Here is an 89,154-nt window from a genome sequence, read left to right as displayed (position 1 = left end):
GTTCGGACGGTGGTTCCGACGGTGGTGGCTCCGACGGTGGTGGGTCGAGTGGTGGTGTCATCTGCAATCCGGTGATGGCCCCTTGGGGCATCATGCAGAACTGCACGGAAACGGGCACCGGCGGGTCTGATAACGGTGGCGGCGACAACGGCGGGTCCGACAACGGCGGTGGCGACAGCGGCGGTGGGGACAACGGCGGGTCCGACAACGGCGGTGGGGACAACGGCGGTTCGGACAACGGTGGTGGCGACAGCGGTGGCGGGAACGACGGTGGCGGGGATAACGGTGGTGGCGACAGCGGCGGTGGGGACGACGGCGGTTCGGACGGTGGTTCCGACGGTGGTGGCTCCGACGGTGGTGGGTCGAGTGGTGGTGTCATCTGCAATCCGGTGATGGCCCCTTGGGGCATCATGCAGAGCTGCACCGAAACGGGCACCGGCGGGTCTGACAACGGCGGAAGCAGCGGCGGCGAGAACGAAAACAACGACGACAACAACGACGACGAAGACAAGGACGACGAGGACAAGGACGACGAGGACAAGGACGACGAAGACAAGGACGACGAAGACAAGGACGACGAAGACAAGGACGACGAGGACAAGAAGGACGACTGCCGGGACACCAACGTCGCCTACTTCGGACCGGTGACCACCGGTGCCGCCGGCGACGGGCGCTACACGCTCGCCTCGGCCGGTACTCGTACGCCTGTTGTCTACAGCGGCAGTGGCTCCATGCTCCTGGCAGCACCCGGAGACCCTTCTCCGGCGGACCTCGCGATGTCGATTTCCGGAAGCTCCATCGCCGGCGTCGACACGTACCAGGAGGCCGAGGACAGGCTCAGCGACGCTCTTGGGCTGACCGACGAACCGAAGCCGAAGCCGGCGGTCAAGCCGAAGCCCCCGCACCTCAAGGGCTGCCCCGTCAAGACGCCGATGAACGTCCTGGACGACATCCCGGACTACAAGGCCGGCAAGGACGGACGGAAGGAGTGGTCGGAGGCGGTCGAGAAGATCGCCAAGCAGAACCCGATGACCGAGGACTTCACCGCCGAGGACGCGCTCACCATCGCCGACTACAGCGGCTACAAGGCCGAGACCGTCAACAAGTGGCTGCGTGACCCGGCGAATTCGGACAGTGATCCCAACGAGCTCAGGGACAAAATGGACCGTGCTCTGGAGCACCTGCCGCCGGTCGAAGGGACGTTCTATCGCGGCACGTTCATGCCGGACGAGATGATCAAGAAGTTCGCGTCCGGTGAAACGGTCGAGTTCCCCGAGTACCTCAGCACGTCCAGCGACCCGGCAAAGGCCGACCGCGCCCTGAAGAAGACGGAAGCGAAGAACATCCCCGGCGGCGAGAATGTCCTGCTCGAAATCGAAACGGACAACGGCCGCAACATCGACCCCCTGTCCCGCTACCGGGGCCTGGAGTCGGAGGTCCTCGTCCCGCGCGGCGGCCAGTTCGAGAAGGTCGGCGAGACGACGAAGATGATCGGCGGCAAGGAGTACAAGGTCATCAAGGTGAAGCAGGTGGGCTGAGCGAGCCGACGTGTACGGCCCTGTGCGGTGACCGGACGGTCACCGCACAGGGCCGGCGTCATGCCGGGGCTCGGTGGATCGGCTCGGCGATCAGTACGCGTAGCTGGTGTTGCCGCCGAGGGAGGCGGCCACGTGCTGGACGGCCGGGTCGGTGCTGAGGGTGTGGACGGACTGCATGCTCGACACGCTCGACGTGGTGCTGCTGTTGCCGAGCTGGCCTTCGGTGTTGTGGCCCCAGGCGAAGATGTCCTCGCCGAAGACGGCGATGCCGTGCTGGGCGCCGGCCGCGACCTGCTGGGCGCCTTCGAGGCGCGGGATGTCGATGGGGGCGGTGCGGTTGGTGAACCGGCGGCTGTCCTTGGCGGCCGGGTCGGCCTCCAGGAGCTGGTTGTTCTGGTTGTTGCCCCAGCCCCAGACCCTGCCGTCGCTGTCCACGGCGTAGTTGTGGTTGGCGCCGGCCTCGATGTCCTCGACGTTCTCGATCCAGTCGACGTCGACCGGGACGACGCTGCTCTTGGTGGAGGAGTCGCCGAGCTGGCCGGAGACGTTCTTGCCCCACGACTTGACGGTCTTGTCGGCGGTCAGCGCGAGCGCGTGGTGACAGCCGGCGTCGATCTCGGAGACGTTCTCCAGGCCCTTGATCTGACGGGGGACGGAGCTGGTGGCGCGGTTGCCGCTGCCGAGCTGGCCGTAGACGCCGCGGCCCCAGGCGTACACGTCGCCGTTCTCCGTCAGCGCCATGCTGAAGTCGCAGCCCGCGGAGACCTGCTTGACCTTGGGCATGCCCTTGATCGCGTCCGGGACGGCGCGCATGTCGCCCGTGCGGTTGTTGCCGAGCTGGCCGTAGTTGTTGTCACCCCACGAGAACACGCGGCCGTTGCCGTCCAGCGCCAGGGCGTGCTCGCCGCCCGCGGCGACGTCCTTGATGTTCGTCAGGCGCGACACGGCGGTGGGGACGCTGCGGTTGGTGCGGCCACCGTTGCCGAGCTGGCCGGAACCGTTGTGGCCCCAGGCCTTGACGGTCTCGTCGGTGAGGGCGAGCGCGAAGGAGTCGGACGACGAGGTGCCGCCGGCCGAGATCCGGTCGACGTGGCCGCGGGCGAGGGAGGAGACGGGCACCGGGGTGGAGCTGTCCTTCGTGGCGCCGTTGCCGAGCTGGCCGGTACGGCCGGCGCCCCAGCTCAGAACGGACGGGTTCTCCTGGACGGGCGCGGCGGAGACCGCCGCCAGGGGGGTGAGTGCGAGACCGCCGGTGAGGGCGGCGGTCAGGAGCGCGCGACTAGGGCGCATGGGAAGTCCTCTCGTGATGGTGCGGACCCGTCCTCGCGGGACCGCACCTGATCATCGATAGGCTCGACGTCCACCCCTTGAGGCGCGACCGGCCGCACACTCGGATGGTCCCGAACAGCGACCCGAACGGCGTGCGGAGCCTGCGCCATGTGCGCCGTCTTGCGCCCCCTGCGCCGTGTGAGCCGCCGATGGCTGCCGGGCGTCGGGTATTGGGGGGCGCCGGGTCAGGAGGTGCGGTCAGGACGTCCGGTCAGGACGCGGGGTCCGGGGCCGGACCGGTGTGCTGAGGTGCCGTCCAGCTGTCGAGGAGGCGCAGCGCCTCGGCGGAGGGGGAGCCGGGCTCGACGTTGTAGACGCACAGGGTCTGGTCGGTGTCGCCGGGCGGCTGGAGGGCCTCGTAACTGAAGTGCAGATCGCCGACCAGGGGGTGGCGGTAGTGCTTGGCCCCGTGCGTACGGCGCAGGACACGGTGGTCGTTCCACCAGCCGGTGAACTCCGGGCAGCGCAGCGTCAGTTCGCCCACGAGGTCGGCGAGCTGACGGTCGTTCGGGAAGCGGCCCGCTTCGAGGCGGAGCATGGCCACCGTCTCGGCGGCCATCTGCTCCCAGTCGCCGACGCGGTCGCGCGCCTCCGGGTCCAGGAGGTAGTAGCGGGCGATGTTGCGGCGTGTCGCGGGCATCGCGTCGAAGTCGGTGACGACCGCGCGGGCCAGCCGGTTGGAGGCCAGGACGTCGGTACGGCGGCCGAGGACGAAGGCCGGTACGTGGTCGAGCGTCTGGAGCATCAGATGCAGGCCGGGGCGGACACGCTGCGGGGCCACCGGTGTGTGGCGGGCCGGGGTGGGGCGCGAGACGAGGTCGGTCAGGTGTTCGCGCTCGTCGGTGTCCAGGCGCAGCGCGCGGGCCAAGGCGTCGACGACCTCGGGGGAGGGGTTGGTGGCCCGGCCCTGTTCGAGGCGGGTGTAGTACTCGGTGCTGACCCCGGCCAGGCGGGCGGTCTCGTCGCGGCGCAGGCCGGGCACGCGGCGCGTACGGCCGTCGGTGGGGAGGCCGGCCTCGTCGGGGGTGATGCGGGCGCGGCGCGAGCGGAGGAAGCCGGCCAGCTCGGTGGCGCGGGCGGTGCGCGTACTGCGGTCCATGGCTCCAGTGTCGGTGCTCGGGCGGGTGCTGGGTGGGGCGTGGGGGGTCCTGGCAGTACCTGCCTGGTCAGGGCCTGTTATGGCGGCGGGGGCGGGGGATCGCGGTGGTGTTCTGGACAGGGGCCGGAACGGACGAGCCGGTCGGCCCTCCTCAGCTTTCGGGAAGTCTTTCGGAAAGGCACAGCCATGTCTTCGAGCACCTCCGCATCCGCTCTTTCTGCCTCCGCAGCCGCAGCCGCAGCCGCCTCTGACTCCGGGTCCGGGTCCGGGGCGGGCAAGCCCCTGGCCGGGCGCGTCGCCGTCATCACCGGCGGCTCCAGCGGCATCGGCGCCGCGACCGCCGAGCACCTGGCCGGGCTGGGCGCCTCGGTCGCCGCCCTCGCCCGGCGCACGGACCGGCTGGAGGACCTGGTCGCCCGGATCGGGAAGAATGGCGGCACCGCGATCGCCGTCGCCGCCGACGTGAGCGACCCCGACGCCGTACAGGCCGCCGCCGACCGTGTCGAGGCCGAACTGGGCGGCGCGGACCTGCTGTTCAACAACGCCGGGGTGATGCTGCCCGCGCCGGTCGAGGAACGGACCACGGAGCTGTGGCAGCGGCAGATCGACGTCAACGTCAGCGGACTGATGTACGTCATCGGCGCGTTTGTCCCGCAGTTGCTGCGGGCCGCCGAGGAGCGGGGCGTCGCCGACCTGATCAACACGTCGTCGATCGGCGCGCAGAACATCTACCCGAACTTCGCCGTCTACACCGGCACCAAGGCGTACGTCTCCCACATGTCCCGCAATCTGCGGGTGGAGCTGGGGCCGAAGAAGGTACGCGTCTCGACGCTGGAGCCGGGGCTGGTCAAGACGGAGCTCCAGACCCACGTCACCGACGACGGCGCGCTGGAGTGGCTGGACGAGGTCCGGGAGTCGCTTGAGTGGCTGACGCCCGAGGATGTGGCGGGGGCGGTCGGGTATCTGGCGGGGCTTCCGCCGCGCGTGAACTTCCAGCAGCTGACGCTGATGCCGACGGGGCAGCTGAGCTGACCCCCGTCCTCCCCGTCCCCCTTCGGTGGGAGGGGGACGACGGCTCAACGGCGCGGGTTCAGCCGGGTCGCCGTGAACGCCAGGTCCGCGAAGCGTTCGCCGATGCGGCGGTGGGAGGCGGCGTCCGGGTGGAGCTCGTCCGGGAGGGGCAGTTCGGCGTAGTCCGCCTCTCCGTACAGCTCCCGGCCGTCCAGGTAGTGCAGGTTCGGGTCGTCGGCAGTCCGCTGCCGTACGATCCGGGCCAGCTCGTCCCGGATGACGTTCAGCGTCAGCTTTCCGCCCGCGCGCTCCGCCGGGTCGCCCGCCGCCAGGAACCGCAGCCGCCCGTCGCTGATTCCGGAGAAGTCCGGGGCGGTCGGTCCTGGGGTGTCCTCGTGGATACGGCAGTAGGTCGGCGAGACGACCAGGAGGGGCGCCGTGGGGTGGCCCTCGCGGATCGTGTCGAGGAAGCCGTGGACGGCGGGGGCGAAGGCGCGCAGCCGCATCAGATCGGTGTTGACCAGGTTGATGCCGATCTTGACGCTGATCAGGTCGGCCGGGGTGTCCCGCATCGTGCGTGCGGTGAACGGGTCGAGCAGGGCGTTGCCGCCGAAGCCCAGGTTGACCAGGTCCACCCCGGCGAGGGAGGCGGCGAGTGCGGGCCAGGTCGTGGTGGGGCTCGCGGCGTCGGAGCCGTGACTGATCGAGCTGCCGTGGTGCAGCCACACCGGGTGGCCACGGTCCGGTACGGGCTCGACGGGGGCGTCCGTGCGCAGGGCGACGAGCTCGGTGGTCTCGTTGTGCGGCAGCCAGATCTCGACGTCCTTCTCGCCGTCGGGCAGGTCGCCGAAGCGCACGGTGCCGGGTGGGCCGGGCCTGTGCTCGGCGGTCCCGGCGGTCATGTCGATGGTCAGGGTGTTGCCGCCCGCCACGGACGCCCGGTCCGTGAGCCGGCCGTCTACCAGCAGGTCGTACACGCCGTCGGGGCGGGGCGGCGCGCCCACGTACTCCCGCTTGGTGGGCAGCACGTCGAGTTCGACGGCGGTGGCCCGGGTGCGGAGGACGAGCCGTACACCGGAGGGCTGGTCCTCCACCATGGCCAGGTTCGGGTCGGTGTTCTGCGCGCGGGCCCAGGCGGGCAGGCGGTGCGGCAGGACGCCGTGCGCGGTGTGCTCCAGATCGACGGCGCCGCGCAGGATGCCGGTGGTGATGGGGGTGGTGGTCCAGTCGTGCGGGGTGTTCCGCGCGGTGTTCGGCGTGGTGCTCATGATCGGTCTCACTCTGCCGGTCGAAGGGTCGGTTCAGGGGCGGGCGCGGGGCCGGGCGCGGGGGGCGCGGAGGTGGGCCAGGTGCGGAGCAGCGCGTCGAGGCGGTCCACGATCCATACCCAGGTCTCCCGTGTGTCGGGTGCGCTGTGGCTGAATCCGCCGGCCGTCTCCAGGCTGATGTAGCCGTGGAAGACGCTGCCCAGCAGCCGTACGGCGTGTGTCTGGTCCGGCTCCGTCAGGTCGTACCCGCGCAGGATCGCCCGTGTCATCCGGGCATGCCGGGGGCCGGCGCTCGCGGCGGCCGTCCCGGGGTCGAGCGTCAGCCGGGCCGCCGTGTAGCGGCCGGGGTGTTCGCGGGCGTAGTCGCGGTAGACGTTCGCGAAGGCCGCGAGGGCGTCCTTGCCCGCGCGCCCGGCGAGCGCCGTGGCGAGACGGTCGGCCATCTCCTCCAGCGAGAGCAGGGCGATCCTCGTCTTGAGGTCCTGGGAGCTCTTCACGTGCGAGTACAGACTCGCGACCTTCACGTCGAACTGCCGGGCGAGCGCCGAGACGGTCACCTGCTCGAAGCCGACCTCGTCGGCCAGCTCGGCTCCCGCCCGGACCAGGCGTTCCGTGGTCAGTCCTGCTCGTGGTGACATGGGCGCCCTTCCTGCTTGCCTGAATCGATTATGCATATACCTAAACCCTTTAGGCAAATGCCATGATCGATCCAGGCGTTGTCAGACCCGTCTGCCACCGTGGGGACATGGACGAGACGCAGCCGCAGGCCCAGGCGCAGACGGAGACGCTGGCGCAGACGGAGACGCCGGAATCGACGGCAGCGGTCAGCCGTTCTTCGTGTACGTCACCGACTCGCCGTTCGTGGTGGTCACGCGGCGCAGACGGCCGTCCGGGAGGATCGTCAGCTCTGTCGCCGCGCCGGGGGTGCAGGAGGACATCGGGCGGCCCGTCGTGATCGTGGACGGTCCGATCTTCAGCGGGCCGGAGCCCGGTGCCGCGCTGAGCGCCGCCTCGAACACGCACTGGTAGGTGCCGCCGGTGTCGCTCGGGCCTTCCGCCGTCAGTACGAGCACGGTGTCGCCCACCTTGCCCTGCCGGATGGAGAGTTCGCGGGTGTTGCGCCCGCCCGCGCCGTCGATGGTGCCTGACCAGGCGCCGAGGTATTTCTTGGGTACGTCGCCGGGCCCGGCGTCGTCGGAGGCCGACGGGGAGGGCGACTGCGTGGCGGGGGGCGCGTTGTCGCCCGAGGACGCCTTGTCCTCGGGCGAGCTGTCCGCCTGATTGTTCGACGGCTCGTTGTTCTCGCTGCCGCTGTCCATGAACGCGTACACCGAACCGCCCGCGCCCAGCGCGACGATCACCGCGACGGCGATCAGCGCGACCGTGCCGCGTCCGCCGCGGCGCGGGGGTTCGGGCTGCGGGACGCGCGTCGGGCCGTACGGGGGAGTGGGACCGTAGGGCGAGGGATGGCCGTAGTTGGCGGGCGGCGGGCCGTACGGGGGTGTCGCGCCCCACGGGGGGAGCGGGGGCTGGCCGGGCTGGGGGTAGCCGTACTGCTGGGGGAGTGGGGGGAGTGGTGCCTGCTGTGGGGATTGTTGGGGCTGCTGATTCTGCGGGTAGCCGTAAGGCCCCGGCTGCTGTGGGTGCTGGGGCGGCGGCGGTTGGTGCGGCTGGGGTGTCGGCTGCGGGGGTGCCGTCTCCGGGGACGGCGTGCCGATCATCGTCGCCATGCCGTGCACGGCGTTCCCGCCGCCCTCGCCGGGGCCACCGGGCGGAGGCGGTTCGGAAGACGGCTCCGCGGGGCCCGCAGGTGGACTCGCGGGCGGGCCCGCGGGCTTCGAGAACACCAGCTCCGTACGCGCCCCCGGCTCCTCGTGGTCCAGCAACTGCACCGCGTCGGTGCCCAGTTGGGCGAGCAGCGGGCCGGGCAGCCATGGCTCGTCGTCGTCCGGTTCGCCCACCCGGGCCAGGATCTGCGCCGGGGTCGGGCGCTCCGCCGGGTCCTTCTTGAGGCAGTCGCTCACCAACTCCCGCAGCCCCTCGGGGAGTTCGGACAGGTCCGGATCCTCCTGGGCGATGCGGAACATCAGCACGTGCACGGCGGTGTCCGCCGTGCCGAACGGGAGCCGCCCCGTCGCCGCGTACGTGAGCACCGAGCCCAGGCAGAACACGTCGCACGCGGGCGTGACCGCCGTGCCGCGCACCTGCTCCGGCGCCATGAAGCCGGGCGACCCGACCAGGCTCCCGGTCCGGGTGAGCCCGGCGTCGGTGACCGACTCCAGCGCGCGGGCGATGCCGAAGTCGATGACCTTCGGGCCCTCGATGGTGACGAGGACGTTGGACGGCTTGAGGTCGCGGTGGATCAGACCGGCGGAGTGGATGTCCTGGAGGGCGTGGGCCAGACCCGAGCCGAGTATCCGAACCGACCGCGCGGGCAGCGGCCCGTGCGGGCCCGAGACGATGTCCTGGAGCGCGGGCCCGGCCACATAACCCGTGGCCACCCACGGCACCGGGGCCTCGGTGTTCGCGTCGAGGACCGGCGCGGTCCACCGGCCGCCGACCCGCCGGGCGGCGGCGACCTCCAGCCGGAACCGGTTGCGGAACTCGTCCTGTGCGGCGAGTTCCCTGCGTACGAGCTTCACCGCGACCGTACGGCCCCGGTCCGAGCGCGCCAGATAGACCTGCCCCATGCCCCCGGCACCGAGGCGGGCCAGCAACCGGTACGCCCCGATGCGCTGTGGATCTCCTGCAGCCAGCTTCTCCATGGCCGTACGGCCCTCCCCCAAGATGCACAAGCCCAACGCGCAGAGGATAGTGCGGCGTTCGCCGGGCCGCGCGGTCGCGGGCATACAGGCGGTCAACCGCCGATCAGGGCGAGAACTCGCCCCACGGCGCACGAACCAGAACGAACCCGTACGGAAGGAGACTGACGCGACCGCCGATCCGGTTCCCGGCGCCCGGTTTCCTGCCCCTGCCCCTGCCCATGCCCCAGCCCCGGCCTCGTCGGAGGCGGATCGCTCAGTCCGAGCGGGAGCCGAGCGCGTCCATCGACCGTGACAGCCGCTCCAGCACCCGTACGGTCTCCGCGAAGTCCTCCGCTCCCAGCTCCTCGGCGAGGCGCTGCGCGAGAGCCGCGTGGCCGGGGGTGATCTCGCGGATCGCCGCGCGTCCCTCCTCGGTCGGCGTGAGCAGTTTCGCGCGCCGGTGGGCCGGGTTCGGCTCGTACGCCGCGAGTCCGCGCCCGACCAGCAGATCCGCGATCCGCTGCACGCTCTGCCGGGTGATGCCCATCTCGCGGGCGATCCCGGAGACGGGCAGCGGCTGCGGCAGTACGGCTCCGAGGACCTGCCACCAGGCCGCCGTCAGGCCCGCCGGGGCGGCCAACTCCTCCGCGACGGAGAGGAATTGGCCGTTCAGCCGGAAGACGCCGAGCGCGGTCCTGCTGAGCAGCTCCGGGGAGTCGGTCCGGGCGCCGGTCTCCGCCGCCGGCTCCGGCGCCGTCATGAGTTGAGGATCTCGAACGCGCTCGCGTCCGAGTTCTTGAACAGCCGGTACCAGGCGTCCCGCTTCTCGCCCTCGTACACGCCGAGCAGCGCGAAGATCTCGCGGGCGAACGCGACGGGCTCGGTCGGGCCGGCCGTGATCAGGTTTCCGTCCGTGACCGCGTCCGCCTCGCGGTAGTGCTTGCCGCCCTGATACCCGGTGGCGTCCAGGTAGTGGCTGACGGCGCTGGTGTGCGCGCGGTCGTCCAGCAGCCCCTCGCGGGCGAGCCCGGCCGTGGCGCCGCAGATCGCGGCGACGGGGTAGCCCAGGCCCAGGAACCGTCCGGCGGCGCGGGCGAACGGCGCCAGGTCGTCCCCGGTGTCCCAGAGGGAGGCGCCCGGGAGGATGAACACCGCCGTGTGGCCGGGCTCGCCGAGCTGGTCCAGGGCGACATCGGGCTCGACGCGCAGGCCGCCCATGGTGGTGACGGCGTCGGTGGTGGGGCCGACGGTGCGCACGGTGAAGCCGTTCTGGGTGAGGTGCGCGGCGGCGTACCCGGTCTCCCAGTCGGCGAGGGTGTCGTACACGGCGAGGTAAACGGTCGTGCCGGTCATGGTGGCCTCCTCGGCTGTATGGCAGTAGGCTGTCATATCGACAGTGTGCTGTCAATGTCCTGTGGGGCGGGGCCGGGGACCAGGGGGCGGCCTGCGCGGGGCGACAGTCTGCCGAGTCACACCTCCAACACCAGACACGGTGTTCGCTCCCGCCCCCGCCCGCCGCTCTCTACGCTGTTCGCATGACCCCTCACCTCGACGTCAACCCTGTTGGCAATGTCGACCCGAAGGCCGGGGCCGCCGTCAAGGCCGCCGACCGCGCGCACGTGTTCCACTCCTGGTCCGCGCAGGAAGTGATCGACCCTCTCGCCGTCGCCGGTGCCGACGGCTCGTACTTCTGGGACTACGACGGCAACCGCTACCTCGACTTCACCAGCGGTCTCGTCTTTACCAACATTGGCTACCAGCACCCCGTCGTCGTCGCCGCCATCCAGGAGCAGGCGGCCAAACTCACCACCTTCGCGCCCGCTTTCGCCATCGACGTACGCTCCGAGGCCGCACGCCTCATCGCCGAGCGCACCCCCGGTGACCTTGACAAGATCTTCTTCACGAACGGCGGCGCCGAAGCCGTCGAGAACGCCGTACGGATGGCCCGGCTGCACACCGGCCGCCCCAAGGTGCTCTCGGCGTACCGCTCGTACCACGGCGGCACCACCACCGCGATCAACCTGACCGGCGACCCGCGCCGCTGGGCGTCCGACAGCGGCAACGCCGGGGTCGTCCACTTCTGGGCGCCGTTCCTCTACCGCTCCCCCTTCTACGCCACCACCGAGGCCGAGGAGTGCGCCCGCGCGCTCGAACACCTGGAGGCGACCATCGCCTTCGAGGGGCCGGGAACCGTCGCCGCGATCATCCTGGAGACCATCCCCGGCACGGCCGGCATCATGACGCCGCCGCCCGGATATCTCGCGGGCGTACGGGAGTTGTGCGACCGGCACGGCATCGTCTTCATCCTGGACGAGGTGATGGCGGGCTTCGGCCGTACCGGCGAATGGTTCGCCGCCGACCATTTCGATGTCGTGCCCGATCTGCTGACGTTCGCCAAGGGCGTCAACTCCGGCTACGTACCGCTGGGCGGCGTCGCGATCTCCGCCGCCATCGCGGACACCTTCGCGACCCGCCCCTACCCGGGCGGCCTCACCTACTCCGGCCACCCGCTCGCCTGCGCCGCCGCCGTCGCGACGCTGCGGGTGATGGCCGACGAGAAGATCGTCGAGCACGCGGCGCACATCGGGGAGAACGTCCTCGGCCCTGGCCTGCGCGAACTGGCCGACCGGCACCCGTCGGTGGGCGAGGTGCGCGGACACGGTGTGTTCTGGGCGCTCGACCTCGTACGGGACAAGGAGACGCGCGAGCCGCTGGTGCCGTACAACGCGACGGGCGAGGCGAACGCGCCGATGGCCGCCTTCGCCGCCGCGTGCAAGAAGGGCGGGCTCTGGCCCTTCGTGAACATGAACCGCACGCACGCGGCGCCGCCGTGCACCATCACCGAGGGGGAGGCGAAGGAAGGGCTGGCGGTCCTGGACGCGGCGCTGGCCGTGGCCGACGAGCACACGCGGTAGGTCGAGGGCGGCGGGACGGCGACGTCTTCCGCATGCCCGATCTCCGGCCGGTCGATCCCGGCCGGCCGGAGTGGCGGCGCGACCTCGCCCGAGATCGGTCGCGAGGGCCCCTCACGATCCCTGGCTTAAGGTGTGCGAAGCCGGATGAGGGGACGACCACCAATGCCCGCCAGCGGAGCTGTGACCCGCAACACCCTGCGGCAACAGATCGCGGACGCACTGCGTGACGAGGTGTTGGCAGGGCGTTTGCTCCCGGGCGAGGAGTTCACCGTCAAGCACATCGCCGAGCAGTACGGCGTGTCGGCGACCCCCGTCAGGGAGGCGCTGGTCGACCTGAGCGCGCAGGGGCTGCTCGACTCCGACCAGCACCGGGGCTTCCACGTCCACCAGTTCACCGTCGCCGACTTCCGCGCCATGGTCGAGGCGCGGTCGCTGGTCTCCGACGGCATCTTCAGGCGTATCGCGGCGAGCGGTCTCGGGCGGGTGCGCTCCGAGGCGCTGGTGTCGGTACGGCGCCGGGCCGAGGAGGCCGCGCGGGCGGCCAAGGGCGGCGATCTGGACATCCTGATCGGGTACGACCTGCGCTTCTGGCGAGAGCTGACGACACTCGTCGCGAATCAGTACATCTGCGACTTCCTGCACCGCATGCGGGTCCAGGCGTGGGTGTTCTCCGTGCCGTTCCTGCGTGAGGACGACGCCTGCCGCGACTGGCTGTGGAGCGGGCACGAGCAGCTGGTCGACGCGATCACCCTCGGCGACGCGGACGCCGCGCGCGCCGTCGTCGACAACTGCCACGCGCACTCGCTGGCGTGGGCGGACCGGCTCGATCCGGAGCTGGGACGTCCGCGGAGGTGAGCGGGTACGCGATGAGCGGGAGCGGGGGGCCGGGGCCGGGGTCGGGAGCCGCGCCCGGTGCGCCGGGCATACCGGGCGGGGTCGGCGCGGCGGCGGACCTGACCGTCGTCGTCCCCGCTTACAACGAGGAGAACCGGCTGCGCCCCACCCTCGACGCGATCTGCGCGTATCTGCGCGCGGACCCGGAGCGCTGGGGCGACTGGGAGCTGATCGTCGTCGACGACGGGTCGACGGACCGTACCGCCGCGGTGGCGGCCGAGGCGGCGTCGGACGAGCCCCGGGTCCATCTGCTGACGAGCGACGAGAACCGCGGCAAGGGGCACGCGCTGCGGCTGGGCGTCCTGGCGTCGTACGGGCGGCGTGTGCTGGTCACGGACGCGGATCTGGCGACGCCGATAGAGGAACTGGACAGGCTGGACGCACTGCTCGCGGAGGGCGAGGGTGGGGGCGGGTCCGGCGCGGATGACCTGGTGTACGAGGACGGCGAAGACGACGACGGCGAGGACGGCGACGACAACCGGGCGTACACCCCCGCCGCCGCCGTGATCGGCTCCCGCGCCCTCCCCGACTCCCGCATCGACGTGCACCAGCGCCCGCTTCGCGAATGGCTCGGCAGGCTCGGCAACCGCCTGATCCGGCTCGTCGCCGTACGCGGCATACGGGACACCCAGTGCGGCTTCAAGCTCTTCGACGGCGACAAGGCGCGCGCCGCCTTCGCCGCGTCCCGCCTCGACGGCTGGGGCATAGACGTCGAGATCCTGCGCCACTTCCGCCGCGCCGGCTGGCCCGTCGCCGAGGTGCCGGTGCGCTGGTCGCACCAGTCGGGGTCGAAGGTCCGGCCCGCGGACTACGGCCGCGTACTGCTGGAACTCGTACGGCTGCGCACCCGCGTACGCCCGGTGGATCTCGCCGTCGCCGGCTTCTTCCTCCTCGCGTCCGTCCTCCTCTACAAGGGGCTGTGGGCGGACCTGGACCGCGCGTATCTCGCGGACTCGATGCAGGACCAGAACCAGTGGGAGTGGTTCTTCGCCGTCACCGCCGACAACGTCGCGCATCTGCGCAATCCGCTCTTCACCACGTACCAGGGCTTTCCCGACGGCGTGAATCTGATGGCGAACACGGTCATGCTCGGCCTTTCCGTCCCCCTGACCCCCGTCACGCTCCTCTGCGGCCCGACGGTGACATGGGCGCTGGTCCTCACGCTCGGTCTGACGGCGACAGCCGTCGCCTGGTACTGGCTGTTCGTACGCCGTATCACCCGCGTACGCCCGGCGGCGGCCCTCGGCGCGGGGCTCGCCGCGTTCGCGCCGCCGATGATGTCGCACGGCACCGCGCACCCCAACTTCCTAGTGCTCTTCATGATCCCGGTGATCATCGACCGGGCGCTGCGGCTGTGCGAGGCCCGCGACGGGGGCCGGCGCGTCGTACGGGACGGGGTGCTGCTCGGGCTCTTCGTGACGTACCAGATCTTCCTCGGCGAAGAACCGTTGCTGCTGGCGGCGATGGGGATGCTGATCTTCGCCCTGTCGTACGCGCTCGCGCGCCCCGACGTCGCGCGCGCCGCGCTGCCGTCGCTGCTGCGCGGGCTCGGCGTGGCGCTGGCGGTCTGCCTGCCGCTGGTGGCGCTCCCGCTGTACTGGCAGTTCTTCGGCCCGGGGAGCTACCACTCCGTCCTGCACGGCGACAACGCCGGCAACAGCCCGCTCGCCTTCCTGGAGTTCTCGGGCCGCGCGCTGCTCGGCGACGAGACGCGCGCCGACGCGCTCGCCATGAACCGCACCGAGCAGAACGCCTTCTACGGCTGGCCGTTGACCGCGCTCGCCTTCGGGATCGTGGTGTGGCTGTGGCGTTCGGCGCTGGTGAAGGCACTGACGGGCACGGTGCTCGTGGCCGCCCTGCTGTCGATGGGGCAGAGGATACGGATCCCGTTCACGGACGTGGTGCTGCCGGGGCCGTGGCGCGCGCTGGCGCACCAGCCGCTCTTCGAGTCCGTGATCGAGTCGCGGGTGGCGATGATCTGCGCCCCGGCGCTCGGGATGCTGATCGTGCTCGCCGCGGAACGGATCGCGGTCCTCGAACCGCGTACGCACCGGGCGGTGGGGCTGGTCGCGATCGCCGTCGCGCTGCTGCCGATCCTGCCGACGCCGCAGCCGGTACGGGAGCGGGCGGAGGTGCCGCGGTTCATCACGGACGGCATGTACCGGGACTACGTCGCCGAGGGCGAGAGCGTCGTCCCCGTACCCCTGCCGAGCCCCGCCGAGGCGGAGGCACTGCACTGGCAGTCGGCGACGGGCTTCGGCTTCTCCGTACCCGACGGGTACTTCAACGGGCCCTGGGGACCGGAGCGGATGGGCATCTACGGCGCGGCGCCGCGCTACACCTCCAACCTGTTCCGCGACATCCGCTACGGCGCGCGGATCCCGGACATCGGCCCGAGCTGGCGCGCGCAGGCCAAGCTCGACCTGGCGTTCTGGAAGGCGGGCGTGGTGGTGCTCGCTCCGCAGGACAACGACGCGGCGCTGTACGAGGTCGTGACGGAACTGCTGGGGCGGCCGGGGGAGCGATTGGGGGGCGCGTGGGTATGGGATATGCCAAAGGCGCGTTGAGGGCGACGGGTGCCGGTGGTGCCGGTCGTCTTCGCTGATCGCGTTCGCCGCATTACGCTGGCCCGACGGCTGGTTCGTACGTACTCGTACGAACGTGATGGAACAGACGAAACCTGAAGAATCCGAAGGAATCCGTTCGAACTCGTTGGAGAGCGAGCCTCCCTTGGCCTGTGACCTGTGGTTGGTCCCCCTCGTCGATGTGCTGTGCTACAGCCCCGACAATCCCTTCGCCGAAGAGATCGCGGCCTATGACAAGGCACTCGGCGACGCCGGGCTGCCATCCGTTCCCGTCTTCGCCTACATGCCGGGTCTCTCCGGAGATGTCGCACCGGTCGCCGGATTCGACTACGACGCGCTGCATTTCCTGCGCCGCGTGTATCTGCTCCAGATGTGCGGCCTGGCGGTGACGCCCGTGGGTGAACTGGGCGGTGACTACGAGCAGTTGCTGGAGATGTTCGAGGCGACGGCCCAGCAGTCGCATCTGGTCTGGCACTACGACCACGCGGGCGCGTACGTCCCCGTGGACTACGCGTCTCCGCTCTCCAACGAGGAACTGCTCGCGGGCGGCGGCCCGCTGGGCTCGACGCAGGGGCTGCTCCGCGAGCTGGAGCTGGTGGCCCCGTCGATCGGCATCGACCCGGCCAACCCCCCGACCGCACCGGCCCCGCCGCAGGGCCCCACATCCCTGGAGGAACCGGCGGGCCCGATCCCGTACGACGACAGCCCGTTCGCCCGCGAACGCCACGTCTGGCTGGGCCTGCACGCGGCGGCGACGCGGAGCCTGGGACAAGGCTCGATGATCATTTTCAGCTGACGAGCACGTCAGCTGCATGGCGTGTTCTCAATCGCCGGACGGGCTCAAATAAGCCCGTCCGGCGATTGAGGACACACCGCCCACCGGGCGGACCCCGTACACGACCCCCCGTAACGCGCTACCGCACATCCGGCGGTCGCTGCCGCGGCATGTTCGGCCGCGTGCCCGGCGGCAGCGGGAAGCGGCTCGGGGGCGTCCCGCCGCCCTCCGCCCGCGCCGTACCCCCCATCGTCGGCGACTGCGTCACCAGCGGCGCGGGCCCGGACCGGTACTCCACCATCCAGTCCGCCGTCTCCGCCCGTACCAGCTCCGTGACGTCCTCCGAGAACCTCCGCAGCACCCCCAGGCACCGCTCCGCCGCCTCGCTCGCGGTGCCCTCCGTCGGGCCGAGCACCTCCCGTACGCACTCCGACGCCCAGTCGTACTGGAGCGCCTGCAACCGCCGCTGCACCGCCTGAGCCGTCGCGACGTTCCGCATCCAGCCGGACGTCACGCCGAAATACCGGTCGCAGCCCAGACAGGCGGCGGCAAGCAGCAGCGACAGATACCCCCACCCGGTCGCCGTTCCGCCCAGCACCTCCGTCAGGTCCAGCAGCGGCAGCGCCGCGCCCACGACCACGCCGAGCGCCGTCACGGCCCGCAGGGCGCGGGCGCAGCGGCGCTTGGCGACGCGCTCCGCGCGGTAGCGGGCGACCGTGCGGAGCGCGCTCGCCTCGGCCCACCGGTACAGCTCGTCGAGCCGCCGCGCGGGCTCGCTCCAGTCCCCGGTGGGGAAGGCATCGGCGGGCGGGCCCCCGACAGCGCCGCCCGGCAGCGGCCCCGGCACGGGCCCCGGCGCACCCTGCGGCACGCCCTCGTCCCGGGCCGGCCCCCCGGGCTGCATGTCGGGCTGGCTCACCGGGGCACTCCTCTGCGTAGCTGCTGGGCTGAGTGGAAGATGGAGATGTGGGGCGTGGGACGTGGGACGTGGGACATGAGAGGAAAGGGAGACGACGTGGATGCTGATGCGTACCGCACTTCCTACCGCCGAATGGTGGGCCATGCGCCCGGAATCCCGGAGCTTCCACCGCACGGGCGCCGTGATCAGGTAGAGGAGGCGGGCACTCTCACCCGAAAGAGTTCGTTCCTGTGGGGTAGGGCGGCCACCGTGGTGACCACGTAGGCTCGACCTGCCGAACAACCGACGTCGATTTGCCAGGAGTGACCGTGATTCCCGGTGGTGGCCAGCCCAACATGCAGGAGATTCTCCAGCAGGCCCAGAAGATGCAGCAGGACCTCGCGGCGGCCCAGGAAGAACTGGCCGCGACCGAGGTCGACGGCCAGTCGGGCGGCGGTCTCGTGAAGGCCACCGTCAACGGCTCCGGGGAGCTGCGCGGCCTTGTCATCGACCCCAAGGCAGTCGATCCCGAAGACACGGAGACGCTCGCCGATCTCGTCATCGCCGCCGTCCAGGCGGCGAACGAGAACGCGCAGCAGCTCCAGCAGGAGAAGCTCGGCCCGCTCGCCCAGGGTCTCGGAGGGATGCCGGGCCTGCCCTTCTAGCGGGGCGCCTCAGCAACTACCGTACGAGCGGTAAGAATTAACGACTTCCATACGCACCTCGATACGCACCTCGATACGTACCTCAGAGCAGCATCAGGAAAGGCAATCCGTTGTACGAAGGCGTGGTCCAGGACCTCATCGACGAACTGGGCAGACTGCCCGGCGTCGGTCCCAAGAGCGCGCAGCGGATCGCCTTCCACATCCTCCAGGCCGAGCCGACCGACGTCCGCCGCCTCGCGCACACCCTGCTCGAAGTGAAGGACAAGGTCCGCTTCTGCGCGGTCTGCGGCAACGTGGCGCAGGAGGAGCTGTGCGGCATCTGCCGCGACGCACGCCGCGATCTGACGGTCATCTGCGTCGTCGAGGAGCCCAAGGACGTCGTGGCCATCGAGCGGACCCGTGAGTTCCGCGGCAAGTACCACGTGCTCGGCGGCGCGATCAGCCCCATCGAGGGTGTGGGCCCCGACGACCTGCGGGTCCGCGAGCTGCTGGCCCGTCTCGCCGACGGTACGGTCACCGAACTGATCCTGGCCACCGATCCCAACCTGGAGGGCGAGGCCACGGCCACGTACCTCGCCCGCATGATCAAACCGATGGGCCTGCGGGTCACGCGCCTTGCCAGCGGTCTGCCCGTGGGGGGCGACCTGGAATATGCCGACGAGGTCACGCTGGGGCGTGCCTTCGAGGGGAGACGACTGCTCGATGTCTGACGCAACGCTGCACTCCACCACGCAGGACCCGGACGACTTCGCGGTCCAGATCGCCGACCAGGTCGAGAGCTTCATCGTCGCGGTCACAGAGGTGGCGAAGGGCGACGAGCCGGACAGCGCCGTGCCCTTCCTGCTCCTGGAGGTCTCCCAGCTGCTCCTGGCCGGGGGCCGGCTGGGCGCGCACGAGGACATCCTCCCCGACGAGCGGTACGAGCCCGATCTGGGCCCGGAGCCGGACGTCGACGACCTGCGCGAGCGCTTCGCGGCGATGCTGGAGCCGATCGACGTGTACTCGGAAGTCTTCGATCCGTACGAGCCCCGCAAGGCACCGGTCCCGTGCCGGATCTCCGACGACCTGGCCGACATCGTCGCGGACCTGCGGCACGGCATGGCGCACTACCGCGCGGGCCGGACGACCGAGGCGCTCTGGTGGTGGCAGTTCTCGTACTTCTCCAACTGGGGCTCCACGGCCTCGGCAGCACTCCGCGCCCTCCAGTCCCTGGTGGCCCACGTCCGCCTGGACCAGCCCCTCCCGGCCCTGGACGGCCTGGACACGGACCAGGACCTGGGCGAGGACGCGCTCGCGGAGGAGGCGGGCCGGGTGATGGCGGAGGAACTGGGCACGCTGGGCATGCGCAAGGTCGCGGACCCGGCGTAGCGCGGTCCGTCCGCTACCGCTTGACGAGCTGAGCGGGGTCGATGTCGAAGGGGAAGGGCTCGGCGAGCGAGGTGCGTTCGCCGGCCTGCACGAGGCGGTTACGGGCATCGTCGGGCAGGGCCAGGACATCGTCCAGCGTCCAAGGCCCGGAATGATCAGTGGCGGCAACGCCCACTCTCTCTCACCTCTATCGCTCGGGCTCCCTCCAGTGTGCCCTGGTACGGCGGCTCAGCGCCAAGACACTCTGGGCGCCTTGGTCAAGCTGTTCAGCTTTGTTGCGTGACATCCCGGCAGGTGGTCCCGGAGCTTGAGCCTCGGGCTTCGAGCCCTTTTTTAGTTGAGTGGGTGGGAGGGGAGGGAACCGACCCCCCTCCCAACTCCCCCGCTGACCAGTCGAGATGACTTTCTGTGGTCAGTTTGCGCCAGAGCGTATTGACGGTTTAGCGTTCATGGCATTAAGCGGCCCCGGCAGGTGCGGACAACACCAACTCCGGGGCCTGACCAACGGATCGAACGGACTCGATCGTGGATTCCACAGAGTTTAGTGCCGCCCTGCGCGCGCCCGCACACCCCTCGGCCAAGCCCGGCTACGGCAAACGCTCCGCGCGGGGCCAACTCCCGCGTACCAGGACCGATTTCGCACATCTGCGCCCGAGGGAAGCGGCGCTCGCCGCGTACATCGACCGGCTGCCCGAAGGCGCCGCGATCGGCTACAAGCCGCTGGCGGCGAACGTCGCCGACTACGGGCAGCAGGCGTGCGCCAAAGCGCTCAAGTTCCTGTCGCACGAGGGGCATCTGCGGCTGGTGAAGGAACACCTGTGCACGGCGGACAACAGCTTCCGCTGGGTGACGCGGACCTACTTCTCGCGGACGTCGAGGGACGACGACTGGTGGAAGGCGTACGTGGACAGCCTGCGCGGCATCGACCTCACGGAGCTGGAGCGACGCCAGCGCGACACGACCTCGGCGGAAACGGCCGAGACGGCGGAGGAGCCCGTACGGCAGCCCGAGCCGGTCGCTCCCGCCGCACCGTCCGCCGCCTACCGCACCCTCGCCCGGCTCGGGCGTACCGACCCCCGTATGACCCTGTCCGCCACCGAGTGCGCCGCGCTCGAATCGCTCGCCGCGCAGTGGCTGGCGCGCGGCGCGACGGCGGACCACCTGACCCGTTCACTGACCACCGGGCTGCCACACCCCCTGCACAGCCCCGGCGCGATCGCCCGCAAACGACTGGAGAGCAAGATGCCGCCCGAGCCGTACCAGGCCCCCGAGTACATCACCCGAGCCGTGATGGTCTGTATGGGCTGCGAGGAGCCCGACAACGTCGTGACGCTGATCAAGGGCATGTGCCTCGACTGCAACGAGGAGATGGCGGCGTACGACGTGGCCGAGGAGAGGGGCCTGGTCATTGATGCGATCCCGGACACCTTCCGTGCCGTCCCCGCCAAGCAGGAGGTGGCTCGCCGCGCCGATGCCCTGCGCGCGGCGGCCGGCTTCAAGACCCGTCCCATCCCGCGCCCGGCCCACGGCGAACTCGTCCAGGCCTACTCGTCCAACCGCGCGGACCTGCTGCGGGCGGCCGAATGAGCGTCCACGAGATGCCGGTCAGGGCACCATGGAGGGGAGGAGGCGACGCCATGACCCCCAGGACCCCTGCCCGGCCACAGATGTCCGTCGACGAGTTCGAGGAGCTTGCCCGACGCGCGCCAGAGATGGTGCGGCTGGAATTCATCAACGGAAAGGTCCAGGTCAAGCCCGTGCCGGACGGTAACCACGGCGAGATCGTGAAGTGGCTTCAGAAACGCTGCATGCAGTTTCGCCCCGAGCTGTGGTTGTACGCAGAGCAAGGGCTGTGCGTCGATACGTACCGAAAGGGCCGGGCTCGGCCCGATGGAGTGCTCGCACCGGACGACTACTTCGTCGGACAGGGAGAGTGGGCCGAAACCGAAGGAGTCTTGATGGCGGTGGAGGTCACCTCGCGTGACGCGGACACCGAGAAGCGCGACCGCATCGAAAAGCGCGACGGGTTTGCGGCAGCCGGTATCCCCGCCTATCTCCTCGTCGACCGCGACGCCTGCTCCCTGACTGTGCATGCCGAGCCCGAGAAGGGCGAGTATCGCTCGGTCACGATCAGACCGTTCGGTGCCGTCGTCGAGCTTCCCGACCCGGTCGGCATCACGCTGGAGACCGAGAAGCTCAAGGACTACGCGGACTGACGCTCGCCGGACGCGGGCCGAACCCGGGTGGCACGTGGCTCTATTGCGGCAACCAACTCCTGTGGTGGCGCACGCAGTCGGGCATGAGCCGCGAGGAGCTGGCGGCGGCGACGAACTACGCGGCGGCGACGACCCCCGGTCGCTTGCCGGTCGGGTGGGCGCGGGGCGGCAGAGGAGAACGGTACGTGTCATCAGCAGGGTTTCAGGCGGCCGTGCCCGAGATCGATGTCGCCCTCGTGCGGGGGCTGTTGGAGGCGCAGTTTCCGCGGTGGGCCGGGCTGCACGTCACCCCGCTGGCGGACGGGGGGTCCGATCATGTGATCTTTCTGCTCGGCGACGACATGTCCGTACGGCTGCCGAGAGGCGACTGGGCCGCCGGGCAGGCGGAGAAGGAGCACGCGTGGCTGCCGCGGCTCGCGCCCCAACTGCCCCTGGCCATACCCGTACCGCTCGGGCTCGGGGTGCCGGGGCTCGGGTATCCGTATCACTGGTCCGTCACGCGGTGGCTCGACGGGCGCGTCGCGACGGCGGACGGGTTCGCCGATCCCGAGCGGGCCGCCGGTCAACTCGGGGGGTTCCTCAAGGCACTTCAGCGGGTGCCGACGGTGGACGACGGCCACGGCCTGAGCCGGTGGTCGCTCATCGATCGCGACGACGCGACCCGCACCGCCATCAAGGCCCGCACCGGCGGCGTCGCCGCCGACGCCATGACACGCGTGTGGGACGCCGCGCTGGCGGCTCCCGCGTGGGACGCGGCACCCGTCTGGTTCCACGGCGACTTCCACACCGGCAATCTGCTGACCGTCGGCGGGCACGTCAGCGCTGTCATCGACTTCGGCGGGCTCGGCGTGGGCGATCCCGCCTGCGACCTGATGGTGGCCTGGACCACCCTCTCGGCCGAGACCCGGCCCGTGTTCCGCGCGGCGCTCGGTGTGGACGACGCCACGTGGGCGCGCGGGCGGGGGTGGGCGCTGGCCACGGGGCTGAACGCGTACACGCATTACGCGCCGACCAACCCGCGCGTGGCGGCGCAGACCCGCCGGCAGATCGACGAGGCCATCTCCGACGGGCGGGCGGACACCGACACGGAGACCGGCGCGTGGAGGTGACCCTCCGCGTACGCGTCCTGACTCGCGTTGAACCTGGGGCCCAGTTCCTCCGTATAACCCTGATGACGCCTCTGTCGGCGTTCGTTGGCGTTCATCGGCGTTTTACGGAGGCCCCCGTGTTCGGAAAGATCATCCAGTGCGTCGTTGCCGGAGCCATCGCCGCCGGTGGGCTCGCCGCGGCCGGGAGCCTCCCCGCGAACGCCGCCGCCGTACAGGCCCCCGCCGCCACCATCGCCTGCCCCTCCACCGCCTGTGTGCGGCTCGCGAGCGGGCTCGGTGAGGCTGTCCGGGTCGCGCCCGACGGGCCGGGCAGTGCTTACGTCACGTACCAGAACGGCGATCTGCGCGAGGTGGACCTCGTCTCCGGGGGCTCCGTCGTCGTCGCGCGTGGGCTCGGGAATCTCCGGGGCGTCGACGTCCATGGCGGCAGCGCGTACGTCGTCGACTTCGGGGGCAGCGTGCAGCGGGTGGATCTCGGCAGCGGCGCGCGGGAAGTTCTGGCCTCCGGGCTCGGCGCGCTCCAGGCCGTCGTGCACGACGGCGGGAGCGGCAGCACGTATGTCACCGGCGGGGACGGGCAGTTGGTGGAGGTGCGGGAGAGCGGCGGGGCGCCTCGTGTCGTCGCCGGGGGGCTCGGGCTGTCGCAGGGCATCGCGCTCGACGGGAAGGGCAACGCGTACACCGCCGACATGATGGCCGGGCGGGTGCTGCGTACGGAACTGGCCACCGGTGACACCGAGACCCTGGCCTCGGAGACGTACGAGCCGACGTCCATCTCCGTCGGCCCCGGCGGGCAGGTCTACTTCGCCGTGGCGGACCAGGTGACCCGGCTCGACCCGGCCACCGGCCGGAAGACGCACTTCGCGAACATCCGGGGCCTGAACTCCGTCGGATTCACGATGGACGAGCGGGGTGACGCCCACGCCACCGACCTCGGAGGCGGCGGCTCCCTCTGGCGGATTCCCGGCCTGGGCCGAGAGATCCAGGGTTGAGCAGGCGCGTAAGCGGAACCGGAGCAGGTCCAACCGGGCGTGATCAGCGTGTGACCCGGCCCACGTTTCGCGTGGGCCGCCTCATACCGGGCATGCATGTCCAGCGGACAGCCGCAACGCTTCCTGAGTGATCAAGGTGTGAGCCGGGTATCTCACGATGCGATATATCCCAAGCGGAATGCGGCTGCTCGTTAGACTGAGCCGACCGCAGTGATCAACGACTGCGGCATGACTGATCGAGGAGCGCACGTGGGCCTTGTCGTGCAGAAGTACGGAGGCTCCTCCGTTGCCGATGCCGAAGGCATCAAGCGCGTTGCCAAGAGAATCGTCGATGCCAAGAAGAACGGCCACCAAGTGGTCGTCGTGGTATCCGCGATGGGCGACACGACGGACGAGCTGACCGACCTCGCCGAACAGGTGTCCCCGATCCCCGCGGGTCGGGAACTGGACATGCTGTTGACCTCCGGAGAGCGGATCTCCATGGCTCTGCTGGCCATGGCGATCAAAAGCCTGGGCCACGAGGCCCAGTCGTTCACCGGCAGCCAGGCCGGCGTCATCACCGACTCGGTCCACAACAAGGCGCGCATCATCGATGTCACGCCCGGCCGCATCCGTACGGCGCTGGACGAGGGCAACATCGCCATCGTCGCCGGATTCCAGGGTGTGTCCCAGGACAAGAAGGACATCACCACCCTCGGCAGGGGCGGCTCGGACACCACGGCCGTCGCCCTCGCCGCCGCGCTGGACGCCGAGGTCTGTGAGATCTACACGGACGTGGACGGTGTCTTCACGGCCGACCCCCGCGTCGTCCCGAAGGCCCAGAAGATCGACTGGATCTCCATCGAGGACATGCTGGAGCTGGCGGCGTCCGGCTCCAAGGTGCTGCTGCACCGCTGCGTCGAGTACGCACGCCGATACAACATCCCGATCCATGTCCGCTCGTCCTTCTCCGGACTCCGCGGCACCTGGGTCAGCAACGAGCCGCAAGGGGACCAGCAGGTGGAGCACGCCATCATCTCCGGAGTCGCCCACGACGTCTCCGAGGCCAAGATCACCGTCGTCGGCGTTCCCGACAAGCCCGGGGAGGCCGCCGCGATCTTCCGTTCCATCGCGAACGCGGAGATCAACATCGACATGGTCGTGCAGAACGTGTCGGCCGCGTCCACCGGGCTCACCGACATCTCCTTCACCCTCCCCAAGACCGAGGGCCGCAAGGCCATCGACGCCCTGGAGCGGGCGAAGGGCACGATCGGCTTCGAGTCGCTGCGCTACGACGACCAGATCGGCAAGATCTCGCTGGTCGGCGCGGGTATGAAGACGAACCCGGGTGTCACGGCCGGTTTCTTCGAGGCTCTGTCGGACGCGGGTGTGAACATCGAGCTCATCTCGACCTCCGAGATCCGTATCTCGGTCGTCACCCGCGCGGACGACGTGAACGAGGCTGTACGCGCGGTGCACACCGCCTTCGGCCTCGACACCGAAACGGACGAGGCCGTGGTCTACGGAGGCACCGGACGATGAGCGGGAGTCGCGGAAGCGCGGGCCGATGAACGGCCGCCCGACGCTCGCGGTCGTAGGCGCGACCGGGGGCGTCGGCGCCGTCATGCTCCAGATCCTGTCGCAGCACGCGGACGTCTGGGGCGAGATCCGCCTTCTGGCCTCGCCCCGCGCGGTCGGCCGCAAGCTGACCGTACGGGGCGAGGAGACCGAGGTCGTGGCGCTCACCGAGGCCGCGCTCTCGGGCGTGGACGTCGCGCTGTTCCTCGTACCGGACGCCGTGTCCGCCCAGTGGGCACCCGTCGCGGTCTCCCAGGGCGCCGTCGTGGTGGACGCGTCCGCCGCGTTCCGCATGGATCACCAGGTGCCTCTCGTGGTGCCCGAGCTGAACCCGCATGCCGCACGGCTCCGTCCGCGCGGCATCATCGCGAGTCCGGGGTGCGCCACGCTCTCGATGATCGTCGCGGTCGGCTCGCTGCACGCCGAGTTCGGGGTGCGTGAGCTGGTCGTCTCCTCGTACCAGGCGGTCAGCGCCGCCGGGCAGGACGGCGTCGAGGCGCTGCGCCGGCAGCTGTCGGTGGTGGCAGGTACGGAGCTGGGGACGAACCCCGGCGACGTACGGCGCGCGGTCGGCGACATCACCGGGCCCTTCGGCGGGCCGCTCGCGCTCAACGTCGTCCCGTGGGCGGGGTCGCTCATGGCGGACGGCTGGTCGTCCGAGGAGATGGCGATCCGCGAGGAGACCCGGAAGATCCTCGACCTGCCGGATCTGAAGGTCGCGGCGACCTGCGTGCACGTGCCCGTGATCACCACGCACTCGCTCGCCGTGCACGCGCGCTTCGAGGGCGCGGTCACGGTCGACCGGGCGCACGAGATCCTGGCGACGTCGCCGGGTGTGGTGCTGTTCGACAATCCGGCGGCGGGGGACTTCCCGACGCCGGCGGACGTGGTGGGGACCGACCCGACCTGGGTGGGGCGGGTACGGCGTTCGCTGGACGACGAGCGGGCGCTGGAGCTGTTCGTGTGCGGCGACAACCTCCGTAAGGGCGCGGCCCTCAACACCGCGCAGATCGCGGAGGCCGTGGCCGGGGAATTCACCGGCAGGTAGCCGGAGCGCGTAGACGGGGCCCGGGGTGTCGTGATGGGCTGAACCGAGGGCGGGTAGCGCGCGGGGGTTGAGTGGGTGCCCGCCCGCTGGGGCCGCCCGGCGCTTTGTAGGATCTGTGAACGCCCTGTGAGCAAATCGCCGGTCTGTGCCACTTGAACTGGGGTGTTCCGGTGGCGGACGATGCTCATTCGACTTGTTGCAACCACCGGTTGACCGGAAGCGTCTAAGCGGTCGCCCCTCCGTGGTGCCGTAGGCAAAAGGGGCACGTGGGGGAGAACGGTTACGCATGAGGGCAATTGGTGCATCGTCAAATGTGGTGGCGAACGCGTACAACCCTGGGCGGGGGCAGCGTGTCCAACAGGCGTGGCAGAGGTTCTCGATTTCACAGCGGTCGTCCCGGTTCGCGGCACTTCGGTGCGGCCGAGCCGTCGACCCCGCAGGCCCGGTGGTATGCCGGTGATCGCTCCCATGCCAGCGGCGCGCCCGGCCGGTATTCCGGACCGGCGCGAGGGCGCTGACGACGCGATGGCCGCAGGTACCACCGTCGATCATCTGACCGAGACCTACCGACAGCACTACCGCTCACTGCTCGGCCTCGCGGCACTGCTCCTGGACGACACGGCCTCCTGCGAGGACGTCGTCCAAGAGGCTTTCATCCGTGTGCACTCGGCGCGCAACCGCGTACGCGAACCGGAGAAGACCCTGGCGTATCTGCGCCAGACGGTCGTCAACCTGTCGCGCTCCGCGCTGCGCCGCCGCATCCTCGGGCTCAAGCTGCTCTCGAAGCCGATGCCCGACATGGCGAGCGCCGAGGAAGGCGCGTACGACCTGCTGGAGCGCGACGCGCTGATCAAGGCGATGCGCGGCCTCCAGCGCCGCCAGCGCGAGGTACTGGTGCTGCGCTATTTCGCCGACATGACGGAGGCACAGGTCTCCGAGACGCTCGGCATATCCCTGGGCTCGGTGAAGGCGTACGGCTCGCGAGGCATCGCGGCGCTGCGTATCGCCATGGAGGCCACGGCATGAACGGGCACGAGCATGACCAGGACCACGGAAGGCCGGAGGGGCCGGACGGTCCGACGAGCGAGTCGACTGGGAATGGAACTGTGAACCACGGGCCGGAAGAAGAACCGGGCGGAGACCTGCACAGTGTGGACGAGGGCACGCGGGGCGCGGAAGGCGCCGCCGGCGGCGGCCCCCGGGCCGAGGTGACCCGGCAGACGGATGTGACTCAGCCCCAGCTCCTCGCGGCGGTCTTCGGCCGCGGGGAGGGGGGAGCGGGCCCCGGTGACGGCGGCGGCAACGGTGACGGCGGCGGTCACGGTGACGACGGCGGTATCCCCGACGAGTTGGCGCTGCGCCGGCTCCTGCACGGCGCCGTCCAGGAGATCGAGCCGTCGCCCGGAGCCCTCGACCATCTGAGGCGGGCCGTGCCCGCGAGGCGCGCGCGCAAGCGCCAGGCCATCGTCGGCGTCGCCGCGGCGGCGCTGCTGATCGGTACGGCCGTGCCCGCCTTCGTGCATGTCGCCGGCGCCGGCAGCTCCTCGGACGACAAGTCTTTCAACGTGGGCCACGGGGAGCAGGTGCAGGGCGGCACCGGCTCCGACGGCGGCCCGAAGAACACCGAGAAGGAGGGCTCCGACCCCTCCGGCAAGACGGACGACGAACAGGGCGGTCCGGGCGGCAAGGACTCGCCCGAGACGGGCGTCGGCGGGACCACGGGCGGTACGACCGGTGGCTTCGACAACGACCCCGAGAGCAGCTTCACCAGCTCCACCGCCACCTGCGACGCGAGCCAGCTCCAAGTGAGCTCCGAGTCGGGCGAACCGCAGTCCGACGGCACGGTCTACGGCCGCTTCCGTATCTCCAACGTCTCCGGCACCGACTGCTCGGTCAGCGGCCACGGATCCGTCGAGTTCCAGGCGACGGGCGCCGCCGACCCCAGCAAGATCGAAGTGGTGGACCACACCGCGGGTGACCCCGCGACGGACCTGCCCGACCCCTCGCAGGAGGCGACCAGCCTGGTGCTGCCGCCGTCGGGGGCGTACGAGGTGATGTTCGCCTGGGTGCCGACCGACACCTGTCCGACCGACGAGCCGTCACCGGACCCCTCGCCCACGGAGGGCGAGACGGGCGGTGCGACGAACGGCACCGGATCGACGCCGATCGAGCCGGAGCCGGAGCCGCAGCTCGGCAGCGACGACGGGGCGCCCGAGGACGGCAGCATCGACGTCGTACACACGCCGGAGTCCGGCTCGGAGTCGGCCGCGACGACGATCGACAACGCGTGCGCGGGGAAGATCTACCGGACGGGTGTGCTGGAAGCGTCGTAGGGCCCGCTTGCCTTCTTCGGGTACGAGGACGGACGTGCCGGAGTTACGCCGCCGTCTCCAGGCCCAGCGCGCGGTCCTTGATCGCCTCGGTCTCGCGCCGGAACAGCCGGAACCACATGAAGATCACGAACGCGACGAAGACGAACCACTCGCCCGTGTATCCCAGGTTCTGGAACGCCTTCAGGTCGAGCCCGCTGCCCTGGGGCGCCTGCGCCGGTACGGGCGTAAGACCGGCCTCGGGCTCGGTGACCGTGACCCAGGCGTCGTACACCGCGTACGGCACGAGATTGACCAGCGACGCTCCGCTGATGATGCCGACCTGCCCGGCCGGCAGCCCGCCGCGGGAGTCGGCGCCTTCGGTGCCCGCGTTCTCCGGCGCCTGGAGCGCGCCGGTCACGCTGACCTCGCCCTTCGGCGCGGGGGGCACGGCCTCGCCGGCCGGCACCCAGCCGCGTACGACGGGCAGCGCCCTGCCGCCGTCGGTCCGCAGGAGCGCCAGCACGTACGAGCCGGACTTCTCGTCCAACTCCCGGTTCGGGACGATGAGTTGATCCGCGTACGTACCGGTCGCCGTGGCATGCCGGCCCGAGGTCTCCTGATCGACGGGCAGCAACTCCGTGAGCGGCGCGGCGGCCCGCTTCCCCGGGTCGGGCGCGGCCTCGGCGCTCCGGTGCGAATCGACGCGGTCCTCGAAACGGCCGAGCTGCCAGGTCCCCATGAAGACGCAGAAGGGGATGGCGAGCAGCACGAAGACATTGATGCCCCACCAGCGGGGCGTCAGCAGAAACCGGTACACCCCTCTACGGTACGCAGCGCCCGCGCGGGCCCTGGGGGCGGGTTCGCGCACGAGGTGCCGTGCCGCGTTCCGGGCCCGCGAAGATCCGCGGGACAGGGCCTCCCCACGGACGGACCGCGCGGGCGGCCCCGTCCGGCGCGGGACGGGGCGGGACGTCCTACCGGAGGTGCCGCTCCGCGAAGTCCAGCTCCAGCCGGACCTGCTTGATCCGCTCCTCGACCACCAGGGACCCGTGCCCGGCGTCGTACCGGTACACCTCGTGTGCCGCCCCGCGTGCCGCCAGCCGGTTCACATAGTTCTCCACCTGCTGGATCGGGCAGCGCGGGTCGTTCAGGCCGGCCGAGATGTAGACCGGCGCGCGCACGGCGTCGACGTACGTCAGCGGCGACGACGCCTCGTACCGCTCGGGGACCTCCTCCGGCGTGCCCCCGAGCAGTGTGCGGTCCATGGACTTCAGGGCCTCCATCTCGTCGTGGTAGGCCGTGACGTAGTCGGCCACCGGTACGGCCGCCAGCCCCACCGCCCACGCGTCCGGCTGCGTGCCGAGGCCCAGCAGCGTCAGATAGCCGCCCCACGAGCCGCCGGAGAGCACGAGCTTCGCCGGGTCGGCGAGCCCCGAGGAGACCGCCCACTCGCGCACGGCCGCGATGTCCTCCAGCTCGATCAGGCCGACGCGGTGCTTGAGCGCGTCCGTCCACTCGCGCCCGTAGCCGGTGGAGCCGCGGTAGTTGACCCGTACGACCGCGAAGCCGTGGTCCACCCAGGCCGCCGGGCCCGCCGTGAAGGAGTCCCGGTCGTGCGCGGTCGGCCCGCCGTGGATCTCGAAGACCGTCGGGAACGGCCCCTCGCCCGCCGGCCGCTGCACCAGCGCGTGGATCCGGCCGCCCGGCCCCTCCACCCAGACGTCCGTCACCGGCACGGAATCCGGCGCTTTCGCCCCCGGCGGGTCGAGCACGACCTCACCCGACGTGGACCGCACCACCGGCGGGTGGGCCGCCGACGACCACAGATACTCCACCGATCCGTCGGGCCTGGCCGTCGCACCCGACACCGTCCCGGCGGGCGTCGTGACCTCGATCAGCGCGCGCGTCGCGAAGTCGTAGCGCCACAGCTCGCTGCGCGCCTCGAAACTGTGCACGATCAGCAGGGCGGACCCGTCCGGATACCACTCGGCCGATACGTCTCCGGGCAGCTCGATCGCCAGATCGGTCTCCTCGCCGGTGGTCACGTCCCACACGACCGGCTCCCAGCGGCCGCGCCGCTGGTGTCCGACGAGAAGGCGGGTGTCGCCGTCGACCGGCGCGAAACCGAGGACGGACAGGCCCAGTTCGAGCTTGCCGCCCTTGGTGTCGTCCAGCTCGGCGACCGTCGTGCCGTCGAGGCGGACCACGCGCAGCGCGGAGTGCATCGCGTCGCCGTGCTCGGTGTGCTCGACGGCGATGAGCGTCCCGTCGTGCGACAGGTCGCCGACGCCGGCGGACTCGCGGTGGCGGTAGATCTCGACCGGGGCGCCGCCGGCGGTCAGGACATGGATCGTCGAACCGTCCTCGTCCGTGGAGCAGCCGACGACCGCCGTCCCGTCACGGCCGAGGGCGAGTCCGCTGGGGTAGGCCGGGTCGATGCCGGGGGCGGCGGGCTCGTCGCGGCCGGCGGGCTTGTCGGGGCCGGTGGGCTCGTCGGCGCCGTCGCCGAAGGGCTGCCGCTTCCAGACGCCGAACTCGTCGCCGTCGGTGTCGCTGAACCACCAGATCCACCGGCCGTCGGGGGTCAGCACGCCGTCCGTGGTGCCGTTCGGGCGGTCGGTGACCTGCCGCTGGGCGCCGGTGGCGCGGTTCCACGCGTACAGCTCGTACGTGCCCGTCGCGTTCGACACGAACAGCGCGCGGTCGGGCGCGTCCTCGGCCCACTCGGGCAGCGAGACGCGGGGAGCCCGGAATCGCTTCTCCCAGTCGGGCGCCGCGTCGGGCCCCGCCGGGTCGTGTGGCTGGTGGTGGTCGTTCTTCTCAGTCATACGCCCCATTCTGCGTCTCCGGAGGGGCCCTACGGGGTCCACGCGGGAGATCTGCCGAGCGTGACCAGTACGAGGTCGAAGGGCCGACCGGGCCGGGCGCCCCGAGTCCGCGCGGGGCTGAAGGCCGCGCCCGGGGCGAGCCGCCGTTCGTCGTCCGGCACGAGGCGCGCGAGCGCGAGGGCTGCCTCGGCGATGTCGTCGTCCGGCTGCAAGTCGAGGCCGATGGCCCTGGCGATGTCCCAGGCGTGGACGGCGTGGTCCAGGAAGTGGAATCCGACGGCGACGGTGGCGGGGAAACGCCTGGGATGTCTCGCGAGTCGCCCGTCCATCGATGGCCCCGACCCGAGGAGAACGTGGCATGGACTTCGCTATGACAGCTGTCCGTACGGCCCTGAACAGCGCGTCCTACGTGTCACCGCGGCTCGCCGGCAAGGCCGCCTTCCGTCTCTTCCGGGTCCCGCGGGGTCGGGGCCGTCTGAGGCCCGGCGAGCGCCCGGTGATGGAACGGGCCGAGGTGGGTGAGATCGCCGTCGGCGGGGAGAAGGCTGTCAGTTACCGATGGGGGACCGGCGAACGTCCGGTACTGCTGGTGCACGGGTGGGAGTCGCGGGGCTCGCGCTTCGCCGCGCAGGTCACCGAGTTGCTGGAGCTCGGCCTCAGCCCCGTCGCCTTCGACGCGCCCGGCCACGGCGAAGCGACCGGCGAGAGCATGACGATTGTCGATCTGCGCGACATCGTCGCCTCGCTGGACGCGGCGCACGGACCGTTCGAGATGGTCGTGGCGCACTCGCTCGGTGTCACCGCGACATTCGTCGCCGTCCAGGAGCGCGGGGTGCGGACGGAGCGGATCGTGGCGATCAGCGGGGTGCCGGACTTCGCGTATCTGGTGGACCGGTTCTGCGCGCGGCTGGGGCTGCGGGCTCGGCTGAACTCCGAGCTTCGGGGCCGTATCGAACGGGAGTTGTTCCCCGGCGAGGAGGACATCTGGTCGCGCTTCTCGGTCCGGGGTGCGGCGGCGGAGGCGGGGCGGCGGCTGTCGGTCCTGGTCGTCCACGACGAGGACGACGACCTGGTCGATCCGTCCACTCGCACGCTCTCGCCGATGCGCTGGGCGAGCGTGCGGAGCTGGTCGTCACGCGCGGGCTGGGCCACCGGCGGATCCTGGGCGACCCTCAAGTCACCGCGACGGTAAGGGACTTCGTGGTCAGGGAGGGGACGGGGCGAGCGGCAGCGGAGCCGGATCGGTCGCCACAGCCCGCAGCCGGTTGAGGATGGCCTTGGCGGCCTTGGCGTAGCAGCTGAAGTCGTCGTGCAGGACGGACTCGGCGTTGGCGCCTTCGAGGAGCGACACGAGCTCGAAGGTGAGCTGGGGGATGTCGGTGTCGTCCCGTACCTCGCCCGCCTGCCTGGCGTCCTCGATGTTCTGGCTCACGAACGCGACCCAGTCGAGGCGGGCCCGCGCCACCGCGTCGTGGACCTTGCCCTCGCGTGCGTCGTACTCGGCCGAGACCGAGTAGAAGAAGCAGCCGCCGGGGAAGACGCGGCTTTCCGAGTACCTGAGCCATCCGTCGCACAGCTGCCGCACCCGGTTCAGCCCGGGGGGCATGTCCAGGACGGGCCGCACGACATGGTCGACGTAGACCTTGGCGGCGGCGCGGACGGTGGCGAGCTGGAGCTCCTCCTTGGAGCCGAACAGCGCGAACACCCCGCTCTTGCTCAGTTCCAGCTCACCGGCCAGCCGGCCGAGCGACAGACCCCCGAGACCTTCGACCGAGGCGATCCGGACGGTGTGATTCAGGATCAGTTGGCGGGTCTGGTTCCCGCGTGCGATGCGTCCGTCGGTGCTCGTGGCTGTCACACGTCCAGTGTACTAACCGTACGACCGTGCGGTCATTGCCCGCGTCGACGGTTCGGGGGTCCTGACCGAGGCCGATTGTCAGTGGTCCGGTGCAGACTTCGGATATGACCGAGCTTCGAGGGACGAGTGGCGGCACGGGACCGGTCGCGGTGGTGACGGGGGCGGCGCAGGGCATCGGCCGGCGGGTGGCCGAGGTCCTGGCGGGGGAGGGGTACGCGCTGGCCCTGGCCGACATCGTGCACCCGGTGGACACCCTCGCCGCCGTCCGCGCGGCCGGGGCGGAGGCGGTGGCCGTGGTCGGGGACGTCGCGTCGGAGGAGTACGTGACGCGCCTCGCCGACCAGGTCCACGGGGCCTTCGGCCGGGTGGACGTGCTCGTCAACAACGCGGGTGTCTCCCTGCTCGTACCGGCCGAGGAGACCACGGCCGACCAGTGGCGGCGGGTCCTGGAGGTCAATCTCACCGGCCCGTTCCTGCTGTCCCGCGCGGTGGGCCGGCTGATGCTGGCCGCGGGCGGCGGCTCGATCGTCAACATCGCGTCGATCGCGGGACTGCACGGAGTCTCCGACCGCGCGGCGTACAACGCGAGCAAACACGGCCTGATCGGCCTCACGCGCACGCTCGCGGGCGAGTGGGGAGGCCGGGGCGTACGGGTCAACGCGGTCTGTCCGGGCTGGGTGAAGACCGAGATGGACGCCGCCGACCAGGCGTCCGGCGGGTACACGGACGGGGACATCGTGGAGCGGGTGCCGATGGGACGGTTCGCGGCGCCGGACGACATCGCCCAGGCGGTGGCGTTCCTCGCGGACCCGGCGCGCAGCGGTTTCGTGAACGGCACCGCGCTGCCGGTCGACGGCGGCTGGACGGCGGACGCGAGCTGGACGTCACTGCGCCTGCGCAAGCGCTGACCGACGCGAGAACGCTCTTTATCGGAGGCCGCCGGGCCCCCGCGGCTGGGGCGGCGGCACCGGGACGGCGGCCCACATCACGCCGTCCACGGGCCGGTGACCATCCTGCTCACGCGGTTGGAGGCGAACGACCCGGTCCCGTCGACCCCGCTGCGCGACTTCTGGCGGTACGCGGCCCGACCGCGCGTCGACTTCCGCGCGCCCGCCGGCACGCCCGCCCGCCCGTTCCCGTCAGCGTCGACGGCCCCGTCCCCGTGCCTGCCACCCGGCTCCGACGCCGGCCACGTGCAGGGCGACGAGGGTGAATCCGACGAGCATGAGACTCGTCGTACCGAAAATGACCTCGGTCGACGTCTTGGTGGCGTTGATGATGAAGGCGATGAAAAAGACCACAGCCGCCGCTATCGCGAGCATTCGTTCTCTCCTGCCGTTTCTGCCGACTCTTTCGGCGTATGGCCAACCAGGACCGGAATGACGGTGGTTGGGTCGTTGCCGACCGTGTGCCCCGGAGAAATCCCCGCAGTCCTGCGAGACTGTCGCGATGAGCGAAGTACGCACGGCCCGCGGCGTTCTGGGAGTGGTGGCTTCGGCGGCCGGCGGGGTGGCGTCGCTCCGCACCGGCCTGGTCGAACCGGCGATGGCCCGCGGCTGGCAGGTGGCGGTGACGCTCACCCCGGCCGCCGGCCGCTGGCTCCGGGCGAGCGGCGAACTGGCCCGCCTGGAAGCCTTGACCGGCCTCCCGGTCCGTGACCAGCCCCGCCTCCCCACGGACCCCCGCCCGCACCCGCCGGTGGACTGCTTCGTCGCCGCCCCGGCAACGGCCAACACCGTCGCCAAACTCGCCCTGGGCATCGCCGACAACCAGGCCCTCACCCATCTCACGGAGGCCCTGGGCACCCCCGGCCTCCCGGTGATCGTCTTCCCCCACATCAACGCGGCCCACGCCCGCCACCCGGCCTGGCCCACCCACGTCGCCGGCCTCCGCCAGGCCGACGTTCATCTGATCGAGGGTCCGGACGTCTGGCCCCTCCACGAGCCCCAGGCAGCCCCGCCGGACCGCGAACTTCCGTGGGCGGCGATCCTGCGGGCGGTGGACAGCGCGACGAGGTGATTACGCGGCGACCTCCTCGGATGAGCGGTGCGGGCGGTTCGTGGTGCTCTGTCGGTGTGACGTGATAATCACTTCCCAGGGGAAGTTGATCTGCGGTCGTTGCCGGGGGGCGCGCCGGATCAGGCACGAAGCATCAGACACGACGCATCAGACATGAGGGGGCCGTCATGAGTTTCTTGGGGCGTTTCACCAGACCCGCGCCGCGTGTGGACGCGGACAGCTGGGACCCGGACCTGGCGCGGATGCGCGCCGCTGCCGTCAGGCGGGACTGGCCCGCGCTGCGGGAGCGGTTGGCCGGCATACCCGACGGGCAGGAGCGCACCTGGCTGTTGGCGAGGGTCGCCGATGTCGAGGGGATCGAGACGTGGATCCCGGCGGTCGTCGCGGCGGAGCCGGACTCGGCACTCGCGCTGCTCGTGTCGGGCGCCCACAGGGTCAGTTGGGCGTGGGAGGCGCGGACCGGGTACCGAGCGGTGCATGTCTCACAGGAGCGGTTCCGGACCTTCCACGAGCGGTTGCGCGTCGCCGAGGAGGAGTTGTACGAGGCGGCGGAGCGCGAACCGGACTGGGTCACTCCGTGGTACTTCCTCCAGCGGGCCGGGCGCGGACTCCAGGTCGGGCAGGAGACCTCCCGGCTCCGTTTCGAGGCGGCCGTCAGAAGGTGCCCCGAGCACCTCGGGTCGCACGAGCAGCAGTTGCAGCAGGTGTGCTCCAAGTGGAGCGGCTCGCACGAGGAGATGCACGCCTTCGCGCGTACGTCGATGCTGAAGGGTTCCGAGGGCGGTCCGCTGGGTGAACTCGTCGCGCTCGCACACCTGGAGCACTGGCTCGAACTCGACGGGGGCGAGGACATGGCGTACATACGCCGTCCCGATGTCGTCGCGGAACTGCACGAGGCCGCCGACCGTTCCGTACGGCACCCCGCCTACGGGCGCCCGCGCGACTGGCTCTCCACGTACAACACCTTCGCCATGGCCTTCTCGCTGGCCGGGGAGAAGAAGGCGGCGGCGGAACTCTTCAACGCTCTTGAGGGGCGTGTCACCGAGTTCCCCTGGGAGTACCTCAGCGGTGACCCGACGAAGGCTTTCAGCAAGTGGCGTGCCAAGGCCGGCGGCTGAACCGCCCCGGTCTCCCACCTACTCCCGACGTTCACCCCTTGCCAAGGAAGCCCCTCAAGTGCCCAACTCCGAGACGTCCCACACCTTCCAGGTCGATCTGCGCGGCCTGGTGGACCTGTTGTCCCACCACCTCTACTCCAGCCCCCGTGTCTATCTGCGTGAGCTGCTCCAGAACGCCACCGACGCGATCACGGCCCGGGGGGCCCGCTTCCCCGGTGCCCCCGCGACCATCACGGTCCACACCGGGGACACGCTCACGGTGACCGACACCGGTATCGGTCTGACCGAGGCCGACGTGCACACCTTCCTCGCCACCATCGGACGGAGCTCCAAGCGGGCCGCCGAGGGCGAACTCGAAGCCGCGCGCGGGGACTTCATCGGCCAGTTCGGGATCGGGCTGCTGGCCTGCTTCGTCGTCGCCGACGAGATCACCGTCGTCAGCCGGTCCGCCACCCACCCCGACGCGCCGGTCGTGGAGTGGCGCGGCCACTCGGACGGCCGGTACACCATCCGTACCCTGCCCTCGCGCGAGCACCCGGAGCCCGGCACCACCGTACGGCTGACGCCCCGCGCGGACGGCGCCGAGTGGACCCGTCCCGACCAAGTGACCGCCCTGGCACGGCACTACGGCGGCTTGCTCCCGTACGAGGTCACCGTCGTCGACCCCCGCGGCGGCACCGACCGGATCAACGGCACACCGCCCTGGGAACGCCGGCACGGCTCCCCGCTCGCCCGCCGGGACGCGCTGGCCGAGCACTGCCGTACGACCTTCGGCTTCACGCCGCTCGACACCATCGACCTCGACCTGCCGGCGGCCGGACTGCGCGGTGTCGCCTACGTACTGCCCACCGCCGTCAGCCCGTCGGAGCGCGCGGGACATCGCGTACACCTCAAGGGCATGCTGCTGTCCGACCACGCGGCGGAGCTGCTGCCGGAGTGGGCGTTCTTCGTCCGCTGCGTCGTGGACGCCACCAGCCTGCGGCCGACGGCCTCCCGCGAGGCGTTGTACGAGGACGAGACGCTGGCCGCGATCCGTGACGCGCTCGGCGTCCGTATCCGCGACTGGCTCACCGCTCTGGCGGCCAGTGACCCCACGCTCCTGCACCGGTTCATCGACACCCACCATCTCGCCGTCAAAGCGCTGGCCCGCTACGACGACGAACTGCTGCGGATGCTGCTGCCCTGGCTGCCGTTCGAGACGACCGACGGCAACGTCACGCTGGAGGAGTTCGCGCGCGCCCACCCCACGATCCTGGTCACGCGCAGCGTCGAGGAGTTCCGGCAGGTGGCGCCGATCGCCGCGGCCGCGGGCCTGGGCGTCGTCAACGGCGGTTACACCTACGACCGGGACCTGGTGCACCGGCTGCCCGAGATCCGGCCGGGCACCACCGTCACGGACCTGGACCCCGCGACGGTCACCGCGCACCTGGACTCGGTCGACCCGTCCGCCGAACTGGCCGCGGCGGCGTTCCTCACCGTCGCCCGTGAGGTGATCGGCGCGTACGACTGCGACGTCGTGCTGCGCAGCTTCCACCCCGTAACGGCGCCCGCGCTGCTCCTGGACAACCGCGAGGCCCGCCACGAGCGGACCCGGGCAGACCTGGCCGAGGGGAGCGACGGGCTGTGGGCCGAGATCCTCGGCTCGCTGCGGGCCGAAACCCCCCGGGCGCAGCTCGTCCTCAACCACCTCAACCCGCTCGTGCGCCGCGCCGCGACGATCGCCGAGCGAGGACTGGCCGTCACCGCCGTCGAGGCGCTTTACGGGCAGGCACTCCTGATGACCCGCCGCCCGCTCCGGGCCGCCGAGAGCGCCCTGCTCAACCGGGCCTTCATCGGCCTGCTCACCCACGCCATGCACGAACAGGGCACCGCGCCCGAGCCCCGGAAGGAGCAGTAATGCTGGAGACCCCGGAGGCCGTTCTCGACGGGCTGCGAGAGAACAACGGACGCCCATACGGACTGGGGCGCAACGTGACGGCCGAGGAACTGCTCGAAGCCGCCGAGCAGTTCGACGAACCCGGTCTTCTGGCGACGGCGCTGCTGGAGCTGATGTCCGCGTACGAGTACAGCGGCGAGCACCGCAAGGCGCCGGTCGTCTTCGCCCGCGTTCTGAAGCTCCAGGACAGCGAGCCCGAGGCGTTCAGCGAGGGGGAGGCCAACCAGGTCCTCTGGCGCTTCAAGTGGGTGACGACCTCGCTGCTCCAGGTGCCCGATGTCCCGCTCGCCGCGATCCGGGGCTGGACGGACCAGATGCGGGACCGCTACCGCGCGGCCGGACACGGGATGCAGCCGGTGGCCGCCATGCGCCACCGGGTCGCCACACACACCGGAACGGAAGCCGCGTCGGCGTACGACCTGTGGGTGACCCGCCCCCGCGAAGCGCTCAGCGACTGCGTGGCGTGCGAGACCCGGCACCGGGCGCTGCACCACGTACGCGACGGGGACGACCAGCGCGCGCTGGAGATCTGGCAGCCGGTCTTCGACGGCGGGCAGACGTGTGCGGAGGAGCCGTACGTCAGCCAGGCACACGCACTGCTGCCGCTGCTGCGCCTCGGCCGCCTCGACGAAGCGCGCTCGCACCATCTGGTCGGCTACCGGTTCGCCCGCGGCAAGACCGGACTGGCCGAAGAGGTCGGCCTGCACATCGAGTTCAGCGCGCTGTCCCGCAACGAGGGCCGGGGGCTGGAGATCCTCGCCGAGAACCGGGCACTCTTCGATACCACCGGCGCCCCGCTCTCGCTGATCGGTTTCCTCACCGGGGTCGAGGTGCTGCTGAACCGCCTGGTCGCGGACGGGTACGGCACCACGGTCGTCGCGGGGCCGCTCGGGCGGAGCTGGACGGCGGAGAGCCTCCTGGCCCATGTCGCCGGCGAGGCGGACGCCCTGGCGGCGGCCTTCGACGCGCGCAACGGCACCACCGCGATCGGCGACCACCGCCGTCTGCGGGTGGGCCGGCCGGCGCTGCTGGCGGAGCCGTTGCCGCTGGGGCTGCGGACGGCTGCCGCTGCCGCGGTGCCTGGCGTGCCGACTGCCGCGCCGGTCTCCTCGCGGGAGATACCGGACGACTTCGTGGCGCTGGTGACCCGCGCCCGCGAGATGGCGGCGCAGGCGCATCCGGGCGACACCGCGCTGTGGGAGCGGATCGCGGAGCGGGTGGCGGCGGACGACCACGTACACGATCCGGAGCTGGGCGGGGAGGCCCGGCTGCGGGCCGAACTCGCCGAGCAGCGTGGCTATGCCGCGTACGAGGACGAGCGCTGGGCGGAGGGTGACGCCGCCATGGCGGAGGCGGCGGAGTTGTACGGGAAGGAGCCCGGCCTGCGGTGGTACGCCCTGGCGGCGCGGGCCCGCCTGGGCTCGTTCGCCTGGCGTGCCGCGCAGGAGTCGGGCGACTTCCCGTCGTGGTCGGACCTCGACGAGCTGCTGCGCGAAGCGGAAGAACTCCTGCTTTCGACGGCGGACGCGGCGGCCGATACGGCGGGCGCGGCCGGTCTTCCCGAAAAATACCTCACGGTGCTCCAGTGCCGGGCCTTCGCCGCCCACGCGGAGATGGCGGCGGCACTGCCCGACGTCCCCGAGCCGACGCGTAGGCGGTTCGAGACCGCGACGGAAGCGGTGATGTCCGAGGCCGCCCGGTTCGGGATGCCTCATCTGGCTGTCGGCGTACGTATGTACTCCGCCGACATCGCGGCGCGCGGCGGCAGCACGGACGAGGCGGTCGCGGAGCTGCGCACCTGCCTGGACATCCTGGAGGCGAACGGCAGACCGTGGCGGAAACCGCGGCTGGAGGCCCAGCTGGGGCAGTTCCTGCTCCAGCAGGACAAGGCCGAGGAGGCGGTGGCGTCCCTGCGGCAGGCGCTGGCGGGCGCGGCACGGTTCGACGACTCGTCGTTCCCCGTCGCGTACAGCTGCATGCTGCTGGGCCACGCTTCCACGCACACCGGCGATCTGCCGGGCGCGGTCCGCCATCTGTCGGAGGCGGCGTCCCGCTTCGACAGGGACGGCGACGACGGCGGGGCGGCGGAGGTCCGGCTCCAACTCGCCGACGTCCTGGGCCGGTCGGGACAGGCGGCGGACGCCGTCGCGATCCTCGAATCCCTCGTCCTGGACGAGTCCTCGGCGGCGCTCGACGAACGGCTCCAGGCGCAGATCCGGCTCAACCTGGCGCGTGGGCTGCGGGAGTTGGAGGAACTCCAGGCTGCCGCCGAGCAGTTCCAGCTGCTGACCGAGACCGTCGCGGCCTGGGACGACAAGGTCACACAGACGCTGATCTTCTCCGAAGCCGCGGTCGCCCTGGCAACGGCCGACCGCTGGGACCCCGCCCGCACCGCGTACGAACGCGCCCTGCTCGCACACCGCGACGCCGCCCTCCCGAGCCAGGCGGGCCTGATCGCCGAGATGGCACGGGAGTTCGCGGGCCTCACCATGGCGTCCGAAGGACCCGACGGCATCGGGACGGCCCTCGGCCATCTCACCGAGGCCGACGAGACCCGCGCCGCGGTCGCCGAGGACGCCGAGGACTTCGTCCACTGGTACGAGGCCGGAGCCACCGCCTACCGGCGCGCCCGCGCGCTCGCGGTGGCCGAGCGCTTCACCGAGGCGCTGGCCGAGATGGAGCGCGCCGTCGCCGCGTACGGCGAAGGCGGCCCGCAGGGCGAGACACCCCGCGCCGAGGCGGTCCGCGTCGCGGCGCTGATCGAGGCGAACGGCCTGAACTCCCCCCAGGCGGCGGTGACCCGCCTCGACGCGGCGATCAGCCGCTGCGAGAAGGCGGGCCTTGCGCAGGCGACAGAAATCCTCGCGAACCTCCGCAAGGACCTCGCGACCCACGCCGCGAAGTGACGCGGTCAGAGCGTGGCGATGGGGTTGACCGGGACGCCGGCCGGGCGGCGGACGCGCGTCGATGCTGATTCCCGGTGACGGCGTGCCAGGGGTCGGCGTGCTCGGCCATCCGAGCCGTACCACCAGCGCGTCGCCCGAACTCACCTCGACCCCCTGGAGCGGCCGAACTGCGCCAGTGAATGCAGGGCCGAAGTCGTAGACCGCCGGTCCCGGTTGTCGGTCCAACTGCCAAGCCGCCCGAATCCGTCCTTTCGGACTCCGTTGTCAGCGGCTGCCCCTACGGTTGAGCGAGGGCCGAGCGCCTTGTTGTTGCCTGAGGGGGGATGCACATGCGCAGGGTGCCGCCAGACATGTTCCGGTTCACCACAGGCGACCGGGCCGAGCTCTACGGGGCGATCCTGCAAGCGTTCGGTGCGGCCAACGAGCGCTTGGAGACCGCGCTCGGGCTGGATGACTTACGCGGACGACTGCGCACGGTGGGATGGCTGGACGCCATCGCGGACACGGATTTGCACGAGGCGCTGAAACAGCTTCGGAGCTGGGGTCTGCTGGACGTCGTTCAGAACCACGCGGAGAACTATCGCACTGCGGAGGACTACGAGCGACGTAACCTCCAGTACTCCCTGACCCGGCCCGGTGAAGCCGCCTTTGCCGGCGTACAGCACGCTCTGTCGGTCCTCGCCTCGACCGGAGCGCTTCAGACCGCTGTGCTGGAGGCGATCACCGATCGGCTCGACGAGTTGTACGTCCTCGCAGGTGAGCCGACGTCCTCGGATCGCAGGATCTTCAGCACCTTGCAGGAGCTGGAGGGCCATCTGGAGGCCCTGCTGGACAACACCAAGGCGTTCAACGGCGAACTTCAGCGGTTGCTGCGAGCCGAGGGTGCCGACCTCAGCGTCTTCCGCGAGGTGAAAGCCGCCACGGTGGCGTACCTCCAAGAATTCCTGGTCAATCTCGACCAGCGCGGATACGGCGTGGCCTCCGCCGTCGCCCGGGTGGAGGAGAGAGGAATCGCGACGCTGCACGAACGGGCTCTGCGCGGAGCCGAGTTGCCGCCCTCGGCGGGTGACGACCCTGGGCCCGTATGGCTGGAGCGGCGGCGGGCACGTTGGGCGGGGCTGCGCGCATGGTTCCTTCCCCCGGACGGGGCTCGGCCGAGAATGGATCAGTTGCATGATGTCGCTCGGCGGGCCATCGTCTCGCTGCTTCAGGTGCTCGACCGGATCAGCGAGTCACGTCGCCGGTCGTCGAGCGCCGTACAGGACTTCCGGGAGCTCGCCCGCTGGTTCGCCGCCGCTCCCGCCGAAGAAGATCTTCACCGTCTGTGGACAGTGGCCTTCGGCCTTGGCCCGGCTCGCCATGCCCACCTCGCTCACCCCGACCCGGAGACGGTTCCGTCCTCCGCGAAGTGGGCGGAGGCTCCGCCGGTCGAAGTGTCGGCCCTGCTCCGTACAAGCGGTCGCACGGAGCGCTTCTCTCGTACGGGCAAGGTCCGGGACATTGCTGCCGTCAAAGCCGCGCGGACGCTGCGAGCTCGTCAGGAACGTATCGACCTTCAGGAGGCGTGGCGTGTTCTGAAGACCCATGGCCCGCTACGCTTGTCGCGCTTCGGTGAGTTGGACGACGCCTCCTTCGAGCGGCTACTCGATTTGCTCGGCAGAGCGCTCTCCACCCGTCCGGACAGTTCTGGAGCCCGACGCGCCATTACGGGAGACGGGCGGGTGGAGATCGTCCTGACGCCCCCCGCCGACGGCCACGTCGCAGTGCTGCGCACACCGAAGGGCGTTCTGAGAGGCCCGGATTACGTGGTGCGCATCGACACCGTGGCCGTGGCGGGGCCCTCGTCCACGCGCATCGGACGCCAGGAGGCCGCAGGATGAGCACCCTTGCCAACCAGTTGGTCGTCGCGGAACGAGAGGAGCTCGCCCGGGGAATCCGACTCCTTCTGGCCAAGCCGCTGATCACCGAACGTGCCGACGGACCTTCCTTCGACATCGTCCGGCGACGCAAGGAGCCGTTGGCCAAGTGGTTCGACTACGCCTGCGGCTGGAGCCTGGTGGTCGAGTCGAGGCGCGGATACGCCCGTCTGGTGAAGGTCCGGTCCGCTGACGTCTCCCGGCCGGCCCGGAGGCAGCGCGCGGGAAAGGCGCCCTTCGACCGTAGGCGATACGTCTTGCTCTGCGTTGTGGCTGCCGAGTTGCTGTCGGTGCCGGTGACGACTATCGGCTTGCTCGCCGATCGTGTCGTGCAGGCCACCGCCGCCGACTCGGCGCTGCCGTCGTTCGACACGGTCAGCAAGCTGGAGCGGACGGCGTTCGCCGACGTAGTCAGGCTGCTGGAGTCATATGGTGCTCTGCTGGCGGTGGACGGGGTGACGGAGTCCTTCGTCGACTCGGCGGACGCAAAGGTGCTCTACCGGGTGGACGCCACGTTGTTGATGCGGCTGCCGGCGGCGCCCATCGGGGCATCGAGACTCTCTGTGCCAGCCGAGGAGGTGCCCGTCCGCTTTGAGCGACTGCTTGCCGGGCTGGCACGGGAACGGCGCTACGGCGGGGTACCTGCCACCGACACCGACGGCGGCGAGCCCGTCGCCGTTTCCGAGACGCAGCGGAATCTATGGCTGCGTCACTCCGTACTGCGCCGCCTCTTCGACGATCCGGTGCTCTACCGCGAAGACCTCACCGAGGACGAGCTCGCCTATACGTCCTCCCCCACAGGACGGCAGATTCTGCGGCGCTCGGTCGATCAGGCGGGATTCCTCCTGGAGGAGCGGGCGGAGGGATTTCTGCTCATCGACCCGGACGCCCTCGCCACCGACGCCAGATTTCCCGACGATGCCTCCACCGCCAGAGTCGCCGCGCTGCTTCTGCTGGAACGTATCCACGACATTCCCGGCGGTGCGACTCCTGAGCAACTCGGCTCGCTCGGTTCCGAGTTGCTACGCAGATTTCCCCGGTGGGCGAAGGCGTACCAGTCCTCGGACGGAGCGCGACGACTGGCCGATGACGCGGTGGCGGTTCTGTGCGACTTCGGGCTCGCGCGCCGCCTCGGCGAGCGCACGGTCGTACGTCCGGCCGCGTTCCGCTACCGGGTCGTCGAAGCCATGACGACGGCCACGGACGACAGCGCGGGCACCGAAGGCAGCTTCACCGAAGGGGGCTTGTGATGAGCGTGACAGACCTGCCGGTACGACGTGTGGACACACCGGCCGACAGCCGTACCCCTCCGGTCCCTCCGGCCCGGCGCCGCTGGCAGCCGCACCGCGCCGGAATCCTCAACGTCTGGCGCTACTACGACGAAACCTTCTCCTTCCACCAAGGACGCCTCCTCCTGCGCGGGCAGAACGGCACGGGCAAGTCCAAGGCCCTGGAACTGCTCCTGCCATTCCTCTTCGACGCGAGTCTGCGGCCCAACAGGCTCTCCACCTTCGGCGGCTCCGAACGCACCATGCACTGGAACCTCATGGGTGAAGGGGCTTCGGGCAAGACACGGGTGGGCTACGTGTGGATGGAGTTCCGCATCGGCTCGGAGCAGGAGCAGGAGCAGGAGCAGGAGCAGGGCGAGGCCCGGTGGTTCTCCTGCGGAGCCCGGTTGCACGCGAGCGTCCACACCCGCAGTGCGCACGCCGACTACTTCACGACCTCTCGGCGGATCGCCCGGCCTGGAGGCGTGTCGCTGACCAACGAGGCTGGGCAGCCACTGACGAGGGCCGCGCTCGCAGATGCCCTGCGGGGACATGGGGAGGTTCACGCATCCCCCGACGACTACCGGACCACGGTTCGCCGCACGCTCTTCGAGGGAATGGGGGAGCAGCGGTACGAAGCGTTGATCACCGCTCTGCTGCAACTGCGCCAGCCCAAGCTGTCCGAGCGCCTCGACCCGTCCCTGCTCTCCTCCTTGCTGTCCCGGGCCCTGCCCCCGCTCGGGGACGGCGAGATCGGCGAACTCGCCGAGGGCTTCGAGCGGTTGGACCGGCAGCGCGAGCGGTTGAGGCAACTGGACCAGGAGGTCACCGCGGCCGGCGGCATCGCCGCTCAGCAACGTGGCTACGCCCAGCGGGTGTTACGTGCGAGTGCGGCGGCGCTCATCTCTGCGACGACCGACATGGACAACCTCACAAGGGTCGCCAAGGAGAGCGCCGAGCAGCACGAGAAGGCCCTGCGGGACCAGGAGTCGACAGCGCGGCAGAAGGAGGAGTACGAGCAGCGGGGCAGGGAGCTGGAAGCGGGCATCGAGGGCCTGGTGGACAGCGATGCCTACAAGCAGGGCAAGGAACTGGACCGGCTCCGACGCGATACCGAGCGCGCGCACGAGACCGCGCGGCGGTTTCGCGCCACCGCGGACGGCGAGCGGCGGCAGGCGGACAAGGACCAGGACCGCGCGGACCAGGCCGAGGTACGTGCTCGGGCGTCCGCCGATCACGTACAGGCCGCATCGGAGGACGCCCGGCGGGCCGCGCGCACGGCTGGTCTGGAGTCCGTCTACGTGGAAGCGAAGACGATGTTCGGCGTACCCACGGTCGCCGATGCCGCGGGGGAGACCCGGGTGCCTCAACCCCGGCAGCTGCTCCGTGGTGCGGTCCGGGCCCGCCGGGAGCAGATCACGGAAGTCCGGACCGCGATCGACGGTCACGATCGGGCTGTGAGCGACCGGGCCGCCGCCGAGACCTCGCTGGACGACGCCCGTGGCAGGTTCGCGGAGGCGGTCGTACGGCGGGACGAGGCGGTGCGCGCGTACGAGGAGACGCTGGCGGCACAGGCGGAGCTGCTGCGCGAGTGGGCTGTGGGCTCTGTGAAGCTCCAAGTCGAAGACGTTGAGGAGTTGGTCTCCCGGGCGGCGGCCGAGGCCGACGTCATGTCCCTCGTGGAGTCCGTTGTTCGCACCGTGGAACGGGACATCGCCGGGCGTGAGACGCGTGTCGAGGCGGCCGGCCAGGCAGCCTTCTTCGAGCGAGCCGCCCTCGCCGCCGACATCGACACGCTCCGCAGGGAAGCCGACGTGCTCCCGGTGGCTCCGCTTACGCGTACAACGGATCGTTCGACCATGATCGGCGCACCGCTCTGGCGACTACTGGCCTTCCACGAGGGCGTCCCGGACTCCGTCCAGGCAGGTGTGGAAGCGGCGTTGGAGGCATCCGGCCTGCTGGACGCCTGGGTTAGCCCGTACGACGGCATCGCGGTTCCCGGACACGACACCCTGGCGGAGGCTGCCTGGGCCGTTCCCGCTCAAGGACCGTCGCTCCTGGATGTCCTGGGTCCCGAAACCGGTATCCCCGTTCCCGCGGACCTGGTCTCCCGAATCCTCGGCGGCATCGCTTACGGCTCGCGACCGCCGAGCGCCCACACGGCCGCCATCGGCGCCGACGGCGGCTGGCGGCTGGCCTCCGCCACGGGTACATGGAGCAAGAACGAGCCCGCCCACATCGGTGCCGTCGCCCGGGAGCGGGCAAGGCGGCGTCGCGTCGCGGAACTCAACGAACGCCTCACCGAAGTGAACGATTCCATCACCGTGCTGGACAGAGAGGCACGTGAACTGGGCGAGCGGAGAAAGCGTCTGGACGCCGACCTCGCGGCCCGCCCCCCGTACCGCGATCTCGACGCGAAGCACCGGGCCTGGGACCGGGCGGAGGAGGGAATCGGCGTCCGCGACGACGCCGTACGTACCGCCGCCAAGCTCCTCGACGACCGTGAGGCCGCTGTCTCGAAGTCCCTGCGGGAGCTCAGCCGACTGTCCGCGGAGCACACACTGCCCACCGGCCGTGACCTCTTGGAGGATCTGTCCTCCGCTGTTGACGTGTTTCGCGATACGGCGGACACCTGGGCGGACGCCCACCTGCAATGGTCCGCGGCCATGGAACGGGCCGCGTCGGCCGGCACCCAGGCCAGGCGTTCTCTCGACACCGCCCGGGAACGTGCTGCGGAGGCCGAGACCGCCGACTCCGAGGCGCGAGGACTCACTGCGCCGCTGAAGGCCGTGGAGAGCACCGTTGGCGAGGACTTCCGCCAAGTGGCGAACCGACTCGGCGAATTGAGGGCGGAACTACGCCGGACCCGCGACAAGGTAAAGGCGAAGACCGACGAACTCCCGAGGCTCGAACGACGTATCGGCGAACTGAACGCCACAACCGCGCAGGACGCCGAGAAGCGGGACGCGGCCAGCGCCGCCCGGGACTCGGCAGCGCACAGACTCCGGCACCTGTGCCTCCTCGCACTTCCGGAGGACGCCGGGATCGCCCTGGAGGTCACCGCCCAGGACGGCACACGCGCCGCCCTGGAAGCCGCCCGCCTGGTGGCCGCGGAGTGGCCGACCGTCCCCTACGGGCCACGCAATCTCGGTGACGCCGTCAACCGGCTCTCCGAAGCCGTCCACCAGGCCCGTCAGCATCTCGGCCGCCGTGCCGATCTGGACCTGGAGGCCGACGACGACGTCCAGATCTTCACCGCCACAATGGACGGCATACGCATCGGGGCGTCAGGACTGCTCCAGGCTCTCACGGCGGAGCGCGACAACAGCCGCGACGACATCACCGCCGCCGAGCGGCGCCTCTTCGACCAGACCCTCACCGGAGACACCCGGAGGCACCTAGCGGGCCGGATCCGCCAGGCCGGCGAACTCGTCGACCGGATGAACGGTCACCTGGAGCGCGTTCGTACCGCGTCCAAGGTCGCCGTACAACTCGTGTGGCAGATTCACCCGGACCTCCCACCGGGTACGCGCACAGCCCGCGAACTGCTCCTCAAGGACCCCGGACGGGTCACCGAAACCGACCGGGAGGCATTGCACGCGTTCTTCCGAGGCCGTATCGAGGAGGCCAAAGCCAAGAACACGGCGACCACGTGGGAGGAGCAACTCGCCGAGGTCCTCGACTACACGGCCTGGCACCAGTTCGTGGTCAAGCTCGACCGAGCCAACGGCACAGGCTGGCAGTTGTTGACCAAGAAGCTGCACGGAGCGCTGTCTGGAGGGGAGAAGGCGATCGCCTTGCACCTGCCGCTCTTCGCTGCTGTGGCCGCCCACTACGAGGCCGTACCGGGCGCGCCTCGGCCGATCCTGCTGGACGAGGTCTTCGTCGGTGTCGACACCGTCAACCGCGGACAGGTCTTCGCCCTGCTCACCGCGCTTGATCTCGACCTCATGCTCACCTCGGACCATGAGTGGGCCACCTACCGCGAACTTCCCGGTATCGCGGTTCACCAGTTGATCACCGGTGCAGATGGCGACGACGCCGTCACGAGTGCGCGTTTCGTCTGGAACGGTGCCGCTCTGGAGGCCGAGGAGCCGGAGGAATTCTCAGCGTGATCGACCCCTCTCTGCGGCGCCCCGAACTGCGTCCTGTGTGGCTGGCGTTCCACGATCGCCTGTCATCCGGACGCCCCGTCAGCCGGGTGCGTATAGGACCACTGGACGACGACGAGCGCGAGGCTCTCGCCGATCTGCTGGGACTGGACCGTCTGCCGGACACGCGGCCCTTCGTCCCGCTCGCCCGACTGGAGAAAGCCGTCACCGAAGCCTGCGGCCGTAGCGTACGAGAGCTCCTCACCGACATCGTCGGCCCACTCGGCAACCGAGCGGCTCAGCGACAGCGCCACGACGACGAACGCGCCGGGCTGTGGGTCTGGTTGGAGACACACGAGACAGTCCTGTCCCAGCCCGCACTCGCCGACTGGGTCGTCCACTGCCGAGTTACCGGCCTCGTCGACGGCTCGGTGGGGCGGACCCGGGAACTGCTCTCGTCGGCGCTCACGGTCCTGGCCGCTCTGCCCGCCGCAGCCGAACCCCTCCCCGTGTTCGCGGCACGCCTCGTACGAGGTGACTCCCACGCACTCGACGACGGCACCCGCCTGTCCGCCCTCGTGCTGCGGGCGCTGTCGGGCATCTACGGAATCGACGCACCGGACAGCGCACAGCAACGACGCGCGGTTTGGACCCGAGCCGGCGTCGCCGACGACGCACTGTCCTCAACGGTCCTCGCCGCCGGCCTCCGCCCCCTCGGCGACGGCATGCTGAGCCGAATCGCCCGTCTCTGCTCCGAAGAAGGGCACGCAGCCTCATTCACTCTCGCCCAGCTCCGCGCTCCGGGTGAGTTCGAAGTCCCCGCGGGACCGGTGCACATCACGGAGAACCCGAGCGTGATGGCCCTTGCCCTACGCCGTTTCGGCCCTGGTTGCCCACCTCTGGTCTGCACCTCGGGGTGGCCCAACAGCGCGGTCATTCACCTGCTGCGCCTGCTCGCCGACCACGGAGCCGCACTCCGCTACCACGGCGACTTCGACGGCGAGGGCGTACGCATCGCGGCTTACGTCATGGACAAGACGCCTGCCGTCCCCTGGCGCATGTCGGCCGACGACTATCGCACGGCACTTGCCCGCGCCCCACACGGTCCGCCTCTCGGAAGGCTCACGGACGCCCCCTGGGATCCGGCGCTGACCTCCGTCATGGCGGAGCACGGGGCAGCCGTGGTCGAGGAGAGGGCGGCCGACTCACTGCTCGACGACCTGGCGGCGGATGGGGCGGCGTATTACTGACGCGCCAAGGAGCCGCAGGCTACGCAATCGTGTTCTCGAACGGGGTTCAGGTGGCGAGGAACCCCGGATCTCTGACCTGGAGGTAAGAGGCCGACGTGGTCTCTGGGCACCGTAGGCGAAGGCTTGAGCATCGACGGATCAGCCAACTGGCCGGACAAACAACGATGGTGGCGAGGCAGTGGCAGCCGAGTTTGTTCTCACGCGGTCGCGGGTCGCGGCGGATTCTCGCACTTCGTCGGCCAGTGCCTCGTAGCCGACCCCGTCGGCAGCCTCGCGGACGCGCTGAAGCGTGCCCAGTGCCTGTTTCTTGGCTCCACGCGGCAGAGCCTCGATCCGGGCCCGCGGCAAGACGTGGAACGACCACTGCGCCAGGTCCAGCGGGTCGTAGTCGGCGTGTGTACGGGCCCCGTGGACCGCGAACACGTAGACGTCCGCCTGGAAACCGCGGTGTTCCTCCGGGAGGTACTCGCCGGTCGCGGGGTCGATGGGGATGGTCTGCCGGATCTCCCAGGACGGATTCCGGCTCGGCCGTGTCTGCGTCCACGCCTGGACGTACCCGGTCGCCTTCACCTCGATCCTGATGTTCTCCGGGCTCAGCACGTCGTAGGAGTCCCACTCCACCCGGGTCGCCTCCGCTCCCATCGCGCGCGCGACAAGGAATTCCGCGAGGTATCCGCGCACGGTATTGGTCCGAAGGTCAGACATGGCGAACCGCCAGAAGTCCAACAGCGTTGCCTCCAGACCTGAGAACGACTCGTGACCGGACATGGGAGCGTGCGGAGGGGCCAGGATCGGACCAGGCCGCACAGGAGGCTCAGAGGTCATGACGCCAAGGATCCCTCAGAGAGGACGCGCGCATTTCCGCTACACCGGGTTTGAGCGAGGGGCCCGTCGGCGCCGAACGGTTCTTGGCGCGGCCTGTTGGATCCCGGGTAGAGCCCGACTCAGCCATTCGACCAGAGCCTGCCGGCTGTATCCCGCGGGGTAAAGCACTCCGCGGAAGGAACGTGGCCAGGGGCTCCAGCCTCCTCTCCCCCTTCGATGGCTGCGGCAGATCGGACTTATCGGCAGCAAGCGTCAGCGAGCGCCGCCATCATGGGCTCATGCAAAAGCTCGAAGCCCACGAGATGCCCTTGCACAAGATCTTCAGCAGCGACTACGACTTCCGGATACCGGACTACCAGCGCCCGTATGCCTGGCAGGAAGAGCAAGCAGTCCAACTGCTCACCGACCTGACAGAGGCGTTGGAGCGGGGCAACGGCGAGCCGTACTTCCTCGGTTCGCTGGTTCTCGTCAAGACGAACGGTGAACCGCAGGCCGATGTCATCGACGGCCAGCAACGACTCACCACCCTGACCATCCTGCTGTCCGTTCTTCGCGACCTGACGACGACCGTCGAGCTGCGCGATGCCCTGCACAGGCTGGTCAACCAACCGGGTGACCTGATCCTCGGTCTCAAGTCCCAGCCGAGACTCACACCCCGCAAGCGCGACGCCGACTTTTTCCGCAAGCACGTCCAGACCAGTGGAGCCATCGAGACGCTGCTCGCCTTCGACAAGAGCACCTTGCCGACAGATGCGCAGAAGGCAATACGTGGCAACGCTGCAGCCCTGCATGCCGAGCTGGTCGACTGGTCCGAAGAGCGGCGCCTCGAACTGGTCCGGATGCTCGGTGAGCGGACCTTTTTGGTCGTGGTCGCCACGCCCGACCTGGAGAGCGCACACCGGATCTTCAGTGTGATGAACTCCCGCGGGCTGGATCTGTCGCCTACCGACATCTTCAAGTCGCAGATCATCGGAGCACTGGAGGACCCGGAGTCGGAAGACTGCGCGCGCAAGTGGGAGGACGCCGAAGAGACTCTGGGCCGCGACGACTTCGCCGATCTCTTTCTCCACTTGCGCATGATCTATGAGAAGAAGCGGGCGGAGCGAGAGCTGCTGAAGGAGTTTCCCGTGCAGGTACTCAACCGGTACCTGCCCGGCAAGGCGGAGGCCTTCGTCAACAACGTCGTTGTTCCGTATGCCGAGGCGTACGCTCAGATTCGCGACGCGCGCTATGAAGCTTCGTCCGGGGCGGAGAAGGTCAACGCTTGGTTCAAACGCCTCCAACAGGTCGACAATAACGACTGGCGGCCTGCCGCGCTGTGGGCTCTGCGCAACCACGAACACAACCCGGACTGGCTCGACCGCTTTCTCAGGTTATTGGAGCGCCTTTCCGCCAGCATGTTCGTCCGCCGTGTCTACACCACACCGCGCGTGACGCGCTATGCGGAACTTCTCCGTCAGCTCGACCAGGGACAAGGCCTGGACTCCGCCGCGTTCGAGCTGACGGATGCGGAGAAGGCCGAGACCCGCGTCCGACTGGAAGGTGAGGTGTACCTTGTGGGCAAGATCCGCAAGTATGTGCTGCTCCGCGTCGATGAGTTGCTATCCGCGGCGCATGGTGTCAAGTACGACCTGCCGCTCATCACTGTCGAACACGTGCTGCCGCAGAACCCGAGCGCCGGCTCTCGGTGGACGGAACTCTTCGATGACAGCCGCCGCGAATACTGGACCCACAGGCTCGGTAACCTGGTCCTGCTCAATCGGGCGAAGAACTCTTCTGCTCAGAACTACGACTTCGCCGAGAAGAAGGCCAAGTACTTCACCGGTCGCAACGGCGCCGTCCCATTCGCTCTCACCAGTCAAGTGCTCCAGCACGAGGACTGGACTCCGGACGTGCTGGCGGCACAGCACAAGAACCTTGTCGACCTGCTGGTTGAGGAGTGGGATCTGTCGTGACCGTTTTGCCGACCCCAACTCTCCGGGCCGGCCGAGACAGGCTGACGCCTTGACTTCCCGCTCGCTTCGGACGGTGCCACCTTCAGGCCGAGGCGCACAGCTGTGTCCGGACGAACTCCGCCTCCGGTAAGAACAGGCGGGGTGTATCCGGTCTGCGCCGGACACACCCCGCAACGTCATGCTGCCTGCCTGCCCGTCTTGGTGTTCTCCTCCGACGGAATACCGACCACCTCGACCTCCACACCGCAGGACCGGAGTGTGCGCGCCGCGTGCGCGAGCGCGACCTGGGAGAACGGGTAGAGCGTGTCGATGGTCAGGCGGTCGTGCCCCTTGAGGAGGATCGCGTAGACCACCCGGCGGGGGAGGAAACCCTCGGGCAGGCGCCGTCCGCCACTCACTTCCTCAACCTTTGCGGCGAACCCGGCCCGCGCTTCGGGCTGGTTCTGCAGGGCGTCCACGGCGACCACGCCCTGGCTGAACAGGTGGCTGAGTGCGTCCGAGCCACTGGCCCGCTTGACCATCACCAGGGTGTCGTCGGGTGCGAGGAGGTCGCAGACCTCCACGCCGTTCTTGCGGTGCAGCGGCGTCCGGACGGTCTTTCTGTCCAGGCAGACGAACCCGGGGCAGTCGCGCTGGACGTTCATGTTGTACGCCTGCTCCGTGTCGCTGTTTCGCCAGGGCGGCAGGTTCACCGAAGGCGCCGCTGTGATGAGGCGACTCGTCGTGGTGGCCAGCCCATCCAGGTACGCCTGGTCGAACTCGTGCCACCGCGCGTCCAGGAGGACGTAGCGGCGACCGTTGCCCAGCAAGAGGTCAGCCTCGACCCAGAGTGCCAGCGGGTCGGTACGGATGACGTCGGATGGACGGGCACGGCTGTCCCGGTAAAGCGTCACCTTGCCCTGCTGCAGTGCCGGGAATCGACGGCCGGGGCGGTGAAAGCGAAGGCGGCCCAGGACGTAGTCGAGATCGAAGGTGTCGCCGATGTGGTGTTCCTGCCCGGGGCCGAAGTGGATTCCGACGGCCCGAACCCGCCCGATGTCCTCCAGGCAGTCGGTCGGTACGGTCGCGGTGGCGCGCGCCCCGTCGAGGGTGCCGAACGCCTGGTCGAGCGCGAGATTGAGCGAGGCGACGGTCTCCGGGTCCTCGACCGTCGCGACGGACTCGACGAACTCCAGTTCCGGGTGCGGGAGTTCTTCTGTGGAGACCCTCGCGATGGTGCGAATGTCGTTGATCAGCGCGGCTGGGTCGGCGCCGTAGGGAAGTCGCAGGCCGCTGCCGCCCTCGACGCTGCGCACCCGCCCGTTTCCGCCCTGTTCGGCCGTCAGTTCGGGCCGCCTCAGGCGGCCGGTGAGCCGGTCCACGAACTTGGTGTAAGTGTCCAGTCCGAGTTGGCCGATCGGCGCGCCGCCCGGGAGCATCGCGATGTCAGTACGGCCTTGGCCAGGTGTACGGGCGACGGCTGCGCGGATGTCGTCGGGGTCGATGCCGCGGATCACGAAACGCAGTCCGAATCGCTGGTCCTTGAAGGCCGCCGGCACCAGCCTGAAGCCGTCGCCGAAGGTGAGGACGTACACCTGGTCGTCCACCGCGAGCATGACGAGCGCCGCCCCGCGCAACGACGGCTCGCGCACCTCCCAGTCGGTGAGATGTGAGAAGCCCGCGCACCAACCGGACTCGTGCTTGCTGAAGCGGCCGTGCACAGCGATGGCGGGGACTTCGAAGTGGTCGAGCACGCGGAGATCGGCGTCGATCTCGTCCAGCTTCTCCGCAGGAATGCAGTCCAACATGGCCTCCACTGTGGGCTCGACACCGATCAGCCGGTAGAAGGTCCGATTGAACGTGGCGGTGGGGTCAGGGGTGGGTCGCGACATGGCTGTGCTGCTCCAGCGGGAAGGCGGGGCCGGTGGTACGGATCGTGCGCCGAGATCACGGCGCTGGGGCGGCGGCCGTTGGGCCGATCGCACTGAGACCGGTGAAGAGCTGTGGCGGGTGCTCGGACCCCTGCGGGGCCTGCCGGAGCAGCCAGCACCACCAGGAAAGCACTTCCCGCAATTTAACGCAAATTGTTGGAGGTCCAGGAATATTGAAGCATCTGCTGGGATGGAGGTAGTCTGGCTCCATGGCCGCATCGCTGGAAGAGCTTGAAGCGCGGATGGTGGAGTACCGCACCGCCATCCGCGAAGCGTCCCGCCGTGGCGAGAAGGACCAAGTCAGACGTCTGCGCGGCCAACTCCGCGCCGTGGGCGATGAGTACGGTCGATTGGTGGACGAAGCCGAGGAACTCGGCACGCCGGATGAACTACATGTGGCTGGGTCGGGTTCACCGCCGACCGGAAGCTCCCCTTCGGCGCGTGCGTCCGCCCCGGTCCGCGAGCAGGCTCACCAGGCCCTCACCATCCTCGGCGCGCCGGCCGGCCCCAAACTGATCGCAGCCACGCACGAGGCGTTCCTGTCGGAGACCGTGGTCACCACGAGGCTGGGGTCGCTGCGGCGAGACGAGGAACGCTCCTTCGCGGCTCAGCCGTTCGCGCGTCCGTACTACATCTGCCCCGCGCTCACCTACGACCGGCTGACCCCGGTGCGGGGATTACTCGCGGTGTCGACCTGGCCGTTGGAGCAGCGGGTCATCGGACCCCTTGGCCCCCGAGTCGACTTTCTGACGCACGCCCGACGCATCGGTCGGCAGGTGTCACGCATCCAGGACGCAGACCACCAACCGACGCTGCCCGCGTGGGCATTGCTGAGAAGGTTCGCTCTGAACATCCCGGGTGCGTACGAGGGGTACGGTCGTCCGGACGCCGCTCGGGTGGTGGAGGCGGCCGAGGCCGAGGCTTCGGTCCACGCCGACGCGGACAACGCCACCAGGAGAGCCGCCGCCGCTCGGGCTCGCGAGCAACTGACCGACCCCGCCCGCCTACTTTTTGGCGCCACCCGGGTCGGCGGTGTCGACAAGGTCGAGGCGGACGCCGAGAATCGATAACCGCTTCGGAGCGGCAGGTGAGAATGTGTGCCGCCGCCTCTCCTGTGCCCGATCCCGATCATGGGTATGAGCCTTCACCCCTCGTGTGGGCCCTTCCGCGCACTGTCTGAGAGAGGTCCATGGCGACACGCACTCCGCCCCCGGCCGGTGGCGGATTACTTGACCGGCTCCGTGGCAACGAGCGTCGACAGCCCTACACCGCCCGTAAGATCACCGCCCTGACCGTTAACCCCGGGTGTGAACGGCGTGCCGTGCTCGACGCCGCCGGCGTCGACAAACGGAAACTTGCCCTTCGGCTCGGGCAACCGATGCCGTTCGGCCAGTCCCCACTGGCCATCACCCGGCAGCGGGCATTCGACGACCAGCTCAAGGCGTACGGCTACGCGGAGTTGATCACTTTATTGCGGGCCGAACTGGGCGTCCCCGTCGCCGAGGCAGCAGTGGCCGACCTCAACACCGTGGGTGAGAATTCGGACTTGGCACCGCGGGCGGCGGAAACGAGGAACCTGCTGCGCGCGATCGGCGAGGACCGGGAGTACCGGCTGATCCTCGACCACCCCATACTCACACTTGATGTCGCCGGCATAACCGCATACCTGGAACCCGATGCCGTCAGTCACCGCATCGGGGATCAACTTCACGTCGTACTCGTCAGGTCATTCGCCGCCGTGGACGGGCAGGCAGACGCTGGCAAGGTCGCGGAGGCCGCGAAGCAGGCGGCGGTGTACGTCCTCGCCATCCGGCAGATGCTCCAGGCGTCGGGGTTGCCGACCGGCCTGGTGTCGGAACGCTTCCTGCTGGTCCTGCCGAAGGACTTTACGAACCGCCCGTACGGGCGGCTGGTCGATCTTCGGCAGCAATTGGACGCTGTACAGCACCAGTTGGATCGTCTGGCCACGGTCGAATCCCGGGCCGCATCGCTCAGCCCCGACGCCACTCTCGACCTGTCCCACAACGCCGAGGGTCAGCCTGCCGCATCAGCGGACCAACTGCTCCGGACCGTGGAGGAGCTTCCTCACCTCTACGGCCCACGATGCCTCGACATGTGCGAACTCTCCCGCTACTGCCGGGATTCGGCAGTGAACGAACGTGACCCCGCGCACCTGGGCAGCACCGTACGCGACAGCCTGCCCGGGTTGGAGAACACCGGCACCGCTCTTGCCCTCGCCCGGGGTGAGAGGGACGACGTCGCCGAAACACAAGAGGAAGTAGTGGCCCTGCTCAGGACCGCCGCGGAGCTGCGGGTTCGTCGACTCGGCGGAGGCGCCGCATGAGCGCTCTCCGGGTCGTCGCCACATTACAGGCCGCCGAAGTGGGCAGAGCTGTTCCCGTCACGTCCGTGCGGCACACCCACATCGCGGACCGGCCCTTTGTCGTCATCCCACTTGGGTTGGCGGGGGAGGCATGCGCTCCGCTCGCCGCCCTTGTCGGTTCGGATCGCGACGCTCCCGAACTGCTCGTCGCACCCCAACCCAAGAACCGCACGGATCGCTTCCAGCTCACCGCCCGCTTCGCCGGACTGCTCCTCCCTTACCTGGAGAGCTTCACGGCGGCCACCGAGATCTACGAAGTCGGCCGCGGCGCCAAGAAGGAGCAGCGAGTGCGCTACGTCGACGCCCCGCAGCTCATCGTGCCCGGCAACGGAGCCGCATCCTTCCTGCGTCTGCTCGGCCGGTCCACCCGATTCCGCCGAACCGAAGGCGCCTTCGCGGTCGACCCTGGTGTTCCCCGGCTGGGCCAGTGGCTGACCTGGTTCGCCGACCAGAGCGAATTCCCCACCTCCAGCCTGGAGCTCGCTCTCACCCAAGTGCTTTCCGCACACTGGGCCACCGGGCAGAGCTCCGTCGAGGACGCCCACCTGCACGTGCTCATGGCCTGGATCGACCCGCGGCCAGGCTCCGACGGCGTTACTTCGGCCCGATGGGCTGAGGATCCGGCCAACGTTCCCCCCGCCGGACCGGCCACCGACCCGGTGTTCGATCACACGCTGGTCGATCTCTACCGGGCCGTCGACACGGCTCCCGACGCACGCCACCGTGCTGCCGCGATCCGGCAGCTCGAAGCCCAACTACTTCCGCAACTCCGCCCCACCTGGGACGTGATGTGGCGGGCCATTGACCTCCTCCGGGATCTGCCGCCGGGCGGCAAGGTCGCATCGCGCTGGCAGGGCGATCGCGACCGGTTCACCGGCTTCGCCGACTACCTCTCGTCGGGCGGTCTTCCCCAGGCGCGCCGCGAACACGCCTCCGGCGCGGCCCGACGGCTCGCCAGACTGGAGGACGCTGCCGCCCGGTACGAGGCTGAGCGGGCGCTCGACGACCCCTTGGTGATGGCCGAGTACGAATTGACCGGAGAGGCGGTGGTGGGCACGGTGACCGGCGGCGAGCCGGACCGGACCGTCCGCAGCGCGGCCAACAGGGCATCGCTGCGACCGATGATCACGTTGACCGTGCCGGGGCTTGGACGGTTCCGTGTGGGCGACGAAATCCGAAGCCCCGCACGGCCGACCCAGGAAGCCCGCATCACGGCCGTTCGCGGCACCGGCAACGGACCCTATGAGATCGACCTGGAGCTCAGTCGCGGGATGGGACGCTCGCAGCGCCCTCCCGCACCGCCGGGAACCGTACCCGTGCTGGGGGAGGAGGTCTGCTACACGTCCATGTCCTTCTTCAGCATGCCGGCGGCTCTCCCGGACGACGAGGACACCCCCTGGACCCACGGCGGCCCGCCATCGCAGCACCAACCCACCGACGACGACGCCAACGAGGCTTGGGAATGACCACGACCGCCCCCTCCAGCCCGACACCAGGCGAACGGGCAGACGCCGCCGTCGACGCGATTTTGGCCGGCCTCGATCAGCTCGGTACCGACTCGTCACGCGGTCTTGTGGTGGATTCGCCTCCCGGCGCGGGCAAGTCGACGCTCGTGGTCCGGGCAGCCGGTCACCTGGTGGCGCAGGGCAGGGAGGTGATGATCGTCGCTCAGACGAATGAGCAGGTCGACGATCTGGCTGAACGGCTGGTCGAACGGCATCCCGAGCTGACTGTTGGCCGCCTCCTCAGGAGCGGCGGTGTGCTGGCTCCACGGTTGGAGGCGTTGGACAGGGTGACCGGTGCGCAGCGGATCACGGACTTGCAGCCTCGGCCGCCCGTCATCGTCGCGACCGCCGCCAAGTGGGCTCGGGTTTCGAACGAGCAGGGCCACTGGCCATTGGCCATCGTCGACGAGGCGTACCAAATGCGCTCCGACGCCCTCCTCGCTTGCGCGGGCCTTTTCGACAAAGCCCTGTTCGTCGGCGACCCAGGCCAGCTCGACCCTTTCAGCAGCGTCGCGACCGAGCGTTGGCACGGGCTGAGCTGGAACCCCTTGAACAACGCGGTGGACGTGACGCTCGCCCACAATCCGACAATGGCTCTCCACTCTCTGCCCGTCTCGTGGCGGCTGCCCGCCTCCGCGGCTGAACTGACCGAACGGGCCTTCTACCCATTCACCCGCTTCGTCGCAGGCACCCGACCGGACGACCGGCGCATGACGCTCTTGCCCGCACTTGGGCGCGATGCCGTCGATCGTGTGCTTGACCTCGCCGCTGATACAGGCTGGGGCTGCCTGGAACTGCCCTTCCGGCAGACCCTCCGAACCGATCGCGAGCTTGCCGACGCGCTCGTGGCGACTGTCCTCCGGCTGCTGACGCGCGGAACCACCACACGTTGCGAGCAGGCGCCAGACGGACGTCCTCTGGCCCCTGCCCGTATCGCGGTAGGCGTCTCTCACAATGACCAAGCCGAGGCCGTACGCAGCCGTATCGCCCTGAACCCGCGCCTGGCCGGCGTCACCGTGGACACCGCCAATCGTCTCCAAGGCCGGGAATTCGACGTCACCCTGGTCTGGCACCCGCTGTCCGGCCGGGTCGACGCCAGCGCCTTCCACTTGGAAACCGGTCGCTTGTGTGTACTTCTCTCCCGCCACCGTCACGCCTGCCTGGTCTTCGCCCGCGCCGGCATCCCCGAACTCCTTGACCGCCACCCGTCCACTCAGCCCGTCCACCTCGACGTCCCGCCCAAATTCCCGGACGGCTGGCGGGCACACCAGATCGTCATGGCGCATCTCGGACGGCCAGGACATCATGTCCGGGCTTGAGCGCCTGTCCTGCCCTACAGCGGCGGTACGCGGGGCTTCCGCATGCGACGGGAAACCGCGGTTGTTCTCGGGCGGCGCGTAGATCCTGGCTGCGGCGTACCTGCTCACAGACCCAGCATGCTGCCCGGGCGTGTTACTGAGGCGTGGACCAGGGCTGGTTGCCGATGCGGGGAGCTAGATTCCGAGGTCGGCTCCCAATTGGCCGCCGGAAATCACTCAGGGGCCCACCCGCGATGCGGATCAGGCCCCTGAGCTGCTGCTTTGGCTGTCGGGGTGGCGGGATTTGAACCCACGACCTCTTCGTCCCGAATGAGGGTCGGGCAAGATTGCTACCGGGGTGGATTGGTGTCTGTTCTGGTCAGAGGCTTGGAATGGGGTGGTCTCGCGTGGCCTTGACGGGCCTCTTTGGCAAGATCATCTCCCAGTTTTCTCCCAGGGCCGAGCCTCGTGGCGACTCCGCGAGGCGGGGCGAGGCGCTGACTGCATTGCAGCAGCACGTTTGCTCGTAGCCTTGTTGTCGCCGCCGCGATTGATCTCCCCGCCCCCAATCGCTATCGAGGGCGGCGAGATTCTTCCCAGGGCCGATTCTTTGCCCCCACGATCCACAGGCCGCTGTTCAAGGAGCGTACGGACCGTCAACGGAAGTGATCATGGTCCCCATCTACGGGCCTGCCCTCGGAAGGTTTGACAGGCGGCCCCAAGCGCGCTTTGAGATCAACTATCCAAAGACCTGGTCGAAGTCATCGACGACCAGGTAACTCACCCCGCTCTTAAGAGCTTGGAAATGCTTCGCCCCGCACTTAGTCTTCCCCTTCTCCGCAGGACGGAGCAGGCCAGCCTGCTGGGTGCTCTTTGTCTCTATCACGAAGTACAGGCGCTCGCCCTCGGAGGAGTTGCGCACGATTGCCCAGTCGGGGTTGTAGGTACCGAGCGGAGTAGGGACCTTAAACCAGTCGGGAAGCTTGGCATAGACCTTGACGTCGTTGTGCGGCTCTTCGAGTCGGTCGATGAACCTCCTCTCGTTCTCGGAGTCGTACACGACATCCTCGTACACACTCTTGAGCGTGTTCTCCCGCAGGTTCTTGTCGAGGTACCCCATCAGCTCCTTCAGTTCGAAACGCTCTTGCGCGTAGTAGGCACCATCGCTGGTCCGCTCGTACTTGACGCCCTTCACCAGCAACTGCTGCTTGCAGTGGTTGATGGCGGTGGCTGCCTCATCGATGAACTGCTGCGGGTTCCTACGGAAGTCGGCCAGCCGCCCACTCTCGACGAGGATCCGCTGGATGGTCCGGCGCGTCAGCTGCGTACGGTTGTGCAGCTCGCTCAGGATGTCGGGCAGCGGAATATCTGTGTCGTTCAGCACGACGGGGGCCGACGCGGACGCTTCGGTTGCGGTGATCCCGACATCGCTTATCACCAGTTTGGCCTTGACCCATTGGAGGCGGGCTGGCGGAATGGGCGGCGCCTCCTTCAAAGCTTCGGCGCAATCCTCAATGAGGCTCTCCGTGGAGAAGCTCACCCGGTACGTGGTCCGGTACTTGATGCGCTCCCAAAGTTCCTTGAACTCCGGGCTGTCCAGTACGGCCTTCCGTGTCTTGACGGCTTTCTTCTTGTCCGCGTTCTTGATCGGCAGCCCGCTGGCGCGCTTGTGCAGCAACTCCGCGACCTGAGCGGTCAGTGCAGCGAATTCAAAAGGCAGCTCGAATGTCTCCTCCGCGAGCGCGGCACGCAGTGCATCCTGGATCTTTCCGGCGGGACTGAGGTAGCCCTGGGCCAAGAGATGGTCGTAGATCTTCTGTGACTGCCCGGATCCAAGGCTCGACAGACTGCCGTCAGGGGCAGCAACGGCGATGCCGGCGAACAGGTGAGGCTCGACCCGGCCGAAGCGGATGTCGGTCTCCTGCTCGATCTCTGACTGCAGTTCAGCTGCGAACTGTTCGAAGCTCTCGGTGGCCACGACGGTGAGCGTGTTGACGTCGAAGCCCTGTACGCGCTCGCCTGACTGGTTCACCGCTAGGCGCAGACCGCGTCCAATGGTCTGGCGGCGCTGACGCTCGGTGCTCATCTCGCGCAGGCTGCAGATCTGGAACACGTTCGGGTTGTCCCAGCCCTCACGGAGTGCAGAGTGGGTGAAGAGGAATTTGAGGGGCTCGTCGAGGCTGAGCAGCCGCTCCTTCTCCCTCATGATCAGGTTGTAGGCGCTCTCGGCGTCGGAACCGTCCCGGCCGCGCTCGCTGGTGTCCTTCCAGACGCCCTTCTTGTCGACGGAGAAGTAGCCGTTGTGGACCTGTTCAGCTGTGGACCGCAGGTCGACCCCTTCGAAAAGGGTCTGGTAGTCGGGGTGCGCGGCGAGCCGCCGGTACTCGTCCTCGAAGATCACGGCATAGTCGCCCTTAACCGGGTTCCCCTGCGCGTCGTACGGACGGTAGTGGTCCACCTTGTCGATGAAGAAGAGGCTGAGCACCTTGAGGCCCTTGGGGCGAAGGACCAGCTCCTTGTTCAGGTGCTCGCGGATGGTGCGGTTGATGAGCTGGCGCACCATCTCTCGAGGGTCCACATCGCCATGGGTCTCGCCCTCCTTCAGGTACTTGTCCACGCCGCCGCCATGGAGCTGCATGAACTTCGAGCCGGTGGCGGTGCGGATCTCTCCGACCTGGAGGCCCTCGTAGATATCGCGCTCAGTGATGTCGCGGAGCAAGTCATTGGGCTGCACTGTCTTCTTCACCCGGCGGATGCCACCGGGGGTCAGCGCGTCGACCTCGATCTGCGCGCTGAATACGTTGCGCGGACTCTTGACGGACAGTAGGCGGACGTAAGGGCGGCTGTGCGCGCCCTCGACAGTCCCGCCAGCGATCTCGATCTGCTTGACCAACTTCTGCTCGAAGGCGTCGATCGCGTCAAGCCGGTGCACCATGTGGTGCTTATCCACGTGAGTGGCCGAGTAGCGCAGCGTGCATAGCGGGTTCATCTCCGCGAGCGCCTGCTTGCCGGCGCCCTGTAGGCCACCGTCGACGCTCTGCGGCTCGTCGACGATCAGGATCGGGTTCGTTGCCCTGATCAGATCGATCGGCCGCTCGCCGCCGATCTGCTCGCTGTCCTTGTAGATGCGAGCGGTGTCCTTCTTGTTGATTGCGCCGACCGTCGCGATCATCACTTGGACGTCTGCACTCGTGGCGTAGTTACGGACGTCGCCGAGCCGGGTGGAGTCGTAGAGGAAGTAATTGACATGGGTGCCGTCATACAGGTTCTTGAAGTGGTCCTCCATGATCTGGAGGGACTTGTAGACACCCTCCTTGATCGCGACGGAGGGGACCACGATGACGAACTTGGTGAATCCGTACCGTCGGTGCAGCTCGTAGATGGTCCGCAGGTAGACGTAGGTCTTCCCGGTGCCGGTCTCCATCTCCACGGTGAAGTTGAGGTCATGCGGATCCACAGCGGTGGACTGAGGCAGCTGGTTCTCTAGCTGCACGGCACGCAGGTTCTTGAGCAACTCGTCCGGGAGCAGGGCCAGACGATTGCCGATGCCGAGGTCACTCTCTGCGATGAAGAGTGTGTCGACGGCTGCGGCGGTGCTGACCGTGAACTCGCTGCGGCAGGTCTCCTGGCCACGGAAGAGGCCGCAGACGGCCTCCCACGCCTGCCGCTGGTGTTCGAGCTCGGCACTGAAATGCAGCTTCATGTCCCGCCCTCCCACTAGAGACTGCGCACGATCATCTTGACCTGCGACTCCGGCTCGCTGTACTGCTCCAGAATGGCGACGATATTGGTCTTCGCCTCGTCGCTAGTGAAAGCGCTGTCGCGGAAGTAGACCTTCGTCTCGCCGATCGGGTCGAGTTCCTTGTGCCAGTCGATGATCCCGTGCGCAATGGCTTCAACGTTATTCGGGGTGATCTTCTCCGGCAGGCAGGCGAAGAGCACTCCGCCGCCGATGGCATGGACATCCTTGCCGCCAATCACACGCGCCTCGATCGGCACGCACAGGTCCAAGCCAAGGTGCAGCAGCAGCTCGTAGAGCACGTCCTGCTCACTGCGGCTGGCGAGGATGTTGTCGACACTGTCGAGGGTTTCCTGCTCGAGGTTCTCCGGGGTGGCGTTCCAAGGGCGGATGTTGGAGGCGTCAAGCTTGAAGCTACGGAACCCGAGGTCGACTTCAGTTGAGGGGTGCGTTCCGGCGATCTGCGCGCCAGCGCGACGGATCCGCTCCTTGGTGATCTCGGCAATATTGCCCGGCTTGCCGAGAGCTTCACAGTAGCGAGCGGCAACCCTCTGGTCTCCAACCGCTGGATCCAGGGGCTCGGGAAGCTGGACGAGAATGAACCGCCGCTTTCCCGAAGTGGCAACATTGACTTCCATTGCGGCATGCGCCGAGCTGCCGCTGCCACCGAAGAAGTCAAGGATCACCGCCTCAGGATCGCCAGCCGTGACGTAGTCGAAGAGCCGACTCAGCTCCATGTGATCCTTGGGGTTATTGAATGCTTTTTCTCCGAGGAGCTCACGCAACTGGCGAACCGCCACCTGGGATTGCTTGTAAAAGTAGCTTCCCCGCACCTGTACGGCGAGTTCCTCCTCGGGCTCCTCCGCGTCGCCGAAGTAGCCATCCTGGCCATTCGTGTCAGACTCTCCGGAAATCGGACGGATGTGGGCTTTCCGGAACGGCGGCTCGGTGTGGTCCTCGCGGAACGCGACCAGTCCGATCTTGATTTGCCTCTGCATCTCCTCGGATTTTGCGTACCTCCATCCGCTCTCCGGCACCTTGCAGGGCAGCCCTGTCGCCGGGTGCAGGACGTCATAGCGAGCGCCCCCGCCCCCAGGCCAGGAAATGTCGCGGTCACGCCACGGCCCATTGGCATCCACCCGCTTGTACCTGCTCCACTTCTTCGCAGGGTTGGCCTTGTCCAACGACTTGAACCACGCCTGCAGGTCCGCCTCCACTGAGGCGTCGTCAGTTCCATGAGCACTGCGGAGCTCGACATACTTGTCCCAGATATCCCGCGCCCCGGGCTTCTCTTCGCGCCAGGTGACCCCGGAATCCCGCAAAGTGGCCTGCGACCTCGCAAAGACGAGCAGGTACTCATGGCCGACCGAGATTAGCTTGGCATCGTTCTTTCGGCCTTTCTCCCAGATCATACAGGCAATGAAATTCTCCTCGCCGAAAATTTCGTTGCACATGATACGGGCGTTCTCAATCTCGTGGTCGTCGATGGAGATGAGAATTACGCCATCATTCCGCATGAGGTTCTTGGCGAGCCTGAGGCGCGGGTACATCATATTGAGCCAGTTTGTATGAAACCGGCCAGAAGTCTCGGTGTTGCTCGAAAGGCGTGTGCCGTCAGAGTCGGCCACACCGGTCAGGGCAAGATAGTTGCGAATATTGTCCTGGAAATCATCCGCATAAACAAAGTCCTTGCCGGTGTTATACGGCGGGTCAATGTAAATCAGCTTCACCTTGCCGGCGTAGCTCTTCTGCAGGAGCTTCAGCACCTCGAGGTTGTCTCCCTCGATCATCAGGTTCTGTGTGGTGTCCCAGTCCACGCTTTCCTGCGGGCAGGGCCGCAGCGTCCCGGCGCTCGGGGTCAGGGCGATCTGGCGGGCACGGCGCTTGCCGTGCCAGCTGAGGCCGTACTTCTCCTCCCGCTCCTCGATCTCGCCGCCGAGCAGCTGCTTGAGCACCTCGAAGTCGATCTTCCCCTCGACGAACGCATCAGGAAAGAGCGCCTTCAGCTGCTCGACGTTGCCCGCCACGACGTCCATCGAATGCGTCTCCGCGTCGCCCGGCTGAACCCGCTCCATCGTCATCCCGCTCTCTGCTGTCCCGCTCATCCGACTACAACTTGCTCTTCGCCTCGACCAGCCTGGCCTGTAGGCGCTTGATCTCCAAGTTCAGGTCGACCTGTCTGGAGGTCTGTCTCTCCTTCCGAGCCCCGCTGCGCAACCTGGCGAGGTCCAGTTCCAGCTTGCTCATCTCCTCGAGCGCGCCCCGCCGTTCCTTCGCCTGCTCAACGGTGCCGGATGCCTTGAAGACACCGGTTATCCGCGCGGCGAGGAGCGCCAGTACGCGGTCCATCCACCCTTGGTAGAGGGCCAAGAGATCCATCTGCGGCTGCTTGCCCATCGCGAGTTCAAGCAGGAACATCTGCTCCAGCTCCGAGGTCTCCGGCCCGGATGCCGCGAGCTGCGCGGACAGCACCTCGCCGTCGAGCACGGCTCGCTCCGTCTGCCCCTGCGACAGCCGTTTGAGCGCCATGGAGACGATCGGACCTGACCCTTCCTCCGAGCCCGTTGCGGTCACCAGCATCAGCGGGAGCGGGAAGACCCGGTGGACCAGCTCGTTCACCCGGGCTGCCGCAGCCCCCGCGCGCAGCTCCAGAGTCATGACCTGGAGCTCCGGCACACACCGCACGCCGTCGTCATGTCCGCGAATACCCACCACCGTGGGCTTGACGACCGCGACCCACCGCAAATCCTTGATACCGTCCCTGAGTCGGCGCTGGTCCGCCGCCGTGAAGCCTCCCTGCTCCACCAGCTTGCCCTTGGGTACGTGCACATCGCGCAAGCAGTCTTGAGGAAGCCGCAGAGCCTCGACCACTTCATCAGTTCTCACGCCGATTCCCCCTCGCTTGCTTCGGCAGCACCCGGCAGTACGACCAGAAACGCCATCACCTCGAAGTCGTCGACTCCGGCGAACCCACCCGCCAGCGCGTGCGTCCCCTCCATGCTGAACAGGCTGTCAATCGCCCGCTCCTCAGCCTTCCCAGTGATGGAACTCACGGCCGCTGCGAGCGCCCTGCGCGCTACGCGCATCTCCGCCCCCTTTCGGGTGACAGCGTCGTATCGCCCACAAGCATCCGCGTCAGACACGTCCTGCCCGGTCCCGGCCTTGCGCAGGCGGTCCAGGACATGCTTCGCCTGGCTGTGCGTCAGCAGCAACGCACCGTCCTCCCCCACATGGACCAGATGGTGGGGCGCGAGCGGGTCCCTGGACTGGCTAGCCCGCTCTGCGGCCCTACCCTCCGCACGCAGACAGAAGATGATCCCCGGCGGTACGTCGCCGGCGACGTCAGCGGTGGTCACGGCATGCACGCCGAATGGTTCCTGCTCCAGTACCTGCGGATGCGCCTTGCTGTAGTCCGACAGGTCGACCCGAAAGTCGGTCAGTGTGAGGTCCGCGATGGAGACGCCGGTGGACAGGTCCTCCAGATCCAGCACTGAGTCCTGGAGCTTGAGCAGCTGGGTACGCCGGTACTCGAGGTCGTTCATCGCATTACCGCCCTCGGCGGTAATCATGTTCTCCTCGCCTGTGGCAGAGATGTCGAGCAGAACCATGCGCCCGCTGACTCGCTGTTCCAGGTTGATGTACTCCTCCAGCTCCAGCTGTGGCCAGAAGTTGACGAGCTGAATGCTCTCGTTGGACGAGCCGAGGCGGTCGATGCGGCCGAAACGCTGGATGATCCGGACCGGGTTCCAGTGGATGTCGTAGTTGACCAGCCAGTCGCAGTCCTGAAGGTTCTGCCCCTCAGAGATGCAGTCCGTGGCGATCAGCAGATCCAGTTCGCCCTCACTTTCAAGGGCCGTTGGCCGTTCCTTCGAGCGCGGGGAGAACGCGGACAGGATCGCGGACAGGTCCCCGGGGAGCTTGGGCAGGGTCACCTGGTTGCCGCCCGCTCCGGTAACAAGTCCGGTCTCGATGCCCAGCTCGTCCTGAGCCCAGCCGGCCAGCTGCTGATAGAGGTACTTGGCCGTGTCCGCGAAGGCGGTGAAGACGATGATCTTCTGGTTGCCTTCGTTGATCGGGTTCCGGGTCTTGTTGACGAGCATGGTCTTTAGCTTGGCGAGCTTCGCGTCCCGGTCCGCGCCAACCTTCTCCGCGTCTTCGAGAAGGCGTGCGAGCCGGTTGCGGTCCTCCGCGAGGTCCTGACTCCAGCGGCGCAGGTCCACGTCCGTGAGCAGCACCTTGACCTTCTTGCCTATGAGGAGGCCCTCATAGGCCGGGTCATCGATGTCAATGTCCGCGATCTCGGGCGAGCCCAGGGAGCCGTCCTGGTGTGCGATGGCGGCCAGGAGGGACTCGACGTCACGCAGTTGGCGCCCGACTGTCAGTCGAAACGACTCGATCGAACTCTCAAGGCGCTTAAGCACGTTGACGCGCAGCAGATTGACCAGGCTGTTCTCCCGGTCTGCCTGGTTGAAGCTTCCCTTGCCGCTGGACAGTTTGGTGCTGTAGCGCTCTTCGTACTCCGCGCGCTTTGCGGGCAGGACATACTGCATCGGTGCGTAGGCAGCCAGCCGCAGCCGACGGATCTCGTCGTTAAGTTCCTTGATCGACTGGAACTCCCCGAGTATGTCGACGTCCGCCTTGACGTTGACGGGCTTGAGCCGTTCCGGGAAACGACCCGTCTCGCTGGTGCCGTAGTACTTCTCCACGTGCCTGCGCGACCGAGCGATGGTGACCAGGTCGAGCAGTGCGAAGTAGTCGAAACCAAGCATGTCGATCAGTCGCGCGGGGCTGCGCTCTTGCGGATCGAGGTTCTGCCACGTGTTGAACTGGCGTTGGGCGCGGCGTGTCGTGGCGGCGATGCTCGCGATGCCACTGCCTGCAAGCGCGGCATCGTCGCCCTCGGTTGCGAAGGCAATTTGGTTCCGCAGATCAGCAAGCCGGTTGTTCACCGGTGTCGCCGAAAGCATCAACACCCGGGTCTTGACGCCCTCCTGGAAAACCTGGCGCATCAGTCGGTCGTATCGGGTCTCCCCGCCCTGCTTGGGGGAGTTGGCGTTACGGAAGTTGTGCGACTCGTCGATAACGACGAGGTCGTAGTTTCCCCAGTTGAGGTGAGCGAGGTCGATGTCGCCGGACTGGCCCCGCTCCCGGGAGAGGTCGGTGTGGTTGAGAACGTCGTAATGAAAGCGATCGGCTGCAAGGATGTTACGGCGGTCGTTGGCTGCGTAGACGGTCCAGTTGTCACGCAGACGCTTGGGACAGAGCACCAGGACACGGTCATTGCGCAACTCGTGGTACTTGATCACAGCCAGCGCTTCGAACGTCTTGCCAAGGCCAACGCTGTCGGCGATGACGCACCCGCCGTACCGGTTGAGCTTGTCGATCGCTCCAACCACGCCGTCGCGCTGGAACTTGTAGAGCTTGTTCCACACCACGGTGTCCCGGATGCCCGTGCTGGCATCCACGATCTTGTCCTCGTCGAGTTCTCCCCCCGTCGCGCTGAAGAGATGATGCAGCACGAGGTGGTAGATCCGCGCGGGGTCCCGGTAGGCGGCCAGCACGCGCAGCCGTTCGCCGAGCTCGGACGGTACACCCGACTCCCCCGACGACTGAGACCACGCAGCCTCGAACCAGGTAGCGAGATCCGCGCTCTCGGTCCTGCCCTCGGACGCATGGACGAGGCTCATCCTGTTGCCGGGGGTGATCCCGAGACCTGCCGTACTGAAGGACAACGTGCCAGCAGCTGCCTGCTGCGGCTCACCGTCGACATCACGGACCACCATGGCGCCCTGCGGGACCGCACCGCCCGCCCAACGGACCTCGGCCCTGGCCTGCAGCCATTCCGCGCAGCGCCCAGCCAGCCAGCGGGTACGCAGCTGATTGCGAGTGGCCCGATCGCCCACACCTCCGAGCAAGCTGAGGTCAGCCTCTTCGCTCGGCAGGAGCACCCGCGCACCAGCGAGTTTGGACAGATGGTCCCGAAGCTCGGCGAAAGCGAAAAGGGAGAGTTCTTGCGTGGCCAGATCAAGACGGCCCCCTGGTAGGAGAGCAGGGCGTATCAGGTCGATGAGCCGGTCATCCCCACGGTTGCCGACGATTCTCACTGTATTCCTCTGCTCTCCGTTGCTTCGAACGTACCGCCTCATACCGACAACGCCTGCCGACCGCACGCCACTTCGGACCAACGGCGCGCTACGCAGCATCTTTCCCGATCAGGTGGTGAAGGGTGACCGATTCGGCAAGCTGAGAGGCCCAGCCGCATGCGAAGGCTGCCACGCCTTCATGAAAGGGTGCGGCGAGATGCTCAGCTCTAAAGACTCCGGCGCTGCCAGTGGTCCGGCCTGAACGCCAGGCAGATCGGAAGCAGTTTGCGTAAATATTGGCTAATCGGCATGTTTGCGCGCATTGTCGTGTTTGCAGTCTGGCGGCCATCGGAATCCGCTGTGACGAATCCCATCTGTAGGGGATCGGGGGAGCGGGATCCTAGCTGATCGGGCGTGCACTTGGTGGAGGACGCGGATGGAAGTGACTGAGTGGCCGCTATGACGGTTCAGGCGAATCCTGTTCTCTCTGGGGCGAGCCGTCCCGTGGAAGTGGACCCCGCGTCGTCCGAAGTGACGCGACTCCTCTCTCAGGCGGACTATGCGCGGCCTGGCTGCTCCAGTAGAGAGTGAGGGAGCCTGGGTTGACGAGAAACCCTTTACGGATGCCAGACATCCAGGGTCTCTCTACCACTGTCCTGGGATGCCGCCGTGCTCCAAGTAGACAGTCACGCCGCGGCGTCGGGCCTGGACGGCCTGCTCGATGCGGCGGGCCAAGCGCGGGATGGTCAGTCTTGAGATCTCGGAGACCGGGTGGAAGGCGACTGCGCGGATCTCGCCGTCCTTGAAGACGATTCGGTCCAAGAGGACTTGGTCCAGCACTCCGCCGTCGAACAGGTAGAGGATCTTGTCGCCCTCCGCGTCCGAGGGGGCCCAGTCCGCCGCGAGGAGTCGGCCTACCGGCGGGGTGATGCCGAGTTCTTCGCGCACTTCACGGACGCACGTCTGGAGCGGCGATTCGCCTTGCTCGACGTATCCGCCGGGGATGTCGCGATAGTCCTTGTAGGTTGGCTCGACCAACAGCAAGTGTCCGGCCTCGTCGAAGAACAGGGCTCCGGCCGCCATGAGCGGCGTGGCCTTGCCGGCCAGGAATTCGCTGCGGTCCATGCGGGGCAGCCTATCGATTACGTCCTCGACCTCAGCCGGTGCCCTTCAGGCCACGACGTGGAGCCGGCGGGCGAGTGCGGTGAGATTGCTGGGCGGCCTTCCTCGGGAGTTGCGTATCCAGCGGAGAACCAGTTCCCGGCTCATGGTGTGCTGCCGGATCTGCTCGGGTGCGATGGACTCCGCCTGGAGCAGGATCTCCAGAGCCTCGTCGCCTCGGTTGCGTGCCGCGAGGGCTCGGGCGACTTCAAGACTGTGCCGTACCTGCCGTTCGACGGGGAGGCCGCTGGTGTCCACGCGCCGGCCGAGGTCGGCAGCGATCTGGTGGTCACCAAGCTCGCCGGCGGTGGCCACCGTGTGGATGGCGACATTGGTGGGGCCGAACGCGGTCCAGAGTTCATTGCTGTCCGTGCCGAGACGCTGAGCGGCCTGATCGGCCCGGCTCAGGATGTCGCGTACGGTGTTTCGGTCTCCGAGGCGGGCTGCCGCCATCGCGCCGGCCAGGTGGAGCGCGCCGTACGCGGACACCCGCTCCCGGGAGGACTCCGAGGCCGTTGGCCGGAGCAGCTTCTCGGCGTCCTTCAGCAGGTTCAGGGCGGCATCGAACCGGCCGGTCGAGGTGAGGCAGTGCATCACCGACCTCAGCAGCGACCCGGTCACCGCGAGATCGCCACTGTGCTGGGCGGCGGAGAGCCCCCGGTCCGCGGCCATCCAGGCGAGTTCGGTCTCTCCTGCTTTGCCGAGTACCTGAGCAGTTGCTTGGTACGCAAGCGCCAGGAGGCGTTGGGCCTCGTCACGCTCCGCGCCTCGATGGGAGCGGGTGGCGGCGAGTGCGCTTGCCAGCAGCTCGGGGAGCCGGTCGGCCACCCACGCGTACCGGGCTGACTGGTAGCCGTCCATGGACGCGGATATGTCTTGGCGAAGCCCCACGAGCCCGATCGGTTCGCCCTCCTGCCGGCCGAGGGCGAACAGAGGGGTGAGCATGCGGTAGTCCATGAGGGCGGCCCGTAGGGCGGGCAGGGCGTGCCGTCCTGTGTCGTGGCCCCAGTCCATGAGCGTCGGCTCACCCAGCAAGTCCCCGACCGTTAGTCCGAGGGCGTCGGCCAGAGTCTGGATCACGGAGAGCCGGTCGAGTTCGATGCGGTTGTTCTCCGCCTTGCTCAGCCAGTCCGTGGTCCTGCCCACAAGCCCTGCCAGTACGTCCTGGGACAGCCCGCGCCGCCGCCGGTACCACGCGACCCGTTCGCCGATGGTCAAGGTGTCACTGATTCCGCGCATGGCCAGATCCTCCCCGTCCTCGCCCGGACGACCCCGGAAGGATTTTCCAGGGTGCGCACTCAGAACGCCCCTACGGTCACATCACCCAAGTCAACCCGCCTTCGCTTTTGCGGAATTGACGGACTGATCAACGTGATGACCGGGAGGCATGGTGCCCACCGCACCTCGTGCGAGGAACGAATACGTCGACCGCACTCATGCCGCCGAGTACGAGTGCGAGGCCGTGATCTTCGATTTGTTTGGCACGCTCGTGGTAGCCCCCAGTGATACCGAACGTGATTCGGCTGTACGGGAGTTCGCCGCCGCGATGGAAGTCGGCACCGAAATCGTGGACGCGGTCTTGGGCACCAGCTGGCGTGCACGCCACGACGGCCGACTCCGATCGGTCGGAGAGGTGGCCGCGTATCTGGTAGCCCGGTGTGGCGCGGCGAATGCTCGCGCGAACGACGTGGAAACGACGCTGCGACGCCTGGCCTTCGCCCGGCTACGGGCTGACCGCTCCGTATACCTGGCGTTGGACACGCTGCGACGTTCCGGAATCCGGCTGGCGCTGCTTAGCGACGCCTCTCCGGAGATCGCCGAATGTTGGGGGAGGACGCCGTTGGCGTCCTACTTCCCCACAGCGGTGTTCAGTTGCGAGGAATGCGCGATCAAGCCGGACCCTCGGCTCTTCACGCGAGCGCTGGAGCAGCTCGGCGTCCCGGCCCATAACAGCGTCTACTGCGGGGACGGGGGCGGCGACGAGCTGATGGGCGCGCAGCGGGCCGGACTTCGTGCGCTGCGTGTGACGCGTCGGGGCGGCCAGGAGGGGCTTGCTTTTGGGGAAACGCCCTGGCACGGAGGATGTGTGCCATCCGTGGAGGTCGTGCCGGCCGCGTTGACCGCGAGGCGGGAACGATGAGCCCGGTACGCGCCTGGACCGTAGGCGGCGGCTCACTGCGCCTCGCGGCTGCTCCGAGGCCCAGCGATACCGACGACACCACGTTGATCCACGTCCGGTACTCAGGGATCTGCGGCAGCGACATTCCCAAGCTCCGCACGTCATGGCGCGGCCCGCTACCAAGTCCGTGGTTCCCAGGGCACGAGATCGTCGGCACCGTTGCCCGCACTATCGACTGGGTCTGCGTGGATCCGCTGATCGGATGCCGATCGTGCCCCGCGTGCGCCGATGGCCATGTGCATCTCTGCCACGGTCTGCGGCGCGTCGGTTGGGATCTTCCTGGTGGGCTCGCCGAGGCAGTCCGCGTGCCGTCCTCCAGCGTCGTGCGGCTCCCCGCCCTGCGCGACCCGGCGCACGGGGTACTGACCGACGTCATGGCGGTGGCCTTGCACGGGGTGCGCTGTGGCCTGCCAATCCGCCCGGGCCGCCTGGGTGTCATCGGGACTGGCGCCGTAGCCGTGTGCACCGCCGTCTGCGCCGTTCAGGCGGGATGGGAGGTGCACATTGCCGCTCGTTCCGCCGAACGTCGCGATCAACTGCACCAGGCCCTCGGCGACGTACCAGTCACCGTGCACCAACGCACGCTGCCGCCGTGCGAAGTCGTGGTGGACGCGGCTTCCGGGCAGAGCGATGCCCCGTTGCGTCTTGCCGTGGCTTGCGTACGGGACGGCGGCACCGTTGTCGTCCAGAACGCCTACGCGCCGCAGGTCGTGTTGTCCCTGCCGCTGCGCAACCTGTTCCGCCGTTCGATCACCGTCCGCGGCTCCTATTCGTACTGCCGTGCGCACGGTCGCGACGACTTCCGCGATGCCCTGACCCTCCTGACTCATGGCGGCTCATGGGCCGACTTGCTCACCAAGGACCGCTATCCACTGCTCGACCTGCCGCGGGCGCTGTCCGATCTCCGTGGCACGGATAGTCGCCGGCCGCTGAAGGCCCTGCTCACCGCTGGCGTCTGACCGATCCGAATGGAGTGCTCACCGGTTATGGAGATTCCATCCCTCGTCCACAAGATCAATTCACCCGACGATATCGATCCCTGTGACGTCTACGAAGGCATCCTTGGCATCCTCGAACTCCCTGATGGTCACACGCGCGACGTGATGCTGGGGAGCGTCCTGACCGGCCTGCTCTTACGCGGCCCGCGAATCCCCGAGGTCGAAGCTGCCGTACGCGCTGCCACCGTCCTGGACCGGGATCAATGGGACTATTGCCAGCCACCTTCAGGTATGCAGCTCGTCGGCTACACCGGCAGTGGAAAGAAGACCTTCAAGACCCTCAACCTCAGCTCCGCTGCCGCTCTCGTCGCAGCCACCGGCGGCGCACACATCGCCAAGATCGGCTCGCGCAGCGCCTCGTCCAAGACAGGGTCCCGCGACTTCATCGACCTGGTTGGCGCGGAACCCGGCGCCGTGCCGCACGACGAGATGGTCGGCATCGCGGCCGAGTGTGGGTTCGGATTCTTCTCCATCGAGGACCGGGTGCCCGAGTTCGACAGTCGCTACGGCGGACGGTTCCAAGCCGTTCACGCGCTTAGCCTGGCCTTTCCCGCTCTGCTCAGCCCAGTCGTCTGCCCTTCCTACGTGTACGGGCTCTCGCACTCCGCCGTCGACGTCTCCGCTCAGCTCCTTGCCCGGCTCGGGCTGGCGGACGTGACCGTCATCAACTCGTCCGCCGGGGCTGCCCTGCACGTAGACGAACTGCTGCCCGGCGCCACGGTGCGCACCAGCCGCATCCGTGACGGGCTCGATGATTCGTCTCTGTCCCAGGACCTACGCCTTGCCGCGGCGGCCATGCCTGGTGACTTGGGCTCCATCGCTCAGCAACCCGATCCCCACGCGAACGTCGCCGCCGCTGTCAGTGTTCTGGCCGGCCACGGCAGTTCGTCGGCCCGCAACGCTGTAGCGCTCAACGCGGCGCTGCTCATGGTGACCGGCCAGGCCGTCCCCACCCTGCAGGCCGGGCTCGACACAGCGCAGGCCATCCTGCGCACCGACGCGGCCCTTGACACTCTGCGGCGCTTCGTCCGGCTCACCGGTGGCTCCCCGCACGCGCTTGAGGAACTCCGGCCGACGCCCCAGCACGTGGGCGCGTCCGCCCGGATATCACGCAAGGAGGAGATCTCATGCTGACCCGCGATGAACTGGGCATCGTCCATCTGGTCCTCAACACCGACTGCAATGCCTGGGACTTGGCCCCGACAACCGCGTCCCCCGGCGTCTGCCGCTTCTGCTACCGCGAGCGAAACCGGGTCGCCACCACCCCCACAGTCATCGCCCGGGTCGTCGACCGCATCCGAAGCGAATCCTCGGCGTACCGCATCGTCTTTACCGGCGGGGATCCGGTGATGCCGTACGACAACCACCTTGAGCCCGCCCTCCAGCACGCGCACAGCAGCGGCTTCGAGACGAACCTGCACACCAACGGCCTGCTCCTCAAGGACCGCTACCCCGACCTGCGTGAGAACGTCACCGTGTACTCCCTGGCCATCGACGGCCCCGACGCGGAGACCGCCGACTGGTTCCGTGGTCAGGGCTATTTCGACCGCTTCCAGGCCAACGTGACCATGCTCACCGCCGACCGCCGGCGCCTGGCCTTCAACACCTTCACCACGGCCGCTTCTCTCGCCGAACTCCCGCGGCTCGCCCAGCAGATCGCTGACTATGCCCAGGCCACCCCGGTTGAGTATTGGCTGATCTCCCAGTACCGGCCGATCGGCCGGGCCAATTCGCGCAAGGCCGGGATCTACGGTTTCAGCCGCGAGGACTTCGCCCAGGCGGTGAACGACGTCAGCGACCTCGTTCCCGACCTGCCGGTCTACGCACAGCCCACCCGCGAGCCGGACGACGCCTATCCGTTCCGCGTCTGGGTCCTGGGCGACGGCACGGTCACCGCCGACCTCGGCAGCGTCGCCGCTCCCCGCAACACCGATCTCGGCAACCTCCTGGCCGACGGCTTCGAGCCGCTCGTCCGCCGCGCGTTCGCCCTTCGCGAGGCCGATCCCTCCTGTACCGCGCCGACCACACCCCAGGAGACGTCCGCATGAAGTTCGACACGGCCTACTACGACAACGTCATTGACCAGCACCAGTACGCGCGCCTTGGTCTGGGCGCCATCGACTTCGCCCTGGCCGGGATGAGCCCGGACGACCTCCGCACCAAGTGGATGTGTCACACCGGCGCCCTCGACTTCGCCGAGGCTGTGGCGGCCGGTAAGCCCGCCACCGTCACCACGGGCATCGGCCTCGGTGGACCGCCGCACGCCGGCACCGTCTTCCAGCTCCTGCGCGCCATCAAACTTCAGCAGCAGGGCCTCGACGTGCAGATCGTGCTCGGCGACCTGGACTCGTACAACGCCCGCCGTACCCCGCTGGACAAGGTGCGCCGCATCGCCGACCAGTATGAGGATTTCGTCCGCCGTCTCGGCTTCGACGAGCGGCGCGGCGTACTGCGTCGCCAGGAAGGGCACACCGATGTCCTGGCCACCGCTTTCCTCCTCTCCCGTCACCTGGACGACGAGGACTTCCAATGGGCCGAGGAAGACCTCTCCGGTCTCTACCGCAATCACGGTGTCTTCGACAGCCTCACCTACGGCATGAAGCAGGCCACGCTCCTTATGGCCGCGGACTTCGTCCAGTTGCTGACCGAGGGCCGGCACGTCCTTGTTTCCCTCGGCGTCGATGAGCACAAGTACGTGGCACTCGCCCGCTGCGGTGCCGAACGCTGGGGCTTGCCCGCACACCAACTGTCCGGCATCTACACCAAGATGATTCCCGGCCTCGGGGGACTGCCGAAGATGAGCAAGAGCATCCCCGGCTCCGGGCTCGACGCATCCATGCCCGCCGACGACATCCGGGCCCTGATCACTGCCGACAGTGACATGCCCCGCGAGGACGAGGGCTCGGCTCTGCTTCAGATATACGCATGTCTGCCCGAGGTTGACGGCGCCTCTTACGACCATGCCGCCGCGGCCCGGAGAACCGGCTCGCCCGAGTGGCAGGTGCTGCGGGAGGAACTCGTCGAACGCCTGATCACCATCTTCTCCCACTGGCCGAAGTGACGGACGGAGCACTGATATGCCATCCGCACCCATGCCCTCCACGCGCCCGCTCGGCGACGCCGCCTCGTACTTCATCCGGGCCGGATACCGCAGCCGCGACAGTGTGGAGTACTTCGCCGACGAGACCGACGACGCCACGGTCTGGCAGCCCGACGTCTATCCCTACGCCGCCGCCCGCGCTGAACAACTGGGCTGCGACGCACTGATCGACATCGGCTGCGGCCGAGCCGGGAAACTCGCGGCCCTGACCTCTGTCCACCCCGCGTGGTCCTTCGTTGGCGTCGACTTCGGCGAGAACCTCCACTGGTGCCGTGCCAACCACCGCTTCGGCGAGTGGATTGAGGCAGACCTGGAGACCACCCGCGACCTCTCCCTCGCCCCTGCCTTCGTAAAGCGATCCCTCGTGGTCTGCTCCGACGTGGTGGAGCACGTACTCGACCCGCGCCCGCTCCTGGCCTTGGTACGCGGACTGCTTGCGGCCGGAAGCCCCGGCGCGGCCTTCTCCACCCCGGCCCGCGAGTTCCGCAGCGGCTATGAAACCGCCGGCCCACCCCGGAACCCCAGCCATGTCCGGGAGTGGGCCAGCGACGAGTTCCAGGCCCTGCTGCGTGCTTCTGGCTTCGAGATCCACTACGCGGGGCTCACTCGCAGCGACGACGTATCCAACGGGCTGTCCACCCAGCTGGTCCTCGTCGGCCTCGGGAAGGAGAACCCGTGACCATGGTCGCTTCACGGAGTCGGGGGCTGCGCGTCGTTCATCTCCCAGCCCGCACTCCGTACGCGCGCAAGCTGCATGGACCCGATTTCCACATCCTCAACGGGACCGAGATCAGCTCCGGTGCCACCGTTCCTGCGGCGGTGACCGCCACCTGGCTCCTCGCCCACGCCCCGCTCACCTGGCTCGACGTACTCCACCTGCACCACATCGACATCGAGGAACCGGCAGTTCTGGAGCGACTCCTTGACGCCTGCGCGGACTCCGGTGTCCGCGTCGTCTTCACCGCCCACGACACCCACTCCATGCACGGCGACGTATCCGCATTCACCGAACGCCTGCGGCTGCTCCTCAGCGCGGACGTCCGCTGGGTTTTCCTCACAGAGAGCTCCCGCACTGAGCTGACCGCTCTCCTCGGCGCGACCCCGTCGGCGACCGTCATTCCGCACGGCTACGTCGTACCTCCGGAAGCGCTCCGTCGGCGGGAGCGCGAACAGGCCACCGCGTCAGCCCGATTTCTTATGTTCGGTGCCTCGCGCCCCAGCCGCGACCAGCTCTCCCCCGTCATCAACTGGAGCCTGGGCGTCACCGACCCCTCCAGCACCCTCCAGCTTCTCCTGCGAGCCTTCAGCCCGGCCGACTTCACCCCAGGCAGCCCCGTTCCTCTCCTGCTGGAGACGGCCCGCCATGACCCGCGCATTCGACTGTCCATGCGTCCGTACCCCACGGACAACGAAATCACCAACGCGGGCCTTGCCTCGGACATACTCCTGCTCCCTTACCTCTGGGGCAGCCACTCCGGACAGTTGGAACTCGCCTTCGATCTGAACCTGCTCCCAGTGTGCTCACATACCGGCCACTTGCCGGAGCAGTACCGGCAGCACGAACAACTCGTCGCCGAACCAGAGTGGTTCGACTGGTCGACCGGTCACCCGAACCTCTTTGGCGAGCGCTTCCTCGCGGCCGTCGAGAACGCCGGTTCCCGCGCGGGCTTTGTCTGTCGGCGACTCGACCGCACCTTCCTGGACCACCGAGCCCAGGAGCACAAGGCGATCCTCGTCGCCTACACCGAGGTCTATGGAGGTGGCCGATGACGACTCCGCCCCGCATCTCGTGCGTCATCCTGGGCCACAACTACGGCCGCTATCTCGACCGCGCCATTACGAGCTGCCTCGACCAGGAACCTGGCGGTTACGTCCTGCACGAGATCGTCGTCATCGACGATGGTTCTACCGACGAGACGGAGGAGGTATGCCGTCGCTACCGGGATCGCGTCCGGATCGTCCGCCGCGACTGCCAGGGATTCGGCCCCACGCTGACAGACGCCTTCCTGCTCACCGGCGGCGACTGGGTGGCCCCGCTCGACGCCGACGACTGGTTCCACCCCGCCAAGCTCCGCATCTGCGCCGAGGCGATCATCGAAGATCGTCTCTTCATCGAGCACTGGGAGTACGTTGTCGACGCGGACGGCTGCCCCTTCATCGCCGATCCTCATCCCGGTGGAAACACCAGCACTCTGCTCGTACAACGCGACGCCGCCCTCACGCTCCTGCCCGTCACCAACGAGATCTTCTTCCACGCCCTGCGCGAGGCGGGTCACGGCCACGTTCTCCCCGTACCGCTGGTCCACTACCGCGTCCACGCGCACAACATGACAGACCGCCGTACTCCCGGTGTCTCTCAGCACTACCGGGCCAACGTCTGCACCGCACTCGCCCACCGACTGCGCACCATGGCTGCGGCGCCCCCGTCCTGGGCAACCGCCACCGTCCTGCGCCGGATGTCCCACCGCTTCTATGCCCAAGCCGCGGGACACCGCGTGGAGGCCCACGTACAAACCGGAGACCGCCCCGCCTGTCCGCGCCCGCTCGCCGCCATGCTGGTCGGCACAATCCGATCTTGCGCACCGCCCGGCCCCTGGCTCAGGGCGTTCGCCAGTGCGGTGACCGGCCACCCGCAAGCACCGCTCAGGGAGCTCGACAACGGCGGAGCCGGAGATACCGAAAGTGATCACTCAAATACAAGGGCGTGACCAGCGGTGATAAAATTGCCGCTTCCTATCTCTACTGGCCCCGCCAGTGATTCAACCCAGGAGCGAACAGGCATCATGAGCCGCCTCAGCGAATCCGTAACCCGCGCCATGCAGATCCTCACCGGATCGGACCTGGCCGCGGACTATACGGTCGCCCGGCTCCTGGAAGAGACATATACGCGGCGCTCCCTGGAGCTGTCGGACCTCGCCCCCCAGGAGCAGGCCGCTCTGGTCGAAGGCCGCGCCATCAACGTGATCCCCTCGGCCTCCACGCTCGCCGACAAGATCACCGCCGCGCAGGCTGCGGGCCGGCCGTTCATCGTGAAATACGGCATCGACCCGACCTCGCCCGACGTGCACCTCGGCCACTCGGTACCGATCATTATCGCAAGCCGGTTCCAGCGCATGGGCCACCACGTCGTGTTCATCATTGGCGACGTCACGGCGAAGATCGGCGATCCGTCCGGACGCTCTTCTGACCGCCCGCCGCTCACTGACTCCGACATCGCGGCCAACCTCTCCGGCTACCAGGCTCAGGTCACCCCGTTCATCGACTTCGAACGCGCCGACCTCCGCTTCAACGGGGAGTGGCTCAACAAGGTCAATCTCCCCGAGCTGGTCGAGATCCTCGCCCGCGTACCGGTCTCCATGTCCCTTCAACGCGAGGACTTTCGCAGCCGGCTCGCCGCCGGCGACGGCCTGTCGGTCGCCGAGTTCGTGTACTCCGTGGTCATGGCACTGGATTCGGTCGCCATCACCGCCGATGTCGAACTGGGAGGCGTCGACCAGCTCCTCAACCTCCAGATGTGCCGCAAGGTCATGGAAATCAGGGAGCAGACCCCCGAGGTCGTCATCACCACCCCTCTCATCGAGGGCACCGATGGCACCGGTTCCAAAATGAGCAAGTCCAAGGGCAACTACGTGGGCCTCTCCGCCGCCCCGGACGAGATCTACGGCCGTCTGATGTCCATCCCTGACCACGTCACCGAGCCCTACCTCAAGCTGCTCACGGAGTGGACGGACGACGAGATCCAACTGGTCACCAAGCGGCTGGCTGACGGCACCGCGCACCCCATGGCCGTCAAGCGCATCCTCGCCGGCGAGGTCGTGGCAGCCCTGCACGGCTTGGAGGCCGCTGAGGCAGCTCGTACGGAGTTCACCGCCCGCTTCTCCAAGCGCTCCTTCGGCGATGCCCAGAACCTCCCGGCCGTCTCCCTGAAGGAACACGCTGAGACCACCTTGGGTCAACTGATCAGTCAGACCCTGGACTTCGCCCCCAGCTCGTCCGCTGTCCGCCGCATCGCCAAGCAGAACGGCCTCCGCCTGATCAGCGAGACCGGCGACGGTGACCAGCACACCACGACGCTCACCGAAACCGCGGTGCAGCGGACCCTCGCCGCCGTACTCGCCGAGGTCGACAGCAGCGAACGCGCTGACCTGTATCTCAAGGTGGGTCGGAAGGTCGCCCGCGTCGACAGCTGAGGACATAGAACGGCGGCGCCGACTCGTAGTCGGCGCCGCCGTTCATGTCTCCCGCTTGCGCGCCAGGAACCCGTCGGAGCGAGTTGCCCTGGCCGCACCCTCCCGGATTCGCCAGCCTCAGCCCAGCCCCTGGTGCCGCAAGCCGGGCAGACCAAGCGCTCATGTATCGGCTCCAGCCTCGGCAGGTGGCCGCTCTTAGCGGGGCGACTCTCTCCCGATTTGAGCCAGTTCGCCGGGGGCAGACAGGAAAGCCCGTAGAAGGACTGGCGTCGAGGGGCAAGCCATGTCAACGTAAACGACCTTCCCGGATCTTCAGGTCACGTGGTTCGGAGCCCGGTAATGGCTCAGGTAATCCCTGAATTCCCACTGACGATGGCTCTGCCGTGTCGCCCCCGGCGCTCCGCCCGCTTCGTGCACGTACCGAAGATCTACCCCCGTGTCCTTGGAGGCGCTCCTGAATCCGCATTTGCCGTTCGATCCGTCCCTTGTGAGCGGCGCTCATCCCGCGTACTGGGTCGGTCCCCGGCACTTGGCCGGCGACGACGGTCGTCTCTACGACGCCGTCGCGGACAGCCTCACCGGCTTCGGCTGGACAAGCCTGACTGTCGTTCGAGGGCGGCGTGAGCTCGACGAGCCGCTGGAGGACCATCAGGTGCTACGCAGCACGGTCCTGCACATAAGTCGCGACGCCCTTCGGTGGGCTCAGTGGGTGCTGCCGGACGAGCCGTTTCACCTCGGTGGGCTGCCGATCGCGTGGCAGGTTTCTGCCTGTTCGGACGCGAGCAGTCCGCTCGCGGACTGGTCCGCCTACTTCACGCTCGATGTCCCAGGTGAGGTCATCACCGACTTCCTCTTCGCGCTCGACGAATGCGGCCAGCCCACGACCTTGCCAGTCGGCCCGGAGGCGGTCCTCGATGCGGCCACCGCGCACGGTTGGCTCCTCGACGCTGACCAACCCCACGCGGCGGCGATACACCCGACTTTCACCGCCCGCCTCAGTCTCGGTGAGGTGCCGCCCCTGATCCAGGATGCCGACTCCCGGGCTCTGACCGCCGAGGCGGAGGGGCCGGGGGCGATGGGCTGGCAGGCGTGGGCTGAGCCGGCTATGGGCGCCCCGTACCTGTGGGCTGCGTCATTTGGCGCCAGTGTGCCGCACGGTCTTGTCGCCGCGTTCGCCTGCTCGCTCAGTTCCACCGCGCCGGTGTTGCGCAGGGTGCTGCCGGAGAGCACGCGGGACCAGCTCCTGCGTGCCCCCGCCAGCTGACCATCGTTCCCACGCTGTGAAGCCGGGCCTCCCGAACGGGAGGCCCGGCTTCGCCTTGCTCTGGCAGCTCGTTGCCACTACTGAGAGGCAGCCCGGCCCGGCGATCTTCACGCCATGGTCACTGAGTGAAGCGGCCCCTCATCAGAAGGCGTTGGGAGCGAAGGAACGTACTGGCTCCACCATGAGTGCGAGCAGTCGATCGAACTCGTTCCGTTCGTCCTTGCTCATCAGCTGGGTGGCGTTGCCGAGGGTTTTATGGGTGAGCTGCTGCATGAACGGGGCGAGGAAGCGCTGCATGGTTTCCGGGGCTTCTGTCCTTGCCTGCACGTACTGCCGGTACCGCGCGGTCTGCGCACGTACTTCTGCGAGCTCGGCGTGGGTTGCCATGAAGACGTGAGCCTGTTCCTCCTTACTGAACGGGCGTCCGTCGCGGTGGGTCCACGTGTGGGTGTCGGGCCGGTACTTGAAGTCCGCGTCGCAGAGCAGGGCGACGATGTCGGATCGGAAGTCGGTCTTGGGCATACGGATGCTCCTCGTGGAATTGGGAGCTTCAATGGTCTGGAGAATCGCCGGTTGGGCTAACCGGCGATCGTCGGCTATGTTGCGCCCGCTTCCCCGGGTCAGTGCGGACGGCCGGGGTGGTTCGCTGCCTTGGCCGCTGGTGGTGTGGTGGGTGTTGGGGTCGGGGTGCGCCGGCCGTCTCGGGCGGATGTGGCCTGGGGGTTTTCGGGTGCGGCGGGCAGGTGGGCGCTGCGGCGAAGGCGCCAGACGAGGACATCGCTGATGGAGGTGGCGGTGTCGAGCTCGCGACGTCGGCTGGCTTCCGCGAGCAGTGCAGCCGGGTCATGGCCCGCCTGCCGGGCGTCCGCGAGGGTGGCGGCCAAGGCGAGCCAGCCGGGCTCGGCCTGGATTCGTTCGGCGAGCTCTGGCAGTGCCTGGTGCAGGAGATCGGCTTGCCGTTGCCGCATACGCGGTGCCAGACGCTGGCCTCGCCGGCAGAGGGCGGCGATGGGGTGGGCTGCGGCGGCCTGGTAGGCGGTGCGCAGATGCTCCGCAGCTTGCTGGGCTGCGGCGGCCTGCTGGCTGTGGTGCCTTTTGGCGTGCCAGTTCGCGGCGGTGATGGCGAGGAAGACGGCCATGTCGATGACCATCGCCGTGGTGGCTCCGTCCTCGCCGCGGCTGAGGGCGGGGCCGCTGTGGACGAGATCGTGGGCGGCCTGTCGCAGGGCGTGGTCATGTCCGCGTACGGCGCGCACGTGAGAGCGGCTGGCCCGCTCGAACACGAGGGCTGCCTGCCGGAGTTCCGCGCGGGTGTGGGCGGCGGAGGTCCTGGCAAGTGCGTCCAGGACCTCCCCTGCTGCGGCGATCTGTGCTGCTGCCGTGCCGTCGTCGCCGTGATCGATGATCAGTAGGGCCTGCCAGGTGGCGGCAGCGGCCCGGCGCCGAGCGAACGCGGGATGGGTCACTGGCGGCAGGGTGGGCTGGGCTGTCTCGGAGCCGCCCTCGGAGGCCGCCGTTGCTTGGAGGGACCAGCGTTCGCGTATGCGGGGCAGGGACAGGTCGGGAGCGAGTGTGGAACCGGCATAGAAAACCGGCTCGTCGTCCTTGTTGCGGTCGCCAGGCAGCGCGACCTTGTAGCCGAGCAGGTCGCCCGACGGTGCGATCCGCTTGCGGATCAGCAGGCCGTCGGCGGCCAGACGGTCGAAGAACTCATCCGTGGAGGCGGCGCCGGCCGAGGCGCCGCGCACGGCCTCTCGCAGCTCCTCTCGCGCTGTGCGCTCCCGCCCTGCCCGTTGGGCTTTGTGGCGTTCGGCGCTGGTTGGGCGTTTGGCGGCGGTGCCGTCGCCGGGGTTGAGCTTCCGCAGGCCGTACTCGGCTTCGAGGAGGCGGGCTTCGGCCTGGGCGCGGGCGACGTCGTTGTTGAGGCGTGGTCTGCGGCCGTCTTCGCGGACGAGGGTGGCGATGATGTGGATGTGGTCGTCCGCGTGACGCACCGCTGCCCAACGGCACGCGGCATCATCACCGTCGGGGGCGATGCCGGTGCCGGCGACCATACGGCGGGCGATGTCGGCCCACTGCTCGTCGGTGAGGTACGGGTCGTCGGGAGCCGCGCGGACGGACAGGTGCCATACGTGCTGGTCTAGGCGGCGTGAGGGGGACAGGGCGTCGACGGGCTGGTCGAGGAGCTGTGCGAGGTCGGCGTAGGTGGCGTCGGGGTGGCGGCCGGGGTCGGGGGCGAAGGCGTCCCAGGCGGCGACGAGGTGCGGGTCTGTGTGCTCCTCGCACCTGCCGGGCTCGTACAGGTAGAAGATCAGGCCGACCGTGCGGCTGCCCCGCTTGTGAACACGAGGAATCATCCGGACCGGTTCTCGTTGCTGAGGTAGAGCTGAGTGAAGGCGTCCACCCGTCGCGCCGCGCGTTCGACGGCGTCGAGAACGGCGGACGCTTGGAGTGCGTCGGCGCCGGAGTTGGCAGCCTTGGCGACCTGGTTGAGGTTGTTGCCGATCTGGCCGAGATGCCGGCGCAGCGCGAACAGCTCACTCACCACTTCGCGTTCACCGGCCACCTCGGCGGCGGTGCGGTCGAGGTCTCGGGCGGCGTTGAGGCCGGCGCGGGCGAGGAACGCGGCGATGCTCATACCGCAGGCGGTGGCACCGTCGGCGAGGAGACGGTACTCGGTGTCGTTCATGCGGCAGCTCGGCTGGTGCATGCGCTTGTCGTCGTCACGCAGACGCTCACGCTGCTTCACACGCGGCTTCAACGGTGCGGCGCAAGCGTGCTGACACGACGAACGACGGCAGTCGTGCTGCTGCTCCTGCTGTTCCGGGTGGAGGCCGCCCTCGGCCGCATCCGGATCGGCCGGCGCCCCCTGGCGCCGACCGGCTCCCGCCACCCCCGGGGCGGGAGATGCGTGAGCATTGCTGCCATCGGCAGCAATGCTCACGCGATAACTTGCTCCGCCTGAGATTGAGTTGGGGTCCTCCTGACCTGGCTCGTGGGCGGGGGTCTTCTGCGTGTCTGTCATCGGGTGCGGTTCCTTGTCGTGCCTGGTTGTCGGATGTCAGGTGGTGGTTTCGGTGCGTAGTTCCCTCAGGACGAGGCCCAGGCGGTCGTTCCGGCCGCCTGTCAGACCCTCCTGGCTGAGGATTTCCCGCAGTTGGACCCGGCTGACGGTCTCGTTGCCGTCCCGCTCCAGGAGGGCCGGAACATGGGGTCTGACCCTCGTGACGAGCTGCTCCACCGGCAGCGCCGATCCCCTCGACGCGCCCTTCGCCTGGTGTGCACGGGTCCGCTTCCGCGTGCCCTTTCCCTTCGGCTTCCGCCGTGCGGGGACCGAGCCAACACGGCCCCGGTCCCCGTCCCCGTCCCCGTCCCCGTCCCCGTTCCGGTCCCGGTCCCGGTCCCCGTGTCGGTCCCGGTCGGTCCCCGGTCTCCGGTGGGGTCGGTCCCCGACTTGGTCCCCTTTGGTCCCCGGTGCGGTTGGGGGGTGTGAGCAGGCATTTCTCCCGCGAAACGCTCGGTCCCCGTGTCTTGGTGCCGGCTCCTGGGGACCGGTCCCCGTTCGGTCCCGGCTGTGCGGTCCCCGGTGGGTTCGGCCCCGGTCTGGGGACCGTTGCCGGGGGCCGAGGGGGTCTGGGCCTGTGGTGAGGGGACCGTGACTGACGCCGGTTCAACGGGGTCGTCGTGCCTGGTGGTCCAGGGGGAGGGGAGGGGGACGGTGGCGAGGGTGTGTGCGTGCCGGCGGGCGGCGAGCTGGTCGAGGAGTTGAGCGCGTTGCTTGGTGTCGGTGCCGACGGCGGCTCTGCCGAGTGCCTTCGACAACTTCCGTGTGAGGCGTCGCCCGCGCCACTTTTGTCGTTGGGTGGGGGTGTGGTCGGCGAGGCGGGTGGCGAGGGTGACGGCGCGGGTGGTGGCGCGGTCGCGGGTGATCTGTGCGGCGTCGCGGTCGCGGGCGGCGATGCCCAGACGTGACAGGAGGCGCTCGCGCACTTCCCGGCTGAGGGTGGCGAGCAGGCTGCGGGAGGCGGCGTCCGGTTTGTGCAGGCGCAGTTCGATGCCCATGGCGAGGTGCCAGAGCGTCGCGGCCATGACGGGACCGACGAAGGCGCGGACCGTGCCGCCGACCGGTCCGGACTCGGCGTAGGCGGGGATGATCTGCACCCCGGTGATGACCCACACCAGGGTGCCGGGCAGCCCGGGGACGCCCTGGCTGTTGAGGTTCTGCCGTGCCATCAGCGCGGTCGCGAACAGGGCGAGTTCCGCGGCGCCGAACATCGTGGCGCGCTCCAGGGTGCCGGCCATGTCGAGGTAGTCGGCGGCGAACCGCCAGCTGGTGTCGGCGCTGTAGGCGGTGCAGCCGACCGCCGCGAGCGCGGCGACCTTCACCGCCGGGCTGCCCGGCCGACGCTCGCTCCGTGCGGCACGCCGTCGACGCGCCCATCCCGCCGCCGCGAGGGCGACCACGCCGGTGACCGCGATCCCGACCGCGAGCAGCGCAGGCAGGCCGGTGAGAGAACCAGGGGACAGGAGGTTACTCATGCGGCCTTTCCGATAGGGGGGTTCGCCGAGTCGGCCGACGGCTGGCGGGTCACCTGCTTGTCCGCATCGGGGCCGTTGGGCGCGGGTCGGCTGCTCGTCGAGCTTGGCCTTGGACGCTCGGAGGTCGTTGCGGGCTGCTGGGTGTGCTGCGCGGCGGCGGATTCGTGGCGGCTCGGGTGGGGTGTGGTCCGGGGGGCGTTGCCCCTGGCTCCGCCGTCGGGGCCGACGCGCCTGCTGCGGCAGGGCTGCCCCTCGGGGGCATGGCACCAGTCGCAGCGGACACCAAGCGCATCAGGCTCGCCCCGTGTGATGGCCGTCTCACGGGCAGAGCGGGTGGGCCGGTAGGTGGCCAGCTGCGTGCGGACGGGCGGGGGGATGCACGAGCCGATCTCCCTCAGCCGCGCCTCCAGGTCGGGGCGTGCCCGTCCGCCGGTGAGGGCGCGGTGCTGGGCGGGCTCGACGCTGCCGGTGGCCACGGCCCTTCGTGTGCGGGCGAGTTCGGCGGTCCAGGCGGCCTGGTCGTCCGGATCGGCGGTCGGGGTGGGGTCGGTGTGCCGGTGGAGGCGGTCGCGGCGGTAGGCGTTCCACCGGCGGGCGATGTCGGCGGGGAGGATCGGGTACGGCGAGTTGAGGATGTGCTCCCGGGCGACGAGGCGGGTGTCCCATCCGTGCCCGGTGTCCAGGGGCACGTCGCCGAGCAGGTGGTGCCACTGGGCTATCTGGTCGCGGGCTTCGCCGGTGTCGGTGCGGATGAGGCGCGGGTCGAGTCGGCCGAGGTAGGCCAGCAGAGCGCCGACTTCGTTGGGAATCATGTGCTACTCCGTTCCGTTCGGCTCGTCGAGCGCGGCACACAGGGCGGCGATGTGGGCCTGGGTCCGGGTCATCCCGCCAGCGGGGGACGGGCCTTGGCCGGGCATTGCGTAGAGGTTCGGGCGGCTGGCGGTGGGGCTGTGCTCCCGGACGATCCAGGACCGCCAGTCCGCCGCCCATGCCGCCGCCGTACGGGGCTCGAAGTCCGCGCGGTGGGCACGCCACTTCGCGTCGGCGGCGGCGAGACCCTGTTCGCCGAGGCGGTCGAGGTGGCCCTGCTGCCGGGCCCAGGCGTGGGTGTCCGGGCCGGCCTGCCACTGGTCGGCCGAAGTGACCGGGGCAGCACCACTGCTGCTGTACCTACTACGGTTCACCTTCGGTTCACTACGGTTCTGGGGGTCGGATTCTGACCCTTCTGGGGGTCGGTTTCCGACCCGTCGGGGGGTCGGATTCTGACGTGAGGGGTCAGATTCCGGCCCGGTCGGATTCTGGCGATGGGGGTCGGATTGTGACCCGCCCCTGGGCCAGATCCCGTGCCTCCGCAGCCGCTTTCCGTCCAGCTCAGGCACTGGATCGGAGGCGGTCGGCGGCTCGACAATCGCCTCGGGGTCGTCCTTCGTGGCCGCGGCGAGGTTGGCGAGCTGTGCGGCGGTGCGCGGCAGCCGGTACACCGTGCTGCGCTGCGGACCGACGAACATTTCCAGCGTCTCCAGCTCGCCACTGTTCACCAGGGTGGTCAGAGCGCCGCGCACGGCGTTGCGGCTCGCGTTCGTCCGCTGCATGAGAGAAGCGATCGAGGCCCAGGCGACGCACTGCTCGTCCGGCACCCGGTCGGCGATCGACAGCAGGACCAGACGCGCGGTTCCCCGGCTGGAGCTGTGCTCCCACACCCACTCACGGGCGTCCTTGCTCATCGGCCGCCCCGGCGGCCGACTGCGGTGGGACCAGGCGGCTGGCTCGGCCTCGGGGCATGGGAGACGCCTACGGCAGGCTGGACCGTAGGGTCGGGCATGGAGGTTCCTCACCCGGTGGCCAATGGGCTGGCACCCATGGCACACCGTCGTGTTCGTCGCGGAAGGGCGAATCGGCAGGGGACTTGGCGGCTCCCGGCGCTCAGCGCGCCGGGAGCCGGCCTCATTTCCGGGCGGCCGAACCCAAGAAGCCACACCCACGCCGCACAAGTCCAGCATTCACCGGAGAAAGCAGACAGCTGTCGGCGAACACCTGCCGCAGGGCCTTTCAATAACGGTAGACCCGAAACGCCGGTTGACGAAAAAGCCCGCGCACCGGCAAAGCCAGAAGCATCACACCGCGGAAACCTTGCACAGCCGCCGCGACCCGAGCTACAACACATAACCCCACGTCAGACCACACCTCGACGCCCGCCGCCGACACCCGTGCTTCGCCCCCGGGCGCCCCGCTCAACTTCCCTGTGACGGTGAAACGGGGCGCAACATAGCCGCAGAACGCCGGTTCACCAAACCGGCGAACGCGAGGTACAAATTTGGCTATGGAAATCAGACCGCTCGCAATAGGGCAGCCAGGAATCCGGGGTGACCCCATCATTGAATTCCTCCGCACCCGGCAAGACATCGACAAGTGTCAACTTGAGCTGTACTGAGATTTGTGGAGTCCCTGATGCCAGGGTTACGGTCCTGGCGAAGGAGATCCACCAGCACCATGCCAGCACCCCGTAAATACC

71 protein-coding genes are annotated in these 89,154 nt (G+C 68.9%); 42 read left to right on the top strand and 29 right to left on the bottom strand.

Annotated elements, in window-relative coordinates; translation table 11 throughout:
• Window positions 1–1,538: ADP-ribosyltransferase (locus tag ACIBBB_RS29640; protein WP_398987337.1), on the top strand; the 1,538-nt coding region annotated here is incomplete at its 5' end.
• 90 nt (window positions 1,539–1,628) lie between these two features.
• Here the strand turns inward: ACIBBB_RS29640 and ACIBBB_RS29635 are convergent.
• Both ACIBBB_RS29635 and ACIBBB_RS29630 read right to left on the bottom strand, forming a co-directional pair.
• The gene (locus ACIBBB_RS29635) at window positions 1,629–2,828 is read right to left on the bottom strand and encodes an RCC1 domain-containing protein (RefSeq protein WP_398987335.1); all 1,200 of its coding nucleotides are present in this window, start codon (window positions 2,826–2,828) and stop codon (window positions 1,629–1,631) included.
• 250 nt (window positions 2,829–3,078) lie between these two features.
• Window positions 3,079–3,966, bottom strand: coding sequence for a helix-turn-helix transcriptional regulator (locus ACIBBB_RS29630; RefSeq protein ID WP_398987333.1), 888 nt, complete (start codon window positions 3,964–3,966; stop codon window positions 3,079–3,081).
• 186 nt (window positions 3,967–4,152) lie between these two features.
• Between ACIBBB_RS29630 and ACIBBB_RS29625 the strand changes: the two genes are divergently transcribed.
• Window positions 4,153–4,998 (top strand): SDR family oxidoreductase, encoded by an 846-nt coding sequence (locus ACIBBB_RS29625; RefSeq protein ID WP_398987331.1) that lies wholly within the window; start codon window positions 4,153–4,155, stop codon window positions 4,996–4,998.
• Window positions 4,999–5,042: 44 nt separating this feature from the next.
• Here the strand turns inward: ACIBBB_RS29625 and ACIBBB_RS29620 are convergent, their stop codons facing one another.
• From ACIBBB_RS29620 to ACIBBB_RS29600, 5 genes are all read right to left on the bottom strand, one after another.
• Complete coding sequence (locus ACIBBB_RS29620) at window positions 5,043–6,245, bottom strand: GDSL-type esterase/lipase family protein (RefSeq protein ID WP_398987329.1); 1,203 nt, start codon at window positions 6,243–6,245, stop codon at window positions 5,043–5,045.
• 8 nt (window positions 6,246–6,253) lie between these two features.
• Window positions 6,254–6,883, bottom strand: coding sequence for a TetR/AcrR family transcriptional regulator (locus tag ACIBBB_RS29615; RefSeq protein ID WP_398987327.1), 630 nt, complete (start codon window positions 6,881–6,883; stop codon window positions 6,254–6,256).
• 186 nt (window positions 6,884–7,069) lie between these two features.
• Complete coding sequence (locus ACIBBB_RS29610; protein ID WP_398987325.1) at window positions 7,070–9,010, bottom strand: serine/threonine-protein kinase; 1,941 nt, start codon at window positions 9,008–9,010, stop codon at window positions 7,070–7,072.
• 253 nt (window positions 9,011–9,263) lie between these two features.
• A complete protein-coding gene (locus tag ACIBBB_RS29605; protein ID WP_398987323.1) occupies window positions 9,264–9,749 on the bottom strand; it encodes a MarR family winged helix-turn-helix transcriptional regulator in 486 nt (161 codons plus the stop codon).
• On the bottom strand, window positions 9,746–10,342 hold the full coding sequence (locus tag ACIBBB_RS29600) for a DJ-1/PfpI family protein (protein ID WP_398987321.1): 597 nt from the start codon (window positions 10,340–10,342) through the stop codon (window positions 9,746–9,748). Before ACIBBB_RS29600 ends, ACIBBB_RS29605 begins: the two co-directional genes overlap by 4 nt.
• 182 nt (window positions 10,343–10,524) lie before the next feature.
• Here ACIBBB_RS29600 and ACIBBB_RS29595 point away from each other — a divergent pair, with 182 nt between their 5' ends.
• The 4 genes from ACIBBB_RS29595 to ACIBBB_RS29580 all read left to right on the top strand — a co-directional run bounded on the left by ACIBBB_RS29595 (window position 10,525) and on the right by ACIBBB_RS29580 (window position 16,179).
• Window positions 10,525–11,904, top strand: coding sequence for an aspartate aminotransferase family protein (locus ACIBBB_RS29595; RefSeq protein WP_398987319.1), 1,380 nt, complete (start codon window positions 10,525–10,527; stop codon window positions 11,902–11,904).
• Between the two features lie 162 nt (window positions 11,905–12,066).
• Window positions 12,067–12,759: a GntR family transcriptional regulator gene (locus ACIBBB_RS29590; RefSeq protein ID WP_398987317.1), complete on the top strand. Its 693-nt coding sequence runs from the start codon at window positions 12,067–12,069 to the stop codon at window positions 12,757–12,759.
• A gap of 11 nt (window positions 12,760–12,770) precedes the next feature.
• The gene (locus ACIBBB_RS29585; RefSeq protein WP_398987315.1) at window positions 12,771–15,365 is read left to right on the top strand and encodes a dolichyl-phosphate beta-glucosyltransferase; all 2,595 of its coding nucleotides are present in this window, start codon (window positions 12,771–12,773) and stop codon (window positions 15,363–15,365) included.
• Between the two features lie 163 nt (window positions 15,366–15,528).
• Window positions 15,529–16,179, top strand: coding sequence for a hypothetical protein (locus ACIBBB_RS29580; protein WP_398987468.1), 651 nt, complete (start codon window positions 15,529–15,531; stop codon window positions 16,177–16,179).
• A gap of 118 nt (window positions 16,180–16,297) precedes the next feature.
• Here ACIBBB_RS29580 and ACIBBB_RS29575 read toward each other — a convergent pair whose 3' ends face one another.
• Window positions 16,298–17,077 carry an SLATT domain-containing protein gene (locus ACIBBB_RS29575; protein WP_398987313.1) on the bottom strand — a complete coding sequence of 260 codons (780 nt, stop codon included), beginning with the start codon at window positions 17,075–17,077 and terminating at the stop codon, window positions 16,298–16,300.
• A gap of 308 nt (window positions 17,078–17,385) precedes the next feature.
• Between ACIBBB_RS29575 and ACIBBB_RS29570 the strand changes: the two genes are divergently transcribed.
• From ACIBBB_RS29570 to ACIBBB_RS29560, 3 genes are all read left to right on the top strand, one after another.
• Complete coding sequence (locus ACIBBB_RS29570) at window positions 17,386–17,721, top strand: YbaB/EbfC family nucleoid-associated protein (protein WP_189108913.1); 336 nt, start codon at window positions 17,386–17,388, stop codon at window positions 17,719–17,721.
• A 110-nt stretch (window positions 17,722–17,831) separates the two neighbouring features.
• The gene (recR, locus tag ACIBBB_RS29565) at window positions 17,832–18,431 is read left to right on the top strand and encodes a recombination mediator RecR (RefSeq protein WP_189108912.1); all 600 of its coding nucleotides are present in this window, start codon (window positions 17,832–17,834) and stop codon (window positions 18,429–18,431) included.
• The gene (locus ACIBBB_RS29560; protein ID WP_398987310.1) at window positions 18,424–19,089 is read left to right on the top strand and encodes a DUF5063 domain-containing protein; all 666 of its coding nucleotides are present in this window, start codon (window positions 18,424–18,426) and stop codon (window positions 19,087–19,089) included. The genes recR and ACIBBB_RS29560 overlap by 8 nt, the downstream gene beginning before the upstream one ends.
• A 13-nt stretch (window positions 19,090–19,102) precedes the next feature.
• Here the strand turns inward: ACIBBB_RS29560 and ACIBBB_RS29555 are convergent, their stop codons facing one another.
• Complete coding sequence (locus ACIBBB_RS29555; protein ID WP_398987308.1) at window positions 19,103–19,264, bottom strand: hypothetical protein; 162 nt, start codon at window positions 19,262–19,264, stop codon at window positions 19,103–19,105.
• A 350-nt stretch (window positions 19,265–19,614) separates the two neighbouring features.
• Here ACIBBB_RS29555 and ACIBBB_RS29550 point away from each other — a divergent pair, with 350 nt between their 5' ends.
• From ACIBBB_RS29550 to ACIBBB_RS29515, 8 genes are all read left to right on the top strand, one after another.
• Entirely contained in the window at window positions 19,615–20,676 is a 1,062-nt protein-coding gene (locus ACIBBB_RS29550; protein WP_398987306.1) for a hypothetical protein, read from the top strand.
• A gap of 50 nt (window positions 20,677–20,726) precedes the next feature.
• A complete protein-coding gene (locus ACIBBB_RS29545) occupies window positions 20,727–21,305 on the top strand; it encodes a Uma2 family endonuclease (protein WP_398987304.1) in 579 nt (192 codons plus the stop codon).
• Between the two features lie 83 nt (window positions 21,306–21,388).
• Complete coding sequence (locus tag ACIBBB_RS29540) at window positions 21,389–22,414, top strand: aminoglycoside phosphotransferase family protein (protein WP_398987302.1); 1,026 nt, start codon at window positions 21,389–21,391, stop codon at window positions 22,412–22,414.
• Window positions 22,415–22,530: 116 nt separating this feature from the next.
• Entirely contained in the window at window positions 22,531–23,406 is an 876-nt protein-coding gene (locus ACIBBB_RS29535; RefSeq protein WP_398987300.1) for a hypothetical protein, read from the top strand.
• Window positions 23,407–23,655: 249 nt separating this feature from the next.
• The gene (locus tag ACIBBB_RS29530) at window positions 23,656–24,927 is read left to right on the top strand and encodes an aspartate kinase (protein ID WP_398987466.1); all 1,272 of its coding nucleotides are present in this window, start codon (window positions 23,656–23,658) and stop codon (window positions 24,925–24,927) included.
• 25 nt (window positions 24,928–24,952) lie between these two features.
• Window positions 24,953–26,011 carry an aspartate-semialdehyde dehydrogenase gene (locus tag ACIBBB_RS29525; RefSeq protein WP_398987298.1) on the top strand — a complete coding sequence of 353 codons (1,059 nt, stop codon included), beginning with the start codon at window positions 24,953–24,955 and terminating at the stop codon, window positions 26,009–26,011.
• 363 nt (window positions 26,012–26,374) lie between these two features.
• Window positions 26,375–27,037: a SigE family RNA polymerase sigma factor gene (locus ACIBBB_RS29520; protein ID WP_398987296.1), complete on the top strand. Its 663-nt coding sequence runs from the start codon at window positions 26,375–26,377 to the stop codon at window positions 27,035–27,037.
• An 80-nt stretch (window positions 27,038–27,117) separates the two neighbouring features.
• A complete protein-coding gene (locus ACIBBB_RS29515; protein WP_398987294.1) occupies window positions 27,118–28,344 on the top strand; it encodes a hypothetical protein in 1,227 nt (408 codons plus the stop codon).
• A 43-nt stretch (window positions 28,345–28,387) separates the two neighbouring features.
• Here ACIBBB_RS29515 and ACIBBB_RS29510 read toward each other — a convergent pair whose 3' ends face one another.
• From ACIBBB_RS29510 to ACIBBB_RS29500, 3 genes are all read right to left on the bottom strand, one after another.
• Window positions 28,388–29,140, bottom strand: coding sequence for an SURF1 family protein (locus ACIBBB_RS29510; RefSeq protein WP_398987292.1), 753 nt, complete (start codon window positions 29,138–29,140; stop codon window positions 28,388–28,390).
• A gap of 157 nt (window positions 29,141–29,297) precedes the next feature.
• The gene (locus tag ACIBBB_RS29505) at window positions 29,298–31,151 is read right to left on the bottom strand and encodes a S9 family peptidase (RefSeq protein ID WP_398987290.1); all 1,854 of its coding nucleotides are present in this window, start codon (window positions 31,149–31,151) and stop codon (window positions 29,298–29,300) included.
• 29 nt (window positions 31,152–31,180) lie between these two features.
• A complete protein-coding gene (locus ACIBBB_RS29500; protein WP_398987288.1) occupies window positions 31,181–31,480 on the bottom strand; it encodes a hypothetical protein in 300 nt (99 codons plus the stop codon).
• Between the two features lie 29 nt (window positions 31,481–31,509).
• Here ACIBBB_RS29500 and ACIBBB_RS29495 point away from each other — a divergent pair, with 29 nt between their 5' ends.
• Complete coding sequence (locus tag ACIBBB_RS29495; protein WP_398987286.1) at window positions 31,510–32,343, top strand: alpha/beta hydrolase; 834 nt, start codon at window positions 31,510–31,512, stop codon at window positions 32,341–32,343.
• Window positions 32,344–32,355: 12 nt separating this feature from the next.
• On the opposite strand, the gene ACIBBB_RS29490 is transcribed toward ACIBBB_RS29495, so the two are convergent.
• Window positions 32,356–33,009, bottom strand: coding sequence for a TetR/AcrR family transcriptional regulator (locus tag ACIBBB_RS29490; RefSeq protein ID WP_398987284.1), 654 nt, complete (start codon window positions 33,007–33,009; stop codon window positions 32,356–32,358).
• A gap of 104 nt (window positions 33,010–33,113) precedes the next feature.
• Between ACIBBB_RS29490 and ACIBBB_RS29485 the strand changes: the two genes are divergently transcribed.
• Window positions 33,114–33,917 (top strand): SDR family NAD(P)-dependent oxidoreductase, encoded by an 804-nt coding sequence (locus ACIBBB_RS29485; RefSeq protein ID WP_398987283.1) that lies wholly within the window; start codon window positions 33,114–33,116, stop codon window positions 33,915–33,917.
• A gap of 231 nt (window positions 33,918–34,148) precedes the next feature.
• On the opposite strand, the gene ACIBBB_RS29480 is transcribed toward ACIBBB_RS29485, so the two are convergent.
• On the bottom strand, window positions 34,149–34,331 hold the full coding sequence (locus tag ACIBBB_RS29480; protein WP_398987281.1) for a hypothetical protein: 183 nt from the start codon (window positions 34,329–34,331) through the stop codon (window positions 34,149–34,151).
• A 127-nt stretch (window positions 34,332–34,458) separates the two neighbouring features.
• On the opposite strand from ACIBBB_RS29480, the gene ACIBBB_RS29475 reads away from it, so the two are divergent.
• From ACIBBB_RS29475 to ACIBBB_RS29440, 8 genes are all read left to right on the top strand, one after another.
• On the top strand, window positions 34,459–35,028 hold the full coding sequence (locus tag ACIBBB_RS29475) for a flavoprotein (protein WP_398987279.1): 570 nt from the start codon (window positions 34,459–34,461) through the stop codon (window positions 35,026–35,028).
• Between the two features lie 167 nt (window positions 35,029–35,195).
• Window positions 35,196–36,146, top strand: a complete 951-nt coding sequence (locus ACIBBB_RS29470; protein WP_398987277.1) for a hypothetical protein — start codon at window positions 35,196–35,198, stop codon at window positions 36,144–36,146.
• A gap of 58 nt (window positions 36,147–36,204) precedes the next feature.
• Window positions 36,205–38,043: an HSP90 family protein gene (locus ACIBBB_RS29465; protein WP_398987275.1), complete on the top strand. Its 1,839-nt coding sequence runs from the start codon at window positions 36,205–36,207 to the stop codon at window positions 38,041–38,043.
• Window positions 38,043–40,988: a hypothetical protein gene (locus tag ACIBBB_RS29460; protein ID WP_398987273.1), complete on the top strand. Its 2,946-nt coding sequence runs from the start codon at window positions 38,043–38,045 to the stop codon at window positions 40,986–40,988. Before ACIBBB_RS29465 ends, ACIBBB_RS29460 begins: the two co-directional genes overlap by 1 nt.
• A 350-nt stretch (window positions 40,989–41,338) precedes the next feature.
• Window positions 41,339–42,868 carry a TIGR02677 family protein gene (locus ACIBBB_RS29455; protein ID WP_398987271.1) on the top strand — a complete coding sequence of 510 codons (1,530 nt, stop codon included), beginning with the start codon at window positions 41,339–41,341 and terminating at the stop codon, window positions 42,866–42,868.
• Window positions 42,865–44,154, top strand: coding sequence for a TIGR02678 family protein (locus tag ACIBBB_RS29450; RefSeq protein ID WP_398987269.1), 1,290 nt, complete (start codon window positions 42,865–42,867; stop codon window positions 44,152–44,154). Before ACIBBB_RS29455 ends, ACIBBB_RS29450 begins: the two co-directional genes overlap by 4 nt.
• Window positions 44,154–48,287, top strand: a complete 4,134-nt coding sequence (locus tag ACIBBB_RS29445; RefSeq protein WP_398987267.1) for a TIGR02680 family protein — start codon at window positions 44,154–44,156, stop codon at window positions 48,285–48,287. The genes ACIBBB_RS29450 and ACIBBB_RS29445 overlap by 1 nt, the downstream gene beginning before the upstream one ends.
• Window positions 48,284–49,513 (top strand): TIGR02679 family protein, encoded by a 1,230-nt coding sequence (locus tag ACIBBB_RS29440; protein ID WP_398987265.1) that lies wholly within the window; start codon window positions 48,284–48,286, stop codon window positions 49,511–49,513. Before ACIBBB_RS29445 ends, ACIBBB_RS29440 begins: the two co-directional genes overlap by 4 nt.
• 138 nt (window positions 49,514–49,651) lie before the next feature.
• On the opposite strand, the gene ACIBBB_RS29435 is transcribed toward ACIBBB_RS29440, so the two are convergent.
• Complete coding sequence (locus ACIBBB_RS29435) at window positions 49,652–50,218, bottom strand: hypothetical protein (RefSeq protein ID WP_398987263.1); 567 nt, start codon at window positions 50,216–50,218, stop codon at window positions 49,652–49,654.
• Between the two features lie 398 nt (window positions 50,219–50,616).
• Here ACIBBB_RS29435 and ACIBBB_RS29430 point away from each other — a divergent pair, with 398 nt between their 5' ends.
• Window positions 50,617–52,293 carry a DUF262 domain-containing protein gene (locus tag ACIBBB_RS29430; protein WP_398987261.1) on the top strand — a complete coding sequence of 559 codons (1,677 nt, stop codon included), beginning with the start codon at window positions 50,617–50,619 and terminating at the stop codon, window positions 52,291–52,293.
• A gap of 176 nt (window positions 52,294–52,469) precedes the next feature.
• Here the strand turns inward: ACIBBB_RS29430 and ACIBBB_RS29425 are convergent, their stop codons facing one another.
• Window positions 52,470–54,164: a DUF6119 family protein gene (locus ACIBBB_RS29425; protein ID WP_398987259.1), complete on the bottom strand. Its 1,695-nt coding sequence runs from the start codon at window positions 54,162–54,164 to the stop codon at window positions 52,470–52,472.
• 248 nt (window positions 54,165–54,412) lie between these two features.
• Between ACIBBB_RS29425 and ACIBBB_RS29420 the strand changes: the two genes are divergently transcribed.
• The 4 genes from ACIBBB_RS29420 (at window position 54,413) to ACIBBB_RS29405 (ending at window position 59,410) form a co-directional block, all read left to right on the top strand.
• A complete protein-coding gene (locus ACIBBB_RS29420; RefSeq protein ID WP_398987257.1) occupies window positions 54,413–55,273 on the top strand; it encodes a hypothetical protein in 861 nt (286 codons plus the stop codon).
• A 119-nt stretch (window positions 55,274–55,392) separates the two neighbouring features.
• Entirely contained in the window at window positions 55,393–56,547 is a 1,155-nt protein-coding gene (locus ACIBBB_RS29415) for a hypothetical protein (RefSeq protein WP_398987255.1), read from the top strand.
• Window positions 56,544–58,052, top strand: coding sequence for a hypothetical protein (locus ACIBBB_RS29410; RefSeq protein ID WP_398987253.1), 1,509 nt, complete (start codon window positions 56,544–56,546; stop codon window positions 58,050–58,052). The genes ACIBBB_RS29415 and ACIBBB_RS29410 overlap by 4 nt, the downstream gene beginning before the upstream one ends.
• Window positions 58,049–59,410: an AAA family ATPase gene (locus ACIBBB_RS29405; RefSeq protein WP_398987251.1), complete on the top strand. Its 1,362-nt coding sequence runs from the start codon at window positions 58,049–58,051 to the stop codon at window positions 59,408–59,410. Before ACIBBB_RS29410 ends, ACIBBB_RS29405 begins: the two co-directional genes overlap by 4 nt.
• A gap of 718 nt (window positions 59,411–60,128) precedes the next feature.
• Here the strand turns inward: ACIBBB_RS29405 and ACIBBB_RS29400 are convergent.
• From ACIBBB_RS29400 to ACIBBB_RS29375, 6 genes are all read right to left on the bottom strand, one after another.
• Window positions 60,129–63,092 (bottom strand): type III restriction-modification system endonuclease, encoded by a 2,964-nt coding sequence (locus ACIBBB_RS29400; protein ID WP_398987249.1) that lies wholly within the window; start codon window positions 63,090–63,092, stop codon window positions 60,129–60,131.
• 14 nt (window positions 63,093–63,106) lie between these two features.
• The gene (locus ACIBBB_RS29395; RefSeq protein ID WP_398987247.1) at window positions 63,107–65,233 is read right to left on the bottom strand and encodes a site-specific DNA-methyltransferase; all 2,127 of its coding nucleotides are present in this window, start codon (window positions 65,231–65,233) and stop codon (window positions 63,107–63,109) included.
• Between the two features lie 4 nt (window positions 65,234–65,237).
• Window positions 65,238–66,014: a DUF4391 domain-containing protein gene (locus ACIBBB_RS29390; RefSeq protein ID WP_398987245.1), complete on the bottom strand. Its 777-nt coding sequence runs from the start codon at window positions 66,012–66,014 to the stop codon at window positions 65,238–65,240.
• Entirely contained in the window at window positions 66,011–69,232 is a 3,222-nt protein-coding gene (locus tag ACIBBB_RS29385) for a helicase-related protein (protein ID WP_398987244.1), read from the bottom strand. The genes ACIBBB_RS29390 and ACIBBB_RS29385 overlap by 4 nt, the downstream gene beginning before the upstream one ends.
• 624 nt (window positions 69,233–69,856) lie before the next feature.
• Window positions 69,857–70,336, bottom strand: coding sequence for an NUDIX domain-containing protein (locus ACIBBB_RS29380; protein WP_398987242.1), 480 nt, complete (start codon window positions 70,334–70,336; stop codon window positions 69,857–69,859).
• A gap of 45 nt (window positions 70,337–70,381) precedes the next feature.
• Window positions 70,382–71,611 (bottom strand): helix-turn-helix domain-containing protein, encoded by a 1,230-nt coding sequence (locus tag ACIBBB_RS29375; RefSeq protein WP_398987240.1) that lies wholly within the window; start codon window positions 71,609–71,611, stop codon window positions 70,382–70,384.
• Window positions 71,612–71,759: 148 nt separating this feature from the next.
• Between ACIBBB_RS29375 and ACIBBB_RS29370 the strand changes: the two genes are divergently transcribed.
• From ACIBBB_RS29370 to ACIBBB_RS29325, 10 genes are all read left to right on the top strand, one after another.
• Entirely contained in the window at window positions 71,760–72,512 is a 753-nt protein-coding gene (locus ACIBBB_RS29370; protein ID WP_398987238.1) for an HAD family hydrolase, read from the top strand.
• Window positions 72,509–73,510, top strand: coding sequence for a zinc-binding dehydrogenase (locus ACIBBB_RS29365; RefSeq protein WP_398987236.1), 1,002 nt, complete (start codon window positions 72,509–72,511; stop codon window positions 73,508–73,510). The genes ACIBBB_RS29370 and ACIBBB_RS29365 overlap by 4 nt, the downstream gene beginning before the upstream one ends.
• A gap of 27 nt (window positions 73,511–73,537) precedes the next feature.
• Entirely contained in the window at window positions 73,538–74,683 is a 1,146-nt protein-coding gene (locus ACIBBB_RS29360; RefSeq protein ID WP_398987234.1) for a hypothetical protein, read from the top strand.
• Entirely contained in the window at window positions 74,677–75,597 is a 921-nt protein-coding gene (locus tag ACIBBB_RS29355; protein WP_398987232.1) for a radical SAM protein, read from the top strand. The genes ACIBBB_RS29360 and ACIBBB_RS29355 overlap by 7 nt, the downstream gene beginning before the upstream one ends.
• Entirely contained in the window at window positions 75,594–76,610 is a 1,017-nt protein-coding gene (locus ACIBBB_RS29350; protein ID WP_398987230.1) for a hypothetical protein, read from the top strand. Before ACIBBB_RS29355 ends, ACIBBB_RS29350 begins: the two co-directional genes overlap by 4 nt.
• Before the next feature lie 16 nt (window positions 76,611–76,626).
• Complete coding sequence (locus ACIBBB_RS29345; protein WP_398987228.1) at window positions 76,627–77,328, top strand: class I SAM-dependent methyltransferase; 702 nt, start codon at window positions 76,627–76,629, stop codon at window positions 77,326–77,328.
• 2 nt (window positions 77,329–77,330) lie between these two features.
• Entirely contained in the window at window positions 77,331–78,419 is a 1,089-nt protein-coding gene (locus ACIBBB_RS29340) for a hypothetical protein (protein ID WP_398987464.1), read from the top strand.
• Entirely contained in the window at window positions 78,416–79,357 is a 942-nt protein-coding gene (locus ACIBBB_RS29335) for a glycosyltransferase family 2 protein (protein ID WP_398987226.1), read from the top strand. Before ACIBBB_RS29340 ends, ACIBBB_RS29335 begins: the two co-directional genes overlap by 4 nt.
• Window positions 79,358–79,432: 75 nt before the next feature.
• Window positions 79,433–80,839 (top strand): tyrosine--tRNA ligase, encoded by a 1,407-nt coding sequence (gene tyrS, locus ACIBBB_RS29330; RefSeq protein ID WP_398987224.1) that lies wholly within the window; start codon window positions 79,433–79,435, stop codon window positions 80,837–80,839.
• 442 nt (window positions 80,840–81,281) lie between these two features.
• Entirely contained in the window at window positions 81,282–82,103 is an 822-nt protein-coding gene (locus ACIBBB_RS29325; RefSeq protein WP_398987222.1) for a DUF317 domain-containing protein, read from the top strand.
• Between the two features lie 141 nt (window positions 82,104–82,244).
• Here the strand turns inward: ACIBBB_RS29325 and ACIBBB_RS29320 are convergent, their stop codons facing one another.
• The 7 genes from ACIBBB_RS29320 to ACIBBB_RS29290 form a co-directional block, all read right to left on the bottom strand.
• Window positions 82,245–82,625 carry a hypothetical protein gene (locus ACIBBB_RS29320; protein ID WP_398987220.1) on the bottom strand — a complete coding sequence of 127 codons (381 nt, stop codon included), beginning with the start codon at window positions 82,623–82,625 and terminating at the stop codon, window positions 82,245–82,247.
• Window positions 82,626–82,723: 98 nt separating this feature from the next.
• Window positions 82,724–84,460, bottom strand: a complete 1,737-nt coding sequence (locus ACIBBB_RS29315; RefSeq protein WP_398987218.1) for a relaxase/mobilization nuclease domain-containing protein — start codon at window positions 84,458–84,460, stop codon at window positions 82,724–82,726.
• Window positions 84,457–84,852: a plasmid mobilization protein gene (locus tag ACIBBB_RS29310; protein ID WP_398987216.1), complete on the bottom strand. Its 396-nt coding sequence runs from the start codon at window positions 84,850–84,852 to the stop codon at window positions 84,457–84,459. The genes ACIBBB_RS29315 and ACIBBB_RS29310 overlap by 4 nt, the downstream gene beginning before the upstream one ends.
• Before the next feature lie 377 nt (window positions 84,853–85,229).
• On the bottom strand, window positions 85,230–86,642 hold the full coding sequence (locus ACIBBB_RS29305) for a hypothetical protein (protein WP_398987214.1): 1,413 nt from the start codon (window positions 86,640–86,642) through the stop codon (window positions 85,230–85,232).
• Window positions 86,639–87,454 (bottom strand): hypothetical protein, encoded by an 816-nt coding sequence (locus ACIBBB_RS29300; RefSeq protein WP_398987212.1) that lies wholly within the window; start codon window positions 87,452–87,454, stop codon window positions 86,639–86,641. Before ACIBBB_RS29300 ends, ACIBBB_RS29305 begins: the two co-directional genes overlap by 4 nt.
• 3 nt (window positions 87,455–87,457) lie before the next feature.
• Window positions 87,458–88,366, bottom strand: coding sequence for a helix-turn-helix domain-containing protein (locus ACIBBB_RS29295; RefSeq protein ID WP_398987210.1), 909 nt, complete (start codon window positions 88,364–88,366; stop codon window positions 87,458–87,460).
• A 560-nt stretch (window positions 88,367–88,926) separates the two neighbouring features.
• A partial coding sequence (locus tag ACIBBB_RS29290; RefSeq protein ID WP_398987207.1) for a hypothetical protein occupies window positions 88,927–89,154 on the bottom strand: 228 nt, incomplete at its 5' end.

Source organism: Streptomyces sp. NPDC051217, assembly GCF_044455465.1.
Classification (GTDB): Bacteria; Actinomycetota; Actinomycetes; order Streptomycetales; family Streptomycetaceae; genus Streptomyces.
Note: the sequence above shows the minus strand (reverse complement) of the source record. Positions and strands in the feature narration are given on the sequence as shown.

Excerpts from the sequence above, each read along its gene's own strand:
- ACIBBB_RS29600 (WP_398987321.1), bottom strand. The coding sequence starts at position 10,342 with ATGACCGGCACGACCGTTTACCTCGCCGTGTACGACACCCTCGCCGAC.
- ACIBBB_RS29625 (WP_398987331.1), top strand. The coding sequence starts at position 4,153 with ATGTCTTCGAGCACCTCCGCATCCGCTCTTTCTGCCTCCGCAGCCGCA.
- ACIBBB_RS29355 (WP_398987232.1), top strand. The coding sequence starts at position 74,677 with ATGCTGACCCGCGATGAACTGGGCATCGTCCATCTGGTCCTCAACACC.
- ACIBBB_RS29360 (WP_398987234.1), top strand. The coding sequence starts at position 73,538 with ATGGAGATTCCATCCCTCGTCCACAAGATCAATTCACCCGACGATATC.
- ACIBBB_RS29335 (WP_398987226.1), top strand. The coding sequence starts at position 78,416 with ATGACGACTCCGCCCCGCATCTCGTGCGTCATCCTGGGCCACAACTAC.
- ACIBBB_RS29560 (WP_398987310.1), top strand. The coding sequence starts at position 18,424 with ATGTCTGACGCAACGCTGCACTCCACCACGCAGGACCCGGACGACTTC.
- ACIBBB_RS29635 (WP_398987335.1), bottom strand. The coding sequence starts at position 2,828 with ATGCGCCCTAGTCGCGCGCTCCTGACCGCCGCCCTCACCGGCGGTCTC.
- ACIBBB_RS29540 (WP_398987302.1), top strand. The coding sequence starts at position 21,389 with ATGAGCCGCGAGGAGCTGGCGGCGGCGACGAACTACGCGGCGGCGACG.
- ACIBBB_RS29410 (WP_398987253.1), top strand. The coding sequence starts at position 56,544 with ATGAGCGCTCTCCGGGTCGTCGCCACATTACAGGCCGCCGAAGTGGGC.
- ACIBBB_RS29450 (WP_398987269.1), top strand. The coding sequence starts at position 42,865 with ATGAGCACCCTTGCCAACCAGTTGGTCGTCGCGGAACGAGAGGAGCTC.
- ACIBBB_RS29400 (WP_398987249.1), bottom strand. The coding sequence starts at position 63,092 with ATGAAGCTGCATTTCAGTGCCGAGCTCGAACACCAGCGGCAGGCGTGG.
- ACIBBB_RS29585 (WP_398987315.1), top strand. The coding sequence starts at position 12,771 with ATGAGCGGGAGCGGGGGGCCGGGGCCGGGGTCGGGAGCCGCGCCCGGT.
- ACIBBB_RS29430 (WP_398987261.1), top strand. The coding sequence starts at position 50,617 with ATGCAAAAGCTCGAAGCCCACGAGATGCCCTTGCACAAGATCTTCAGC.
- ACIBBB_RS29370 (WP_398987238.1), top strand. The coding sequence starts at position 71,760 with ATGGTGCCCACCGCACCTCGTGCGAGGAACGAATACGTCGACCGCACT.
- ACIBBB_RS29375 (WP_398987240.1), bottom strand. The coding sequence starts at position 71,611 with ATGCGCGGAATCAGTGACACCTTGACCATCGGCGAACGGGTCGCGTGG.
- ACIBBB_RS29590 (WP_398987317.1), top strand. The coding sequence starts at position 12,067 with ATGCCCGCCAGCGGAGCTGTGACCCGCAACACCCTGCGGCAACAGATC.
- ACIBBB_RS29605 (WP_398987323.1), bottom strand. The coding sequence starts at position 9,749 with ATGACGGCGCCGGAGCCGGCGGCGGAGACCGGCGCCCGGACCGACTCC.
- ACIBBB_RS29485 (WP_398987283.1), top strand. The coding sequence starts at position 33,114 with ATGACCGAGCTTCGAGGGACGAGTGGCGGCACGGGACCGGTCGCGGTG.
- ACIBBB_RS29480 (WP_398987281.1), bottom strand. The coding sequence starts at position 34,331 with ATGCTCGCGATAGCGGCGGCTGTGGTCTTTTTCATCGCCTTCATCATC.
- ACIBBB_RS29435 (WP_398987263.1), bottom strand. The coding sequence starts at position 50,218 with ATGTCTGACCTTCGGACCAATACCGTGCGCGGATACCTCGCGGAATTC.
- ACIBBB_RS29615 (WP_398987327.1), bottom strand. The coding sequence starts at position 6,883 with ATGTCACCACGAGCAGGACTGACCACGGAACGCCTGGTCCGGGCGGGA.
- ACIBBB_RS29345 (WP_398987228.1), top strand. The coding sequence starts at position 76,627 with ATGCCATCCGCACCCATGCCCTCCACGCGCCCGCTCGGCGACGCCGCC.
- ACIBBB_RS29295 (WP_398987210.1), bottom strand. The coding sequence starts at position 88,366 with ATGAGCAAGGACGCCCGTGAGTGGGTGTGGGAGCACAGCTCCAGCCGG.
- ACIBBB_RS29500 (WP_398987288.1), bottom strand. The coding sequence starts at position 31,480 with ATGGACGGGCGACTCGCGAGACATCCCAGGCGTTTCCCCGCCACCGTC.
- ACIBBB_RS29380 (WP_398987242.1), bottom strand. The coding sequence starts at position 70,336 with ATGGACCGCAGCGAATTCCTGGCCGGCAAGGCCACGCCGCTCATGGCG.
- ACIBBB_RS29395 (WP_398987247.1), bottom strand. The coding sequence starts at position 65,233 with ATGAGCGGGACAGCAGAGAGCGGGATGACGATGGAGCGGGTTCAGCCG.
- ACIBBB_RS29505 (WP_398987290.1), bottom strand. The coding sequence starts at position 31,151 with ATGACTGAGAAGAACGACCACCACCAGCCACACGACCCGGCGGGGCCC.
- ACIBBB_RS29340 (WP_398987464.1), top strand. The coding sequence starts at position 77,331 with ATGGTCGCTTCACGGAGTCGGGGGCTGCGCGTCGTTCATCTCCCAGCC.
- ACIBBB_RS29470 (WP_398987277.1), top strand. The coding sequence starts at position 35,196 with ATGAGTTTCTTGGGGCGTTTCACCAGACCCGCGCCGCGTGTGGACGCG.
- ACIBBB_RS29320 (WP_398987220.1), bottom strand. The coding sequence starts at position 82,625 with ATGCCCAAGACCGACTTCCGATCCGACATCGTCGCCCTGCTCTGCGAC.
- ACIBBB_RS29300 (WP_398987212.1), bottom strand. The coding sequence starts at position 87,454 with ATGATTCCCAACGAAGTCGGCGCTCTGCTGGCCTACCTCGGCCGACTC.
- ACIBBB_RS29425 (WP_398987259.1), bottom strand. The coding sequence starts at position 54,164 with ATGTCGCGACCCACCCCTGACCCCACCGCCACGTTCAATCGGACCTTC.
- ACIBBB_RS29445 (WP_398987267.1), top strand. The coding sequence starts at position 44,154 with ATGAGCGTGACAGACCTGCCGGTACGACGTGTGGACACACCGGCCGAC.
- ACIBBB_RS29495 (WP_398987286.1), top strand. The coding sequence starts at position 31,510 with ATGGACTTCGCTATGACAGCTGTCCGTACGGCCCTGAACAGCGCGTCC.
- ACIBBB_RS29420 (WP_398987257.1), top strand. The coding sequence starts at position 54,413 with ATGGCCGCATCGCTGGAAGAGCTTGAAGCGCGGATGGTGGAGTACCGC.
- ACIBBB_RS29350 (WP_398987230.1), top strand. The coding sequence starts at position 75,594 with ATGAAGTTCGACACGGCCTACTACGACAACGTCATTGACCAGCACCAG.
- ACIBBB_RS29460 (WP_398987273.1), top strand. The coding sequence starts at position 38,043 with ATGCTGGAGACCCCGGAGGCCGTTCTCGACGGGCTGCGAGAGAACAAC.
- ACIBBB_RS29315 (WP_398987218.1), bottom strand. The coding sequence starts at position 84,460 with ATGATTCCTCGTGTTCACAAGCGGGGCAGCCGCACGGTCGGCCTGATC.
- ACIBBB_RS29630 (WP_398987333.1), bottom strand. The coding sequence starts at position 3,966 with ATGGACCGCAGTACGCGCACCGCCCGCGCCACCGAGCTGGCCGGCTTC.
- ACIBBB_RS29525 (WP_398987298.1), top strand. The coding sequence starts at position 24,953 with ATGAACGGCCGCCCGACGCTCGCGGTCGTAGGCGCGACCGGGGGCGTC.
- ACIBBB_RS29455 (WP_398987271.1), top strand. The coding sequence starts at position 41,339 with ATGTTCCGGTTCACCACAGGCGACCGGGCCGAGCTCTACGGGGCGATC.
- ACIBBB_RS29620 (WP_398987329.1), bottom strand. The coding sequence starts at position 6,245 with ATGAGCACCACGCCGAACACCGCGCGGAACACCCCGCACGACTGGACC.
- ACIBBB_RS29610 (WP_398987325.1), bottom strand. The coding sequence starts at position 9,010 with ATGGAGAAGCTGGCTGCAGGAGATCCACAGCGCATCGGGGCGTACCGG.
- ACIBBB_RS29305 (WP_398987214.1), bottom strand. The coding sequence starts at position 86,642 with ATGAGTAACCTCCTGTCCCCTGGTTCTCTCACCGGCCTGCCTGCGCTG.
- ACIBBB_RS29405 (WP_398987251.1), top strand. The coding sequence starts at position 58,049 with ATGACCACGACCGCCCCCTCCAGCCCGACACCAGGCGAACGGGCAGAC.
- ACIBBB_RS29595 (WP_398987319.1), top strand. The coding sequence starts at position 10,525 with ATGACCCCTCACCTCGACGTCAACCCTGTTGGCAATGTCGACCCGAAG.
- ACIBBB_RS29545 (WP_398987304.1), top strand. The coding sequence starts at position 20,727 with ATGACCCCCAGGACCCCTGCCCGGCCACAGATGTCCGTCGACGAGTTC.
- ACIBBB_RS29475 (WP_398987279.1), top strand. The coding sequence starts at position 34,459 with ATGAGCGAAGTACGCACGGCCCGCGGCGTTCTGGGAGTGGTGGCTTCG.
- tyrS (WP_398987224.1), top strand. The coding sequence starts at position 79,433 with ATGAGCCGCCTCAGCGAATCCGTAACCCGCGCCATGCAGATCCTCACC.
- ACIBBB_RS29415 (WP_398987255.1), top strand. The coding sequence starts at position 55,393 with ATGGCGACACGCACTCCGCCCCCGGCCGGTGGCGGATTACTTGACCGG.
- ACIBBB_RS29365 (WP_398987236.1), top strand. The coding sequence starts at position 72,509 with ATGAGCCCGGTACGCGCCTGGACCGTAGGCGGCGGCTCACTGCGCCTC.